At 66.0% G+C, this 113,299-nt stretch carries 110 protein-coding genes (2 of these 110 running past the window's edge); 48 read left to right on the forward strand and 62 right to left on the reverse strand.

Going from position 1 to position 113,299, the window contains the following annotated elements:
• The 4 genes from EOD43_RS21610 to EOD43_RS21625 all read left to right on the forward strand — a co-directional run.
• A protein-coding gene (locus EOD43_RS21610) for an ATP-binding protein (RefSeq protein ID WP_127746363.1) crosses the window boundary here: on the forward strand, positions 1 to 954 show its 3' portion. Its footprint begins 675 nt before the window's first position; 954 of the gene's 1,629 nt are visible here — the last part of the coding sequence; its start codon lies off the left edge, out of view; its stop codon occupies positions 952 to 954.
• A 90-nt stretch (positions 955 to 1,044) separates the two neighbouring features.
• On the forward strand, positions 1,045 to 2,304 hold the full coding sequence (locus tag EOD43_RS21615) for an amidohydrolase family protein (protein WP_127746366.1): 1,260 nt from the start codon (positions 1,045 to 1,047) through the stop codon (positions 2,302 to 2,304).
• A 73-nt stretch (positions 2,305 to 2,377) separates the two neighbouring features.
• Positions 2,378 to 2,809 (forward strand): EF-hand domain-containing protein, encoded by a 432-nt coding sequence (locus EOD43_RS21620; RefSeq protein ID WP_240653455.1) that lies wholly within the window; start codon positions 2,378 to 2,380, stop codon positions 2,807 to 2,809.
• Complete coding sequence (locus EOD43_RS21625; protein WP_127746368.1) at positions 2,806 to 3,270, forward strand: low molecular weight protein-tyrosine-phosphatase; 465 nt, start codon at positions 2,806 to 2,808, stop codon at positions 3,268 to 3,270. The genes EOD43_RS21620 and EOD43_RS21625 overlap by 4 nt, the downstream gene beginning before the upstream one ends.
• On the opposite strand, the gene EOD43_RS21630 is transcribed toward EOD43_RS21625, so the two are convergent.
• On the reverse strand, positions 3,267 to 3,422 hold the full coding sequence (locus EOD43_RS21630) for a DUF3309 family protein (protein ID WP_127746370.1): 156 nt from the start codon (positions 3,420 to 3,422) through the stop codon (positions 3,267 to 3,269). The two genes, EOD43_RS21625 and EOD43_RS21630, sit on opposite strands and share 4 nt — an antisense overlap.
• Positions 3,423 to 3,628: 206 nt before the next feature.
• On the opposite strand from EOD43_RS21630, the gene EOD43_RS21635 reads away from it, so the two are divergent.
• The 5 genes from EOD43_RS21635 to EOD43_RS21655 all read left to right on the forward strand — a co-directional run bounded on the left by EOD43_RS21635 (position 3,629) and on the right by EOD43_RS21655 (position 11,869).
• Positions 3,629 to 4,783 (forward strand): efflux RND transporter periplasmic adaptor subunit, encoded by a 1,155-nt coding sequence (locus EOD43_RS21635; protein WP_127746372.1) that lies wholly within the window; start codon positions 3,629 to 3,631, stop codon positions 4,781 to 4,783.
• Between the two features lie 3 nt (positions 4,784 to 4,786).
• Positions 4,787 to 7,933 carry an efflux RND transporter permease subunit gene (locus tag EOD43_RS21640; RefSeq protein WP_127746375.1) on the forward strand — a complete coding sequence of 1,049 codons (3,147 nt, stop codon included), beginning with the start codon at positions 4,787 to 4,789 and terminating at the stop codon, positions 7,931 to 7,933.
• 2 nt (positions 7,934 to 7,935) lie between these two features.
• Positions 7,936 to 9,375, forward strand: coding sequence for an efflux transporter outer membrane subunit (locus EOD43_RS21645; RefSeq protein WP_127746378.1), 1,440 nt, complete (start codon positions 7,936 to 7,938; stop codon positions 9,373 to 9,375).
• Positions 9,376 to 9,484: 109 nt separating this feature from the next.
• Positions 9,485 to 11,449 (forward strand): oxidoreductase, encoded by a 1,965-nt coding sequence (locus EOD43_RS21650; RefSeq protein ID WP_127746381.1) that lies wholly within the window; start codon positions 9,485 to 9,487, stop codon positions 11,447 to 11,449.
• Positions 11,450 to 11,494: 45 nt separating this feature from the next.
• Positions 11,495 to 11,869: a lipocalin-like domain-containing protein gene (locus EOD43_RS21655; RefSeq protein ID WP_127746383.1), complete on the forward strand. Its 375-nt coding sequence runs from the start codon at positions 11,495 to 11,497 to the stop codon at positions 11,867 to 11,869.
• A gap of 31 nt (positions 11,870 to 11,900) precedes the next feature.
• On the opposite strand, the gene EOD43_RS21660 is transcribed toward EOD43_RS21655, so the two are convergent.
• Positions 11,901 to 13,970 carry a PQQ-dependent dehydrogenase, methanol/ethanol family gene (locus tag EOD43_RS21660; protein ID WP_240653457.1) on the reverse strand — a complete coding sequence of 690 codons (2,070 nt, stop codon included), beginning with the start codon at positions 13,968 to 13,970 and terminating at the stop codon, positions 11,901 to 11,903.
• A gap of 163 nt (positions 13,971 to 14,133) precedes the next feature.
• On the opposite strand from EOD43_RS21660, the gene EOD43_RS21665 reads away from it, so the two are divergent.
• From EOD43_RS21665 to EOD43_RS21685, 5 genes are all read left to right on the forward strand, one after another.
• Positions 14,134 to 15,717 carry a Na+/H+ antiporter gene (locus EOD43_RS21665; protein WP_127746388.1) on the forward strand — a complete coding sequence of 528 codons (1,584 nt, stop codon included), beginning with the start codon at positions 14,134 to 14,136 and terminating at the stop codon, positions 15,715 to 15,717.
• Positions 15,718 to 15,908: 191 nt separating this feature from the next.
• Positions 15,909 to 16,559 (forward strand): hypothetical protein, encoded by a 651-nt coding sequence (locus tag EOD43_RS21670; protein ID WP_127746390.1) that lies wholly within the window; start codon positions 15,909 to 15,911, stop codon positions 16,557 to 16,559.
• A gap of 2 nt (positions 16,560 to 16,561) precedes the next feature.
• Positions 16,562 to 17,647: an endonuclease/exonuclease/phosphatase family protein gene (locus EOD43_RS21675; RefSeq protein WP_240653462.1), complete on the forward strand. Its 1,086-nt coding sequence runs from the start codon at positions 16,562 to 16,564 to the stop codon at positions 17,645 to 17,647.
• Positions 17,644 to 18,834: a glycosyltransferase gene (locus EOD43_RS21680; protein ID WP_127746392.1), complete on the forward strand. Its 1,191-nt coding sequence runs from the start codon at positions 17,644 to 17,646 to the stop codon at positions 18,832 to 18,834. The genes EOD43_RS21675 and EOD43_RS21680 overlap by 4 nt, the downstream gene beginning before the upstream one ends.
• Before the next feature lie 4 nt (positions 18,835 to 18,838).
• Positions 18,839 to 19,909, forward strand: coding sequence for a glycosyltransferase (locus EOD43_RS21685; protein ID WP_127746394.1), 1,071 nt, complete (start codon positions 18,839 to 18,841; stop codon positions 19,907 to 19,909).
• A 58-nt stretch (positions 19,910 to 19,967) separates the two neighbouring features.
• Here EOD43_RS21685 and EOD43_RS21690 read toward each other — a convergent pair whose 3' ends face one another.
• Positions 19,968 to 20,876, reverse strand: a complete 909-nt coding sequence (locus EOD43_RS21690; RefSeq protein ID WP_127746395.1) for a glucosamine inositolphosphorylceramide transferase family protein — start codon at positions 20,874 to 20,876, stop codon at positions 19,968 to 19,970.
• A 3-nt stretch (positions 20,877 to 20,879) separates the two neighbouring features.
• On the reverse strand, positions 20,880 to 22,121 hold the full coding sequence (locus EOD43_RS21695) for a hypothetical protein (protein WP_240653463.1): 1,242 nt from the start codon (positions 22,119 to 22,121) through the stop codon (positions 20,880 to 20,882).
• A gap of 105 nt (positions 22,122 to 22,226) precedes the next feature.
• Here EOD43_RS21695 and EOD43_RS21700 point away from each other — a divergent pair, with 105 nt between their 5' ends.
• The 4 genes from EOD43_RS21700 to EOD43_RS21715 are packed head-to-tail and all read left to right on the forward strand — an operon-like array spanning position 22,227 to position 27,400.
• On the forward strand, positions 22,227 to 23,564 hold the full coding sequence (locus EOD43_RS21700) for a lipopolysaccharide biosynthesis protein (RefSeq protein ID WP_240653464.1): 1,338 nt from the start codon (positions 22,227 to 22,229) through the stop codon (positions 23,562 to 23,564).
• Positions 23,561 to 24,112 carry an RNA polymerase sigma factor gene (locus EOD43_RS21705; protein ID WP_240653465.1) on the forward strand — a complete coding sequence of 184 codons (552 nt, stop codon included), beginning with the start codon at positions 23,561 to 23,563 and terminating at the stop codon, positions 24,110 to 24,112. The genes EOD43_RS21700 and EOD43_RS21705 overlap by 4 nt, the downstream gene beginning before the upstream one ends.
• A gap of 2 nt (positions 24,113 to 24,114) precedes the next feature.
• Entirely contained in the window at positions 24,115 to 25,059 is a 945-nt protein-coding gene (locus tag EOD43_RS21710; protein WP_240653473.1) for a FecR family protein, read from the forward strand.
• Positions 25,046 to 27,400: a TonB-dependent receptor gene (locus EOD43_RS21715; RefSeq protein ID WP_240653474.1), complete on the forward strand. Its 2,355-nt coding sequence runs from the start codon at positions 25,046 to 25,048 to the stop codon at positions 27,398 to 27,400. The genes EOD43_RS21710 and EOD43_RS21715 overlap by 14 nt, the downstream gene beginning before the upstream one ends.
• Here the strand turns inward: EOD43_RS21715 and scpB are convergent.
• Genes scpB through EOD43_RS21755 form a run of 8 tightly spaced genes read right to left on the reverse strand, consistent with a single transcriptional unit; the run spans position 27,397 to position 35,792 of the window.
• Positions 27,397 to 28,005 carry an SMC-Scp complex subunit ScpB gene (gene scpB, locus EOD43_RS21720; RefSeq protein ID WP_127746401.1) on the reverse strand — a complete coding sequence of 203 codons (609 nt, stop codon included), beginning with the start codon at positions 28,003 to 28,005 and terminating at the stop codon, positions 27,397 to 27,399. The genes EOD43_RS21715 and scpB overlap by 4 nt on opposite strands.
• Positions 28,002 to 28,772, reverse strand: coding sequence for a segregation and condensation protein A (locus EOD43_RS21725; protein WP_127746403.1), 771 nt, complete (start codon positions 28,770 to 28,772; stop codon positions 28,002 to 28,004). The genes scpB and EOD43_RS21725 overlap by 4 nt, the downstream gene beginning before the upstream one ends.
• 48 nt (positions 28,773 to 28,820) lie before the next feature.
• The gene (gene nagZ / locus EOD43_RS21730) at positions 28,821 to 29,864 is read right to left on the reverse strand and encodes a beta-N-acetylhexosaminidase (protein WP_127746405.1); all 1,044 of its coding nucleotides are present in this window, start codon (positions 29,862 to 29,864) and stop codon (positions 28,821 to 28,823) included.
• Positions 29,861 to 30,661, reverse strand: coding sequence for an SPOR domain-containing protein (locus EOD43_RS21735; RefSeq protein ID WP_164857387.1), 801 nt, complete (start codon positions 30,659 to 30,661; stop codon positions 29,861 to 29,863). The genes nagZ and EOD43_RS21735 overlap by 4 nt, the downstream gene beginning before the upstream one ends.
• Before the next feature lies 1 nt (position 30,662).
• Positions 30,663 to 32,393: an arginine--tRNA ligase gene (argS, locus tag EOD43_RS21740; RefSeq protein ID WP_127746408.1), complete on the reverse strand. Its 1,731-nt coding sequence runs from the start codon at positions 32,391 to 32,393 to the stop codon at positions 30,663 to 30,665.
• Positions 32,394 to 32,426: 33 nt separating this feature from the next.
• Positions 32,427 to 34,334: a M20/M25/M40 family metallo-hydrolase gene (locus EOD43_RS21745; protein WP_127746409.1), complete on the reverse strand. Its 1,908-nt coding sequence runs from the start codon at positions 34,332 to 34,334 to the stop codon at positions 32,427 to 32,429.
• Positions 34,324 to 35,487, reverse strand: a complete 1,164-nt coding sequence (locus EOD43_RS21750) for a deoxyguanosinetriphosphate triphosphohydrolase (RefSeq protein WP_127746410.1) — start codon at positions 35,485 to 35,487, stop codon at positions 34,324 to 34,326. Before EOD43_RS21750 ends, EOD43_RS21745 begins: the two co-directional genes overlap by 11 nt.
• 41 nt (positions 35,488 to 35,528) lie before the next feature.
• Positions 35,529 to 35,792 carry a hypothetical protein gene (locus EOD43_RS21755; RefSeq protein ID WP_127746411.1) on the reverse strand — a complete coding sequence of 88 codons (264 nt, stop codon included), beginning with the start codon at positions 35,790 to 35,792 and terminating at the stop codon, positions 35,529 to 35,531.
• Between the two features lie 189 nt (positions 35,793 to 35,981).
• Here EOD43_RS21755 and EOD43_RS21760 point away from each other — a divergent pair, with 189 nt between their 5' ends.
• From EOD43_RS21760 to EOD43_RS21770, 3 genes are all read left to right on the forward strand, one after another.
• A complete protein-coding gene (locus tag EOD43_RS21760; RefSeq protein ID WP_127746412.1) occupies positions 35,982 to 36,515 on the forward strand; it encodes a hypothetical protein in 534 nt (177 codons plus the stop codon).
• Positions 36,516 to 36,648: 133 nt separating this feature from the next.
• Positions 36,649 to 37,866, forward strand: coding sequence for a sulfotransferase family protein (locus EOD43_RS21765; protein ID WP_164857388.1), 1,218 nt, complete (start codon positions 36,649 to 36,651; stop codon positions 37,864 to 37,866).
• A gap of 13 nt (positions 37,867 to 37,879) precedes the next feature.
• Positions 37,880 to 39,052 (forward strand): DUF1214 domain-containing protein, encoded by a 1,173-nt coding sequence (locus tag EOD43_RS21770; RefSeq protein WP_127746414.1) that lies wholly within the window; start codon positions 37,880 to 37,882, stop codon positions 39,050 to 39,052.
• Between the two features lie 24 nt (positions 39,053 to 39,076).
• Here EOD43_RS21770 and EOD43_RS21775 read toward each other — a convergent pair whose 3' ends face one another.
• Positions 39,077 to 39,523: a carboxymuconolactone decarboxylase family protein gene (locus EOD43_RS21775; RefSeq protein ID WP_127746415.1), complete on the reverse strand. Its 447-nt coding sequence runs from the start codon at positions 39,521 to 39,523 to the stop codon at positions 39,077 to 39,079.
• Positions 39,524 to 39,704: 181 nt separating this feature from the next.
• On the opposite strand from EOD43_RS21775, the gene EOD43_RS21780 reads away from it, so the two are divergent.
• Complete coding sequence (locus EOD43_RS21780; protein ID WP_127746417.1) at positions 39,705 to 40,763, forward strand: GGDEF domain-containing protein; 1,059 nt, start codon at positions 39,705 to 39,707, stop codon at positions 40,761 to 40,763.
• Here the strand turns inward: EOD43_RS21780 and EOD43_RS21785 are convergent.
• From EOD43_RS21785 to EOD43_RS21885, 21 genes are all read right to left on the reverse strand, one after another.
• On the reverse strand, positions 40,760 to 42,169 hold the full coding sequence (locus EOD43_RS21785) for an SPOR domain-containing protein (protein ID WP_127746419.1): 1,410 nt from the start codon (positions 42,167 to 42,169) through the stop codon (positions 40,760 to 40,762). The two genes, EOD43_RS21780 and EOD43_RS21785, sit on opposite strands and share 4 nt — an antisense overlap.
• A gap of 125 nt (positions 42,170 to 42,294) precedes the next feature.
• Positions 42,295 to 43,779: a cell division protein FtsZ gene (ftsZ, locus tag EOD43_RS21790; protein ID WP_127746421.1), complete on the reverse strand. Its 1,485-nt coding sequence runs from the start codon at positions 43,777 to 43,779 to the stop codon at positions 42,295 to 42,297.
• Positions 43,780 to 43,948: 169 nt separating this feature from the next.
• Entirely contained in the window at positions 43,949 to 45,208 is a 1,260-nt protein-coding gene (ftsA, locus tag EOD43_RS21795) for a cell division protein FtsA (RefSeq protein ID WP_127746423.1), read from the reverse strand.
• Positions 45,208 to 46,197, reverse strand: a complete 990-nt coding sequence (locus EOD43_RS21800) for a cell division protein FtsQ/DivIB (RefSeq protein ID WP_240653466.1) — start codon at positions 46,195 to 46,197, stop codon at positions 45,208 to 45,210. The genes ftsA and EOD43_RS21800 overlap by 1 nt, the downstream gene beginning before the upstream one ends.
• A complete protein-coding gene (locus tag EOD43_RS21805) occupies positions 46,194 to 47,132 on the reverse strand; it encodes a D-alanine--D-alanine ligase (protein WP_127746425.1) in 939 nt (312 codons plus the stop codon). Before EOD43_RS21805 ends, EOD43_RS21800 begins: the two co-directional genes overlap by 4 nt.
• The gene (gene murB, locus EOD43_RS21810) at positions 47,129 to 48,046 is read right to left on the reverse strand and encodes a UDP-N-acetylmuramate dehydrogenase (RefSeq protein ID WP_206363622.1); all 918 of its coding nucleotides are present in this window, start codon (positions 48,044 to 48,046) and stop codon (positions 47,129 to 47,131) included. Before murB ends, EOD43_RS21805 begins: the two co-directional genes overlap by 4 nt.
• Complete coding sequence (locus tag EOD43_RS21815; protein WP_127746427.1) at positions 48,043 to 48,237, reverse strand: hypothetical protein; 195 nt, start codon at positions 48,235 to 48,237, stop codon at positions 48,043 to 48,045. The genes murB and EOD43_RS21815 overlap by 4 nt, the downstream gene beginning before the upstream one ends.
• Positions 48,234 to 49,643: a UDP-N-acetylmuramate--L-alanine ligase gene (gene murC / locus EOD43_RS21820; RefSeq protein WP_127746429.1), complete on the reverse strand. Its 1,410-nt coding sequence runs from the start codon at positions 49,641 to 49,643 to the stop codon at positions 48,234 to 48,236. Before murC ends, EOD43_RS21815 begins: the two co-directional genes overlap by 4 nt.
• Entirely contained in the window at positions 49,640 to 50,800 is a 1,161-nt protein-coding gene (gene murG / locus EOD43_RS21825) for an undecaprenyldiphospho-muramoylpentapeptide beta-N-acetylglucosaminyltransferase (RefSeq protein WP_127746431.1), read from the reverse strand. Before murG ends, murC begins: the two co-directional genes overlap by 4 nt.
• A complete protein-coding gene (locus tag EOD43_RS21830) occupies positions 50,797 to 52,026 on the reverse strand; it encodes an FtsW/RodA/SpoVE family cell cycle protein (RefSeq protein WP_127746433.1) in 1,230 nt (409 codons plus the stop codon). Before EOD43_RS21830 ends, murG begins: the two co-directional genes overlap by 4 nt.
• On the reverse strand, positions 52,023 to 53,321 hold the full coding sequence (gene murD / locus EOD43_RS21835) for a UDP-N-acetylmuramoyl-L-alanine--D-glutamate ligase (protein WP_127746434.1): 1,299 nt from the start codon (positions 53,319 to 53,321) through the stop codon (positions 52,023 to 52,025). Before murD ends, EOD43_RS21830 begins: the two co-directional genes overlap by 4 nt.
• The gene (gene mraY, locus EOD43_RS21840; RefSeq protein WP_127746436.1) at positions 53,318 to 54,388 is read right to left on the reverse strand and encodes a phospho-N-acetylmuramoyl-pentapeptide-transferase; all 1,071 of its coding nucleotides are present in this window, start codon (positions 54,386 to 54,388) and stop codon (positions 53,318 to 53,320) included. The genes murD and mraY overlap by 4 nt, the downstream gene beginning before the upstream one ends.
• Positions 54,388 to 55,782, reverse strand: a complete 1,395-nt coding sequence (locus EOD43_RS21845; protein WP_420822470.1) for a UDP-N-acetylmuramoyl-tripeptide--D-alanyl-D-alanine ligase — start codon at positions 55,780 to 55,782, stop codon at positions 54,388 to 54,390. The genes mraY and EOD43_RS21845 overlap by 1 nt, the downstream gene beginning before the upstream one ends.
• Complete coding sequence (locus tag EOD43_RS21850) at positions 55,779 to 57,206, reverse strand: UDP-N-acetylmuramoyl-L-alanyl-D-glutamate--2,6-diaminopimelate ligase (RefSeq protein ID WP_127746440.1); 1,428 nt, start codon at positions 57,204 to 57,206, stop codon at positions 55,779 to 55,781. Before EOD43_RS21850 ends, EOD43_RS21845 begins: the two co-directional genes overlap by 4 nt.
• Positions 57,184 to 58,950 (reverse strand): peptidoglycan D,D-transpeptidase FtsI family protein, encoded by a 1,767-nt coding sequence (locus EOD43_RS21855; RefSeq protein ID WP_338069023.1) that lies wholly within the window; start codon positions 58,948 to 58,950, stop codon positions 57,184 to 57,186. Before EOD43_RS21855 ends, EOD43_RS21850 begins: the two co-directional genes overlap by 23 nt.
• Positions 58,947 to 59,624 carry a hypothetical protein gene (locus EOD43_RS21860; protein ID WP_127746442.1) on the reverse strand — a complete coding sequence of 226 codons (678 nt, stop codon included), beginning with the start codon at positions 59,622 to 59,624 and terminating at the stop codon, positions 58,947 to 58,949. Before EOD43_RS21860 ends, EOD43_RS21855 begins: the two co-directional genes overlap by 4 nt.
• On the reverse strand, positions 59,621 to 60,583 hold the full coding sequence (rsmH, locus tag EOD43_RS21865) for a 16S rRNA (cytosine(1402)-N(4))-methyltransferase RsmH (RefSeq protein WP_127746444.1): 963 nt from the start codon (positions 60,581 to 60,583) through the stop codon (positions 59,621 to 59,623). Before rsmH ends, EOD43_RS21860 begins: the two co-directional genes overlap by 4 nt.
• Positions 60,580 to 61,104, reverse strand: a complete 525-nt coding sequence (locus tag EOD43_RS21870; protein WP_127746446.1) for a division/cell wall cluster transcriptional repressor MraZ — start codon at positions 61,102 to 61,104, stop codon at positions 60,580 to 60,582. Before EOD43_RS21870 ends, rsmH begins: the two co-directional genes overlap by 4 nt.
• Before the next feature lie 381 nt (positions 61,105 to 61,485).
• A complete protein-coding gene (locus tag EOD43_RS21875) occupies positions 61,486 to 61,779 on the reverse strand; it encodes a hypothetical protein (protein ID WP_127746448.1) in 294 nt (97 codons plus the stop codon).
• Between the two features lie 112 nt (positions 61,780 to 61,891).
• Entirely contained in the window at positions 61,892 to 62,890 is a 999-nt protein-coding gene (locus EOD43_RS21880) for a cysteine synthase A (RefSeq protein WP_127746450.1), read from the reverse strand.
• Positions 62,891 to 63,031: 141 nt separating this feature from the next.
• A complete protein-coding gene (locus EOD43_RS21885) occupies positions 63,032 to 63,364 on the reverse strand; it encodes a hypothetical protein (RefSeq protein ID WP_164857389.1) in 333 nt (110 codons plus the stop codon).
• Here EOD43_RS21885 and EOD43_RS21890 point away from each other — a divergent pair.
• Entirely contained in the window at positions 63,354 to 63,857 is a 504-nt protein-coding gene (locus EOD43_RS21890) for a DNA-deoxyinosine glycosylase (RefSeq protein ID WP_127746453.1), read from the forward strand. The two genes, EOD43_RS21885 and EOD43_RS21890, sit on opposite strands and share 11 nt — an antisense overlap.
• Before the next feature lie 92 nt (positions 63,858 to 63,949).
• Positions 63,950 to 64,336 (forward strand): hypothetical protein, encoded by a 387-nt coding sequence (locus EOD43_RS21895; RefSeq protein WP_127746455.1) that lies wholly within the window; start codon positions 63,950 to 63,952, stop codon positions 64,334 to 64,336.
• Positions 64,337 to 64,533: 197 nt separating this feature from the next.
• On the opposite strand, the gene EOD43_RS21900 is transcribed toward EOD43_RS21895, so the two are convergent.
• The 8 genes from EOD43_RS21900 to EOD43_RS21935 form a co-directional block, all read right to left on the reverse strand.
• On the reverse strand, positions 64,534 to 65,001 hold the full coding sequence (locus EOD43_RS21900) for a VOC family protein (RefSeq protein WP_127746457.1): 468 nt from the start codon (positions 64,999 to 65,001) through the stop codon (positions 64,534 to 64,536).
• A gap of 37 nt (positions 65,002 to 65,038) precedes the next feature.
• Positions 65,039 to 65,818, reverse strand: a complete 780-nt coding sequence (gene budC, locus EOD43_RS21905; protein ID WP_127746459.1) for a meso-2,3-butanediol dehydrogenase — start codon at positions 65,816 to 65,818, stop codon at positions 65,039 to 65,041.
• 42 nt (positions 65,819 to 65,860) lie between these two features.
• Positions 65,861 to 66,268 (reverse strand): VOC family protein, encoded by a 408-nt coding sequence (locus EOD43_RS21910; RefSeq protein WP_127746461.1) that lies wholly within the window; start codon positions 66,266 to 66,268, stop codon positions 65,861 to 65,863.
• 44 nt (positions 66,269 to 66,312) lie between these two features.
• On the reverse strand, positions 66,313 to 68,517 hold the full coding sequence (locus EOD43_RS21915; RefSeq protein ID WP_127746463.1) for an acyl-CoA dehydrogenase family protein: 2,205 nt from the start codon (positions 68,515 to 68,517) through the stop codon (positions 66,313 to 66,315).
• On the reverse strand, positions 68,514 to 70,025 hold the full coding sequence (locus EOD43_RS21920) for an ANL family adenylate-forming protein (RefSeq protein WP_127746465.1): 1,512 nt from the start codon (positions 70,023 to 70,025) through the stop codon (positions 68,514 to 68,516). The genes EOD43_RS21915 and EOD43_RS21920 overlap by 4 nt, the downstream gene beginning before the upstream one ends.
• Before the next feature lie 2 nt (positions 70,026 to 70,027).
• The gene (locus tag EOD43_RS21925) at positions 70,028 to 70,441 is read right to left on the reverse strand and encodes a Zn-ribbon domain-containing OB-fold protein (protein ID WP_127746467.1); all 414 of its coding nucleotides are present in this window, start codon (positions 70,439 to 70,441) and stop codon (positions 70,028 to 70,030) included.
• Between the two features lie 14 nt (positions 70,442 to 70,455).
• On the reverse strand, positions 70,456 to 71,619 hold the full coding sequence (locus EOD43_RS21930) for a thiolase family protein (protein ID WP_127746469.1): 1,164 nt from the start codon (positions 71,617 to 71,619) through the stop codon (positions 70,456 to 70,458).
• Between the two features lie 109 nt (positions 71,620 to 71,728).
• On the reverse strand, positions 71,729 to 72,628 hold the full coding sequence (locus EOD43_RS21935; protein WP_164857390.1) for an acyl-CoA thioesterase: 900 nt from the start codon (positions 72,626 to 72,628) through the stop codon (positions 71,729 to 71,731).
• A 168-nt stretch (positions 72,629 to 72,796) separates the two neighbouring features.
• On the opposite strand from EOD43_RS21935, the gene EOD43_RS21940 reads away from it, so the two are divergent.
• The 4 genes from EOD43_RS21940 to EOD43_RS21955 are packed head-to-tail and all read left to right on the forward strand — an operon-like array spanning position 72,797 to position 75,687.
• On the forward strand, positions 72,797 to 73,642 hold the full coding sequence (locus EOD43_RS21940; protein ID WP_164857391.1) for an SDR family NAD(P)-dependent oxidoreductase: 846 nt from the start codon (positions 72,797 to 72,799) through the stop codon (positions 73,640 to 73,642).
• A gap of 10 nt (positions 73,643 to 73,652) precedes the next feature.
• Entirely contained in the window at positions 73,653 to 74,477 is an 825-nt protein-coding gene (locus EOD43_RS21945) for an SDR family NAD(P)-dependent oxidoreductase (RefSeq protein ID WP_127746475.1), read from the forward strand.
• Positions 74,465 to 74,986: a nuclear transport factor 2 family protein gene (locus tag EOD43_RS21950; RefSeq protein ID WP_164857392.1), complete on the forward strand. Its 522-nt coding sequence runs from the start codon at positions 74,465 to 74,467 to the stop codon at positions 74,984 to 74,986. The genes EOD43_RS21945 and EOD43_RS21950 overlap by 13 nt, the downstream gene beginning before the upstream one ends.
• Positions 74,987 to 74,988: 2 nt before the next feature.
• Entirely contained in the window at positions 74,989 to 75,687 is a 699-nt protein-coding gene (locus tag EOD43_RS21955) for a hypothetical protein (protein ID WP_127746479.1), read from the forward strand.
• 311 nt (positions 75,688 to 75,998) lie between these two features.
• Here the strand turns inward: EOD43_RS21955 and EOD43_RS21960 are convergent, their stop codons facing one another.
• From EOD43_RS21960 to EOD43_RS21970, 3 genes are all read right to left on the reverse strand, one after another.
• Entirely contained in the window at positions 75,999 to 77,582 is a 1,584-nt protein-coding gene (locus EOD43_RS21960; protein WP_164857393.1) for a hypothetical protein, read from the reverse strand.
• Positions 77,583 to 77,828: 246 nt separating this feature from the next.
• The gene (locus EOD43_RS21965) at positions 77,829 to 78,686 is read right to left on the reverse strand and encodes a hypothetical protein (protein WP_127746483.1); all 858 of its coding nucleotides are present in this window, start codon (positions 78,684 to 78,686) and stop codon (positions 77,829 to 77,831) included.
• Positions 78,687 to 78,724: 38 nt separating this feature from the next.
• Positions 78,725 to 79,195, reverse strand: coding sequence for a nuclear transport factor 2 family protein (locus EOD43_RS21970; protein WP_164857394.1), 471 nt, complete (start codon positions 79,193 to 79,195; stop codon positions 78,725 to 78,727).
• 122 nt (positions 79,196 to 79,317) lie between these two features.
• Between EOD43_RS21970 and EOD43_RS21975 the strand changes: the two genes are divergently transcribed.
• Positions 79,318 to 80,325: a LysR family transcriptional regulator gene (locus EOD43_RS21975; protein ID WP_164857395.1), complete on the forward strand. Its 1,008-nt coding sequence runs from the start codon at positions 79,318 to 79,320 to the stop codon at positions 80,323 to 80,325.
• Positions 80,326 to 80,358: 33 nt separating this feature from the next.
• Entirely contained in the window at positions 80,359 to 81,564 is a 1,206-nt protein-coding gene (locus EOD43_RS21980) for an NADH:flavin oxidoreductase (RefSeq protein WP_240653467.1), read from the forward strand.
• A gap of 149 nt (positions 81,565 to 81,713) precedes the next feature.
• On the opposite strand, the gene ppdK is transcribed toward EOD43_RS21980, so the two are convergent.
• From ppdK to EOD43_RS23845, 6 genes are all read right to left on the reverse strand, one after another.
• Complete coding sequence (ppdK, locus tag EOD43_RS21985) at positions 81,714 to 84,386, reverse strand: pyruvate, phosphate dikinase (protein ID WP_127746489.1); 2,673 nt, start codon at positions 84,384 to 84,386, stop codon at positions 81,714 to 81,716.
• Positions 84,387 to 84,445: 59 nt separating this feature from the next.
• Positions 84,446 to 86,749 carry a glycine--tRNA ligase subunit beta gene (glyS, locus tag EOD43_RS21990; RefSeq protein ID WP_127746491.1) on the reverse strand — a complete coding sequence of 768 codons (2,304 nt, stop codon included), beginning with the start codon at positions 86,747 to 86,749 and terminating at the stop codon, positions 84,446 to 84,448.
• Positions 86,746 to 87,138 carry an endonuclease domain-containing protein gene (locus EOD43_RS21995; protein WP_240653468.1) on the reverse strand — a complete coding sequence of 131 codons (393 nt, stop codon included), beginning with the start codon at positions 87,136 to 87,138 and terminating at the stop codon, positions 86,746 to 86,748. Before EOD43_RS21995 ends, glyS begins: the two co-directional genes overlap by 4 nt.
• 71 nt (positions 87,139 to 87,209) lie before the next feature.
• On the reverse strand, positions 87,210 to 88,085 hold the full coding sequence (locus tag EOD43_RS22000) for a glycine--tRNA ligase subunit alpha (RefSeq protein ID WP_206363623.1): 876 nt from the start codon (positions 88,083 to 88,085) through the stop codon (positions 87,210 to 87,212).
• A gap of 74 nt (positions 88,086 to 88,159) precedes the next feature.
• Positions 88,160 to 88,879, reverse strand: a complete 720-nt coding sequence (locus EOD43_RS22005; protein WP_164857396.1) for a TorF family putative porin — start codon at positions 88,877 to 88,879, stop codon at positions 88,160 to 88,162.
• A gap of 5 nt (positions 88,880 to 88,884) precedes the next feature.
• Positions 88,885 to 89,289 (reverse strand): hypothetical protein, encoded by a 405-nt coding sequence (locus EOD43_RS23845; RefSeq protein WP_164857397.1) that lies wholly within the window; start codon positions 89,287 to 89,289, stop codon positions 88,885 to 88,887.
• A gap of 157 nt (positions 89,290 to 89,446) precedes the next feature.
• Between EOD43_RS23845 and EOD43_RS22010 the strand changes: the two genes are divergently transcribed.
• The 4 genes from EOD43_RS22010 to EOD43_RS22025 all read left to right on the forward strand — a co-directional run bounded on the left by EOD43_RS22010 (position 89,447) and on the right by EOD43_RS22025 (position 92,153).
• Positions 89,447 to 90,322 (forward strand): TraB/GumN family protein, encoded by an 876-nt coding sequence (locus EOD43_RS22010; RefSeq protein WP_127746497.1) that lies wholly within the window; start codon positions 89,447 to 89,449, stop codon positions 90,320 to 90,322.
• Positions 90,319 to 90,879 (forward strand): hypothetical protein, encoded by a 561-nt coding sequence (locus EOD43_RS22015; protein WP_127746499.1) that lies wholly within the window; start codon positions 90,319 to 90,321, stop codon positions 90,877 to 90,879. Before EOD43_RS22010 ends, EOD43_RS22015 begins: the two co-directional genes overlap by 4 nt.
• 86 nt (positions 90,880 to 90,965) lie before the next feature.
• Positions 90,966 to 91,202, forward strand: coding sequence for a hypothetical protein (locus EOD43_RS22020; RefSeq protein ID WP_127746501.1), 237 nt, complete (start codon positions 90,966 to 90,968; stop codon positions 91,200 to 91,202).
• A gap of 267 nt (positions 91,203 to 91,469) precedes the next feature.
• Entirely contained in the window at positions 91,470 to 92,153 is a 684-nt protein-coding gene (locus EOD43_RS22025; protein WP_127746503.1) for a 50S ribosomal protein L25/general stress protein Ctc, read from the forward strand.
• An 80-nt stretch (positions 92,154 to 92,233) separates the two neighbouring features.
• On the opposite strand, the gene EOD43_RS22030 is transcribed toward EOD43_RS22025, so the two are convergent.
• Positions 92,234 to 93,136, reverse strand: coding sequence for a LysR family transcriptional regulator (locus EOD43_RS22030; RefSeq protein ID WP_127746505.1), 903 nt, complete (start codon positions 93,134 to 93,136; stop codon positions 92,234 to 92,236).
• A 117-nt stretch (positions 93,137 to 93,253) separates the two neighbouring features.
• Here EOD43_RS22030 and EOD43_RS22035 point away from each other — a divergent pair, with 117 nt between their 5' ends.
• From EOD43_RS22035 to EOD43_RS22080, 10 genes are all read left to right on the forward strand, one after another.
• Positions 93,254 to 94,006 (forward strand): SDR family NAD(P)-dependent oxidoreductase, encoded by a 753-nt coding sequence (locus tag EOD43_RS22035; RefSeq protein ID WP_127746507.1) that lies wholly within the window; start codon positions 93,254 to 93,256, stop codon positions 94,004 to 94,006.
• 46 nt (positions 94,007 to 94,052) lie between these two features.
• The gene (pth, locus tag EOD43_RS22040; RefSeq protein WP_127746509.1) at positions 94,053 to 94,622 is read left to right on the forward strand and encodes an aminoacyl-tRNA hydrolase; all 570 of its coding nucleotides are present in this window, start codon (positions 94,053 to 94,055) and stop codon (positions 94,620 to 94,622) included.
• Between the two features lie 106 nt (positions 94,623 to 94,728).
• Positions 94,729 to 95,373, forward strand: coding sequence for a glutathione S-transferase family protein (locus tag EOD43_RS22045; protein ID WP_127746511.1), 645 nt, complete (start codon positions 94,729 to 94,731; stop codon positions 95,371 to 95,373).
• A gap of 76 nt (positions 95,374 to 95,449) precedes the next feature.
• Complete coding sequence (locus EOD43_RS22050) at positions 95,450 to 96,070, forward strand: hypothetical protein (protein WP_127746513.1); 621 nt, start codon at positions 95,450 to 95,452, stop codon at positions 96,068 to 96,070.
• Between the two features lie 172 nt (positions 96,071 to 96,242).
• Entirely contained in the window at positions 96,243 to 97,343 is a 1,101-nt protein-coding gene (gene ychF / locus EOD43_RS22055) for a redox-regulated ATPase YchF (protein ID WP_127746515.1), read from the forward strand.
• A 113-nt stretch (positions 97,344 to 97,456) separates the two neighbouring features.
• Positions 97,457 to 97,903 carry a MaoC family dehydratase gene (locus EOD43_RS22060; protein ID WP_127746517.1) on the forward strand — a complete coding sequence of 149 codons (447 nt, stop codon included), beginning with the start codon at positions 97,457 to 97,459 and terminating at the stop codon, positions 97,901 to 97,903.
• The gene (locus EOD43_RS22065; RefSeq protein ID WP_206363624.1) at positions 97,900 to 98,847 is read left to right on the forward strand and encodes an MBL fold metallo-hydrolase; all 948 of its coding nucleotides are present in this window, start codon (positions 97,900 to 97,902) and stop codon (positions 98,845 to 98,847) included. Before EOD43_RS22060 ends, EOD43_RS22065 begins: the two co-directional genes overlap by 4 nt.
• Positions 98,848 to 98,971: 124 nt before the next feature.
• Positions 98,972 to 99,925 (forward strand): SDR family NAD(P)-dependent oxidoreductase, encoded by a 954-nt coding sequence (locus EOD43_RS22070; RefSeq protein ID WP_164857398.1) that lies wholly within the window; start codon positions 98,972 to 98,974, stop codon positions 99,923 to 99,925.
• A gap of 1 nt (position 99,926) precedes the next feature.
• Positions 99,927 to 101,081: an epoxide hydrolase family protein gene (locus tag EOD43_RS22075; RefSeq protein WP_127746522.1), complete on the forward strand. Its 1,155-nt coding sequence runs from the start codon at positions 99,927 to 99,929 to the stop codon at positions 101,079 to 101,081.
• Complete coding sequence (locus EOD43_RS22080; protein ID WP_127746524.1) at positions 101,078 to 102,136, forward strand: phosphotransferase family protein; 1,059 nt, start codon at positions 101,078 to 101,080, stop codon at positions 102,134 to 102,136. Before EOD43_RS22075 ends, EOD43_RS22080 begins: the two co-directional genes overlap by 4 nt.
• Before the next feature lie 29 nt (positions 102,137 to 102,165).
• On the opposite strand, the gene EOD43_RS22085 is transcribed toward EOD43_RS22080, so the two are convergent.
• The 4 genes from EOD43_RS22085 to EOD43_RS22100 form a co-directional block, all read right to left on the reverse strand.
• The gene (locus EOD43_RS22085) at positions 102,166 to 102,765 is read right to left on the reverse strand and encodes a hypothetical protein (RefSeq protein WP_127746526.1); all 600 of its coding nucleotides are present in this window, start codon (positions 102,763 to 102,765) and stop codon (positions 102,166 to 102,168) included.
• Positions 102,766 to 102,923: 158 nt separating this feature from the next.
• On the reverse strand, positions 102,924 to 103,799 hold the full coding sequence (locus tag EOD43_RS22090; RefSeq protein ID WP_127746528.1) for an SMP-30/gluconolactonase/LRE family protein: 876 nt from the start codon (positions 103,797 to 103,799) through the stop codon (positions 102,924 to 102,926).
• Positions 103,800 to 103,821: 22 nt separating this feature from the next.
• Positions 103,822 to 104,577, reverse strand: coding sequence for an SDR family NAD(P)-dependent oxidoreductase (locus EOD43_RS22095; protein WP_149521882.1), 756 nt, complete (start codon positions 104,575 to 104,577; stop codon positions 103,822 to 103,824).
• A 22-nt stretch (positions 104,578 to 104,599) separates the two neighbouring features.
• Positions 104,600 to 106,381, reverse strand: a complete 1,782-nt coding sequence (locus EOD43_RS22100) for a flavin-containing monooxygenase (protein ID WP_127746532.1) — start codon at positions 106,379 to 106,381, stop codon at positions 104,600 to 104,602.
• A 107-nt stretch (positions 106,382 to 106,488) separates the two neighbouring features.
• Here EOD43_RS22100 and EOD43_RS22105 point away from each other — a divergent pair, with 107 nt between their 5' ends.
• On the forward strand, positions 106,489 to 107,058 hold the full coding sequence (locus EOD43_RS22105) for a TetR/AcrR family transcriptional regulator (RefSeq protein WP_276318217.1): 570 nt from the start codon (positions 106,489 to 106,491) through the stop codon (positions 107,056 to 107,058).
• Here EOD43_RS22105 and EOD43_RS22110 read toward each other — a convergent pair.
• The 5 genes from EOD43_RS22110 to metZ all read right to left on the reverse strand — a co-directional run bounded on the left by EOD43_RS22110 (position 107,033) and on the right by metZ (position 110,761).
• Positions 107,033 to 107,956 carry an AEC family transporter gene (locus EOD43_RS22110; RefSeq protein WP_127746536.1) on the reverse strand — a complete coding sequence of 308 codons (924 nt, stop codon included), beginning with the start codon at positions 107,954 to 107,956 and terminating at the stop codon, positions 107,033 to 107,035. The genes EOD43_RS22105 and EOD43_RS22110 overlap by 26 nt on opposite strands.
• Before the next feature lie 157 nt (positions 107,957 to 108,113).
• A complete protein-coding gene (locus tag EOD43_RS22115) occupies positions 108,114 to 108,350 on the reverse strand; it encodes a hypothetical protein (RefSeq protein ID WP_127746538.1) in 237 nt (78 codons plus the stop codon).
• Between the two features lie 11 nt (positions 108,351 to 108,361).
• Positions 108,362 to 109,147, reverse strand: coding sequence for a LysR family transcriptional regulator (locus tag EOD43_RS22120; protein WP_127746540.1), 786 nt, complete (start codon positions 109,145 to 109,147; stop codon positions 108,362 to 108,364).
• Positions 109,144 to 109,542: a Co2+/Mg2+ efflux protein ApaG gene (gene apaG / locus EOD43_RS22125; RefSeq protein WP_127746542.1), complete on the reverse strand. Its 399-nt coding sequence runs from the start codon at positions 109,540 to 109,542 to the stop codon at positions 109,144 to 109,146. Before apaG ends, EOD43_RS22120 begins: the two co-directional genes overlap by 4 nt.
• 13 nt (positions 109,543 to 109,555) lie before the next feature.
• Positions 109,556 to 110,761, reverse strand: coding sequence for an O-succinylhomoserine sulfhydrylase (gene metZ / locus EOD43_RS22130; protein ID WP_127746544.1), 1,206 nt, complete (start codon positions 110,759 to 110,761; stop codon positions 109,556 to 109,558).
• A gap of 153 nt (positions 110,762 to 110,914) precedes the next feature.
• Here metZ and EOD43_RS22135 point away from each other — a divergent pair, with 153 nt between their 5' ends.
• Genes EOD43_RS22135 through EOD43_RS22145 form a run of 3 tightly spaced genes read left to right on the forward strand, consistent with a single transcriptional unit; the run spans position 110,915 to position 112,338 of the window.
• Positions 110,915 to 111,463, forward strand: coding sequence for a glutathione peroxidase (locus tag EOD43_RS22135; RefSeq protein ID WP_127746546.1), 549 nt, complete (start codon positions 110,915 to 110,917; stop codon positions 111,461 to 111,463).
• A gap of 12 nt (positions 111,464 to 111,475) precedes the next feature.
• Positions 111,476 to 111,961 carry a PaaI family thioesterase gene (locus tag EOD43_RS22140; protein ID WP_127746548.1) on the forward strand — a complete coding sequence of 162 codons (486 nt, stop codon included), beginning with the start codon at positions 111,476 to 111,478 and terminating at the stop codon, positions 111,959 to 111,961.
• Positions 111,958 to 112,338, forward strand: coding sequence for a PaaI family thioesterase (locus tag EOD43_RS22145; RefSeq protein ID WP_127746550.1), 381 nt, complete (start codon positions 111,958 to 111,960; stop codon positions 112,336 to 112,338). The genes EOD43_RS22140 and EOD43_RS22145 overlap by 4 nt, the downstream gene beginning before the upstream one ends.
• Here EOD43_RS22145 and EOD43_RS22150 read toward each other — a convergent pair.
• Positions 112,335 to 113,299 carry the 3' portion of a methyl-accepting chemotaxis protein gene (locus tag EOD43_RS22150; RefSeq protein WP_127746552.1) on the reverse strand. It continues 595 nt past the right edge of the window, so 965 of the gene's 1,560 nt are visible here — the last part of the coding sequence; its start codon lies off the right edge, out of view; it ends in the stop codon at positions 112,335 to 112,337. The two genes, EOD43_RS22145 and EOD43_RS22150, sit on opposite strands and share 4 nt — an antisense overlap.

Here is a 113,299-nt window from a genome sequence, read left to right on the forward strand (position 1 = left end):
AACTTCGAAGAACATTGCGAGGTGCTGCTGACCACCAGCGGTGCAGAGCGGCAGATGGATGCCGACATCCTCGCCAAATGCCTGCTCGCCGCGCGGCAGAAAAGCCGTATGGCCGAGGGGCTGACCCGGCTGACCGTCGACAGCCCGATCCCCTATGTCCTGTCCGATCTGACCGCGATCATCGCGGCCGAGATGGGCAAGCTCGACAAGGCGAACAACAGCGCGCCCTATCTGCGGCTCAAGACCAAGATCGACGAGATCCGCAACGATCCGCGCTACACCTTCATGTTCTCCGGCATGCTTGTCGGCGATGCGATGAAGGCGTTCATCACCCGCATCTTCCGCCTGCCGGGCGACGGGCGGCCGATTTCGGTGATCGACGTATCTGGCGTGCCATCCGAAATCACGTCGGTCGTCGTCTCGGTGCTGGCGCGGATGGTGTTCGATTATGCGTTATGGGCGCGCGGCATCGCCGAGCATCCGGTGCTGCTCGTCTGCGAAGAGGCGCATCGCTACATCCCCGCCGCCGATACCGGGCGCGGACAGGCGGTGCGCAAGGTGCTCGAACGGATCGCGAAGGAAGGCCGCAAGTACGGCGTATCGCTGGGGCTGATTACGCAGCGCCCGTCCGATCTGGCCGAAGGCGTGCTCAGCCAGTGCGGCACGATCATCGCGATGCGCCTCAACAATGATCGCGACCAGGCGTTCGTGAAGGCCGCGATGCCCGAAGGATCGCGCGGCTTCCTCGAATCCATCCCGGCGCTGCGCAATCGCGAGGCGATCGTGTGCGGCGAAGGCGTGGCGATCCCGATCCGCCTGCGCTTCGACGATCTGGAAGAGGCATGCCGACCGGCTTCGAACGATCCGGTCTTCTCCGACCTGTGGCGCCAAACCGGCGGCGAGGAGGAAGCGATCGAAACCGTCGTGAACCGCTGGCGCAATCAGAAGCGGTAATTCCGCGCTCCCGGAGAACCGGCTGGGGCGACTCGGTTGCGCGCCCGCTCCATCCATGATTATACTGCGTTATAATCTTGGAGAGCTGCCGTGAGCGACGACCCTTATATCCTGATCACCGCCGATACCCATGCGGGTGCCAATCACGCGACCTATCGCGAATATCTGGACCCGCAATATCGCGAGCGGTTCGACGAATGGCGCGGCGCGTATAAGAACCCCCAGACCGGGCATTACGGCACGAAGAAGCTCAAGAACTGGGATTTCGAGGTTCGTTCGAACGACCAGAACAGCCAGGGCGTCGTCGGCGAGGTCATCTATCCGAACACGGTGCCGCCGTTCTGGAAGAAGCCGTTGGTGATGCCGCCGGCCGCGGTGAAGCCCGAGGATTACGAACTCTACAATGCCGGCATCCGCGCGCATAACCGCTGGCTCGCGGACTTTTGCGCCGAAGATCCTGTGCGCCGCGCGGGCATCGGCGTGTTCCTGCCCAACGACCTCGACGAAGCGGTCAAGGATATCGAATATATCGCCAAGGCCGGCCTGCGCGGCGGTGTGCTGCTGCCGCTGATCTCGCCCGACGCGACGTGGCTCAAGCGACTCTACGATCCGGCATGGGAGCGTGTCTTCGCCGCGATCCAGGATCACGATCTGGTGATGAACCAGCACACCGGCGCGGGCATCCCCGATCACGGCACCTCGCTGGTCGGCCAGGCGGTGTGGATGTCGGAGGTCGGCTATTATGCGCAGGCCGGCTATCGCTACCTGCTGCTGTCGGGCGTGTTCGAACGCTATCCGAAGCTGAAGTATATCCTGACCGAATCCGGCTGCGCCTGGGCCGGGCCGATGCTCCAGCAGCTCGACGGCATCCACAAGAGCATCATGCGCGGCGTCTCGGGCGAGATCGTCTATGATCCCAAGGACTGGGTGCTCAAGCGCCTGCCGAGCGAATATGCCAAGGAGCATTGCTTCTACGGCGCGTCCTTCCCCAGCAAGGCCGAGCTCGACGGGATCGAGGCGGTCGGCGAGGACAATGTGCTGTGGGGTAACGATTACCCGCATTATGAGGGCACCTATCCCTACACGCTGGAATCGCTGCGGCTGACCTTCGACGACATGAGCGAGACGCGCCGCCGCAAGGTGCTGGGCCTCAATGCGGCCAAGCTCTACAAGTTCGATCTGGAGGCGCTGAAGCCGCTGGCGGCGAAATATGGCCCGACCAAGGAACAGGTTGATCAGCCGCTGCCGCACGACCAGATCCCCGAGGACACCTATTGCTACCTCTTCTCCAACATCCGCAATGCACGGGCGGAAGCGGCGGAGAAGGCCAAGGCTGCCGAAGTCGCCTGATCAGTCAAATCGTTCATGCAGGGAAAAGGCGTCGCTGTATAAGCGGCGCCAATTCCTATTCAGGAGAGCGATCATGATTAAGCGGATGACGGCGCTTGCCGCGATGACGATGCTGAGCCTCGGCGCGCCTGCGCTCGCGCAGATGGGCGGCGGCGATCCGATGGCGATGCTGAAAGCCGCCGACACCAATGGCGACGGCGCGATCAGCAGGGCCGAATATCTCGCCTATCGCGGATCGCACTTCACCGAGATGGACGCCAACAAGGATGGCTTCCTGTCGAGCGCGGACGCCGCGAGCGACGAACGCGGCGGCCGCCGTATGGAGCGGATGATCGCGCAGGCCGATTTCGACAAGGACGGCAAGGTCAGCCGCCCCGAGTTCGACAAGGCGCCCGCGCCGATGTTCGACCGGCTCGACGCCAATGGTGACGGCACGGTCGACAAGGCCGAACTCGCCAATGCGCGCCAGGCGTTCGAAGCCCGCCGTGACGAGCGCGGCAACTGAGCAGGTCAGCAGTCCTTTTCGTCTGTCTCGGCAACATATGCCGATCCCCCCTGGCCGAGGCCGCGTTTCGCGCGCGGGCCGAGGCGGCGGGGCTGGACGTGACGATCGACAGCGCCGGGACCGGCGACTGGCATGTCGGACGCCCGCCGGACAGGCGCGCGCAGGCGATCGCGCGGGCGAACGGGATCGATATTTCGGGCTATCGCGGACGGCAGGTCGCGCCGGACGATTTCCGGCGCTTCAGCCACATCTTCGCGCTCGATGCCCAGAACCTCACCGATCTGGCGCGCGTCGCCCCGGCCGATGGCACCGCCCAGGTTTCACTGCTGCTCGATCTGGTGCCGGGGATGGAAGGCGAATCCGTCGCCGATCCCTATTTCGGGGATGACGACGGCTTCGAAGTGACGTGGGACGAAGTCGATCGGGCCGCGAAGGCGCTGCTCGATCGGCTGGCCGACTAGATTCGACCGAGCAGAAGCAGAACGAGCAGGATCACGACGACGACGCCGAGGATCCCCGACGGGCCATAGCCCCAGCCGCTGCTATAGCCCCAGGTCGGCAGCGCGCCGACGAGGATCAGAATCAGAATTACGAGCAGCACGGTTCCGAGCATGACGGCCTCTCCGAATTTTCTTGTCGATACGAGGTGGAAACAGTCGGGAAACCCATCCTGTTCCGCTGGCGTGGTTCGATGCTACGGCTGCGTAACGTGTGAAATTCGCTGTTTATGCAGCTAATCGCTTCCGATTGCCCGCGAACGCTGCTTATAACGCAGCGCAGCAAAGCGAGGACAGTGATGACGACGGTGCAACTCCGGCAATGAAGGCGGGGTCGGAGTGGAAATATGCGGCACTGCTCGCCGCAACCGTCGTGCTGTCGTCATGTGGGAAGAAGGACGATCAGAAGCGTCCGACACCCGAAGCCGGCTATATCGTGGTCAAGGCGGAATCGGTCGCGCTGCCGGTCGAGCTGCCGGGCCGCACCTCCGCCTTCGAGACATCCGAAGTCCGCCCGCAGATCACCGGCCTGATCAAGTCGCGCCTGTTCACCGAAGGCAGCATCGTGCGCGCCGGTGAAACGCTCTATCAGATCGATCCGCGCCTCTATCGCGCCGCGCTCAATCAGGCGAATGCGAACCTCGCCAATGCCGAGGCCAATCGCGAGGCGACCGCGACCCGCGCCCAGCGGCTCGAACCGCTCGCCAAGATCGAGGCGGTGTCGCAGCAGGATTATACCGACGCCCGCGCCGCCGCGCGTCAGGCATCCGCAACCGTCGAGCAGAACCGCGCCAACCTTGAGACCGCGCGGATCAACCTGGACTTTACGAAGGTGCCCGCGCCGATCACCGGCCGGGTCGGCCGTTCGCTGTTCACCACCGGCGCGCTCGTCACCGCCAATCAGGCCGAACCGCTGACGACGATCCAGCGGCTCGATCCGATCTTCGTCGATATCCAGCAGTCGGCGAGCGAATATCTGGCGCTGCGCCGCGCGCTCACCGGCGGCGGGGTGATCCCCTCGGCGGCTACCGTGAAGCTGAAGCTTGAGGATGGCAGCGACTATCCGGCGACCGGACGGCTCGAATTCACCGAAGCGATGGTCGATCCCACGACGGGCACCGTTACCCTTCGCGCGCGCTTCGCCAATCCGACGGGCCTGCTGCTGCCCGGCATGTATGTCCGCGCCGCGCTGAGCCAGGCGACCGCAAAGAGCGCGATCCTCGTGCCGCAGCAGGGCGTGGCCCGCGATGCCAAGGGCGACGCGACCGTCATGCTCGTCGGCCCCGACAACAAGGCCGTGCAGCAGAAGGTGACGGCCGAACGCACGATCGGCGATAAGTGGCTCGTCACCGACGGGCTCAAGCCCGGCGACAAGGTGATCGTCGAGGGGCTGGGCAAGATCCGGCAGAAGCAGGACATCAAGCCCGTTCCGGCCGGCTCCCCGCCTGCCGGCGGCAAGGAAGGCAAGCGCGGCTAAACGATGCTGTCGCGCGTCTTCATCGATCGGCCCATCTTCGCCTGGGTCCTCGCGATCATCGTGATGCTGCTGGGCGTCGGCGGCATCCTGACGCTGCCCGTCGAACAATATCCCGATATCGCGCCGCCCACGGTCAACATCCGCGCGAACTTTCCGGGCGCATCGGCCGAGACCATCGAGACGAGCGTTACCCAGATCATCGAACAGCAACTGACCGGCATCGATGGGCTGATCTATTTTCAGTCCAATTCGGACTCGTCGGGCCGCGTCGGCATCACCGTCACCTTCGAGAAGGGGACCGATCCCGACATCGCGCAGGTGCAGGTGCAGAACAAGGTGCAGCAGGCGTTGCCCCGTCTGCCGCAACAGGTGCAGCAGCAGGGACTGGTCGTCACCAAGTCCAATGCCGATCAGTTGATGGTCGTCGCCATCTATGACTCGACCGATCGCGTCACCAGTAACGACGTCAGCGACTATCTGGTATCCAATCTGCAGGAGCCGCTGGGCCGCATCGACGGCGTCGGCGACGTCAACGTGTTCGGCGCACAATATGCGATGCGCATCTGGCTCGATCCGAACCGGTTGGCGGCGGTTCAACTCACCCCGGCCGATGTCATATCGGCGGTGCAGGCGCAAAATACCCAGGTCGCGGCTGGCCAGATCGGCGGCCTTCCCTCCGCGCCCGGCCAGATGCTCAACGCGATCGTCACCGCCAAGTCGCGGCTGACCAATGTCGATCAGTTCAAGCGCATCGTCCTCAAGACGCAGGGCAATGGCTCGCGCGTGCTGTTGCAGGATGTCGCGCGGGTCGAGCTGGGCAATGAAAGCTATACCAATGTCAGCCGGCTCGACGGGCATCCGGGCGCGGGCATCTCGATCCAGCTCGCGCCGGGATCGGACGCGCTGAAGACCGCCGAACTCGTTCGGCAATATATGGACGAGCACGCATCGTCGCTGCCCGACGGCTTCGCCTACAAATTCCCCAATGACAGCACCCGCTTCATCAAGCTGTCGGTCGAGGACGTGATCATCACCCTGATCGAGGCGATCGTTCTGGTCGTGATCGTGATGTTCCTGTTCCTGCAAAGCTGGCGCGCGACCCTGATCCCCGCCATCGCGGTGCCGGTGGTTCTGCTGGGCACCTTCGGTGTGCTGGCGGCGGCAGGCTTTTCGATCAACACGCTGACTTTGTTCGGGATGGTCCTCGCCATCGGCCTGCTGGTCGACGACGCGATCGTCGTCGTCGAAAATGTCGAGCGCGTGATGGAGGAGGAACCGAACCTCACTCCGCGCGAAGCCACCATCAAATCGATGGGCGAGATCAACATCGCGCTGATTGCGATCGCGCTGGTTCTGTCCGCCGTATTCCTGCCGATGGCCTTCTTCGGCGGATCGACCGGCATGATCTACAAGCAATTCTCGATCACGATCGTCTCGTCGATGGTGCTGTCGGTATTCGTGGCGCTGATCCTGTCCCCCGCGCTCGCCGCCACCGTCCTCAAGCGTCGCGACAGGGAAGCGATCGCGCATGAGCATCGCTGGGTCACGAAGGCCCATCATTATGGCGACCGCTTCAACGATTGGTTCAAGCGGACGACCAATCGCTATGTCGCCGCCGTCCAGCGGATGTTCAGCCATGTTAAGGCGGCGATGGCGGTGTTTGTCGCGCTGATCGTGCTGCTGGTCGTCGTCTTCCTGAACCTGCCAACCAGCTTCCTGCCGGTCGAGGATCAGGGCATCGCCCAGCTCCAGTACACGCTGCCGCCCGGCGCGACGCAGCGCCGCACGCTGGAGGCCGCAGCCGCAATCGAACGCTATTTCCTGACCAAGGAGAAAGCGAATATCGAAACGATCTACACGGTGATCGGCACGTCGAACCAGGGCCAGGGCCAGAATACCGGCCGCGGTTTCATGTCGTTCGCGCATTGGGATGACCGCAAGGGCCCGGAAAATTCGGTTGAGGCGATCACGCGGCGTGCGACGGCCGCCGTCAGCCGCCAGCTGCGCGACGTGCAGTTCAACGCGCTGAGCCCGCCTGCGGTGCGCGGCCTCGGCCAGTCGAGCGGCTTTTCGATGCAGTTGCTCAACACCGGCGGACTGACCCATGAGGAGTTCAAGGCGCGGCGCGACGAGTTGATCCAGGCGGCGAACAATGATCCCGCGCTCACGCAGATCCGCCAGAACAATCTGGACGACACCGCCACGCTAGCGATCGATATCGATCAGGAAAAGGTCGGCGCGCTGGGCGTGTCGCAGGCCAGTGTCGACAACACACTGTCGACCGCATGGGGCGGCCAATATGTAAACGACTTCGTCGATCGCGGCCGTGTGAAGCGCGTCTATGTGCAGGGTGACGCGCCATTCCGTTCGCGTCCCGAGGACATGAACGACTGGTTCGTACGCTCGACCACCGGGCAGATGGTGCCCTTCTCCGCCTTCGCCACCTTCCATTGGGCGCGCGCGCCCAACACGCTCGCCCGCTTCAACGGGTCGTCGAGCTACGAGATTCAGGGGCAGGCCGGCGAAGGCAGCAGTTCTGGCGACGCGATGGAGCGGATCGCCGAGCTTGCGGCCAAACTGCCCGGCACCTCGATCGCCTGGTCGGGCCTGTCCTATCAGGAACGGCTGTCGGGCGGGCAGGCGCCGATGCTCTACGCGCTGTCGCTGCTGGTGGTGTTCCTGTGCCTTGCCGCGCTCTACGAAAGCTGGTCGATCCCGATCGCGGTGATGCTCGTCATCCCGCTCGGCCTGGTCGGCGCGACGCTGGCGGTGCTGGCGCGCGGCCTTGAAAACGACATCTATTTCCAGGTCGGCCTGCTGACCACGATGGGGCTTTCCGCCAAGAATGCGATCCTGATCGTCGAGTTCGCCGAACATGCCGAAAAGCATGGCAAGGCGCCGCTCGAAGCCGCGCTGGAGGCCGCGCGCATCCGCCTGCGTCCGATCATGATGACCAGCCTCGCCTTCATCTTCGGCGTGCTGCCGCTGGCGATCGCGACCGGCGCGGGCGCCAAGAGCCGCGTCGCGATCGGCACGGCCGTGATCGGCGGGATGACGACCGCGACCTTCCTCGCCATCTTCTTCGTGCCCCTGTTCTTCGTGCTGGTGCGCAAGATATTCCGTGGCCGCGCCGGTCCGAGGGAGGCGTGAACATGAAGCGCGCGCTTCCGCTGATCGCTATCGCCCTGCTTGCCGGCTGTTCGATGGGGCCGAACCCCAAAAGGCCCGAGCCGATCATCCCGCGCAGCTGGCCGCAGGGCGACGCCTATCTGCGCCAGAGCGAGGCGACGCTGCCGACCGTCGCCTATCGCGACATCCTGCGCGATCCCAAGCTGCAGGCGATCATCGAACGCGCGCTGGCGGGCAATCAGGATCTGCGCATCGCGATCGCGAATGTCGCCGCCGCCCGCGCCGAATATCGCGTCGCCCAGTCGGATATCTTCCCGCAGCTCAACGCCTCGGGCAACATGACCAAGCGGCGTAATCCCGATAACAGCAGCGGCGCCAATATCGGCCAGGGCGGCGGTGGTGGCGTGCGCACCACCTATCAGGCGCAGGCGGGCGTGACCGCGTGGGAGATCGACCTGTTCGGCCGGCTCCAGAGCCTGTCCAACGCCGCGTTCGATCAATATCTGGGCACCGAAGCGGCGGCGCGCGGCGTGCGGCTGACGCTCGTGTCCGAAGTCGCCAACGCCTATCTGCAGCTGGCCGCCGATCGCAGCCTGCTCGCCATCGCGAAAGATACCGAGGCGAGCGCCAGCCGTAGCGTCGACCTGACCACCGCGCGCCTCAAAGGCGGCATCGCGCCGCGCACCGATGTGCGACAGGCCGAGACGATCCTCGCGCAGGCGCGCTCCGATCAGGCGCGGCAGATCACCGCGGTCGCACAGGACAGGAACGCGCTCGAACTGCTCGTCGGCGGCCCGGTTGCCGATGCCGAACTGCCGGGCGGGATCGACGATGTCGACGGGCTGCTCGCCGAACTGCCGGCCGGGCTGGATTCGGGCATCCTGCTGCGCCGCCCCGATGTGGTGCAGGCCGAATATCAGCTCTACGCCGCGAACGCCCGGATCGGGGCGGCGCGCGCGGCCTTCTTCCCGCGCATCGCGTTGACCGCACTGACCGGCTTCACCAGCCAGGCGTTGTCGTCGCTGTTTCAGGGGGATGCCTTCACCTGGTCGGTCGCCCCCTCGGCGCAGCTGCCGATCTTCGACTGGGGCGGCAATGCCGCCAGCCTGCGTTCGGCCAAGGCGCAGCGCGACGCCGCGGTCGCCACCTATCAGAAGGCGATCCAGACGGCGTTCCGCGAGGTTTCCGACGCGCTGGCGCGCCGGGGCACGATCGAAAGCCAGCTGACGTCCGACAGCCAGCTCGAATCCTCCGCGCGCGACAGTGCCTTCCTGGCCGACGCCAGCTATCGCGGCGGGATCGGCACCTATCTGACCGCGCTCGATTCCCAGCGCAGCGCCTACAGCGCCCGCCGCACCCTGATCGCGACGCGGCTCGAAAAGGCGCAAAACCTCGTCCGCCTCTACCAGACCCTCGGCGGCGACCAGAGCATCGACACGATCCCCGCCGATCGGGCGCGCTGAGCACTTTTCCGTCAAATGGCGTAAAACCGGGCTAGGCACGGTCGCGTTCGCGACATAAATTAACCCATAGTGCAAGATTCGGAAATCGAACGCATATGGGAGAGATGCCATGAACACGCTGGTCCGCCAGACCCCGACCCTGTTGTCGTCACCCATGAAGATCGGCCGCGTGACGCTGCCCAACCGCCTGATCGCGCCGCCGCACGCCGCGCTGATGGGCAATCTGGTGGGGACCGAGAAGGAGGCCGAGCGCTACATTTCCTATTGGCGCAGTCTGGCGCAGGGCGGGACCGGGCTGCTGATCGCGCTCAACGGCGTGATTGACAATATCCTGCCGCCCGGCTTCGATCCCAGCGGCGTCGGCGCGCGCAACAAGGGCAGCTTCCGCCATCCATTGTTCGTCGAGCGCATGGGCATGCTCGCGGCCGATGCGCATGCGGCCGGCGCGAAGGTGGGCACCCAGATCATCATGCAGGGCGGCACGCCGCATGCGCCATCGGCCACATTATCCGGCCCGGTGATCAATTCGATGCCGCACCCGCTGACGCGACGCGAGATCGCCTTCCTCGTTCAGGAATATCGCGCCGCGGCCGAACAGGCGCTGGCCGCGGGCCTCGATGTCGTCGAACTCCACGCCAATCATGACGACATCATCGAATGGTTCCTGTCGCCGCTCACCAATTTGCGCAACGACGATTATGGCGGATCGTTCGAACGGCGCATGGCCTTTCTGGGCGAAATCCTGTCCGAAATCCGTGCCGGTGTAGGTGGCAAGCTGGCGATCGGGGTGCGGCTCAACATGGTCGAGGCCGAACCGGGCGGCTACGATTTCGACGGCGGGCTGGAAATTGCGGGCTGGATCCAGCAGACCGGCATGGTCGACTATCTCCACCTCGTCATGGGCACCGGCTGGGGCTATCCTAGCTATATCCAGACCTGGCATTTCGACGATGCGCAATGGGCCGAGCAGGCGGGCCGCTTTCGCCGCCAACTCGACCTGCCGATCGCTTATGGCGGGCGCGTCGGGCGTCCGGAGATTGCCGAGCGCATATTGGCGGATGGCCACGCCGATCTGGTCGCAGTCGGCCGCGCCCACCTCGCCGACGCCGCCTTCGCGCGCAAAGCGCAGGGGCTCGACAGGGAACGGCTGCGGCCGTGCATCGGCACCAACGACTGTATCAACCGTACCGTCGGTGAAGGGCTGCCCTTTGCCTGCACCGTCAATCCCGCGCTGGGCATGGGCGATCGCAGCGCGCCGACGCGCGCGACGCAACCGCGCGCCCTTCTGGTGGTGGGCGGCGGCCCGGCGGGGCTGCAACTCGCGCTGACCGCGGCCGAGCGCGGCCATCGGGTGCGATTGTGGGAACAGGGCGACGCACTGGGCGGGCAGGTCCGCCTTGCGGCGAAGCTGCCGGGTCAGGCGGCTTTCCTCGATCTCATTGCCTATCAGCAGGCACGCCTGGAGGAATTGGGCGTCGAGATCAGCCTTGGCAAAAGCGCGACGCCCCAAATGCTGGCCGAGAGCGAAGCAGAGATCGTCGCCATCGCCACCGGCGCGACCGCCCGCCGCCCCGGGATCACAGGAAGCGACGATCCGCGCGTCTGCGATATGTGGCAGGTGCTGCGCGAGGAAAAGGAACCCGGCGATCGGGTGGCGATCGTGGTGCAGGAGGATCATGCCGCTCCCCTCGCCTTCGCCGACATGTTGGGCCGTCAGGGCCGCGAGGTGACATTGTTCATCCAGACCAACGGCCCCGCTCCCCTGCTCAGTCGCTATTCGCTGGGCACCCTGCTCGGCCGCCTGTCCGAAGCCGGCGTGCGGATCGTCTATAACGAGGCGGTGACGTCGATCGCGCTGCCAGAGGTCGTCACCCACCACGTCTATTCGCGCAAGGAGAGCCGCTTCCCCGGCTTCGACAGTGTCGTGCTGGCCTGCGGCGCAATCCCCAATGCCAGCCTGTTCACCGATCTCCACGAACATCGAAAGGACATCCACGTCCTCGGCGACGCGTTCGCGCCCCGCCGCATGGCCTTCGCCACCCAGCAAGGCTATGCCTTGGCGATGATGCTCTAGCGCGCGGGGCGGAGACCCCGGCGCTCAACCGGGGATGGACCGCGCATGACCGATCTCGAACGCCTGACTGGCACCTGGCCGCTGGTCGCCTGTACGATCACCTTCCCCGACGGGACGGTCCATCGCCCCTATGGCACCGCGCCGATCGGCGTGATGATCTACAGCCCCGAAGGTTGGATGTCGTGCCACATGGCCTTTGGCGGCGATGGCACGGTCGGCTCATCCTATAGCAGCTATCACGGCCCCTTCACGATCGACGAGGCGGCGAAGGTCGTCACCCACCACGTTGCCGGCGCTTTCGATCCGGCGATGACGAACACCGATCAACGCCGTGCCTACGCCTTCGACGGCGACACGCTGATCCTGTCGGCCGCGATCGAGGATCGGGCGGTAGAAGTGCGATGGACCCGAAAGCGCTGAAAGTTTCCTATAGGAAACTTCCTGCAGACCGCTACTTCCGCTCCGCCGACCGCTGCATCAGGTAGAGGCGCACGGCCTCCACCTCTTCTTCAGACAACTTGCCCTTGAAGCTGATCATGCCGTTGGGGGCCAGGGCGCCGTCGATCAGGACGGCGTCGAACGACGCCTTCTCCGCGATCAGCGGCGAACGGCGCAGATCGGGCAGGATGCCGCCGTCGGCCGAAGGGCCGTGGCAGACCATGCAGTTGTTGGCATAAGCGACGCGCCCCTTTTCCAGTACCTCGGCCGCCGCCTGCGGCATCGGTGCGCGGAAATCGGGATATTCGATCGGCTGATAGGGTGGCAGCTTCGCCTTGCCGTCGAGCCGGAAGACGAGCAGCCGGCCGTTGCGTCGCCCCTGCTGCGGCGCGAGGATGCCCGACGAGATCGCCGAACCGCCGATACCCGCCATCACCGCGACATATTGGACGCCCTTGACCGTATAGGTGACGGGGCCGGCCATGATGCCGGTGCCAACATCGCCCGAATCCCACAGCTTCGCGCCGTCATCCGCGCCATAGGCAAGGAAGTGGCCGGTCGCCGTCCCCTGGAACAGCAGGTCGCTGGCCGTCACGAGCAGGCCGCCGTTGAAGTTGGTCGGATAATCGACGCGCCACTTCTGCTTGTTGGCGATTGGATCCCACGCGACGAGCGCGCCGGTGCGCGAAGCCGCGACCTTCTTGATGATCGCCGGATCGTCGGGCAGCTTACCCGTCGTCAGATTGGTCCCCATGTTCCACGATCCGGGGCGGAAGGTGAACTCCTTGGGCGGCGACAGCGGCGACAGGCTGTTCTCGGTCGTCGGGATATAGGCCAGCCGCTGCTTGGGGCTGTACGCCATCGGATACCAGTTGTGCGCGCCGTTCGGCCCCGGCAGCAGCGGGAAGGGCTTTTCGCTGTTGAACCAGCGCGCGCCCGGCGCCTCGATCGGCCGGCCGGTCGCCATGTCGACGCCCGTCGCCCAGGTCTGCTTCGAATAAGGCGTGGCCGAGATCGGCTTCCCCGTCTGCCGGTCGATCACATAGAAGAAGGCGTTCTTCGGCGCGTGAAGGATGACCTTGCGGTTCACGCCGTCGATCGGCAGGTCGGCCAGGATGATGGTCTGGGTCGACGTATAGTCCCAGGTGTCGCCCGGCGTTTCCTGATAATGCCAGATATACTTGCCGGTATCGGGATCGAGCGCGACGACCGAACCGATGAAGAGGTTGTCGCCCTTCCCTTCCGATCGAACCCCCTGATTGTGCGGGCCGCCATTGCCGACGCCGATATAGAGGCGGTTGAGATCGGCGTCATAGACGATCGAGTCCCACACGGTCCCGCCGCCGCCCATGTCATACCATTTGCCGAACCAGGTCTTGGCCGCCTCCGCCATTTGCGGATCGGAGGCGGCGCCGTCCGGCCCCTTCGCGGGATCGCCGGGGACGGTGTAGAAACGCCAGACCTGCTTGCCGGTCGCGGCGTCATAAGCGGTCACATAACCGCGCACGCCATATTCGGCGCCGCCATTGCCGATGATCACCTTGCCCCGCACGACACGCGGCGCGCCCGTGATCGTATAGGGCTTGGTCGGATCGGTGGTCTGGACCGACCAGAGCTGCTTGCCGGTGTGCCGGTTGAGCGCGATCAGGCGGCCGTCGATCGTGCCGACGAACAGCCGATCGCCATCCACAGCCGCGCCGCGATTGACGACGTCGCAGCAGGCATCGAAACCGCGCTGTCCGGGCACCTTGGGATCGAAGAACCAAAGCTGCTTGCCGGTCGCCGCATCGAACGCGCCGACCTTCGACCAGGCGGTGGTGACGTAGAGCCGGTCGCCGACGACGATCGGGGTCGCTTCCTGCCCGCGATCCGTATCGAACTCGTGATACCAGGCGAGGCCGAGCCGCGAGACATTCGCCTTGTCGATGCCGGTCAACGGCGAAAAGCGGTCCTCGCCGGTGTTGAAGCCGTGCATCGGCCAGCCGATGTCGCTGACGGCGCCCTTCTTCGTCGCCGCCACCGCGCCCATCGCCAGACCGGCCGCCACCACGCCTGCCAGCATCCCGCGTCCGATCTGCCGCATCGTCATCCTCTCCGTCCCCGCCGACGCTCGTTGATCCGGCGCCGATTGTCCTGTGCATAGCCTGCCGCGACACGCTGACAAGCACACGCCTTTGCTCCCGAACGCCAAATTGTCGCCGGCTACGACTTCGCTATGGTGGATTGCGACACGCCGAGGAGCATTGATGGAACCGCTGCAACTGTTCGAACTGATGATCGCGATGCTGCTGGCGATCATCGCGCTCCATTATGCGGCGCGCCGGCTGGGCCTGCCGCCTGCGGTCGCGCTGCTGACCGGGGGCGTCTTGCTCGCCTTCCTGCCCGGCCTGCCGGTGATCGAGCTGAACCCCGAACTGGTGCTCGTCATCTTCCTGCCGCCGCTGCTGATGGACGGCGCGTGGTTCATCGCGCTAGGCCATCTGAAGCGGCATATGATCGGCATATTGTCGCTCGCCGTTGGCGCCGTGGTCTTCACCACGGCCGTCGTCGCGGTCGTTACCCACGCGCTGTTCCCGGCGCTTCCGTGGGCCGCCTGTGCGGCGCTGGGCGCGATCGTATCACCGCCCGACGCGATCTCGGCGCGTGCCGTGCTGCAGCGGGTGAAGCTGCCGCGCCGCCTGTCGATCCTGCTGGAGGGCGAAAGCCTGCTCAACGACGCCGCCGGCCTCGTCCTCTTCCGCTTCGCGATCGCCGCCGGGCTGACCGGGGCGTTCAGCGCGAGCGAGGCGATCGGCGGTTTCCTGCTGCTCGCGATCGGCGGGCTGGCCGTGGGTGCTGCGGTCGGCGCAGCCTGGGTGCTGCTGGTCCGTCGGCTGGGCGACGATTATCTGATGATCGCATCGTCGATCCTCGTGCCGTGGGCCGCCTATCTGCTGGCGGAAACGCTGCATGTCTCGGGCGTGCTGGCGACGGTGGCGGCCGGGCTGATCTGCGGCTGGTATCAGCATGTGATCTGGACGGCGTCGGTGCGCATGCGCGGCGGGGCATTCTGGACGGTGATGATCTTCCTGATGGAAGCGTCGGTCTTCATGCTGATCGGATCGTCGCTGCGCGGCGTGATCGATCGCGTCGGCGGGGTCGATGTCGTGCTGGTGCAGATGGCGGTGCCCGTCCTGCTGATCCTGCTCGCGCTCACCGCCGCGCGCTTCGCGTGGATGTATGGTTCGGACGCGATCATCGCGCTGGTGCGGATGCTGGGCGTGCGGCGCTACACGCAGATCGGCGCGCGCGGATCGACCGTGGTCGCCTGGGCCGGGATGCGGGGCGTGGTGACGCTGGCGGTGGCGTTGAGCGTGCCGCAGGATTTTCCGGGCCGCGACCTGATGCTCGTCACCGCCTTCGCGGTCATCCTGGGCACCGTTCTGATCCAGGGGACGACCTTGGGCTGGCTGATCCGAAAGCTCGCGCCCCCGGCCAGTGCCGACGATCATTGCCGGCTGACGCTGAATCAGGCCGAAGCATCGATCGCCCGCGCGCAGGTCGCGCTCCTCGAAACCCGCGCTTATGACGGCGACGGCAATCTGATCCACCCCCGTCTGCTCGACAGCTATCAGCGCCGCGCGTCGATCACCGACCGTTATGTCGTGGAGGCGGCCGAGATGCGATCGGGCCTCATCGCGCATTTCGACATGGTGCTCGAACTGGTGGCGGTGGGCCGCGCCGAACTGATCCGCCTCCACCGCGCGGGCGAGATCGACGAGGAGACGCTCCACGAACTCGAACGCGATCTCGACCTCGAGGAACTCAGCGCCCACGCCCAGAAAAGTTAAAAAGGGAAAATCACGACACTTTCTTTGCGGCTCTGTTTCAGCGGTGACGTCTTCCCATCGAGGGGTTTCGTGGGGGAACGGCGTTGGGCTGGAAGGCGTGGAGCATTGCTGTCGTGCTGGGCTCTTTGGTGTCATCGGGTGCGTCGGCGGGCACGGATGCGGTTGATCCGATAGCGTTGCAGGGGCCGACTGTGGGGATCGATCCCCACTGGGCGATGGCCGGCCACAACCAGCTCTGGCACAGCTATCGCGCGACCACGCAGGGCGCGGGCCGCGTGCAGCGGCTGACCACGCTGACCGACATTTCGTCGCTGGGCATGGTCCTGTTCACGATCGAGCGGCAGGCGAATCTGGGCCGCAGGACGAAGGACCGGCTGGGCGCGCGGCGCGAACGGGAATCGCATTCCTCGATGCTGATCACCTACGCGACCCCGTTCGAGGATGCGGGGCGGCTGTGGGTTTCGGCGGGGCTGAGCGCGCAGCGCAAGCGGCTGATGACCGCGATCGTCGGCGGCCATGTGATGAAGACGGCCGAGGCCAGCGTCTCCGCCGGCTGGGTGCAGGACGATCACTGGCAGCTGAGCGCCCGATACCTGATCGATCAGCTGTCCAGCCGCCACGCCAACTGGCGCCGCGCGATCGAATTGTCGGCAGGCGCGCGGGCGAGCGGCAGCAGCATGATCGCCGGCATCTCCTACAGCCCCGATTTCCAGAACGCGCTCTCCCCGCGGGTCGGCATCGCCGCGCGGCGGGATCGGATCGCCAGCGCCGATGCGCAGGCAATGACGATGGACGGCCGCGACCGTTCGAGCATCGCGCTTTCCTTCAGCACGGGATTCTGACGGTGATCCGCCCCGCGCCCCCGCATTCGTCGCGCCGCCTTGCGCTGGCCTTCCTGCTGATGATCGCCGTCGCGATCACCTTTGCCGTGCGCCCCGCGCGTGGCGGCACGCCCAATTTGAACAGCGAGATGCCGATCGATCATCCGCTGTCGGTGATGACCTATAATGTCGAAGGACTGCCCTTCCCCGCGCGTATCGGCCGCGGCGGATCGCTCGCCGCGATCGGGGAGCGTTTGCGAGAGTTGCGTAGCGTGGGTCGCCAGCCGCACATCGTGCTGCTGCAGGAAGCCTTTTCGGAGGACGCCGCGAAGATCGGCGCACTGGGCGGCTATCGCTACATCGCCGAAGGGCCGTCGCGCGACCTGATCAGCACGATGCCCGAAACCGCCGCCGACATCGCCTTTGCCGACGGCGCGAGCCGGCTGAAGGGCGAGGCGATCGGCAAGTGGACCGGCAGCGGACTGCGCATCCTGTCCGACTATCCGATCGTCGGCGTGCAGCACATGGCCTTCCCCGCCTTTGCATGCGGCGGCTATGACTGCCTCGCCAACAAGGGCGCGGTGATGGCGCTGATCAAGGTGCCGGCGCTCGCTGCCCCGGTCGCGGTGGTCGATACCCACCTCAATTCGCGCCACGCCGCGCGGGTTTCGGCCGATCGATCGCTCTATGCCTATCATCGGCAGGTCGATGCGCTCAGCGCCTTCATCAAGGCGAATTACCTGCCCGGTGCGCCCCTGATCGTCGCGGGCGATTTCAACATCGGCAAGGACAAGGCGCGCGCGGCCTATGTCGAACAGGCATCCGCCCGCTGGTGGAAGGGCGCGGGGCAATCCACGCTGCCCGATGCGATGCACGCCTGCGCCGCCGATGACAGCTGCGCGGCCGGCCTGTCCGACGATGCGCGTTATTCGATGAAGCGCCGCCGCGATTGGCAGTTTCTGGGGCATGGCGGCGGGATCGCGCTCGACACCCGCCGGATCGCCACCCCCTTCGGCCATGAAGCCGACGGTACGATGCTGTCCGATCATGTCGGCTATGTCGCTTATTACGGCATCAACCGCCTGAACAGCGGATCGCACGCCTCATGATCCCGCGCGATCATCCCACCGCCGGCGAGCGCCGCCACTATCGCCGTCTCGCATCGGCGCGGATCGGGCGCAGCGCCGGTCGTCCGCTCGACATCGGCATCGTCCTGCACGATTTCGCGCTGGGTGGCACCGAACGGATCGCCGTCCGCCTTGCCAACGCCTGGGCCGATGCCGGCGCGCGCGTGACCATTTTCTGCGGGTCGACCGAAGGCCCGCTTGCCGCCCTGCTGGGATCCGAGGTCGAGGTGGTGGGCGCCATGCCTGCGATCCCGCGCGGGCGCAGTTCGCGGCGGCGGCTGGGACAAGCCGCCGCCGCGCACTGGGATCTGCACCCTGTCGACGGCCTCTATGTGCCCGGCAATTATCATTGGCCGGTCATCGGCGCGTCGGCCAAACTGCCGGAAGCCGTGAGGCCCGCCATCGTGGCGCAGGTCAGCGCGTCGCTGAACAAGCCGCAGCGCGGGCGCCTGCGCCAGTTCGGCTTCGATCTGCGCATGCGCCGTCTGTTGAAGGGCGCCGATGCCGTCGCCGCCTTGTTCGATCAGGCGCGCGACGATGCGGACCGGATCGCCGGCGGGCGACGTGCCGAGACGATCGCTTTGCCCGCACTCGCCGACGACGTCCCCGCTCCTGTCGCCCAGGCGACGGGCAAGACGATCGTCGCCGCCGGCCGGCTGGTGCGCGAAAAGGGCTTTGCCGACCTGATCGACGCCTTCGCCCTGCTCGACGATCGCGAGGCCAGCCTGGTCATCGTCGGTGCGGGCATCGAGCGCGCGGCGCTCATCGCCCGCGCGGCCGCGCGCGGGGTGGGCGATCGGGTGATCTTGCCCGGCTATGTCGCCGACATCCGCCCCTGGCTCGACGATGCGCGCCTGTTCGTGCTGTCATCGCATTTCGAAGGCTATCCGGCCGTCCTGGTCGAGGCGCTGGCCGCGGGACGCCCCGTCGTCTCGACCCGATGCACCTCCGCCGTCGATACGCTGATCGACGATGCGGAGACGGGATCGATCGTCCCCGTCGGCGATCCCAAGGCGATGGCGCGCGCGATCGGCGCGCAACTCGCCGCCCCCTCCCCCGATCCGCACCGGCTGGCCGCACGCGTTGCCCACCACCGGATCGGGCCTGTCGCCAACGCCTATCTGCGCCTGTTCGAACAGGCCGCCCTTGTCCGCCTCACCACAGATTGAACCCATGCGCATTGCTTATATCATCAACTCCGTCGAAGGCGGGGGCGCTGCCCTGCCGGTTCCCTCCGTCGCCAACGTCCTGCGTCGCGCCGGCGCCGATGTGCGCCTTTTCGCGCTCACCTGCCGGGACGGGCGCGCCTTGCCCGCTATGGCCGATGCCGGGCTGGATGCGATCGTGCGCGGCGGTGGCGAAAAGGATCATGGCGCCGCGCTCGGCTGGCTCGATCGGCAGATCGCCGATTGGCGGCCCACGCATCTGTGGACCTCGCTGACGCGTGCGACCCTGCTTGGCCAGATCGCCGGCCTGCGCCGTCGCGTGCCGGTCGTCAGCTGGCAGCACGCCGCCTATCTGAAGCCCGCCAACCGCCGCCTGCTGCGCACAACCCAGCGGCTGTCGCGGCTGTGGATCGGCGATTCCGATCGCGTGACGCAATTGAGTGCCGAACGGCTCGGCATCGGGCACGACCGGCTGATCACCTGGCCGATCTTCCGCGCAGATCCGGCGGCACCGCTGGGCCGCGTCTGGTATCCGGGCGAGCCGGTGCGGATCGGCACGCTGGGGCGGCTCCATCCGGTCAAGGGCTATGACGTACTGATCGAGGCGCTGGCCCGATTGAAGGATCATCCGGTGCCGCACGAACTGATCGTCGGCGGCGACGGTGCGGAACGGGAGGCGCTCGAAGCGGCGACGCGCGCGGCGGGCCTCTCCAACATTCGCTTTGCGGGCTATGTCGGCGATCCGCGCGGCTTCCTGGCCGATCTGCACCTCTATGTTCAGCCGTCGCGGTCCGAAGGCTTCTGCGTCGCCGCGCATGAGGCGATGCAGGCGGGCCTCCCCGTCGTCGCGAGCGCAGTCGGCGAAATGCCCAACAGCATCGTCGCCGGACAGACCGGCTGGGTCGCGCCACCCGGCGATGCCGGCGAGCTGGCCGAGGCGCTGGGCGCCGCCCTCACCTATCCCAATCGCCTCGCCCCGATGGGCATGGCGGCGCGTGCGCGCGTGATCGACCGCTTCGGCCCCGACCATTTCGAGGCGATCGGCCGATCGATCGTGAAGCGGATGGAGGGCTTCTAGAGCGATTTCGAGGCAGATGGACTCATCTGCCGGCTCGGAAATCGCGGCAATCAGAATGCTATGCAGCGAGCCGGCGCAGGAGCTTCTTCGTCTCGCGCGCAATCTCGATCGACAGGCCGTGCGGCGATAGTTCGGTGCGCTTGACGTCGATCAGCGTCACCGGCCCCGCCGCCGCCAGCGTGTGCAGCCCTTCGGTATAGGGCGCGAACCCGGCCGGGGCGCGGATCGGCAGGCACGCCTCCGCCTCGAACCGGTCGGGCGTCAACACCGGGATCGCAAGCGGGCGGATCGCGCCGCCATAGGTCGCCGAACAATCCTGCGCCGGCAACACCACCTGCTCATCGAGCAGCAACGGCGTGCCGCCGGGGCGCGAGCTGGTGATGTCGACGCGTACCGGATTCATCGGGTGCGGACGCCACGGCCCGGTGAGCTTTTCGGCATAAGCGACGTGGAGCGCGCTCATCTTGTCCGGCTCGCGGCTGGCCGATGTGTAGAACAGCCACCACAGGCCATCGTGGAACAACGGCGTCGCATCGACGGGCACATGATCCAGCTCGATCACATGCGCCGGCTCCCAGACGTATGGAAAGTCGATCGCGCGATAGAGCGTCAGCTTGTTCGAACGATGCGCCTCGGGCAGCATCCACGTCTCGCCATCGGCTTCGAACACGAACGGATAGGACAGGTGCCACGGCTCCTCGATCACCATCCGTCGCTCGATCAGCGCGAAGTCGCGGTCATAGACCAGCACCTCGATCGCGCCGACGCGGACGCGATAATCATAGGTCTCGACGAACAGATACAGCTTGTCGTCGCGCCACAGGCCGAAGGGATCGGCGATGAACCGGAACGATCCCATCGGCGGCAGCCAGCTTATGTCGAACCCGTCGACCCCGCCGCGCGCCACGATCTGATCGATCGTCGCCGACACGATCGCCGGCCGCCAGATGTCCTTGCGCAGTCCCATCGATCAGGCCGCGATACCGCCCTGACGCCGGCGCAGCGGCACGACATTGGGCGCGGTCGCAGGCTGCGGCTCGAACATAGGCATCGGTGCGGCCGGCGCCAGCACGCCGACGATCGCGCGCGCGGCGCGATCGGCCGAACGCTCGGCGGTCAGTTCGAAGCTGCGCTGGAACAGTTCGCGCTGGATCGGGCGATAGCGATCGTGGCTGCGCACTGCGCGATCGAGCGCCGCGCCGAGATGGGTGGGATCGGCGATCACCTCCCCCGCCTGCCAATGCGCATAGTTCGGATTGCCGCGCCAGTCGGCACCATGCGTGTCGAGGAACAGGCACGGCTTGGGCGTGTGCAGGAATTCGTAGATCTGGCTGCTGACGTCGCCCAGATAGATGTCGGCCGCCGCCGTATAGGTCATGTCGGTCGATGCGCTGCTGCCCAGATCGATGTGGATGTTGGGCGCGTCGTAGAAGCGACGATCGATCCGGCCGGGCCGATCGATGCGCAATTTGTCGATCGTCACCACGAAGCTGCGATGGAACAGCATGACGTGCGGCGCGAAGATCAGATTGTAGCGATCGTCCTTCAGGAAATGTTCGAGCACCTGACGGCCCTGTTCGAACCAGGACGACAGGTGCGGCGACGGGTGCGGATTGTAGAGCACCGTCGGCTTGCCATTGTCCTGAAACGGCAGCTTCTGCGGGCGTTCGGGCAGCAGATCGAACTTGGGATAGCCGACCTGGCTCATCCTGTCGGGCGAGACGCCCGCGTCGCGGATCAGCCGCTCGCGGATCTTGCTGCCCGACACCAGCACATGATCGAAACCCGCGCTCGCCTTGTTGAAACCGATCGCGCGGTCGCCCGCGCCATGACGCGTGTGGATGATCTTGAGATCATCGAGCCCGTAGCGCGTCTTGAGCAGCAGCGAGGTCTTTTCGGCGACGACGAGCGCGTCGAGGCTGCGGAAGAAATCGAGATTGTCGCGGTATATCGCGATCTTCGAGACGGGCAGCACCACTTCGAGATGCTTCGCCGCGAAACGCGTCATCGCGCTGCGCAGGCCAAGTTCGACCACATCGACACGATCGCCGATCCGCGCCGCGAGCCGCTTCACCTCGGCGGTCAACCGCGCATTGGTGGTCGCGATCACGACCTCGGTTCCGGGGTGGTTGCGGCGCATCGCCAGAGCGACGGGCAGCGAGTGGGCGACCTGGTGGACCTGGTCGTGATTGAACAGAAAGCCGATCCTCATGCCGGTAAGACGCCGCCGTCCCGAACCACCCGTAAGACTTTTTAGGACAGTCAGGACCGCGACGGGGGTGGTGCAACAGGCCGCACAACCCCTATGCAAACGGCTATGCCGCCGGCCGACGACACCACCCCCGATATTATGAGCGCCCCGCCGCAATCGGGCGTGCGGCGCGTGATCGCGAACCTGCTTCACCTGCTGGGGGGCAAGGCGGTCGCCGGGATCGTCAGCGTCATCTACCTGATCATCGTCACGCACAGTCTGGGCGCGCGCGATTATGGCGTGCTGATCCTGGTCAATGCCTATGCGGTGTTCATGGGCAGCGTGGTGGCCTTTTCCGGCTATCACGGGGTCGTGCGCTACGGATCGCAGGCGCTGGAGGCGGGCGATATCGACGGCATGGCGCGGATCGTGCGCTTCATGGCGGTGGTGGAGGTGGCGTTCGGCGTGGTCGCGCTGGTGCTCGCGGCGCTGATCGTGCCGTTCGTCGGGCCGCGCATGGGCTGGTCCGACGATGCGATGATGCTCGCCATCCCCTATAGTCTCGCCGTCCTCGCCACCGTCCGCGCGACGCCGCAAGGCATCCTGCAGATCGCCGGCCGCTTCGATCTGATCGGGCTGCATCAGGCGATATCGCCGATGGTGCGGCTGATCGGCGCGGCGATCGTCTGGGCGCTGGGCGGCGGGCTGGCGGGGTTCATCACCGTGTGGCTGATCGCATCGCTGGTCGAAGGCGTGGCGATGTGGTGGCTGGGGATGATCGCGTGGGAAAAGCTGGCCGAAGGGCGCCGCCTGACCGGCCCGTGGCGCGGGGTGTTGCGCGAGCGGGGCGGCTTCGGGCGCTTCATCATGCTCACCAATTTCGACATCACCTTGCGCGAACTGGCGCCCAACCTCGCGCCTCTCACGGTCGGCTGGGTGCTGGGGCCGACGGCGGCGGGCCTCCTCGGCCTCGCCCAGCGCGCCTCGGCCTTGCTCCAGCAACCCGCAACCCTGCTGTCGCAGGCGAGCTATGCGGTGCTGGCCGATCAGGTCGCCAAGCGTCAGTTCGGCCTGCTACGCCATACCGTCTGGCGCAGCGCCGCCATTGCGGGCGCGGTGGCGGTGCCGATCGTGGCAGTGCTGGGGCTGCTGGGCGATCGGCTGCTCATCCTGCTCGGCGGGCAGAGCTTCACGGGCGGCACGACGTTGCTGATCCTCGTCGCGATCGGCCGCCTCGCCGCGCTGGCCGCGACGCCGATCGCGGCGGGGCTGACCGCGCTCGGCCATCCGCAACGATCTATGGCGGTCGCGCTGATCACCAACCTCGCGCTCTATCCGGCGCTGCCCGCTTTGCTGTGGTGGATCGGGGTCGATGGTGCGGGCTGGCACGGGCTGATCCAGAATGCAGTCGCGCTCGTCATTGTCGCGCTCTTTTTCGCGCATGATGTCAAAAGGGCGACATGAGCGATTCGGGCTTACGCGGTGTCTTCCTGACCGAACGGCCGATGCTGTTGCGGCTGCTGACCGCGCGGCTGGGCAATCGCGACGATGCCGAAGATGTGCTGCAGGATCTGTGGCTGAAGCTGGAGAGCCTGCCCTCCGGCCCCGTATCGCAACCCGCCGCCTATCTGTTCCGCATGGCCAACAATCTGGCGTTCGATCGCCGCCGATCCGCCAGCCGCCACGCTGCGCGCGACACAGAGTGGCTGTCGGTGCAGACCACGTCCGATGAGATGCCGACGATGGAGGACGATCTGATCGCCCGCCAGCGGCTGCGCCAGATCGAGGCGGCGATCGACGCGATGCCCGAAAGGACCGCGCGCGTCTTCCGCCAGTTCCGTTTCGAAGGGCGCCAGCAAAAGGCGATCGCCGCCGAACTTGGCCTCAGTCTCAGCTCGGTCGAAAAGCTGTTACAGCAGGGATACCGCGCCATTCACGACGCCTTAAGAAAAAATAGTACGGCTCCCGCACCGCGGCGACGTCTTGCTGATGAGGAGGACCGTCGGTCTTGACTGTGGCATCGGAAGATATCGTCGATCAGGCCATTGCCTGGCACCTGCGTCTGGCCGACGCGGACGCCGACGAATGGCACCGGTTCGTCGAATGGCTGGAGGCCGATGAGGCGCATCAGGCCGCCTATGATCAGGTGACGATGGACGACGCGCTGATCGCGCCGTCGCTCGATCTGACCGCAGCACCGGTCGCCGCGAACGACGCCGGGCCGCCGCGCCGCTTCGCGCGCTGGGCGGGCTTCGGCGGCGGGGCGGCCGCAGCCGCGCTGGCGGTCGCGATGCTGCTGCCCGAAACGCAGGCCGTCGCGTCCTACACCGTCGAGACCAAGCCCGGCGAAACCCGCACCATGAAACTCGACGACGGCACGACGATCGAGATGAACGGCGGCACGAAGATGAGCTTCCGCAAGGGCGACGCGCGCTATGCCGCGCTCGAGGCCGGGGAGGCGACCTTCCACGTCCGCCACGACGCCGATCATCCGTTCGAACTGCAATCGGGCCGCTATGCGATCCGCGATCTGGGCACGGTGTTCAACGTGACCCGCGACGGCAAGCGGCTGGGCGTCGAGGTGGCCGAAGGATCGGTCGCGTTCGAACCCAATCGGCAGAATGTGACGCTGACCCCCGGCATGGCGCTGACCGCGCATGAGGACCGGGCCGAACCGAAACTCGATCGAATCGCCGCGCACAATGTCGGCGGATGGCGGCGCGGCGTGGTCAGTTTCCGGGGTGCGCCGATCGAATCGGTGGCCAATGCGGTGGCGCGTTCGACCGGGGCTCATCTGAAAGTCGAACCGACGCTCGCCAAACAGACCTTCACCGGCACGATTCACTTGACCGGTGATCAAGGACGGCTGATCCCCCGCGTTGCGACGCTGATCGGTGCCGATTGGCGGCGTAAGGGGGACAATTGGATGTTGACGACCAAGGGTGATGAAAGCCGCTAAGGCTGCGGCTGCCGCACTGCTTTTGATCACTGCTATCCCATCGGCCGCTTGGGGAAGCGACCGCCGGGACATCGAGATCGCGGCCGGGCCGCTGGATATCGCGATAGCGCGCCTTGCGCAGCTGACCGGGGTCGACATCGGCACGACCGACCCGGCGATCCCGCTTGCCCGCAGCCCCGGCGCGCATGGCCGCTTCTCTGCCCGTTCCGCGCTCGATCGGCTGCTCGAAGGGACCGGCTATCGCGCCGTCCGGATCGACGCGACCAGCTTCCGGATCGAACGCGCGCCCGTCCGCGCCCGCCCCAAACCGCGCCCCGTCGAGACCCCGGCCGATCCCGTCGCCGAACCGATCCTGGTCCTCGCCAGCAAGCGCGACGCGCCGCTGCTGCGCTATCCGGGCAGCATTGCCGTAATCCAGCCCGAGGCCGGCGACATGCTGGGCGCGGGCGAGCGGCGCGATATCCATGCGATCTCCGATGGCCTGCCGATCCTGCAGAGCACCGAATTGGGCAGCGGCCGCAACAAGCTGTTCATTCGCGGTATCGCCGACAGCAGCTTCGTCGGCCCCACCCGATCGACCGCGTCCGTCTATCTGGGCGAGGCGCAGCTTGGCTATAACGGGGCCGACCCCAATCTGAACCTCTACGACATCCGGCGGATCGAGATTTTGGAGGGGCCGCAGGGCGCGCTCTACGGCGCGGGATCGATCGGCGGCATCGTCCGGATCGTCCCCAATGATCCCATGCTCGATCGCTACGCAGCAAGCGTGCTGGCGTCGGCCAGCGCCACGCAGAGCGGCGCCAACGGACACGAACTGGCGGCGATGGCGAACCTGCCGCTGGTCGACGATCGGATCGCGCTGCGCATCGTCGGCTATCAGACGATCGACGGCGGTTTCATTGACGATCGCGGCCGCCGCCTGCGCAACATCAATCGCCAGCGCACGCGCGGCGGGCGCGCGGCGCTGCGCATCGCGCCCGGCGATGGCTGGACGATCGATATTGGCGCCGTCGCGCAGGAAAACAGGGCGCGCGACAGCCAATATACGATGCGCTCGATGCCCGCCCTCACCCGCGCATCGACGATCGCGCAGCCCTTCGAAGGCGATTTCAGCCTGGGTCAGATCGTGGTCCGCAAGACATGGGACAGCGGGCTGCAACTGGTGAGCGCGACGGCCGCGGTGCGCCATCATTCGGACGACCGCTTCGATGCGACCAGCCGCCTGCGGCCCAATATCCCGCTCGCTTATGACAGCCATGATCGCAACGAGATGATCACCCACGAGACCCGGCTGTCGCGATCGGTGGCCAATGGGAATAGCTGGCTGATCGGCGTCGGCTATATCGACGATGACGACCGGATCGAACGCGAGTTCGGGCTTCCGGGGCAGCCGCTGGACATTACCGGCGTCACCAATCAGTCGCGCGACGCATCGATCTTCGGCGAAGCGACGATCGCGCTGACCCCGCGCCTCTCGATCACCGGCGGCGGCCGCCTGACCCGCACGCAGACTGAGAGCGATCCGACCTTCATTCGCCGTGGCACCGCCTTCATCCGAGGGCGCAAGACGCTGCGCTACAGCCCGATGGCGGCCGCGACCTATGCGCTCGCCCCGCGCATCGCCCTATTCGCGCGCTATGGCTCGGGCTTCCGTACCGGCGGGCTCGCGGTCGCCCCCGGCGTCGGCCGCGTCGCGAACTTCACCCCCGACAGCATCCGCGTGGCAGAAGCCGGGCTACGGCTCGCTCGCGGCGGCGAAACCGGCGTGTCGGCGACGGCCGCATTCTCCTATGCGCGCTGGCGCCAGATCCAGGCCGACCTCGTCGACCGGCGCGGCTTTCCTTACTCCACCAATATCGGCAACGGCCGCATCCGTGGGTTCGAGGCGATGGCCGATTGGGTGCCGATGCGCGGCCTCACCTTCGGCGGCGCGATCTTCCTCAATCACAGCAGCCTGCACGATCCGATCCTGGCGCTCACCCCGCAAAGGGGCGACGAACTGGCCGACACGCCGCGCATCAACGGCAATGCGCGCGCCTCCTATCAATGGGGCGATCCCGCCATCTCGCAATGGTATGTGCGGGGGACGGCCAGCTACGTCGGGCGCTCCTTCGTCGGCTTCGGATCAATGCTCAACATCGCACAGGGCGATTATGCGACCATCGGCGCGGGCGCGGGCTGGCAGCGCGGCAATCTCAGCCTGATGCTCGATCTCGACAATATCGCGAACAGCCACGCCAACCGCTTCTCGCTGGGCAATCCCTTCGGCGTCGCCGATCGCAACCAGCAGACGCCGCTGCGCCCCCGCACGGTGAAGCTGACGGTGGCGAAGGGCTTCTAACCCTCCTGCCCCGTATCCTCGTCGGGCTTTTCCATGATCAGCTGTTCCATCGCCAGATCAACCGGATCGAGCAGACCGGCCGCCTTGAGATCGGCGATCCCCGGCAGATCGCGGCGATCGGCAAGGCCGAAATGCGACAGGAAACCGGCGGTGGTCGCGTAGATCAGCGGCCGTCCGGGCGCCTCGCGTCGGCCAGCGGGCCGGATCCAGCCGGCTTCGAGCAGGACGTCGAGCGTGCCCTTGGAAATCTGCACACCGCGTATCGCCTCGATCTCGGCACGGCTGACGGGTTCGTGATAGGCGATGATCGCCAGCGTCTCGATCCCCGCGCGGCTAAGCTTGCGCGGCTCCTCGCGCGTGCGCCGCAGGATGTGGGCCAGGTCGGCCGCCGTCTGGAAATGCCAGCGCCCGCCGCGCTCGACCAGTTCGATCCCCCGCCCCGCATAGAGCGCCGCGAGCCGGGGCAGCGCCTGGGCGACGTCCTCCGCGCCGATCACGGTGGTCAGTTCGGCGACCGACATCGGCGCCTCCGCAGCGAACAAGGCGGCTTCGAGCGCGCGGAGCAGATCGTCAGGCTCGCCGCCCTCGCTTCTTTCGTCGCTCATGCCATCCCCCGGATCATCAGCGGCGCAAAGGGCTCTTCCTGCTGCAGCGCCAGCCGCCCCTGCCGCGCGAGTTCGAGCGCAGCGACAAAACTGGAGGCGAGCGCCGAACGGCGATATTCGCCATCGACGCCGGGCGGCAGGAAGCTTTCGAGATCGGCCCAGTCGAGCGCGATCCCCACCATCCGCGACACACGGTCGATCGCCTGATCGAGCGTCATCACCGGCCGCCGCTGGACAAGGTGGACCGGAACCTCGGCCCGCGCGCGGACTGCGCCATAGGCCGCGATCAGATCGAACAGGCTCGCCTCCCACGCCGCCTTGCGGACAAGCTTGAGTCCTTCCGGCGCGCCGCGCGCGAACACATCGCGCCCCATCCGGTCGCGCGCCATCAGCCGCGCCCCCGCCTCACGCATCGCGTTCAGGCGCTGGAGCCGCAGTTGCAGGCGTAGCGCCAGTTCCTCGGGGCTCGGCTCGACCTCAGGATCCTTGGGCAGCAGCAGGCAGGATTTGAGATAAGCGAGCCATGCCGCCATCACGAGATAATCGGCCGCGAGTTCGAGCTTCAGCGCGCGGGCATTATCGATGAAGGCCAGATATTGTTCGGTGAGCTGTAGGATCGAAATCTCCCGCAGATCGACCTTCTGCGCGCGGGCGAGCGTGAGCAGCAAATCGAGCGGCCCTTCCCACCCGTCGAGATCGAGCGTCAGCACCTCGGCCGACGCTGTGTCGGCATAAGGCAGCTCGAACGGTTCCGCTTCTTCCCCCATAGATGGAGTAGAGCAGGACTTTACGGGCGTTTCCAGCCCCTCACTGGATCAGTAGTTGGTCGGATCAGCGCCGACCGCCGTCTCCAGCACCGGCGCCATCATCGCGTCGCGTTCGGCCATCAGATCGGCGAGGCTGCGAGGCGATACTGCATCCTCGATCGTCGCCATCGCGCGGTCGAGCCGGGTCTGGGCGGTCTCCCCGATCGGGCCGACCGCGCCGGCGACGGCCTCCATCTCCTCCAGCTTGCCCGAGCAGTGGAGGATGATGTCGCAGCCGGCGGCGAGCGCCTGTTCCGCGCGCGTACCGAAATCGCCCGACAGCGCGTGCATGCCCAGATCGTCGGTCATCAGCAGCCCGTCGAAGCCGATGCGCCCGCGAATGACGTCGCCGATCACGGTCGGCGATAGCGTGGCGCAGCGATCGGCATCCCACGCGCGATAGACGACATGCGCGGTCATCCCCATCGGCGCGCCCTTCAACGCGATGAAGGACGACAGATCGGTTTCGAGCGCGTGGATATCGGCATCGACAACGGGCAGCTCGACATGGCTGTCGGCCATCGCGCGGCCATGACCCGGCATATGCTTGACGACGCCGACGACGCCGCCCGCCGCCAGCCCCTCGATCACCGCGCGGCCGAGCGCGGCGACGCGGACCGGATCGGCGCCCAGCGCGCGATCGCCGATGATGTCGTGTGCCCCCGGCTGCCGCACGTCGAGCAGCGGCAGAAGATCGATGTTGATCCCCGCGTCGCGCAGGATCGCCGCCAGCGCCATCGCGTTGAGCCGCGCCGCTTCGATCGCGGTTATCGGGGCGATGTCATAGAGGCGGTCGAACGCCTCGGCCTTCGGGAAAGCCGGCCAGTGCGGCGGCTGCATCCGCGCGACGCGCCCGCCCTCCTGATCGACCATGATCGGCACGCCAGTGCGGCCGGTCAGGTCACGCAGGCTGTCGGTCAGCGCGCGCAGTTGCGCCGGATCCTCGACATTGCGGCGGAACAGCACGAACCCCGCCGGATCGACCGAGCCGAAGAAGGCGCGTTCGGCATCGGTCAGAACCGGGCCGGAAAGCCCGAGAAAGAGTGGGGTCACCCGATCACCGAACAGCTTTCGCCCGCCGTCTTGAGCCGCGCGCAGATGTTGCGCGCGTCGCCACCGCTGGCGCGCAGGCGATAGAGGGTCTTGTCCCCCGACTGGACCGGCGCGACCGACTGGGTCAGGCCCGACAGGAAGGAGAAGCGGCCCGAAAGCGACTTCCACGCCGAATTGGCCTTGGCCGGGCTGGAGAAGGCGCCAAGCTGCACCATCGATCCACCGCTGGCGGGCGCCGGCGCCGCAGCGACCGGAGCGGCGGCAACGGGCTTCGACGCGGCAGGCTTGGCGGCCGGCGGCGTCACCTTGGTCGGCACCGCCGCGTCGGCGGTCTTGGCAGGCGCGGTCGCGGCAGGCGGCAGGCCGGCCTGCGCAGTGCGCGACGGCGGGATCGGAACAGCGACGGCCGAAGGCGCGCGATCGATATTGACGGGCGCTTCGGCCGCGCCGCGCGTGTCGACCTCGCTCGCCACCTCATTGCCCTGGCTGGCGCTATAGACGATCTCGTCGCCCGATCCGACGTCCATGCCGCCCGGATTTTCGGGGCGCTGCTTGTAATAATCGTCGGGCGCCTTGATGACCGAACCGTCACCCGAGGCCGCGACATCGCCGCGCCCGCGCAGCCAGAAGACCGAACCCGCGATCAGGCCGACGACGACGAGCAGGATGATCGCGGCCATCGCGATCTTGACGGGGCTGAGACCCCGCTCCTCCTCATAATCCTCCTCGACCGGTTCGAGCCAGGGCAGACGCTCTTCATCGTCTGGTCCCAGCCGGTCGCGGGAGTAATCGGTCATCTCACTGCATCTCCTCGGCCGCGGCGACACCCATGACGCCCAGGCCGTTGCGGATAATCTGCCCGATCGCATCGGACAGCGCCAGACGCGCACGGGTCGTTTCGGGATCGTCCGCCAGCAGGAAGCGACGAGCCGGGTCGTCATTGCCGCGATTCCACAATGCGTGGAACATCGCCGCCAGATCATAGAGGTAGAAAGCGATGCGATGCGGCTCATGCGCCGCCGCCGCACCCTCGACGATCCGGGGGAATTGCGCGGCGAACTTTACGAGCGCCAGTTCCTCGGCATCGAGCAAGGCCAGATCGGCGGCCGGAGCCACGTCGATTCCCGCCTCGCCCGCACGGCGATGGAGCGAGCGGCCGCGTGCGTGCGCATATTGGACGTAGAAGACCGGATTGTCCTTCGACGCTTCGACCACCTTGGCGAAATCGAAATCCATCTGCGCGTCGGACTTGCGGGTGAGCATCGTGAAGCGGACGACGTCCTTGCCCACTTCGCGCACCACATCGGCGAGCGTGACGAAATTGCCCGCGCGCTTCGACATCTTCACCGGCTCGCCACCGCGCAGCAGGCGCACCATCTGCACCAGCTTGACGTCGAGCGGCACCTTGCCGCCGGTCAGCGCCTGCACCGCGGCCTTGATCCGCTTGACCGTGCCCGCATGGTCGGCGCCCCAGATGTCGATCAGCAGATCGGCGCCCTCGGCCTTCTGCGCATGATAAGCGAGATCGGTGCCGAAATAGGTGAGGCCACCGTCCGACTTGCGCACCGGGCGATCGCTGTCGTCGCCGAACGCGGTCGCCTTGAACAGCGTCATCTCGGTCGGCTCCCAATCGTCGGGAAGCTCGCCCTTGGGCGGTTCGAGCGTGCCTTCATAGACGAGGCCCTCGCCACGCAGCCGCTCCAGCGCCGCATCGACCTTGCCCGCCTTTTGCACGGCGGCCTCGGACGCGAACAGATCATGATGGATGCCGAGCAGCGCCAGATCGGCGCGGATCATATCCATCATCTTTTCGACGGTGAACTCACGGAAGGTATCGAGCCACTCGCTTTCGGGTGCGCTCACATATTTGGAGCCGAATTTGGCCGCCAGCGCCTGCCCGATCGGCACCAGATAATCGCCGGGATAGAAGCCCTCGGGGATCTCGATCGTCTCGCCCAGCGCCTCGCGATAGCGAAGGTGGGCCGAGCGTGCGAGCGTCTGCACCTGCGCGCCCGCATCGTTGACATAATATTCGCGCGTGACGGCGTAGCCCGCATATTCGAGCAGGGCCGCGAGCGCATCGCCCACCACTGCGCCCCGGCAATGGCCCATATGCATCGGCCCGGTCGGGTTGGCCGACACATATTCGACATTGACGCGGGTGCCGCTGCCGACCGTCGAACGGCCATATTCGGCGCCGGACGACAGGATCGTTGCAAGCTCGTCGCGCCAGGTGCCGTCGGTCAGCCGGACGTTGATGAAGCCGGGGCCGGCAACCGAAGCCGCCTCGATCTCGGGCAGTTCCGCCAGCTTCGGCACGATCAGGTCGGCCAGCGCGCGCGGATTGAGGCCCGCAGGCTTGGCGAGAACCATCGCGACGTTGCTCGCCAGATCGCCATGCGAGGGATCGCGCGGCGGCTCGACCGCGACATTGCGGCGATCGATGCCGGCGGGCAGCGCCCCCGTCGCTTCGAGTTCGTTGAGGATAGCGCCGATCCGGTCGGCGAAACGCTTGTAGAGCGTGGTCAAAATCTCGGGTCCATATGCTGTGTGGCGGGCGCCTTACTTGGTTTTGGCGCCTTCAGAAAGGCTGTAGGTCGCGATAGACGGCGCCATCGCATCGAAGCGCACCCAGAGCGCGATGCCGATCGCGATGGCGAGCAACGGCGCGGCGGCCCGCCAGTCGCCGCGTTCGGGCAGCAGCGGCCAGAGCAAGGGCAGGCCCGCCAGCAGCGCCACGACCAGCACCGGCGGCAGTTCGGCGCCCAGCGCAAGCATCACGAAATGCGCCATGCTGCCGATATGGCCGAGGCCGATCGCCGCGACGAGCGCAGTCACGGCAAGGCCGGTGAACGACGGAAGCAGCCCGCGTGCGACGGCGCCGATCGCGACCAGCAGCAGCGGCCAGGCGAAGAAAGGCGCGGCGGTGGGCGCGAGGATTTGCGTAATCATCGCTATAAAAAACAGGAGCGCGGCCGAACCCGTCGGGCCATCCGCGTCTCGCGGCAGGATCGCGGCGAGGCCCATCGCGACGACCGCGAGCAGGACGAGCAGGATCAGCGGCCCGCCGCTCAGCAGGCCGATCCACATCATCGCCTGCGCGGGCACGATCGCGAGCAGCTTTATGTCCAGACGACGCATCAGCGGCAGCAGCGCGATCATCGCCGCGATCGCACACCACGCCTGCACCTCCAGACGCGGAATCGCGGCGAGCCGATCGTAGTAGTTCGAGTGGCCACTGCCCGAGAGTGCGTTCAGTGCGGTGATCAGGAGTGCAGTGTGGACGAGGAAGGTCAGGGTGACGATCACCCCTCCCGCCACGTCGCCCCAGCGGAGGCTGGGGCCTATTTCTGTCGAGGCAGACGGTACCGCACGAGAAAAGAGCGATAGGCTCCAGCCTCCGCTGGAGCGACGAGGGAGAAGGAATAAGGCGGCCGCCAATCCCAGCACCACCCAGCCCCAGCCGGCCGAATAGACGATCATCCACCGCCCCATCAGATCGGCGAAGGCGGCATCGGGTTCGCGGGCGGGAAGGTCGCGCGCGAAGGCCATCGCGCGGATCACGCCGAGCGTCTGATCGCCCATGTCCTGCAACGTGCCGGGATCGAGCGCGTCCGGAGTCGAGAGCGGCGAGTGATAGGTCCAGGCGCGATCGAGCGGGGCGATGTTGAAGCCGGGAATGCCGCGCGCCTTGGCCGGGGTGTAGTCGGTCGAATTGGGCATGCGATCATAGACAAGCACCGACACCGAATTGGCGGCCGGCCGCGCGATCTTGTCGGCATAGAGCGCCATCATCGCCCCGTTGCCGCGCCCCGTTTCGAACATGTTCGCCCGGCCGCCCGCGCCGCGCGCATCGAGATTGACCATCGCGCCGACGCGGCGGCGAAGCGGGTGATTATCGAAGAAGGCCTTTGCGCCGTTGAGGCCGATTTCCTCGCCATCGGTGAGGATGATCAGCACGTCACGCTCAGGCGGCTTCCCGACGGCGCGGATCGCGCGCAGCGCCTCGACAGCGGTGGCGACGCCGATCCCGTCGTCGGCCGCGCCCGGCGAACCCTCGACACTGTCGTGATGCGCCATGATCGCGACCGCCGGCAGCGCCGGATCACGGCCAGGCAGGCGCGCGATGATGTTGGTGCCGGTGATGCCGTCGGCGGGCCGGCCGATCCACTTCGCCAGCCGCTTCGCGGCCTTGGGATCGAGCGGCACCGGCTGTTCGGAGACTTCCGCGCCCAGCGTGCGCAGCCGCGCGATCAGCCAGGCGCGCACCCGCGCATCGGCATCACTGCCCAGCACATGCGGCTCGTGCCCGACGGCGCGGACCACCTCCATCGCGCGGACCGCGGAGAAGACGGTGGGCGGCGCATCGGCTCCGCGCGGGGTTGGCGGGATCGAAGCAAGCACGATCCAGACCAGCGCACCCGCCAGCGCCGCGATCAGCGCGACCCAGCGAGCGGTATTAGAAGGCATCGCCGATCTCGATCGGGCCGATCAGTTCGCGGTAGCGCGACAGCGCGTAGCGATCGGTCATCCCCGCGATGAAATCGCCGACATGGCGCGCGCGTGCCGGATTCTCGGCAGGCAGGCTCTCGCGCCAGCCGTCGGGCAGCAGCGAGGGATCATTGAGATAGGCATCAGCCAGTGCGGCGACGACGCGCCCCGAAAGCTCGGCGATCGCGAGTTGCTGCGGGTGGTGATAGAGATTGGCGTACATGAAGCGGGTCAGCGCCTTTTCGCGCGCCGCCATCTCGTCCGAAAAGCCGATCAAGGCGCGGCCGGCGGCGCGGACATCCTCGACCGATCCGGGCGCAGCCTCTGCAAGGCGGCGACGGCTTTCGGCGATCAGATCGTTGACCATCGCCCCGATCTGCTCGCGCACCAGTTCTCCCAGCAGGCGGTGTTCGGCGACATCCGGGTAACGCGCTCGGGCGCGATCCCAGTTGGATGCGACAAGCGGATCCTGACGCACCTGATCGATCGTCAACAGCCCGGCGCGCACGCCATCGTCGATATCGTGATTGTCATAGGCGATGTCGTCGGCAAGCGCCGCGACCTGCGCCTCCAGGCTGGGCCAGCTATCGAGATCGAGCGACCACGCCGCATCGATTTCCGCCATCGCCCAGCTGGGCTTTGCGAGCGGGCCGTTATGCTTGGCCAGCCCTTCGAGCGTTTCCCAACTGAGGTTCAGCCCCGGATGCGCAGGATAAGGCGCTTCGATATGGGTGAGCAGGCGCAGCGTATGCGCGTTATGATCGAACCCGCCTGTCGCCGTCAGTGCGCGATCCAGCGCGGTTTCTCCGGCATGGCCGAAGGGCGGATGGCCGAGATCGTGACCCAGGCAGAGCGCCTCGGTCAGATCCTCGTTCAGCCCCAGCGCGCGGGCGATCGTGCGGCCGATCTGCGCAACCTCGATCGAGTGGGTCAGGCGGACGCGATAATGATCGCCGTCGGGCGCGACAAAGACCTGCGTCTTGTGGCGGAGACGCCGGAAACTGATCGAATGGATGATGCGATCGCGGTCGCGTTGGAATTCGTCACGAGGCCCGCGGGTTTCGGCCGATGGCGTGGCGTGGAAGCGGCCCCGGCTGCGGTAGGGATCGGCGGCGTAGGGGGCGAGCGTCATGCTCCGCCTGATGGCGGAGCCGGGGCGTCAAGTCGAGGGGGTCAGCCGTTGGTGGTCGACGTATCGGCTTCGGCGCGCGCCGGCGCCGTGCGATCGTCGGCCTGCGCTTCGATGCGGGTGACGCGGGCGAGCGTGCGCCAGCTGTCGAGGCTCAACGTCGAGGTCGGATAGAGGCGTTCGGCACCGCGCGGTTCGCCATCGACGCTGTTGGCCGCCTGAACGCCCTGCGCCGCCGTGGTGGCGAAGGCCGGAACGGTGACACCCAGCAAAGCGACTGCAAGAATCGGACGGACGGCACGCAACATCGACTCTCTCCCCTGAACGAGTCGGACCTTGCCCCAGGCGCGGTTAAGAAAAGGTGTGCCCCGGTAACGAATGTTCGCAAATGGCGGATCACCGCGACTTTCGACCAAATGGCCGATGATGGCGACGGATGGCGCGGAACCATCGCCGATGCGCGGCTTTGGCCTATCAAAAGATAAGCGAGAGGCCCGATGAACCCATCCCTTCCTACTGCCCTGATGCTGGCGCTCACGCTCGGCGCGTGCAGCAGCCCCGCGCCAAATGGCGATCAATCGCGCGCCGACAATGTCGCCGAAGCCGAAAGCGGCAATACCGCGCTCAACGAGGCCGAACCCACGATCGGCGGCGACGGATCGGAGATCGTGCTGTCGTCGCTCTCCTCCGCTGACATCACCAAGGCGAAGCTGCGGGGCGAACTCGGCTGCAGCTTCGCCAGCGCGGACGGCGGCACGCTGTTGATCGCCAAGGGCCATGTCGGATCGGACGATCCGGCTTTCGGGATCGTCAAGGTTGGCGACTATGTCGAGCAGGTCGCGACGCCCGGCGGCTATGACCATATGATCGATGGCGCGACCTTCGGCGGCAAGGGCAAGACGATCCGCATCGCGCTGACCGGCCCTGCGATCGGCAGCGGCGAATCCCCGCCGCGCCCGGCCACGCTCACCTATGATCGCGCCGACGGCGCCCAACGCGGCATCGCCGGGCAGTGGACCTGCGGCCCATAAGCGCTTCCGGCTGACCGGAGCCGGGCGTTCCGGCAGATGCATCGCGCCGCAAAGGCCATAGCCTGCCCCGCGAAGGACAAGAGCGGGAGAGACGAGAGCGATGACGTGGGATCCGGGCGCAAGGCCGGCATGGGTGCAGCACGCCATCAATGGAGAAGGCGGCCCGATCTACGCGATCGCGCGCCAGCCCCTGATCGTCGACGAACTGCTGGCCGAGGCCGAGCTGACCACCGGGCTTTCCGATTGGGGTCCGGACGATTTCCGCGAGCCGCTCGATGTCTTCATCGCCGCGATCGAGGCGGAGGCGAACCTGCATCCGGCGGGACGGCTGCGGCTGCGTGGTGAGGTGATGCACGCGCTAGAAAACCGCCTGCGTCACTACCGTTACCTTGCCGACAATCCCACCGTGCTGAACGAAAGGATCGTCGCGCCGATCATCGTGACGGGCAGCCCGCGGGCAGGCACATCGATGATGCACGAACTGATCGCGCTGCTGCCCAACATGCGCGCGCCGGTGACGTGGGAATATTGGTGGCCGACGCCCTTTACCAATCATCGCGGCGGGCGCGATCCGCGGATCGAACTGGCCAATGCGGACGTGCGCCTGCTCGCCGAACTGTCCGTGGCGATGGACGGCATCCACACCTATGGTGGGCTGCAACTGCGTGAAGACCCGTCGGCGATGCTGCCCACCTTCCGCGCCGATCCGCTTTGGACCTATTCGCGTGTGCCATCCTACGATCGCTGGATTCAGGCGAACGGGCTGCGGCCGGGCTATGAATATCATCGGCAGGTGCTCCAGATCCTCCAGCATCAGGCGCAGGACAATCGAACCTGGGTGATCAAGGCGCCGTCGCACCTCGGCTATCTCGAACTGATGCTCGAACTCTATCCCGATGCGCGGATCGTGGTGTGCCATCGCGATCCGATGGCGATGATCAGCTCCGTCTCCAGCCTGATCGCCACCCTGCGCTGGAGCAGCGCCGAGGGCGTCGATTTCAAGGAGGTGGCGCGCGAAAGCATGGACCAGTTCGGGCGCAATCTCGACGCGGTGCTCGACATGCGCAAACGCGGCGTGCTGACCGACGATCGCTGCATCGACGTGACGTTCGATCGCTTCACCGGCGACCAGGCGGGCGCGGTGAAGGCGATCGCCGAACGCTTCGGCATCCCCTTCCCCGCCGCAACCGAACAGGCGCTGGCCGACCACCTCGCTGCCAAGCCGCGCGGGCGTCACGGCGGCCACGCCCACAGCGTCGACGCGCTGGGCATGGATATCGCCGCCGAACGCGCGCGCTTCGCCGATTACATGACCTATTTCCACGTCCGGCCCGAAGAAGCCGGCGACTGACGGGAGAGCAAGGATGAACGGCAGCGATCTGACCAGCGGCCAGGCATGGCGCGATTTCTGCGCGCGCATCTCCGATCTGGGCGACAAGATCTTCGAGCCCGGCAAGGACTATAGCGAGGCGGATCGCGCCGAAGGCTATCGCCACCTGCTCAATCAGGTCGCCTGCTGGAGCACCTATGCATTGGGCAGCAGCGATGCGGCCCAGCCCTTGCTGTTCCGCCACAACGACCTCGTCTATCGCTGGGGCGGGCCGAACGTCGATCAGAACGCACGGCGCACCACCATTTCGGGCAAGCACACCTATCGCCTCTCCGGATCGATGGGTGCGTGCGAGGAATTTGCGGTGCAGGCCAAGCGCGGGGAGATGCACAACAAGGGCGGCGGCGGGGTCGACGTGACTTTGTGGGCGTCCGATCTCGGCATCGGGCCGGGCGATGCGTTCGACATCCTGATCTCGTCCGATCCGGCCGACAATCCGACGCTGCTGATGAGCCCGGATTCGAGCCTGCTCCACGTCCGCGATTATTATTATGACTGGCAGTCGGCCGAACCCGCGACCTTCGTCATCGAGCGGATCGACCGGATCGACACGCCCGGCCGCGCTACACCCGATCGGGTTGCGGGAATGCTCGACACCGCTTTGGGGCAGATCGAGAATTCGATGCTCTACTGGCCGCCCTATCAAGAGGCGCGCCGCGCGGAGGCTCCCCTCAACGAATTCAGCACGCCGGGCCTTGTCGCCGAAGGTGTCGGCGATCTCTTCTATTCGCACTGTTTCGTGCGGATCGAGCCGGACGAGGCGCTGGTCGTCACGGTGCGGCCGGACGATGCCGCGCACTGGAACCTGCAGCTTTATATGCGCGAATGGTATGAGCCGCTCGACCACGTCAACCGCGTCACCCACCTCAACGAGGCGCTGGCCGAGCGCGACGCCGACGGATCGGTGCGGATCGCGATCAGCGCGCGCGACCCCGGCATCGCCAACTGGCTCGACACCGAAGGCCGCGTCGAAGTGATGGCGACAAGCCGCTGGACCAAACCCGACGGCATGCCCCTGATCACCACGCAGCGCGTCAAGCTCTCCGATCTCGACGCGCTGAACCTAGGACCCAAGGTCGATGCCGAGGCGCGTCACCAGCAGATCGAAGCGCGGCGCTCGCACCTGGCATGGCGGTGCCACTGCTGACGGTGCGATGCGCCGCGTCTCGGTTCACGGCTTGGCCGACACCGGCAGGCGGAACGGCGCGCCTAGGCGATTGAACGCGTTCATCGCGGCGATCGCGAGCGTCAGATCGACCAGATCCTTGTCACCGAACACCGCGGCTGCGGCCGCATAGGCTTCGTCCGACGCGTGGGTAACGCTGACATTGGTCACTTCCTCCGCCCAGGCGAGTGCGGCGCGATATTGATCGCTGAACAGGTGCGGCACTTCCTTCCACACCGGCACCAACGTCACCTTGTCGACCGACATCGTCTTGCGCAGATCGCGGCTGTGCATGTCGATGCAATAGGCGCAGCCGTTGATTTGCGACACGCGCAGGAAGATCAGGTGGATGAGTTCTTCGGGCAGGTTGGTGCCCTTGGTGACGTAATGATGCACGCCGAACAGCGCCTTCGCGCCTTCGGGGGCGACTTCGAACCATTTCAGGCGATCCATGATGATGTCCTTTCCGTCAGAGCTGAGCATTGGCGCTCGCTTCGTTGACGGGGCGGGACGGCGCGGTGTGACATCACCCACCAAAAACATTCTCACGAACCCAAATTAGGACAGATCCGCCGTATCAGCGGCGTCGATTTTTCGCTATTTTCCTTAATATTCTGAGGGGGTTCGGGGATTAATGGGGGACGGCTTCGCCTTCCTGTTTCCAATCATGTTCATCACACTGGCGGGCATGTTCCTGCTGGTGTGGCGCTGGGGTGCGCCGATTGCCAAGTGGTGGGGGCTCGGATTTCTGTGCTCGGGCCTGGCGGCGAGCGTGCCCGCGCTGCCCAATGTGATCCCGATGATCGTGCGCGGGACGATCGCCAACGCGCTGTTCGGCCTCGCCTTCTTCCACTTCGGCGGCGCGTTGCTGCGCAGGGCCAATGCACCGTTGATGACGGGGGTGCGCATCGCGATCCTCGTCGTTTCGGTCGGGGGCGCGGTGTTCGGGCTGGCGATCCGCAACCTCCACCTGCAGATCTTCGCATCGGACCTCGGTTGCGCCATCCTGATGGGGATCGGCCTTCCGGCGACGACCAGGCGCCTGCGCGACCTGATGGACTGCGCGCTGTTCGCGATCGTCGCGCTGGTGACGTTCGAAACCTTCCTGCAGGCCGTGACCGTCACGATCACGCTGCCCGAACAGGATGGCACGGGCGTCTATATGACGAGCACCTATGCCTTCCTGATGCAGAGCAGCGCGGTGGTGCTGGGGCTGATCCACGCGCTCGTCGCTTTGGCGTCGGCGGTGCTCGATCGGATCGATGCCGATCGGCAGGCGGACCTGCGCGATCCGCTGACCGGGCTGACCACGCGGCCGGGGCTGGATCGCGCGTTGCGGGCACGGCCGCGCGGCCCCGATTCCAGCTTCGTCATCTGCGAGGTCGACAATCTGCGGCAGGCCAACGAACTGTTCGGCCCGCAGGCGTCCGAACGGATCATCGTGCGGATCGCCGATCTGGTCCGTATGGAAATCCCAACCGGGGGCGTTGCCGCCCGCGTCGGCGACCAGCGCTTCGTGATCTACGTGCCGACGGGCGGGAAGGCCGTGGCCAATCCGATCGCCGATCGGCTGCGCAACGCCATCTATCGTTATGACTGGAGCGGCAGCGGCGTGACCCCGTCGGCGCTTGGCGGCCTCAGCCTGGCTGCCCTGCTATCGATCGAATGCCGGGTGCAGACCGAGCCGCTTTAATTGAGCCGCTCGACCTTCTGCCCTGCGCCGGTCGTGACCGGCACGGTGCCCCAGCCCGCCTTGCGCGCATCGTTGACGAAGTCCTGCGCGGCATCCTTCGACGCGAAGGGGCCGACGAGCAGGCGGTTCGTCGCCTTATAGGGCATCGTCCACGGTGATTTGCCGGCCAGTTGCTTGGGATGCGCCTTCTTCTGCTTGTCCCATTCCTTGTCGAGATCGGGCTTGTACGATCCGCTGGCGATCTGGACCCAGAAACGACCGGGTTCGGAGGCGCGGGCCTTAGCCTCCTCCTTCTCTTTCTTCTTTTTGTCCGCCGCAGCCTTTTCGGCGGCCGCCTTGCGAGCCTCGGCGCGCTTCACCTCCGCCTCGCGCTTGGCCTCACCGGCCATCGACTGAGCTTCGGTCGGCGTCTGGGGCTTTTCGATCGACAAGGTCTTGCCCGTCGTCGGATCGACGATCGGCGCGGTGACGACGCCCGTGCTGGACGCGGTGTTCGCTTCGGCCGTACGCGGGGGCGCAAGCGCGCGGCTCGGTGCGGGCGCCGCGACAACGGGCGAACCCTTGGTCGAGGTCGGCGAACTCATCGACGCCAACTTGGGCGCCTTGTCTTCCGGGAAGTGACCGAAATGGACCGCGGCCGCCTTTTCAGCCGACTTGAGCGTGGCCAGTCGCCCGAGGAAGGGGCGAAGCTGATCGGCCTGATAGCGCGGCAGCACGGCATAGGCCGCCTGTTCGGCGCCCGGCGTATCGCCGGTCATCGCCAGTACGAAGGCGCGCACGCGCCACGCCGGTATGTCCTGCCGCCGGAGCAGCGGATCGAGGATCGCCAGCGCACCGGCCTTGTCGCCCGCAATGCCCAGCGACAGCGCCATGCGCCGGGTCGCCTCCGCATTCTGGCCGGCGCGCAGGGCGATGCCATATTCGGTCTGGGCGCGCTTGGTATCGCCACGCAGGTCATAAGCCAGCCCGCGATCGAGCGCGATGCTGGCGGGTAGCACGCCAAGATCGAGCGCATCGTTGAACATGCGCAAAGCCGCCTGCGGCTGTTCCTTCTGGACCAGTGCAGAGCCGAGGCCGGCCTTCACCTTGCCGTTCTTCGGCGCGATCTTTTCGGCACGAACGTAGAAATTGATCGCGGCATCGGCATCGCCAACCGCGAGCGCGGCATCGCCCGCCCCCGTCAGCGCCTCCAGATCACCCGGATCGCGCGCGAGGACGCGCAGGTAGCGCGCCAGCGCCTCGGCCGGATCGTTGCGCGCCATCGCGTCGCGCGCCTGCGCCATCGGATCGACAATGATCGGCTCGCTGGCCTGATCGATGGCGGTGTCGGGGCCGACCTCCTGCGCCTGCGCGGTTGCGGTGAGTGCGAGGAGCAGCGACGGAGCGAGGAGGAGACTACGTATCATGGGGATGCGGCGCTTAAAGCCCTTCGCGACCTGATCCGCAAGGCGATAGTGCGGGCCTGACGTCGAAACGGGTGGGACCAGCGCCAATCAGAAAGCCCCTCCGCAAAGGGAGGGGCTTGATCCGATTACTGGTTGCTCTGGCGGTTCAGAAAGCGCGGAACGCTGCTTTCCGACGGCGCATCGGCATCATTGTCGACCTGCGCCTTGGCGGCGCCGCGGGCGATGTTCGACATACGCTCGAACAGGGTCGCGCTGCCGGCCGAACGCGGACGCGCTTCGGCCTGCGGCTCGGCGACCCAGCGGCGGGTGCCGGCATCGGCTTCCGGCTCCGGCGCGGGCTGCGCGGGGGCGGGAACGACCGCCTCAGCACCCAGCAGCAGTTCGTCGCTGAACAGCGAGGATGCGGGCTCGGGCGCCTGCGGCGCTGCGGCGGGTTCGGGCGCGACGAGCGTCAGCGGCTCTTCGTCCTCAACCTTCGCGATCGGCTCGGCCGGCGGCTCGATGATCGTGGTCGGCTGCGGCGGCGCGGGCGCGATCGAAACCGCCGGCTGCGGGATGGCAACGGCGGGCTTCTCCTCGCCACCACGCGGCGGGGTGCGCGGCGCGAAGCTCAGCGGCTTGGCAGGCTCGGCCATCGTGCCGGCATCGGCTTCGATGCCGGTCGCGACCACCGAGACGCGGATCATGCCGTCCAGATCGTTGTTGAACGCCGAACCCCAGATGATGTTCGCGTCCGGATCGACCAGTTCGCGGATATGGTTGGCGGCCTCGTCGACCTCCATCAGGCGCATGTCCTCGCCACCCGTGATCGAAACGATGACGCCCTTGGCGCCCTTCATCGACACGCCGTCGAGCAGCGGGTTGGCGATCGCCTTCTCCGCCGCCTCGATCGCGCGATTGTCGCCGGTCGCTTCGCCGGTACCCATCATCGCCTTGCCCATTTCGGACATGACCGAGCGGACGTCGGCAAAGTCGAGGTTGATCAGGCCGGGCATGACCATCAGATCGGTGATGCCGCGCACGCCCTGCTGCAGCACCTGATCCGCCATCTGGAACGCTTCCTTGAAGGTCGTGTTCGGGTTGGCGATCAGGAACAGGTTCTGGTTCGGGATGACGATCAGCGTGTCGACGTGCTTCTGAAGCTCCTCGATGCCGGCATCGGCCGACTTCATGCGGCGCGAACCTTCGAAGCTGAACGGCTTGGTGACGACGCCGACGGTGAGGATGCCCTTGTCACGGGCGAGCTTGGCGATGACCGGCGCCGCGCCCGTTCCCGTGCCGCCGCCCATGCCGGCGGCGATGAAGCACATGTGCGAACCTTCGAGCGCCTTTTCGACCATCTCCATCGTCTCTTCGGCGGCGGCGCGGCCGATTTCCGGGCGCGAACCGGCGCCGAGACCCTGGGTGATCTTGAGGCCAAGCTGGATGCGGCGCTCCGCCGGCGAGGCATTGAGCGCCTGCGCATCGGTGTTCGCGACGATGAAATCGACGCCCTGAACGTCCGAAACGATCATGTTGGCGATCGCGTTTCCACCGGCGCCGCCGACGCCGATCACGCTGATACGGGGCTTCAGCTCGTCAACCTGCGGCCGCATGAATTCGATGGTCATATTCATTCTCCCCTGCCGCCGCACTCGCCAGAACGCCGACGCAAATCACCTGCAATGAATCTTGCCCCAACCGATTCGCCGAATCACGCGAAAAGTTTGGGACAGGTCAATTTTCAAGGTTAACGGAACCCGATTCGCGCCTGCTCGTTCTGGCGCGCCCGAAACCCCATCAATAACCCTGCTTGAACGCCGCCATCATGCGCTGGACCAGCCCGCCCGCCGCCGTCCGGTGGACGGTCTGCGGTTCGAGCGAGATCTGGCGCAAATCGATCGGATTGCTGGCCGCCACCATCGCGAGGCCCGAAAGCGTCGCGAAGGCCGGGCCGCCATGCGCATCGGGCAGGCCGGCGAGGCCACGCGGCCGGCCGATCCGCACCGTGCGGCCCAGCACGCCCTGCGCATAATCGGCGATGCCCTTCAACTCCGCACCGCCGCCGGTCAGCACCACCTGCCGCCCGACGGGGCCGGTATAGCCGAGTTCGGCGAGCGCCTTCGACACCGCATCCATCCAGTGATCGAGGCGCAGGCGGATCACCTGGATCAGCTGCGCACGGCTGATGCGGGGCGGCTCGAACCCGTCACCTTCGTCGGCCGCACCGAGATCGATCATCTCATGCGTGTCGCGCGGCGAGTTCTGCGCCGAACCGTGAAAACATTTGAGCCGTTCGGCCTGCGCGCGGCGGATCGAGAAGGCCGAGGCGATATCGTCGGTGATATCGGCAGCACCCATCGCCAGCGAGGTGAGGCCGACCAGCAGCCCGCCCGCGAACAGCGAAACATTGGTCACGCCCGCGCCCATTTCGACGAGCGCGATCCCCATCTCCTTATCCTCTTCGGTAAGGCAGGCGGCGCCCGTCGCGATCGGGGATGCGACGATCGATTTCACGCCCAGATGCGCCGAACGGACGCACAGAGCGAGGTTGCGCACCGGCGAAGGCTCTGCCGCGACGACGTGGATTTCGACGCCCAGCCGATCGGCATGGAGACCAAGCGGGCTTTTCACGCCCGTCAGGCCATCGAGCGTGTAGAGCGTGGGCTGCGCATGAAGGACCATGCGGCCATCGGGGTTGAGCGAACGACGCCCCTGCTTGAGCAGATTATCAATATCGTCCTGTTCGACCTGCACGCCGCCCAGATCGACCTCGACCTGCGCGACATCGCTGACGAGGCCGCCCGCCGAGAAGCTGACCCATACATGGTCGATATTGGTGCGCGCGATCGTCTCCGCCTGCTCCACAGCCTCGCGGATCGCGGCCTCGGTGCCTTCCATATCGGCGATATAGCCGCGCTTCACGCCACGGCTCTCGCGCTGGCCGGTGCCCAGCACCTCCAGATCGCCGGTTTCGGTGCGGCGCGCGATCAGGGCCGACACTTTCGAGGTGCCGATATCGAGCGCGGTGATCAGGGCATCGTTGCGATTTTGCGCCATCAGGCTGTTACCGTGTTTGCAGGCGGGGAAACGGGGGCGGAGACCGGTGCGGTCTGGAGCGAGGGCGGCGCGGCCTGCGTGACCGGCGCCGGCGGAGGCGCGGGGGCCTCGATCTGGCCGCCGGGCTCGCGCGCCATGCGGACGACCGTGCGCGTCGGATCGCGCATGTCGATGCCAACGATGCCGCGGCCGAGCAGATGGCTCTGCTTATCCTTGCGCGCGAACCAGGCGAGCGCCTTGATCGCCTCGCCATCGCCTTCGGGCAGCTTCAGCGTCTCGCCCGACTGGAAGATGATGTCCCAGCGGCGCTGCCCCTGCCACACCGACGCGGTGATCAGGGGTTTGAGCGCCGGCTGCGTATCGAGCAGGGCCGTCAGCGCCTCGACCTGACGGCGTGCGCCGGGGCCGACCACGACGGGCAGATCGGGCATCGCGCGATCGTCGACCGGCGCGATCTCGGTCCCCATCCGATCGACCAGGACCAGACGGCCACGATATTGCCAGATAGCGGCGGGCACGCGTTCGACAATGTCGACAACAAGAGTGTCGGGCAGCCGGCGCGAGATGCGCGCATCGGCGATCCAGCCGAGCTTCATTAGTTCGGATCGCGTGCCGGTCAGGTCGACCAGTGGCATCGACCGCGATTGCTGGCTCATCGCGATGTCATAGACGACATCGGCATCGGCGCGCTTGCGGTTGAGGATTTCGACATGGCGGACGGTGAAGCCCGCATCGCCGATCGCGCCCGCGGTCGCGGCCCACGCCATTTGCGGAATGCCCATCGCGACCACGCCCATCACCAGCCCACCGCCGACGAGCAGGCCCAGCGTCCAATTGCCCATCGTGCGCAGCGCATCGCGCGGCACCGGGATCTGCGCTACCGCGCGATCGAGCGCCGAGCCGCGACGCTTCGCCGGCGGCCGCTTCGCGGTGGTGACGCGCGGACGGCGGTCTCCCCCCTTCACGTTGCGGGCCGGCCGCGCGCTCACGCAGCCTTTTCCTTCACGGCTTCGTCGACGATCGCCTGGACGAGTTCGGCATAGGTCATGCCGACATGCTTCGCCTGCTCAGGCACGAGGCTGAGCGGCGTCATGCCCGGCTGCGTGTTCACTTCGAGCAAATAGAGCCCCGCTTCCCCCTGTTCGTCATCCCAACGGAAGTCCGAACGCGAGGTTCCCTTGCACCCCAACAGGCGGTGCGCATCAAGCGCCATCTGCATCGCCGACGCTTCGACATCGGCCGGGATCTTCGCCGGGCAGACATGGGTGGTCAGGCCATCGGTATATTTGGCCTCGTAATCGTAAAAGCCGCTGGTCGGCACCAGTTCGGTGACGCAAAGCGCGCGATCGCCTAGCACTGCGACCGTCAGCTCACGCCCCTTGATGAAGGGTTCGGCGAGCAGTGTATCGAAACGCTGCCACGGGCCATGCGCGTCGCGGTGGATCGGCGTGCCGTGATTGTCGCGCTCCTTCACGATCGCGACGCCGACCGACGATCCTTCGTTGACCGGCTTTAGCACATAAGGCCGAGGGATCGGATCGGCTTCGTACAGGCTCTCGCTGTCGACGATCTTGCCCGTCGGCATGCGAATGCCGTGGGGGACGAGCTGCTGCTTGGTCAGTTCCTTGTCGATCGCGATGACCGATGTGGTCAGGCCGCTATGGGTATAGGTGATCCCCATCAGGTCCATCAGGCCCTGAACGGTGCCATCCTCCCCCGGTGTGCCGTGGAGCGCGTTGAACACGACGTCGGGCTTCGCCTCGTGCAGCTTGATCGCGACGTCATGGCCCATGTCGATCCGCGTGACCTTGTGGCCCAGCGTTTCGAGCGCATCGGCGACGCCGTTACCCGACGTCAGCGACACGTCACGCTCGGACGACCAGCCACCCATAAGGACCGCGATGTGGAGCGTCGGATGGCTCATGCGGAAACCCCTACGCGCTGGATTTCCCACTCCAACGTCAAGCCCGAATGTGCCTTCACCTTGTCCCTTACCTCTTCGCCCAAAGCCTCGATGTCGGCGCTGCTGGCCGAGCCGAGGTTGAGCAGGAAATTGCAGTGTTTTTCGGAAACCTGCGCGTCGCCGCGCGTCAGCCCGCGACAGCCCGCCGCGTCGACCAGCGCCCACGCCTTGTGGCCGTCCGGATTCTTGAAGGTCGAACCGCCGGTCTTCGAACGCAGCGGCTGCGAGGCTTCGCGTTCGGCGGCGATGCGGTCCATTTCAGTCTGGATCGCGCTCGGCTCGGCAGGCGCACCACGCAGCGTCGCCGAAATCACGATCGCGCCATCGGGCAGCGCGCTGTGGCGATAGGTGTAGCCCAGATCGGTAAGCGACAGTGTCTTACGTTCACCCGAGCGGAGGACGACCTCCGCCTCGACCAGCACGTCCTTGACCTCGCGGCCATAAGCCCCGCCGTTCATACGCACGAAGCCGCCGACCGTGCCGGGGATCGAGCGCAGGAACTCGACCCCGCCAATCCCGGCATCGCGCGCCGTCGAGGAGACGAGGATACCGCTCGCCCCGCCGCCGCAGCGCAGGGTCACGTCATCAAGCCGCTCGCACTTGGCGAACGCCTTGCCGAGCCGGACGACCACGCCCGGCACGCCGCCATCGCGCACGATCAGGTTGGAGCCTAGGCCAAGCCCCATCACCGGCACCGCCGGATCGAGCGCCATCAGAAAATCACACAGATCGTCGGCATCGGCCGGCTCGAACAGCCATTCGGCCGACCCGCCGCTCTTGAACCAGACGAGCGGCGCCAGCGGCGCGCCGGCCGTCAGTCGCCCGCGAACGGGCGGCATGACGGTATCGGTCGCGGCGCCGGCGGCTGCCATCATCCCCTGGGCGACCAAAGTGCGAGCCAGCCTTCCCAGGCCTTCACCTGCGCATCGCCGATCTGGCGCGCGGCTTCGACCGCGCCGTCGAACGGCGTGTTGCCCATCGTGCGGAAGGCCGCATCGAGATTCTGCTTGTGGAGGTGGAGTGCCTGTTCCTGCAGCTTCACCCAGGTGCCGAAATAGTCGGTCATTTCACCTTCTCCTTCGCAATCGCGTCGGCGAGGCCGGCGGCCCATTTGGTGATGTCGCCGGCGCCGAGGCAGATGACCATGTCGTCCTGCTGGGCGCTATTCGCAAGAGCGACGGCGAGCGCATCGGCCCCCTCGATCACCTGCGCGGCGCGATGCCCGCGCTGCTTGAGCCCGCTGACGAGGGCTGCGGCATCGACCCCTTCGATCGGCTGCTCGCCCGCCGGATAGACTGGGGCGACATAGACGATGTCGGCATCGTTGAACGCGGTCTGGAAGTCGACCATCAGGTCGCGCAGGCGGGTGTAGCGATGGGGCTGCACGACCGCGATCACGCGGTTCTTCGCGCCTTCGCGCGCGGCGGCGAGCACCGCGCGGATCTCAACCGGGTGGTGACCGTAATCGTCGATGATCGTGACACCATCGACCTCACCAACCTTGGTGAAGCGGCGCTTGACGCCCCCGAACTTGGCGAAACCGCCCGCGATGATGTCGTCCGAAATGCCCATCTCCAGCGCGACGCCGATCGCGGCGAGCGCGTTCTGGACATTGTGGCGGCCGGGCATCGGCAGGGTCACGCCCTCGATCCGGCGCAGATTGCCGTCACGATCGCGGATCACCACGTCGAACCGGTTGCCGCCGGGGACGGGCACGACATTGTCGCCGCGCACGTCGGCCTGAGCGGAAAAGCCGTAGGTCACGACCTTGCGATCGCGCACGCGCGGGATGATCGCCTGCACTTCGGGATGATCGATGCACAGCAAGGCGGCACCGTAGAAGGGGACGTTTTCGACGAACTCAACGAAGCAGTCCTTCACCTTCTCGAACGATCCATAGTGATCGAGATGTTCGGGATCGATGTTGGTCACGACCGCGATCGTGCCGTCGAGGCGCAGGAAACTGCCGTCGCTCTCGTCAGCCTCCACCACCATCCAGTCGGACGCGCCGAGGCGGGCGTTCGAACCATAGCTGTTGATGATGCCGCCGTTGATCACGGTCGGATCGACCCCGCCCGCATCGAGCAAGGCCGCGACCATCGACGTCGTCGTCGTCTTGCCGTGGGTGCCCGCGATCGCGACGGTCGACTTCAGCCGCATCAGTTCGGCGAGCATTTCGGCGCGGCGGACGACGGGGATGCGCTTTTCGAGCGCGAGTTCGACCTCGGGATTGCCGCGCTTGATCGCGGTCGAGGTGACGACGACGGCGGCATCGCCCAGATTTTCGGCCTTGTGGCCGATCATCACCTTGATGCCCTTCTTGCGCAGCCCTTCGACGACATAGCCTTCGGCGACGTCGCTGCCCTGAACCTTATAGCCCAGATTGGCCATGACCTCGGCAATGCCGGACATGCCGATCCCGCCGATGCCGATGAAGTGAATGGTGCCGATGTCGGTCGCGACGCCCTTCATGCGAACGCGCCCTTCAGGGGCCGAAGCTCAAGATTTTCCACAGGGATAGGGTCCATGATCGGTTGGCGACCGATGCTCTCCACCAGATCGGCGAGATCCTCGGCCGCGTTGGGCCTGCCGACGCCATAAGAGCGCTTGGCAGCGTTGAGAAGCGCCTTGGGATCGAGCGCCAGCTTGTGCATCTGCTTCGACAATTCCTGCGGCGTGAAGTTCGATTGCTTGATCGCGCGCGCGCCGCCCACCTCGGCCAGTTCGCGGGCATTGGCGGTCTGGTGATCGTCGGCAGCGCTGGGCAGCGGGATCAGGATGGCGGGGCGGCCCGCGACCGTCACGTCGGCGATCGTCGATGCGCCCGCGCGCGCGATCACCAGGTGCGACCAGGCGAGCCGTTCGGGCAGATCGGTGAAATAGGTGGCGAGATCGGCGGGGATGCCCAGCACCTTATATTTGCTGCGCACCGCCTCGATATCCTCGGGCCGGCACTGCTGCGTCACCTGCAACCGGCGGCGAAAGGTGAGCGGCAGGAGGCCCAGCGCATCGGGCACGACGTCGGACAGGATGCTCGCACCCTGGCTGCCGCCCGTCACCAGCAGGCGGAAGATGCCGTCGGGGCCGAGATCGGGAAACGGCGCGTTGCGGATTTCCCGGACGATCGCGCGGACCGGATTGCCGACCAGATGGGTTTTGGCGTCGAACTTCGGGTTCAGCCGCTCGACATTCGGATAGGCGGTCGCGATCCCGGTCACCTTGCCCGCGACGAGGCGGTTGACCCGGCCCAGCACGGCATTCTGTTCGTGGATCAGCGTCGGCACACGGTTCTTGAACGCCGCGCGCAAGGCCGGAAGCGCCGGATAGCCGCCGAAGCCGACCACGGCGGCGGGATCGAACGTCTCGTACAGCTGGCGCGACATGGCGGTGCCGGCGCGAATATCCTTCCACGCCTTCCACATCTCACGCAGGCCGCCGCCCAGGCGTCCCGCCGGAATGATGTGGGTCTGGACGCCGTCGAACAGTCCGGGGATGCGCGCGCCGCGTTCGTCGGTGACGAGCGCGACCCGATGGCCACGGCGCATCAGCTCGCCCGCCAGCGCATGCGCGGGAACCATGTGCCCGCCGGTGCCGCCGGCGGCGAGGACGAAGTGTCGCGTTACGCTCATCGCGGATTCCAGCGCACGGTGTAGCTCGATTCCTTGAGGTGGGGATTCTCGCGGGTGAAGGCGAGCAGCAGCCCGAAGCCGATCGACAGCGCGATCATCGACGAACCGCCATAGCTGATGAACGGCAGGGTCATGCCCTTCGACGGCGCGAGGCCGACATTGACGAGCATGTTGATCAGCGCCTGCAGCCCGAACTGCGCGACCAGACCGGCGCCCGCATAGAGCAGGAAATCATCCTCCTCACGCAGCAGGCGGGTGCAGACGCGCGCGACGATCGCGAGGTAGAGGCAGGCGATCGCGATGCACGCGATCAGGCCGAATTCCTCGCCGATCACGGAGAAGATATAGTCGGTATGCGGCTCGGGCAGCGAGAATTTCGCCGTGCCCGCGCCGGGGCCGGTGCCGAGTAGGCCGCCATGCGTGATCGTGTCGTGCGCGCGATCCATCTGGAACGTATCGCCCTGCTTGAACAGGAACTTGTCGATACGCGCGGTCGCGACCGGATAGAAGAAATAGGCCGCGAGGACGGCGACGAAGCCCCCTGCCCCCAGCATGCCCAGCGCCTTCATCGACGCGCCCGACAGCATCAGCAGGATGATCCACACCGACACGAAGATCACGGTCTGCCCGAAATCGGGCTGCATCATCAGCAGCACTGCGATCGAACCGACCACGCCTGCGGAAATGACGGCGAAGGGCAGGCCCGGATTCTTGGCGCGCAGCGAGAAGAGCCAGGCCATCGCAACGACGAACAAAGGCTTCAGAAATTCGGACGGTTGCAGGCGCGCCGGGCCGCCGAACGATATCCAGCGGGTCGCGCCGTTGGTGGTGCTGCCGACGACGGGCACGAGCGCGAGCAGGACGAAGAAGATCGCCGCGCCGATCAACGCGCCACGCCGCGCCACCTTCTGCGGCAGCATCGAGACGCCGACCATGATAGGCGCGGACACGACCATCCAGCCCAGCTGCATCCAGAAATAATAGCGCGCGGCGACGACGTGCCCCGCGCCCGAATAGCGCACAGCGGCGGCAGGCGCGGCGGCGGCGACCGCGATCAGCCCGACGCCGATCAGCATCGTCACAAGCAGCAGCAGGACGCGATCGATTTCCCAGAACCAGCGCGCAAGCGGCGTGTTCGATCCGCGCCCGACGCGCGACCGCCGGATCGCAGGCTTCTTGCGTCGCGTAGGAACCGTGGAATCGAGCAGCGCCACCACGCCGGTCATAAGCCAAGCCCCTCCACCGCGCTACGGAAAGCCGCCCCGCGCGCTTCATAATCGGCGAACTGATCGAAGGAGGCGCAGGCGGGCGACAGCAGCACCACTTCGCCGGGCTTCGCGGCCGCGGCGGCATCCTTCACGGCCTGTGCCAGCGTCTTGCTCTCGATCACGGGCTTGCCCGCTTCGCCCATGATCCGGGCGTAAAGCGGGCCGGCGTCGCCGATCGTATAGGCCGCGACGACATGATCGAAATGCGGCGCGCAGGCGTCGAGATCGTCGGTCTTGGGCAGGCCGCCCAATATCCAATGTATCTTCGGATATGCCGCGAGCGCGGGCGCGGTCGATGTCGCGTTGGTCGCCTTGCTGTCGTTGACGTAGAGGACGCCGCCAATCTCGGCGATCCGCTCCATTCGATGCGGCAGGCCCGGATAAGTGGCGAGGCCGGTCTGGATCGCGTCCTCGGCGATGCCCAGCGCGCGGGCCGTCGCAATCGCGATCACGGCATTTTGCGCGTTGTGGGGCCCCTGCAGCGACGGCCAGTCGGCCTGCCCTTCCACATCGGCGGCCTGGACGCGGACCACCGGCAGTTCGTCCCGAACGGCGAGAAGACGGGTCGCAATCGCCCGCGTCGGATCATCGTCGACCGCGATCACCGCGACATGGTTGGGCGACTGCATCGCGAACAGTTCGGCCTTCGCGCGCGAATAACCTTCGAAGCCGTCATAGCGATCGAGATGGTCGGGGGTGATGTTGGTCAGCACCGCGACGTCGCAATCGAGGCTGCGGGTCAGATCGATCTGGTAGCTCGACAGTTCGAGGACATAGACCCCACCGGCCCCCAGCGGATCGCGCGACAGGATCGGCAGGCCGATATTCCCGCCCATCAGCGTCGGCACGCCCGCCGTTTCGATGATGTGCTTGATCAGCGCAGTCGTGGTCGACTTGCCGTTGGTGCCGGTGATGCCAACAACCTTGTGCGCCGGCAGGCTGCTACGGGCCTGCGCGAACAGTTCGATATCGCCGATCACGGGCACGTTGTGCTTACGCGCATGCGCGACGATCGGATGCTTGTTGAGCGGCACGCCGGGCGAAACCACGACGGCGGCAAAGCCTGTCAGATCGCTTTCGAGCGGGTCGGCCAGCTTGACCCGCGGGTCGGCCTTCGCCCGCGCCTCGTCCTTCCCGTCCCATGCCGTCACCTCCGCCCCGCTCGCCAGCAGCGCGTCGACCGTCGCCAGCCCCGAGCGCGCGAGGCCGAGGACCGCGTATCGTTTACCGGCGAAGGCGGGGGACGTGATCACCGCAGCTTCAGCGTCGCAAGGCCCGCCAGCGCGAGCACGAAGCTGATGATCCAGAAGCGGATCACCACGGTCGGCTCGCTCCAGCCGAGCTGTTCGAAATGGTGGTGGATCGGCGCCATGCGGAAGATGCGCTTGCCGGTCCTTTTATAGAAGAAGACCTGCAGGATCACCGACACCGTCTCCATCACGAACAGGCCGCCGACGATCGCCAACACGATTTCGTGATGCGCGACCACCGCAATCGTCCCCAACGCACCACCGAGCGCGAGGCTGCCCGTATCGCCCATGAACACGGCCGCAGGCGGCGCGTTGAACCAGAGAAAGGCCAGGCCCCCGCCGATGATCGCGGCGGTCAGGATCGTCAGATCGCCCGCGCCCGGAACGTGCGGAATGCCCAGATAGCTGGCGAACACCTTGTTGCCGACCAGATAGGCGATCACGAAGAAGGCGAGGCTGGCGATCACGACTGGCATGATCGCAAGGCCGTCCAACCCGTCGGTCAGGTTCACCGCATTGCCGAAAGCGACGATCGTGAACGCCGCGAACACGACGTAGAGCGGCCCGAGATCGATCACCGCGCCATTATAGAAAGGCACGTACAGTTCGGTCCCGTTGCCCGATACGATCAGCCAGCTGGCGAGACCCGCGATCAGGAACTCGCCCGCCAGGCGCACCTTGCCCGAAACGCCCTTGTGGCTGCGCTTCTTCACCTTGTCGTAATCGTCGAGGAAGCCGATCAGGCCGAAGCCCACGGTCACGCCGATGCAGGCCCAGGCATAGCGGTTGGCCAGATCCATCCACAGCAGCATGGCGACCATCACCGACACCAGGATCATCAGCCCGCCCATCGTGGGGGTGCCGACCTTGGCGAGGTGCGTCTGCGGCCCGTCAGCGCGGATCGGCTGGCCCTTGCCCTGCTTGACGCGCAGCCACCCGATGAAGCGCGGGCCTATGATCAGGCCCAGCACAAGCGCCGTAACCGCCGCCGCGCCCGCGCGGAAGGTGAGGTATCGAATGAGATTCAGCAGCCCCGGAAATCCGAGCTGATCGGCCAGCAAGTAAAGCATCAGATCCTTCCGCCCGCCAGAGCCCCGCTCCGCAGCCTTTCGACCACGCGCGACAGCCCGATCGCGTTCGACCCCTTGATGAGAATGGCATCGCCCGGCGAAATCACCCCCGCAAGGGACTCGATCGCCGCCGAAGCGTCGGGCACATGCGCGAAGTCGATCCGGCCTTCAAGCGCATTTGCGAGGGCCCCCATTTCGGGTCCGACGAGCAGAGCATAACCCACGTCCGCCGCCTGCAGCAGATCGAGCAGACCGGCATGATAGGCCGGCGCGCCCTGCCCCAGTTCGCGCATCTCGCCGAGGACGACGACGCGGCGTTCGGCCTGCTCCTCGCCCAGCATGCGGATGGTCGCGGCCATCGACGCGGGGTTGGCGTTGTAGCTTTCGTCGATGATCAGCGCCTCGCCATCGCCGACCGGCACCTGGCTGCGCTCGCCGCGTCCCGGGAGGCCCGGCATCTCGGCAAAGGCGAGGCCGGCCGCGGCCAGATCGCCGCCCACCGCCCACACAGCCGCGATCACCGCCATCGCGTTCGACACCCAATGGTCGCCCGGCGGCGCCACCGTGAAGGTCAGTTCCGCGTCGGGCAGGATCAGCGAGCAGAGCGTGCCGCCGGGCTGGCGATGCTCGTCGCACAGGGTGACGTCCGCCGCCTCATCGCGCCCGAAGGTGATGATCCGCGCCGCATAGGGCCGCGCGGCGGCGATCAGCCGGTCGCGATGCGGGCTGTCATGCGGGATGATCGCGATGCCGCCGGGCTCGAGCCCTTCGAAAATCTCGCCCTTGGCGTCGGCGATCGCGGCTTCGCTGGCGAAATGGGCGCTGTGCGCGGGGGCGATCGCGGTGACGATCGCGACATGCGGGCGCACAAGGCGGGTCAGCTGCGACAGCTCGCCCGCATGGTTCATCCCCATTTCGAAGATGCCGTAGCGGGTCGATGCCGGCATCCGCGCAAGGCTGAGCGGCACGCCGGTATGGTTGTTATAGCTCTTGACCGAGCGGTGCGCCTGTCCGGGGTTCGGGCGATCGAGGCAGGCGAACAGCGCCTCCTTCGTGCCGGTCTTGCCGACCGAACCGGTGACGCCGATCACCTTGCCGTTCATCCGCGCGCGCGACGCAACGGCCAGCGCATCGAGCGCAGCGGTCGTATCGGCGACGCGGACATGCGGGCCGGCGCAGGCTTCGGACACGATCGCCCCCGCCGCGCCACCCGCAAAAGCCTTGTCGAGGAAGCGATGCCCGTCGGTCGCCTCCCCCTTCAGCGCGACGAACAGATCGCCGGGGCCGATTTCGCGGCTGTCGAAGGCGACGCCGTTCGCATCGAACGCGCCGAACACCTCGCCATCGGTCGCGGCGGCAATATCAAACGCGGTCCAGAGGGGAGGCTTGGTCACGCCGCGCACTCCCGCACCACGGTCACGTCATCGAAGGGCAGGACGCGGTCGCCAACGATCTGCCCCTGTTCGTGCCCCTTGCCCGCGACCAGGACGATGTCGCCCGCCCCCGCTTCGGCCACGGCCGCCGCAATCGCCGAGCGACGATCGCCGATCTCGGTCGCATCCGGCGCACCCGCCAGCACGTCGCGACGGATCGCGGCCGGGTCTTCGGAGCGCGGATTGTCGTCGGTCACGATCACATGGTCGGCAAGCCGCGCGGCGACTTCGGCCATCAGCGGGCGCTTGCCGGTGTCACGGTCGCCGCCCGCGCCGAAGACGACGATCAGGCGCTTGTCCGTGTGCGGGCGCAGTGCGTTGATCGCGGCTTCGAGGCCGTCGGGCGTGTGCGCATAGTCGACGTAAGCTGGAGCGCCGGCGCGGTTGATCGCCGCGCGCTCCAGCCGTCCGCGCACGGGGGCAACGCGCGCGAGAGAGGTGAAAACCTGATCGACCGATCCACCGGTCGCGATGACGAGGCCGGCCGCGACGAGCGAGTTCGCCGCCTGATAGGCGCCGATCAGCGGCAGCTTGAGTTCGCGGGGCTTGCCGTCGACTTCGATGATGAGCGTCTGGCCGAGCGCGGTCGGCGTGCGATTGAGCAGGCGCAGCGTCTCGCCCGTCTCGCCAACCGAGATCAGCCGCAGCCCGCGCGCCTTCACCGCGTCGATCACCTTGGTCGACCAGATATCGTCGGCCCAGACGACCGCCGCGCCATCGGGCTCGATCACGTCAGTGAAAAGCCGCAGCTTGGCCGCGAAATAATCCTCCATCGTGCCGTGATAATCGAGGTGATCGCGGCTCAGATTGGTGAAGGCGCCCGCGCGGACCGGCAACCCTTCGGTGCGATATTGCGACAGGCCGTGGCTCGATGCCTCAAAGGCGGCATGGCTCACGCCCTCCTTCTTCAGTCCCGCCATGTTCGACAGGAAGGTGACGATGTCCGGCGTGGTCAGCCCGGTCGAAACCTGATCGTCCGCCGTGGTGACGCCCAAAGTCCCGATCGACGCGGCGTGGAAGCCCGCCATCCGCCACAGTTGCCGGGTGAGTTCGACGGTCGATGTCTTGCCGTTCGTGCCGGTGACGGCGACGGTGGTGTCCGGGAACGGCGCGAAGAATTTGGCGGCGAGCCGGGCGAAGGCCTGGCGTGGCTCCTCATCGGCGACATGGATCGCGCCCGAAACCTTCGCGCCTGGCGCGGCGACCACCGCGACCGCGCCGGCGGCCACGGCTTCCGCGATGAAATCCTCGCCATTGAAGCGTGCGCCACGAAACGCGCCGAACACTGTGCCCGGCGCGACCTTGCGATGATCGATGGCGAAACCGGTCACGCTGACATCAGCGACCGGGCCATCCGCTGTTTCAATCAGGTGCTTCAGACGCATGCTTCTTGTCTTCGTAGATATAGGGCGTCAGGTCGGCGACATCGACGTCGCGGCTGGCATCGGGCATCACGCCCAGCAGCGGGCCGATCCGCGCGATGACCTTCTTGATCGCGGGCGCCACCGTCCAGGCAGCGGTGCGGAAACCATAAGTGTCAGCGGTGCCGTGCGGCTCGTCGAGCGTCCCGATCAGCACATAACGCGGCTGATCCATCGGGAACACGGCCGCAAAGGTGACGAGCAGCGAATTGTGGATATAGCGGCCGTGCAGGTTCTTTTCGGCCGTGCCCGTCTTGCCGCCGACGCGCAGCCCTTCGACGTTCGCAGCCTTGCCGGTGCCCTTCGTCACGACGAGGCGCATCATCTGCCGCATCCGCGCGCTCGTCGCCTCGCTGATCACGCGGCGACCCGGCACCTGCGCGCCCGGCTCGACCTTCATCATCGTCGCGTTGCGGAAGGTGCCGCCATTCACCAGCGCCGCATAAGCATTGGCGAGGTGGAGTGGCGTCACCGCGATGCCGTGACCATAAGCCGTGGTCATCACGGTCGTGCGCGCCCAGAAACCCGGCCAGATCGGCTTGGCGGCACCGCGCAGTTCGATGTCGACCGGCTTGTCGAAGCCCAGTTCGCGGAAGAAGTGCGACGTCCGCTCCTGCCCCAGTTCGTCGGCGATGCGGGCGGTGCCGATGTTCGACGAATGGATCAGGATATCGGGCACCGACATCCAGCGGTTCTGCGGGTGATCGTCGCGGATCTTGAAGCCGCCGACCACCAGAGGCGCCGTCGCGTCGTAACGGCGGCCCATATCGGTGATCACGCCCTTTTCGATCGCATTGGCGACCGTGATCATCTTGAAGGTCGACCCCAGTTCGAACACCGATTTGATCGCGCGGTTGAAACGCGCGTCGGGCTGGCGCTCGTCCTGGCTGACCGGCGTGCGCCCCGGCGCATTGGGATTGAAGGTGGGCAGCGACGCCATTGCCAGCACTTCGCCGGTGCGCACGTCCAGCACGATGCCGGCCGCGCCGACCGCGCTATGCTTCACCATCTGCGCATAGAGCGCGCTTTCCATCGCCGCCTGCACCCGGCTGTCGATCGAGAGCGCGACAGGCGCGCCGTTGCGCGTGGTCAATTCCTTCTGGAGCGACGCTTCCATCCCCGACACCGGCGTCTTGCCGTCGAGATCGAGATAGCCGAGCACCTGCGCGGCGAGCGTGCCCTGCGGATAGAAACGTTCGGATTCACGGCCCAGCTGGAAGGCGGGCTCGCCCAGCGTGTTGATCGCCGACACCATTTCGGGGACGGCGTTGCGCTTGAGATAGACGAACGGCCCGCGTGTCGGCTTGCCGTCCTTGCGGGGCTTCGTCTTGCGGGGGTTGAGCAGCGCGCGATACTGATCCTGCGTCTTGCCCGGAATGATCCGCGCCAGTTCGGCGGCCAGATGATCGCGATCGCCGATGATCTCGTTCGGGAAGATGCCGATCGACCAGTTCTTGATCGTCGACGCCAGCACGATGCCGTTGCGATCGGTGATCATCCCGCGCGGGCCGACCGCCGCAACCGAGGTGCCGCCGTCGCGGAAGTTCGAAACCGCCAGCCACAGCAGGCGCGCCGAAATGACCGCCGTCACCAGAGCGAAAGCGGTCATCAGGAAGATCAGGCGCTGCTGCGCGACGCGGATCGTCTCCGCGGTGCGAACGGGAGCGCGCGAGCGCGGGAGATCGGCCGTGAGGGCCGCTGTGTTCACGGCCGCGCCTTGCGGCCGGACTTGGCGTCTCCGGTGATATCGGCGAGCCAGGCGTCGTCGAGGCTGGTCTTCTTCTTGGCCGCAGGCTTGGCGGCGACCGGGGGCGTGGCCACGGCCGCGACCTTGCGCAGCGATGCTTCGTGGACCGCCGAAACGGTCGACGGCGCCATGCCCTGCGGCTTGGCCTGAACGAAGCTGGCCGAACGCAGCGACGGCTGCGGCTCAGGCGCGGACGCCAGCGTGACCTGCGGCGGCGGGGCCGCATGGACGACCGGCGGGGTCGATACCGGAACCGGGGCGGGCGCAGCGGCGGCCGCCGGCGCGCTCGGCACGTCCAGGCTCGCCTGGCGGATCGGGTTCACCGTCTGCGACATGGCGGGCGTGTTCGGCTCGAGGATCGCGGCGAACTGCACGGCATTCTTGAACTGCTGCACCTTGGGCGCTTCCAGCCCATAGACGCTGACGTTCCAATGTTCGATCTGGCCCATGCCCGAACGAGTGCCGATCTCGGTCTCCAGCTGCGCGATCTCGGCCCGCGTCCGCGAAATCTCGCGGTCGGTGCGGGCCAGCTCGGCGCGCTTGGCGGCGACGAACTGCGACATCAGATAGAAGGCGAGGATGGCGAGACACGCCGCCCCCGTCCACACGATCGACCGAAAACGCATGGCGATCATCGTTGTGATCCTTCCTGACGGGTACGCATATTCCACGGGGACGCGGCGGTGCGGCGGGCCACGCGCAACGTGGCCGACCGCGAACGGGGATTACGGGCAAGCTCCGCCTCGCCGGCGCGAACCGGCTTGGCGACAGCTTCGAAGCTGGGGTTCGGACCGGCGCCGCGCGCATCGGGCAGGTGGCGCGAGCCCGCCGGCGTCGCGCCGCTGCGTTCGCGCAGGAAACGCTTCACGATCCGATCCTCGATCGAATGGAACGACACGACCGCGAGCCGACCGCCGGGACGCAGCACCTTTTCGGCCGCCGCCAGCCCCTGTTCGAGCTCGTCCAGTTCGGCATTCAGATGGATGCGGATCGCCTGGAAGGTGCGGGTCGCAGGATCCTTCTTCTCATGCGGACGATGGCCAAGCGCGCGGCGCACGACCTCGGCCAGCTCCGCCGTGCGCGTGATCGGGCGCGCCGCGACGATCGCACGAGCCACGCGGCGGGCGCGCGGTTCCTCGCCCAGCGTGTAGAGAACGTCGGCAATCTCTTCCTCGTCCGCCTCGTTGACGAAGTCGGCGGCGCTCATGCCCGCCTGCTCCATCCGCATGTCGAGCGGACCGTCCGACTGGAACGAGAAACCGCGATCGGCGCGATCGAGCTGCATCGACGACACGCCGATATCGAGCGTGACGCCATCGACCTGATCGACGCCGCGCTCGGCCAGCGCCTCGACAAGCCGCGAGAAGCGCTCCGGAACCAGGATCAAACCATCTTCGGACGCCTCGAGCGCAGCGCCCTCGGCAATCGCATCGGGATCGCGGTCAAAGGCATATACCCGGGCGCCCGTCGCCAGGATCGCCCGGGTGTACCCACCCGCCCCGAACGTCCCGTCGACATGGATCTCGCCGGCTTGCGGGGTGAGGCCGGCGATCACCTCGTCGAGGAGGACGGGAATATGGGGAGCGGCGCTCATGCCTTGGCCGCCCCGCGACGCGACGCGCGCCCCTGCTCCATCTGGCGGATGAGCATCGGCACATCGCCATATTCGGCCGCGAACTTTTCGGGCGACCAGATCTGGAAGCTGTCGCCTCCGCCGAAGAACACGGCCTCGCCCTGGATACCGGCTTCGTCGCGCAGCAGCTGCGGCAGGACCATGCGGCCCGCCTCGTCATAAGTGACGTCGGTGAACAGACCCAGGCGGCGGAAGATCTTCTTCTGGAACAGCGCCTTCGCCTTGACCTTGTCGCCGCCCGCCTCGGCCTCGCATTCGGCCATGACGTCGGATTTCACCTCGGCGATCGTGGTCGCGTCGACCACTTCGATGCAGCCGAGTTCGGACGGGCTCATCTTGACGGTGCGCAGGGCTTCGCCGTGGAGATCATGCCCCGCAAAGCGGCGCTCGATCGTCGCGCGAAAAGCGGAGGGCATGGAGACGCGACCCTTCTGGTCGACCCCATTCACCTGCAGACCGCTGAAATCCGCGAACGCCGCCAAGCCAAAACCCCTTGTCAGCAAGGTTCCGCCGCTGGCCCGATCTTACGTCGGTCCTCGTGGCTCAAATCGCCACGGCAGAATCCTTGCCCACCACCTGCATGGACACAGGTGTATAGCGGGCTCGGAGGGGATTCAATGGGATTTTATGGTTTCATACGGAATCTTATGGATCCGTTTGGGGATAATTCGGGAAAGCACGGCGCGGCCAGAGGATCGGGAAAGGCCGATTCCGGGCGTATGGAGCGGGCATTTCGCGTTCCTCAAAGCTGTGGATAAGTTTGCGAACAAAGCTGCGGGCCGTTGTGGGACGGCCCATGCAGCAAGTGTGAATCATTTTGCCGACGATGCCAATCCGGCCCCGCGGACCGGGCGAATCGCCGATCAGTTCGTGGGAGGAGCCGGCTCCGGCGCGGGCGGCGCGGTCTCGGTCGTGGACGGCTGCCCGCCCGGCGCGACGCCGAGTTCGGCGAGCGGATCCTTGGGCGCTTCGACGGCGGCGGTCTCGTTGTTCAAGACGGCTTCATTGTCCGCCTGCGCCGCATCGCGCGTGCGGAAACCGACGACGGCAGCCGCGAACAGCACCAGGAGCAGCACGGCGGCCAGCCCGGTGATCCCAATTCGAATGCGCTGCGTTTGATCGTCCGCCACGCGCCTTATGTCGGTGAGCGGATGCATGACGTCAATCTCCCCAATCGTCATTGCGAGCGCAGCGAAGCAATCCATTCCGCAGTTCGGAGTGGATTGCCGCGTCGACTACGGCTCCTCGCAATGACGAGGGAAAGGCGGATCAGCGCCGCAGCATCTCCGGCACCGGAAGGCCCTTGGCCTCCAGCCAGGCGGGGTTGAACAGCGAGGAGAGGTAGCGCATCCCGCTGTCACACAGCATCGTCACGACCGTCTTGCCCGGCCCCAATTCCCTGGCGAGCTTGATCGCGCCGGCGACGTTGATGCCCGAGGACAGACCCACGCACATCCCCTCGCGCTCGAGCAAGGCGAAGACCTGTTCCAGCCCCTCCTCATCCGAGACGCGGAACTGGGTGTCGATCGGGGCACCGTCGAGATTGCCGGTGATCCGGCTCTGGCCGATCCCCTCGGCGACGCTGTTCCCCTCGGCCTTCAATTCGCCGTGGGCGTAGAAATTGTAGAGCGCGGCGCCGTGCGGATCGGTGAGGCCGATCACCACGTCTTCGCTGAATTCCTTGAGGCCCAGCCCCACGCCCGCAATCGTGCCGCCGGTACCCGCCGCGCAGGTGAAGCCGTCGACCTTGCCACCGGTCTGCGCCCAGATTTCGGGCGCGGTGGTGCGGATATGCGCCAGCCGGTTCGCGGTATTATCGAACTGGTTGGCCCAGAGCGCGCCCTCCGTCTCCTCCGCGATGCGACGCGAGGTGTGGACGTAATGCGCGGGGTTCGAATAGGCCGTCGGCGGCACCAGGACGAGTTCGGCGCCCAGCGCGCGCAACGTATCCTGCTTCTCGCGGCTCTGCGTGTCGGTCATCACGATCACGGTCTTGTAACCGCGCGCATTGCCGACCAGCGCGAGGCCGATGCCGGTATTGCCCGCCGTCCCTTCGACGATCGTGCCGCCGGGCTTGAGCAACCCGCGCGCCTCCGCATCGGCGATGATCGCGAGCGCGGCGCGATCCTTGACCGATCCGCCGGGGTTCATGAACTCGCACTTGGCGAGGATATCGCAACCGGTCGCCTCGCTCGGCCCTTTCAGGCGGACGAGCGGGGTGTTGCCGATCAGGGCCAGCGCGTCGCCGGCAAAACTGTCTAGAGCCATGCGTGGGAGATAGCGGAGGCGGAACGGACTTGCCAACATAGCTTCTCTTGGCAGGCGCAGAGCGATGTTACCGTGAAAGCCACTATGGTTGCGGCTTTCGCGGCCTTTGTGGCTTTCGACATTGCAAAGAGCGAACGCCTTTTAGGGGCGCAGAAAGCCGATCCCGAAAGCAGCAGGCGGCAGGAAGGCGGGATCGATGGCGGCAATCGGTGTCTCGGCCGAGGTATCGGGGCGGCGCCCGCCGCGCGGACCTCCGCTTCGGCGACAGGGCATTGCAAGCTTGTCCGGACGCGGCGCACCCGCATCCATTACACGCACCATCACGCCCCCGCCGCCCTGCGCAAAAGCGCGGCGACCAACAAAGACGGACAAGACCAGCAGGATCAGGGCGCGGAGCATTTTGTCCGTATAGAACATATAGAGAACATTGTCAAGCCCCCCGCACCCTGCCAGAAGGCAGACGATGACCCGCAAGGCCAGCTTCGCGCCGATCGTCGATGCGCAGACGCGCGTGCTGCTGCTCGGCAGCCTGCCGGGCGAGGCGTCGCTGAAGGCGGAGCGTTATTATGCGCATCCGCAGAACCAGTTCTGGAAGCTGGTGGGCGGCGCGATCGGGGTCGATCTGCACGGGATGGATTATGACGCGCGGCTCGCGGCGTTGCGCGCGGCGCATGTGGGATTGTGGGACGTGGTGGCCGATGCCGTGCGCGCAGGCAGCCTGGACGGCGCGATCAAGGATCATCGCGGCAACGACCTGACCGGGCTGATCGCGACCCTGCCCGGCCTGCGCGCGATCGGCTTCAACGGCGGGACAGCGGCGCGAATCGGTCGCAAACTGTTGGCCGGCGCCGTGCATCCCCCGCTGATCGACCTGCCGTCGTCCAGCCCGGCCTTCACCAGACCGCTTCAGGAGAAACAGGCGGCGTGGGACACGATACGTTTTTGGCTCAGTGCAGCGAAAATCTGAATGCTTATTGCGCAATTGGCCGATTCTTAGGGCAAATGCGACCTTCGGCCTCTTGACGCAGCGCACACAAGACCGCCAAACACAGCCTCGCCATGAAGATCAAGCACATCCTCTCCGCCGCCGCGCTGGGCGCCTCGCTGCTCCTCGCCGCCTGTGATTCCAAGCCCGAGACCGTCGTCGCTGGTGACATTCCGGATCCGGACGCCGCCAAGCTGAACGCGGCCGCCCCGGTCGAGCTGCCGCCGTCGATCGTGTCGAGCCACACCTATCGCTGCAAGGACAACAGCCTGGTCGACGTGTCGTTCTTCGACAACAACACCGCCACGCTGAAGACCGACAAGGCCGGCGCGACCACGACGCTGACCGCGCCGGAAGCGGGCAAGCCCTACGTCGCCGAAGGCGGCTACAGCATCACCGGTGGTGGCTCGAACATCGAGCTGACCGCGCCGGGCAAGGGCACGCTGAGCTGCAAGGCCTAAGCCTTCGCTCCATCCCATTTCGAAGGCCGGCGGGGCGACCCGCCGGCCTTTTTCTTTTGGCCGTCTTTGATCCTCCCCGGCACGGGGAGGGGGACCGCGAAGCGGTGGAGGGGGTTTGCCACAGGCGATCCGCCCAGCCTCCAGCCCCCTCCACCATCCTTCGGATGGTCCCCCTCCCCGTTCCGGGGAGGAATTAATTACGCAAATTGTTCAGCGAACGCCTTCATGCGGCGCTTCATCTCGTCGGGCGTGACATCCTCGACATGGGTGGCGAGCATCCATTTGTGGCCGAACGGATCGACCACGCCGCCCATCCGATCGCCCCAGAACTGGTCGGTCAGGGGCTTGTCCTCGCTGCAGCCCGCGTCGATCGCGCGTTTGAAGGCGGCGTCGACATTGTCGAGATAGACCATCAGGCTGCCCGATGCGCCGCCCAGCGTCTTGGGGCCGCAGATCTTCATCTCCGGAAACTCGTCCGCGAGCATGATGATCGCATTGCCGACGCGGATCTCGGCATGGCCGACGCGGTCGCCCATCTGCATGCGCATGATTTCGACCGCGCCGAATGCCTTGCCGTAAAACTCGATCGCGGCGGCCGCGCCGTCGATCGTGAGATAGGGGGTTACGCTGGTATAGCCTTCGGGGGGATTTTTGACCGCCGACATCCTCATCCTCCTGCGACTCGCATTGGATGAGGACAGCTTACCTTTTGTAGGCCTGCGTCAGGAAGCCGACGATGTCGGGCTGGCCCGTATGCGCCGTGAGGCCGCCGTCGACCGCGATATTCTGCCCGGTCAGATAGGATGCGTCGTCGCTGGCGACGAAGGCGATGACCTTAGCGATCTCCTCCGCCTTGCCCACGCGGCCCATCGGGGTGACGCGGCCGAATTCGGCGAGCAGTTCGGCGGGCATATGCGCCATCAGCGGGGTATCGATCGGGCCGGGGCTGACCGCATTCACCCGCACGCCCTGCGCCGCATAATCGATCGCGAGATTTTTGGTGAGACCGAGCACGCCCGCCTTCGCGCTGTTATAGGCGGCGAAGCCATAGTCGGCGCCCATGCCCGAAATCGACGCGGTGGTGACGATATTGCCCTTCGCCGCGATCAGGTGCGGCAGCGCCTTGCGGCTGGCGAGGAAGACGGCGTCGAGATCGATCGCGATCACCTTACGCCACATCGCGGGATCGAGATCGGCGGCCTTGCCCAGCGCGCCGATGCCGGCATTGTTGACGAGGATGTCGAGCTTGCCGAACTTGGCGATGCAGGCGTCGATCATCGCCTCCGCCTGATCGCCGTCGGAAAGGTCCGCGACGTGGGCGACGGCTTGGCCGCCCAGTTCGGTGACGAAGGCGTCGAGCTTGTCGGCGGCGATATCGACCGCGAAGATCGCGGCCCCCTCCGCCGCCATCAGCCGCGCGGTGGCCGCACCGATGCCGCTCGCCGCGCCCGTGATCAGCGCAACCTTGCCTTCGAACCGCATAACCTCTCCCATCTTTTCCGATTGCGCTTCGGATAACGGGTTTCAGAGATCGCGGAAGTTCATTTCGAGCATGATGCCGTTGGGATCGACCGCGAACAGCTGCAGCATGTTGATGGACGGAATCGCATTTTCGCTGACATCGAGACCGGCCGCCTCCAGCCGCCGGCGCATGTCGGGCGCGTCGGTGCACGCGATCGCGACGTGATGGACCGCACCGCTCCCGTTCGCGGGCGTGAACGGGTGGGTGCCGTCGCTGGGATAATTGAGTTCGGCGCTACCGACGTGGATGATCGGGCGCTTCGCGGTGTCGAGCACCCAGCCCGACCGGGTGATGTCGTTCGCGCCGGGCGCGGGCACCACCTCCATCCCCAGCACGTCGCGATAGAAAGCGAGCGTGCCGGCGATGTCGGTCGTCCGGACGTTGACATGATCGAGCGCGGCAACGGGCATGGTTTCACTCCTCTCCGTGGCGCGCCCTTTTTGAGCTTCGCCGTTTAGCGGCTGCGCGGCAGGCCCAGCTCCTTTTCCGCGACCTGGCTGCGCTGCACCTCGCTGGTGCCGCCATAGATGGTGGTGGCGGCGGCGTGGCGGTGGAGCAGTTCCAGCTCGCCAGTGCCGTGCTTGCCCAGCCACTGCGTGTCGGGTGCTGCGAGATCGAGCAGATCATGCCCGTCGCGCAGGAACAGTTCGGACGAAAACAGCTTCGACATCGGGCCGGTGCCGCGATCGTTCGGGTCCTTCTCCTGCTGCCACAGCGCGCGCATCACGGTGAGCCGCGACAGTTCGACATGGGTGGCCGACTGGGCGAGGCGTTCGACGATGCGATCATTTTCCAGCGCGGGGCGGCCGTGGCGGGTGGCGGACTTCGCCCAGGCGACCGCTTCGCTGTACAGCCGCTTGTGCGGGCCGAAGAAGCCGTAGCCGCCCTGTTCGAGCGAGAGCGCGAAGCCCAGCACCTCGGTGCCCCCACCGACCGCGCCGAGACGATGATCGTCGCTGATCCGCACGTCCGAATAGAAGGTGGCGTTGGTCCGTTCCTCCTGGAAGGTGAAGACCGGGTGGATCTCCACGCCCTTGTCGTCCAGCGGCACGAGGAACATCGTGATGCCCGCATGCTTGGGCGCATCGGGATCGGTGCGGGTGAGCAGCATCACCCAGCTAGCGAGGTTCGCGCCGCTGGTGAACATCTTCTGCCCGTTGATCACCCAATCATCGCCGTCGCGGACCGCCTTGGTCTTCGCCGCGAAGATGTCCGAGCCCGAGGAGGGTTCGGAATAGCCGAGGCTGACGATCTTCTCACCGCTGGCCAGCTTGGGCAGGATTTCCTTCTTCGCCCAATCCGACCCGTAGCGCATGATGCACGAGCCGATGAAGTTGGTGACGTTCTGCGCATGCGCGGTGACGCCCAGTTCGTCCCACACGTCGAGGCCCGCGAGCGAATCGAAGTGGCTGAGGCCCATCCCGCCATGTTCGACCGGCCAGTCCGGGAACAGCAGCCGTTCCTTGCCCATCGCCATGTTCAGGCCGACATCGTGGCCGTCGAACGAATAATGCGCCTTGGCATGCCATTCGGGCGTCAGATTCTTTTCGAAGAAGTCGCGCAGCTGGGTGCGCAGCGCCTTGCCCGCATCGCTCCATTCGAAATCGATCTGGATCGGTCCGGCTTCGGGCAGCGGCACCTGCGTGTCGCCGAACAGGCGCTTGCCCGCGACCAGCAGTTCGTCACGCGGATCGCCATATTGGAGCGCGATACCCTTGGCGCGGCGATGATAGAGCTGGATGTCATATTCGTTGGTGAGGCCGTAGCCGCCGAAGGTGTGGAGCGCGCGGGCAACCGCCTCGCCCGACGCCTTGGCCGCCCACCAGAAGGCCATCGAGACCGTGGCCGCCGCCTCCGGATCGCGATCGGCGATCTTGCGGACCGCGGACCAGACCAGCATCTTCGCGCCGACCATGTCGGCGTGCCGATCGGCGAGCGGATGCGCGACACCCTGAAACGATCCGATCAGGCGATCGAACTGCTTGCGCTCGCGCGCATATTCGGCCGCCATTTCGATCGAGCGGCCGCCGAGGCCCGAGAGGAAGGCGGCGGTGAGCAGCTTCCATTCCTCGACCACCGCCAGATAGGCGCGCTTGGCGGCATCGCCCTTGGCAATCACGGTAGCGGCGGGGCCGTCGCCATCGAGAACCATCGTCGCGATCGGCAGGCTGCCGTGGTTCGGCGCGACCTTGTTCGCGGGTTCGACCGAGGCGAGGCGGACCTCGTCACCGACGAGGTGGAGCACGCCGCTGGCCACCGCGCCGCCGGGGATCAGCTGCGCAACGCCCTTTTCGGTCGGCGCGGTCGCCAGCGTGACGACCGTGTCGCCCGCAACGACATCCGCCAGCAGCGCATCCTGCCCGCCCAGCTGCGCCAGCAGACGCGCGGCGACGATCACTTCGACGATCGGGGCCGAGGCGAGCGTGCGGCCGGCCTCTTCCAGGATCAGCGCGACATCGAACAGGCCGAAGTCCGCATCGCCGCCCTCACCCGGCAAACGCATGCCCAGCGCGCCGAGTTCGCCCAGCCCCTTGAGCAGCGCGGGATCGTGGCCCAGCGCCTCGTTGGCGCGGACGCGGGCGATGGTCGACTCATCCTCGAAGAAACGACGGAACGTCTCGACGAGCATCACTTGTTCGTCGGTGAGCGCGAGGTTCATGCGGCAGCCTCTTCCTTCTTATCTGCGAACATGGCGCGCACCTTGCCGAGATCGACCTTGAGCGACACCGTGCGCGGCATCGTATCGATGAAACGCATTATAGCGGGAACATTGGTAGAGGGGAGTTTGCTGCGGACAACCTGCTGCAGCTCCTCCTCCGTGGGGGCGGAGACGCCCTCCTTGAGCTCGATCAGCGCGGCCGGAACCTGCCCCAGACGCGGATCGGGCGCGCCGACGACGCAGGCGACCGCAACCGCCGGATGCTCCATCAACGCCGCCTCGATCGGCCCCGGCATCATCTTGAACCCACCCCGGCTGATCGCGCCATCGGCGCGGCCGCGGATGAACAGGAAATCATCCTCGTCGATCACGACGATGTCGGTGGTGCGGATCCAGTCGGGGCCGACATAGGGGACGAAGACTTCGAGCAGCCCTTCCTCGTTCGGGCCGAGCACCTTCGTCGGATCGTTCTGATCCACGACGCGCAGCTTGACGCGCGGGTCGGCGCGGCCCGCCGTGCCGAACTTCGCCTCGCCATACTTCTTGTGGAGATCGGCGGTCATATAAGCCGCCGCACCCGCAAATTCGGTCGCGCCATAGGAGTAGAGGATCGGCACGCCGAACCTCTTTTCGAAGGCGCGCCACAGGCCGTGATCCAGCCCGGTCATCCCCATGCTGATATAACCGACGCCCGCCAGCGCATCGTCGGGCAGGTCGCTGTCGAGCAGCGTGCGCACGCCCGCCGCCGGCAGGATCATCGCCGCCGGCTTGTAGGTCTGCGCGAATTCAAGCCATTCGGGCAGGTTGAAGCGCGACAGCAGCCGCACCCGCCGCCGTGCGACCGCATAAGGCAGCATCGAATAGATGCCGGAGATATTGGAGAAGGGGAACTGGACGATCCCCGGCGGCAGCGCCTGCCCATCGACCGCGCCCGCATCGAGCATGTTACCCTCGATGATCGCCGAATAGATCGTGCGATAGGGGGTCGGCTGGCGCTTGGGCGCGCCGGTGGTGCCGCTCGACAGCAGCTCGATTACCGGCTCGTCGGTGGCCCCGCGCAGATGCGATCGATCGGCGGTGAGCGAACCCTGCAGATGGCGCACCGGCTCGGGATCGAGCGCGCTGGCCAGGCCGATCGCGAGCGCGCCTTCCGGAAGCGCCGTAAGCATTTCGGGCGCCCAATCGTCGATGCAGGCGATGTAGGCGGGGACGTCGAGCTTCTTCATGTCCGCCGCGATCACGGTCGGCGCCTGAAAGCCGTAGATCATCGAAATGCTGCGCTTGCCCGCCAGCAGGGCGAGCAAAGCGGCTGCGAACACAGGCGAGCTTTGCGGGATGAAGGCGACCGGAACGCACGGCCCGATCCCGGCTTCGTCAAGCAACCCGTTGAGCGCATTCGCGACGCGGGAGATGTCCCCCCAGCGAATGAGCTGATCCTTGAACTCGATGGCGATCGCATCCGGATCGCCCTCGAACGCTTTCGCGACGACCGTGTCGAGGCTTGCCATCGTCAGGCCGCCTTGAAGCGCCAGATCGAGATATCCTCGTCCGCGATATCTTCGAACACGACCTGCATCCGCATGCCGACCTTCAGATCCTCATGCGGGGTATCGACGATGTTGCCGAGCATCACCATCGAACGCGGCCGCTCGTCCAGCTCGACCAGCGCAGTAACATAAGGCGACGGGAAGCCCGGAGGGCCGCGGCTGACGATCGACCAGGTCATCAACGTGCCGTAGCCGCTGGCCGGGGTCCAAACCTGATCCTCGGACAGGCAGGTGCGGCAGCCCGGATAGGGAATCCAGTTCCAGTCGCCGCAATTCTGGCACTTGGGGATCACCAGCCGATGCTCGGCCGCCGCCTCCCAGAAGGGTTCGGTGCCGGGCGACTTGGCGGGCAGCGGGCGGAGATAGGGTTCGCTCATCTCTAAAATCCTTCTCAGTCCGCAGCCATGATCGCGACGCCGGCGAGGCCGTGAACGGCCCAGCCCTGCGCCAGCGTCAGCCCGATCTTCGCATCGGGCACCTGCCGTTCGCCGCATTCGCCGCGCAGCTGCTTGACGACCTCGATCGTGTGCATGCCGCTGGGATTGCCGTTGTGGCTGTGGCTCAACAGGCCGCCATCGGTGTTCGACGGCATCTTGCCGCCCAGCCGCAGATGCCCCGCCTTGATATAGTCCGCGCCCTCGCCGAGCTTGCAGAAGCCCAGCTCCTCCAGATCGCGCGCGACCGTGACGGGGAAGCAATCGTAGAGGCCGGCGACGTCGATATCGTCGTGCGTCACGCCCGAATTGCCGAACGCCATCTCGCCGACGCGACGCACCGCCGCGCCTTCGTTCGAGATCCACGGCGACGTGATCGTGCGATAGCTGTCGGTATAGGTCGCTTCGGCACCGCCCAGCACCCAGATCGGCTTCTTCTTACAATCGCGGGCGATATCCTCGGCCGCCACCACGATCGCGTAACCGCCGTCATTGTCGAGCGGGCATTCGAGCAGGTGGAGCGGATCGGCGATCGGGCGCGAGTTCATCACGTCGTCGACGGTGATCTCACCGCGCTTGCCCATGATCGACGCCGGATTGAGCGTCGCGTGGTAGCGGGCGATCACCGAATATTCGGCCAGATCCTCTTGGCGGACGTTGAACTGGTGCATGTAGGCGCGGGTCCACATCGCGTACCACACCGACATATAGGCGCCGTGGACCATATAGTCCCAGTCGTCGACGCGCGGCGCCTTGTCGTGGCGCTTCTGCGCGCCGGGGCCGTTGCCGTTATTGGCGTTGCCGAAATAGATCACGCAGACCTTGCACAGCCCCGCATCGATCGCCGCCGCGGCCTTGGCGACCGCGCCCGCGCCCGAACCGACGTCGAGATAGGTGATCGGCTTGCCGCCCAGCTGCTCGGTCCACGCCATGTGGAGGTTGAGCGGGGTGACATAGGCCATCGGGATCAGGCCATCGACCTGATCGGGCCGCAGCCCGGCGTCATCGAGCGCGCCCTTGATCGCCTCCAGCTCCAGCGACCAGGCGGTGCGCGGAAGCCCCCTGCCCTGTTCGGTCAGATAGACCCCGACGACCGCGGCTTTTCGCGACGGAAATGCCATTCAACAAGCTCCCCACTGGCGCGGCCCCAGGCCCTGCGCAAATCTATCTAGAACCTTCCCATTGGAAGGGGCGGCCATTGCGTCAAACGCAAACGGCGCATCGCTTTGATTACGGAAAGGCATCGCCCGCCTTTCGAGACAGGCGCACCACGCCTTCCTGTGTGAAGGTCGCGACCAGCGCGCCGGCACGGTCGTGAAACGATCCGCGCACCAGCGCGCGGCCGCCCTGGGCGGAGACGAGTTCGGTCGAACAGAGCAGCCAGCCATTGGCGTCGAAATCGCGGTGGAACCACATCGCATGATCGAGGCTGACGACCGACAGATCGCGGTTCGACCAGCCAAGGCCGAAGGGCAGCAGCGCAACCTCCAGCGCGGGATAGTCGCTGATGTACGCGAGGGCGGCGCGATGGAGCATCGGATCGTCGCCCAATGCCTCCTGCGATCGCACCCACAACCGCTGCACGCCGGGGCGCGGCGGGCCGCCGGGATTGGGATCGATCCAGCGCGGCTCGAAACCCGTCGGGCGCAGCGCGGTGAGTATCAGGTGCGCGGGATCATTCGTGTCGGTCGGCCCGCCGGCGCGCAGTTCGGGGAGATCCTCCGGCGCGGGGACGACGGGCGCGTCGAACGCCTGATGCTCCAGCCCGTCCTCGGGCCGCTGGAACGAGGCCGACAGCGCGAAGATCTCACGCCCGTTCTGGAAGGCGCGGGCGCGGCGGATCGAGTAACTGGCGCCGTCCTTGACGCGATCGACCTCGAAATCGATCAGCGAGGCGACATCGCCGCGCACGCCGAAATAGGCGTGGAGCGAATGGGCGACCTGCCCCTCCACCGTATTCGCCGCCGCGAGCAGCGCCTGCGCCATCAGCTGCCCGCCATAGACGCGCGGCCGCGTCTGCGAGTTGCGGCCGATGAAACGGTCCTTGCCCGCCGGCTCCAGCGACAAGGCCGCCCGAAGCCCGCTCGGCACGTCCGCACGCTCGCCACTGCCCTGAGTCTCTCCCAACATAGAGTTCACTCTATTGAGGATGGCAGGCGCGCGCGCAATGGCGGAAAGCGAAACTCTGTCATGCAATGGCCGCATCGATCGGCCGCGATAATAGCATTTGCTACATCGATCGGCTGTGCGACACCTTTTTGGACAGACCGGTACGGCCGGCGGCGAGAGGAGGCGGAGATGGGCGCCAGAGCATTGGCTGGACAGGTCGCGCTGATCACCGGCGGCAGCGGATCGATCGGCAGCGCGACCGCGAAGGCGCTTGCGGCCGATGGCGCCGCGATCCTGCTGATGGCGCGCGATGCCGCCAAGCTTGAGGCGACGGTGGCCGAATTGCGCAACCAAGGCGCGACGGTCGGCAGCTTCATGGGCGATGCGGGCAGCGAGGCCGACGTGAAGGCGGCGGTGGCGGCGGCGATCGCGCTGGGCGGGCGGATCGACATCGTCGTGGCGACGGTGGGCGGCGGCGGCGGATGGCGGCCGTTCATGTCGTACGAGGCCGAGGAGTTTCGCGCGATCGTCGAGCGCAATGTGATGACCACCTTCCTCGCGATCCGCCACGGCGCGGCGCGGATGGAGCATGGCGGATCGATCATCTGCCTGTCCGCCACCTCCACACAACAGGTCGTCCCCTATCTGGCCGCGGCCGCCACCGCCAAATCGGGGGTCGAGGCGCTGATGCGCGCGGCGGCCGAGGAGCTTTCGCCCGCCAACATCCGCGTCAATGCGGTGCGCCCCGGCCTGATCCCCGGCGGCAATACCGGGCGGCTGATGGCCCCCGACATGCTGGCGCGCGGCAAGGCGCAGATCCCCCTGTCTGCCCCCACCGGCCGCGTCGGCAGGCCGGAGGATGTGGCGGCGGCGATCCGCTTTCTCGCGGGGCCGGAATCGTCGTGGATCACCGGGCAGAGCTTCGCGATCGACGGCGGGCAGGAACTGCGCAAGGCGGCCGATTACGAGCCGATCGTGCGCGAACAGCATGACGAAGAGGCGTTCCGCATCGTCGGACATAAAGGCGCCATTTAGGGAGAGCGAGATGGACCTGCATCTGACGGGCAAGACCGCCGTCATCACCGGCGGCAGCGGCGGGATCGGTTACGGGCTGGTGATGGAGTTTGCGCGCGAGGGCGCGAACGTCGTCAACGCCAGCCGCAACGCCACCTTCGGCGAGGAGATCGCCCGGCGCGCGGCGGCCGAAGGGCTGCCCGGCAAGGTGATCGCGGTCGCGACCGACGTGACCGACCGCGCCTCCGTCGACGCGATGGTCGCGCGCGCCAATGCCGAGTTCGGGCCGGTCGACATCCTGATCAACAATGCCGGCGGCATCGCGACGCGCGGCGGCTTCGAGGAAATCCTGCCCGAGGATCGCGCGCAGGAGATCCGGCTGAACATCGACGGCGTCACCAACTGCATCCAGGCGGTGAGCCACGACATGCTGTCGCGGGGCACCGGATCGATCGTCAACATCTCGTCGCTGGCGGCTCTGGACGGACAGGCGGGGTATAACAGCGTGCATTATGGATCGGTAAAGGGCTTCGTCCAGTCGCTCAGCCGCACGCTGGCCTATGAATGGGGGCCGAAGGGGGTGCGCGTGAACGACATCGCGCCGGGATGGACCGTCCCCTACGACCTGACCGACGTGGGCGAGGGATCGGCGTGGAAGCGGATTGCTCTCCGCACCCCCGCCGAGATGGAGCAGGACCTGAAGGACGGGAAGCTGCGCAATACCCCCGAAATCCCGGTCGGGCGGCTGGGGCGGCCCGAGGATATCGCCAAGATGGCCTGTTTCCTGGCATCCGACGTCGCGGGCTACATCACCGGGCAATGCGTCGCGGTGTGCGGCGGCGTGTGGCAGAACTGACCATGAGCGCCGAGGATCGCATCGCCGAAGACCGGATCAAACGCCTCGAGGCCGAGGTCCGCGAACTGCGCGACCAGCTGGAGATCCGCGAGATTCTGGCCAAATATGGCTTCACCGCCGACATGGGGCATGCGCGCGCCTATGCCGATCTGTTCACCGAGGACGGGGTCTATGACCTGGACGACGGATGGACGATCGAGGGGCGCGATGCGCTGGCCGCGATGATCGAGGATCCGAACGGCCTGCACAAGCGCGAGATCGAGAACCGATCGCAGCATGTGCCCGCCAATATCTTCGTCCGGATCGACGGCGATACGGCGTGGTCGGAAAGCTATTCCCAAGTCCTCGTCGGCACGCCGGACAGCGGATATCGCGTGATGACGGCGGGGTACAATCGCTTCGATTACCGGCGCGTCGACGGCCGCTGGCTGATCAAGCGCCGCCTGCGCCGCGCGATCGGCGGGCCCGAATGGGGCGGCGAGACGATCAGGCGTTTTCAGGAAGGATGAGCATGGCAGGCACGGGCAAAGGCTTTGGGGTCGTTACCTTCTATCATCCGCCCACCCAACCCGACCTTGCGGGTTTCGAGGCGTGGCTGGCGGGCGATCATCTGGCGGCGATGCGCGCGCTGCCCGGCTTCGTGCGCATCCTGCCCTTCCGGATTGCGGGGCATCAGATCCTGAAGGATCAGCCGCAGCCGCATCAGGGCGTCCTGATCCACGAATTTGCGGACGGGCCGACGGCGGAGCAGATCGCCGCGATCGGCGCGTCGTTCGACGCCGCGCCCGCGCTGGCGGGCCGGGCGGCGCATGTCTTCGAATGGCTGGCCGACTGGCGGCGCCAGCCGGGGACGTCGGACGCGGTGAGCCACCTCACCCTCGTCATGGCCAATGCCAATGCGGGGCAGGATGCGGCCTATAATGCGTGGTATGAGGATTATCATATCGCCGACACGCTGACCGTGCCCGGCAATGTCGCGATGCGCCGGGGTAAGCTTTCGCCGACCCAGATCGCCCCCGCCAACGCCCGCCCCGCCGGCTATGTCGTGATGGTGGCGATGCAGACCGACGACGTGATCGCGACCACCGGCGAAACGGGCCTGCGCAGCATCGGCAAGAGCGAGAGCGGCTACGTCTTCAACCCCCGCTCCCCCGCCGTATCCGACGACCGCACGATCCATGTGCTGGAGGCGACGGGGGCCCTCGCCTAAAATCCTCCCCCGGCGGGGGAGGTGGCAATCTGAAGGACTGACGGAGGGGTATTCTTCGGCAGCGATATTTATTGTGGAGAGCTACGCCTCCACCGGCTGCGCCGGTCCCCCTCCCCTTCTCGGGGAGGACCTAAAAACGTCGAGTCGCAGCGTCACGCTCGCGGCTCGAAAGTTGTCAAAGTTGTCACGACGTCCCCCTCAAAACGCATTCTATTGATTAGCATTCGCAATAATATCGAGGCAGCCAACAGTGAGAAAGAGCGACGCGCGAGCGCGATAGGGTTGATATGTACTCTATTTGTTCCTTTTTGTCAAGCTCTCGCTTGAAGGCCCAATCCTCCTAGCGCGTCTGCAGCAGGTCCTAGGGCCGCATTCGCTTCGGCGGGAACAGGTAATTGTGCCACTCGATTTAATTCGACTTCGACTTGCTTGGCGTGAGCACCGTTGAGCGACGGCCAACGGAAGAAGCGCACTGTATCTGTCGTCTCAAAGAACAAAGTTACATCGTAGCTAGATCCACTCAATAGCCCCTGCCCGACAACGGAGATTTGGCCACCGTAGCATATGCCCTGAAATGTCAGATCACCCTCAAGATCAGTACCGTTCAAGCGCGCACGGCACCGAGCGTTACCCGCAACTAAAGAAGCGGTGATCCATCCGTCGGCGCTGGAAAATTGTCCTTCAAACGCACCTCTCCGCTGGAAATGGCGAAGGGCTAACGAAATCGAACGCGCTAGCGGCCGCCTCTGCTCGGAAACCGAATTTTCCGTTTCTTCCTTGCTGTCAGCAACCGCACGGCGCGCAGCTAGAAGTTGGCGACGCGCTTCAGCGTGCAGCTCAGCTGCATCCCCTGCAGCCTCATCGGTGAGAAGCAGATGCTCTGCAGCCTTTAAATAGCCGTCCGAGATCATCAGCTGCGCTAAATTTGCTTTAGCGAAAGCATCGCCTGCTTCCGCGGCACGTTCATATTCAGAAATTTGAAGCGGCTTATCAAAGTGGCCATATAAAATGGCACGATTGTTGATAGAAACGCCCCCCTCATCGCCCCAAATGATATGCTTGTCATACATGGTTATAGCCGCCGCCCAGCGGCCACGCCTTTCGGCATACGCATATGCTAATCGGAAAATATTTGCGCGTTCGGACGGACAAATTTCACCAGCCCATTCGCGCGCTAGAAGATGCCCCTCCTCATGCCCAGCATCTTTCAACAGGCCAGCATAAGTTATCAGAAGTTCGCCTTTGGCAGCGGGTGCCACTTGGGAATCGCACCATTCGGCGGCGAATGCTGCAGCTGGAGCAACGCCCCCCTCTTCAAACCTTAAGCGCAACCCAGAAGAAAGAACTGCGCCGAACCGCTTGGCGGTCTCTCGCTTGAGCCCTTCAATTAAATGTTCGCCTGCAGCCTGAAAATCATGTGTGGCGACGCTTAATTCCACGAGGATCGCGCTTGGAAGGGCCCATTGAGGATGATCCCGGACGAGACGCTTAAGCCCCTCGCTTCCATCTGCTGACCCAAGCCGAAACCGACGCCGCTGGTAGTCGGTCTCCCAAAACTCTCTGTCATTTTCGATTTCACTGCTAAACGCGTTGAACTTCTGATCGAGTTCAGAAAGCGTCTTCGCTTCAATATATTCGATGAACGGAGAGTTGTGCTCCGCCTCAGCAGGCTGCCCGGCGCGGGCCTGCAACTCCGGAAGTAGTTCGCCATCGCCAATTGTCGCCGCATCCGGCAGTGTACTGACAGCTGCTTCGTCAGGCACTCCCGATTTTTGGGGACGCAATATCCGCAGGGTCCCCGACAGGATTGGAATATTAATCTCCACCCAGCCCACTGCCACCACAGCGACAACTATAAGGACGATGATCAGGATCAATAATACCGTTATAGGCAACCACAGCCCCGCAAGGGCATTTAGGAACGTGACCGCATAGTCAGCCGAAGGCGGACTGCCAGCGTTCGCGGGGATAGGTAAGGGCGTCTTCACAGCCCTCTAATAACTTGGATAGAATGCCGCGCAATGGCTTCGGCGGCAGATGCACCTCTGGCCAAGTAATGCAAACATTCACGAATCCCGAACACAGCTCCGAATTATAGCATCCCTGCGGGACTCAATAATAACGAGGTGCCCGCCCGTCCCTTAGAAGCCGACCGGTTTCTGGTTGGGGTCGGGTTCGTGGTCCATCGAGACGGAGTGGCCGCGGTCGAGGGGGTTGCTTTTGGCACCGACGAGGACGCGGCCGTCATAGGTGACGCCGCGCGCGGCGGCTTCGGCGCGCCATTCGAGGGCTTCCTTGTCGGTGCGGCGGGCGTCTTCGTAGGCGGGCCAGTCCGCGAACTTTGGGAGCGCCCAGATCATCAGGCCCTGATCGTCGTTGGTGAACAGGGTGCGATAGGAACCGACGAATTTGAGGCCCAGCCGCTCGGCGATCGGGACGTAGTGCTCAAGGTGGTTGAGGTGATCGTCGATCATGCCCGGCGGGGTGTTGATGTGGTAATGGAGATAGGCTTCGCCCTTCACGCCATTGGCGTAAAGCTCCTCCATCGTCGGGCTATAGGCGGTCGAGCACATCAGGCGGTCCATGCCCTGCGTGTCGGTGACACCCTCTGCAGCGCCGCCCCAGGCGAAGGCCCAGATGTCGCCCGCGCCGTCATCCGAATGGAAGTGCGACCAGGCGCCGGCGAGGCCATCGAACATCGCCGCCTTGTTCGGCCATTCCCACATGATCACGCCTTCGGCCCAGCGGTGGCTCATGCCGATCGTGCCCCACACGCCAAAGGCGCGGTTCGTGCCCGCGACCGATCCGGTCGCATCCGCCCAGTGCGAGAAATGATCGAGATAGGCGCGGCGATGCTTGACCGAAATGTCGAGCAGTTCGTGGCAGTAGATGCGTTCTTCGCGCGTATGCTGCGCGGGTTTCAGCAGCGCATCGCGATCGATCGCGCCGCCGACTTCGTAGCTGCCGGGCTTGCGGGTGGGCTCATAGGGATGCGACATCGGACGTCCTCTCGCTTGGCTTTATTGGCGCGGGGCTCTTAACGGCCGGTCGGTTCCATCTGCGCATAATTGGCGGGCCGTTCTTCATAGACCGGCTGGAACAGGAACATGGTGCGCTTGGCAAAATACCACTTGCCGTCGATGCGCACGCATTCGTCGAAATATTCGCAGACGAGCGCGCCGAAGCCGGGGGCCATCGGGGTCTGCATCAGGCACCAGCCCTTGGCCGTATCGCCATCGACCTTGATGATCTCATTGCTGATCAGCGGCAGGACCGCGCCGATCTTGCCGATCTGCGGCGCCAGGAAATCGCCCAGCGCCTTGTTGCCGTTGATGATGCCGCGGCCCTTGCCCGCGCCCATCGGGCCATCGAACACGCAATCCTCGGTAAACAGGCTGGCGACGCCGTATGCGTTTCCGCTGGAGGCGAAGCGGGCATAGGCCGATCGCAACTCGCTGATCTTCGCGCGCGATTCGACGGCGTCGATGCGTTCTTCCAAGGTGGCCAAGGCTGCACTCCCCGATATGATTATCCGCCGATATGTGTAGGCAGGGGCACCATGCACATGCATACCCTCTTTGCGGTATCCGACGACGGCGGGCAAAACCTATCACTCTTTGGGTGGAGAGAATGTCCCAGACTGTCGAGCGCGAATGGCATGATGCCGGCGATGCGCGCGTGAGCGAGCAGCGTGTCGTCGAGCATGGTGCCGCGCCCGAGGTTGCGGCGACGCCGCCGACCCCGCCGCTGCGCCATGTGATCCTGCGCCACCTGCCCTATTTCCTGGTCGTCGCGCAGGAGCAGCATTTCCATCGCGCGGCGACGATCCTGAACGTCACCCAATCGGCGCTGTCGCGGCGTATCCAGGCGCTGGAGGCCGAACTGGGCGTCGTGCTGTTCAACCGGGGGCAGCGCGGCGTGACGCTGACCGAGGCGGGGCGGATCTTCTACGAGGAATCGAAGCCGATCCTGAGCGAGTTCGAACGCGCGGTGGGCCGGGTGCGCGCGGTGGTGCGCGGCGAGGAAGGGCGGCTGCGCATCGCGATCAACGAGGGCGCGGTGCGTTCGCCCGCCGTCTCGACCGCGCTGCGCGACTATCGCCGCCTGCTGCCGCGCGTGAAGCTGGACATCATGCCGATGCTGACGTCCGAACAGCTGGACGGGCTGCGCAACCAGTCGATCGATCTGGGCATCCTCTATGATCTGGCGGGGATCGACCTGCCCGAGGCGCAGTTCGCGCACCATTTGATCGAGGAGGAGCCGATGGTGCTCGCCCTCCCCAACGATCATCCGCTGGCGACGCGCGACCTGAAGATCGAGGATCTGGCGAACGAGCCGCTGACGTGGCCGTCGCGCGATCGCGGCCGCTACCTGCACGACGCGATGATCGCCGCCTTCCAGGCATCGGGCCTCTCCCCCATCATGTCGATGGAGGTGCTGACCGCCGAGACGACGGTGAACCTGGCGGCGGCGGGGCTGGGCATGGGGTTCGTCGGCCAGCGCCAGCATGTGCCGCCGACGGTCGCGCTCAAGCCCGTGCTGGGCTTTGACGTCGCGCTGAAGCTGCAGCTGGTGTGGCAACGGAACAACCGGTTGCCGAGCCTGCGCCCGCTGCTGGAGCTGCTGGGCGCGGCCTGACCGACACAGATATAATCGGGACGGAGAGGGATGATGAGCGATCGAGACATGGCGGACCGCCTGGCGGAAGTGTCGCGCAGTCGGCACGGCGACCTGACGTCGGGCGAGGCCGAGGAGGCCGATTTCAGCCAGGATGGCGATTTCCGCCCCGATGCCCTGTTCGAACCGATCGACATCGGGCCGATGCACCTCGACAACCGCATCGTGATGGCGCCGATGACGCGCAGCCTCTCCCCCAACGGCGTGCCCCACCCCGAGGTCGCGGCTTATTATCGCCGGCGCGCGGAGGGGGGCACCGGGCTGATCATCACCGAAGGCACCTTCATCCCGCACGAGACGGCGGGTTTCTGCTCGGCGGTGCCCAACTTCCACGGCGCGGACGCGCTGGCGGGGTGGAAGCATGTGGTGGACGAGGTGCATGCCGGCGGCGCGAAGATCATACCGCAGCTGTGGCATACCGGGCTGATGCCGCTGCCGACCGACGACGTGACCGGCATCGCGGCCGCATCCCCCTCCGGCTACTACCTCAAGGGCGACAAGCGCGGCGAACCGGCGACCGACGCGCTGATCGCGGACATCATCGACGCGTTCGGGCAGGCGGCCGAAAGCTCGGTCGCTTTGGGTTTCGACGGGCTGCAGATCCACGCGGCGCACGGATATCTGATCGACCAGTTCTTCTGGGGCGACGTGAACCTGCGCGACGACCGCTATGGCGGCGACATGGTGGCGCGGACCAATTTCGGGGTCGAAATCGTCAAGGAATGCCGGCGGCGCACCTCGCCCGACTACCCGATCTCGCTGCGCTTCTCGCAGTGGAAGCAGCACGATTTCACCGCGCGCCTCGCGCATACGCCGCAGGAACTGGAGGCGTTCCTGGCGCCCTTCGTCGATGCGGGGGTGGACCTGTTCGACTGTTCGACGCGGCGCTTCTGGATTCCGGAGTTCGAGGGCAGCGACCTGAACATTGCGGGCTGGACCAAGAAGCTGACCGGCAAGGTGACGTCGACGGTGGGTTCGGTCTCGCTGAGCCAGGACTTCTTCGTCAGCCTGCAGACCGAGGTGGGCACGTCGAGCAACATGACGCGGCTGATCCACATGCTCGAACGCGGCGATTTCGATCTGGTGAGCGTGGGCCGCGCGCTGATCACCGACTATGAATGGCCGCAGAAGGTGAAGGCGGGGGATCTCACCAAGCTGATGAGCTACAACCCGGCCGATCTGAATACGCTGGATAATTGATCGGGAGAGGCGGGAAGCCTCTCCTCCTTACTCGTCATTGCGAGCGTAGCGAAGCAATCCAGTCCCCCGTGAGAGAGGCTCGTGGCCCACTCTAGTGCGGGCCTGGATTGCTTCGTCGCCTCGGCTCCTCGCAATGACGAGGAGGAGCGTTACTTCTTCGCCGCGAGCGCCGCCTGCGCCGCCGCCAGACGTGCGATCGGGACGCGGTAGGGCGAGGCGCTCACATAATCGAGGCCGGTCTTTTCGCAGAAGGCGATCGACGCCGGATCGCCGCCATGTTCGCCGCAAATGCCCAGCTTGATGCCCGAACGCGTCTTGCGACCGCGCTCCGCCGCCAGCTCGATCAGCTCGCCGACGCCCTCGACGTCGAGGCTGACGAACGGATCCTTGGGGTAGATGCCCTTATCGACATAGGTCGTCAGGAACCGGCCCGCATCGTCGCGCGAGACGCCCAGGGTGGTCTGCGTCAGATCGTTGGTGCCGAACGAGAAGAACTCGCCCACCTCCGCGATCTCGCCCGCCTTGAGCGCAGCGCGCGGCAGTTCGATCATCGTGCCGACGAGATATTCGAGCGTGGTGCCGCGTTCGGCGAAGACGGCCTTGGCCGCCTTGTCGATCACCGCCTTCATCAGTTCGAGTTCGCGGCGGGTGGCGACCAGCGGGACCATCACCTCGGGGATCGGCGCCTTGCCCGACTTCGCGGCGACGTCGCACGCCGCCTCGAAGATGGCGCGCGCCTGCATCTCGTAGATTTCGGGATAGGTGACGCCCAGACGGCAGCCGCGATGGCCGAGCATCGGATTGAACTCGTGCAGTTCGGCCGCGCGGCGCTTGAGCGCCTCGACACCAATGCCGGTCGCCGACGCGACCTCCGCAAAATCCTCCTCCGCATGCGGCAGGAATTCGTGCAGCGGCGGATCGAGCAGACGGATCGTGACGGGCAGGCCGGCCATGATCTCGAAAATCTCGGTAAAGTCGGCGCGCTGTTCGGGGAGCAGCTTGTCGAGCGCGACACGGCGGCCCTTCTCATCCTCCGCCAGGATCATCTGGCGGACCGCGGTGATGCGGGCGGCGTCGAAGAACATATGTTCGGTGCGGCAGAGACCGACACCCTCGGCGCCGAAGATCCGCGCGGTCTTGCAGTCGAGCGGGGTTTCGGCGTTGGCGCGCACCTTCAGGCGGCGGACCTTGTCGGCCCAGCCCATCAGCGTGCCGAAGTCGCCCGCCAGTTCGGGCTGCACGGTCGGCACCGCGCCGATCATCACTTCGCCGGTCGCGCCATCGATCGTGATGATGTCGCCTTCGCGGACTTCACGGCCCGAGACACGGAACACCTTCGCCTTCGCGTCGATCGCTAGCGAACCCACGCCCGAGACGCAGGGACGGCCCATGCCGCGCGCGACGACCGCGGCGTGGCTGGTCATGCCGCCACGCGCCGTCAGAATGCCCTTGGCGGCGTGCATGCCGTGAATGTCCTCGGGCGAGGTTTCGGTGCGGACGAGGATGACCGCATCGCCCATTTCGGCGCGCTTTTCGGCGGTGTCGGCATCGAACACGACGAGGCCCGAGGCCGCGCCCGGCGAGGCGGGCAGACCCTTGGCGATCACGTCGCGCGGCGCCTTCGGATCGAGCGTGGGGTGCAGAAGCTGATCGAGCGCGGCGGGATCGACGCGGGCGACGGCCTCTTCCTGCGTGATCAGGCCTTCGTTCGCCATGTCGACCGCGATCTTGAGCGCGGCCTTCGCGGTGCGCTTGCCCGAGCGCGTCTGGAGCATCCAGAGCTTGCCCTGCTGCACCGTGAATTCGATGTCCTGCATGTCGCGATAATGCGTTTCGAGCAGGTCGAACACCTTGGCGAGTTCGCCATAGACGGTGGGCAGCGCCTCTTCCATCGACGCGGGCTTGGCGCCGGCGGCCTCACGCGCGCTCTTGGTCAGATATTGCGGGGTGCGGATGCCGGCGACGACGTCCTCGCCCTGCGCGTTGATCAGGAACTCGCCATAATAGGCATTGTCGCCCTTCGACGGATCGCGCGTGAAGGCGACGCCGGTGGCCGAGGTGTCGCCCATATTGCCGAACACCATCGCCTGCACGTTGACGGCGGTGCCCCAGTCGGCGGGGATATCGTTCAGGCGGCGATAGACCTTGGCGCGTTCGCACTGCCACGACCCGAACACCGCGCCGATCGCGCCCCACAGCTGTTCATGCACGTCTTGCGGGAAGGGCTTTCCATCCCACAGTTCGACGACGATCGCCTTGTACTGCGTGACCAGCGCCTGCCAGTCGTCGGCGGTCAGCTCGGTATCGAGATTATAGCCCTTGTCTTCCTTGGCGATCTCGAGCGCTTCTTCGAACGCGCCGTGATCGAGTTCCAGGACGACGTCCGAATACATCTGGATGAAGCGGCGATAGCTGTCCCACGCGAAACGCGCGTCGCCCGAGGTCTTCGCCAGACCCTCGACCGTCTCGTCATTGAGGCCGAGGTTGAGGACGGTGTCCATCATGCCCGGCATCGAGATGCGCGCGCCCGAACGGACCGAGACGAGCAAAGGATCGGCCGGATCGCCGAACTTCTTGTTCGTGATCGCTTCGATATGCGCGATGCCGTTGGCGGCTTCGTCGCGCACGCTCTGGGGGAAGCTTTCGCCCTCCTCATAATAACGCGCGCACATTTCGGTCGAGATCGTGAAGCCCGGAGGGACCGGCAGGCCGATCGATGCCATCTCCGCCAGGTTCGCGCCCTTGCCGCCGAGCAGGTTCTTGTCGCCCTTGCCCCCGTCCGAAACGCCACCGCCGAAACGATAGACATATTGCGTCGTCATACGCCGTCACTTCCTCCAGAGATCGCCCGTCGCTGTCGTCGCGACTGGGCCAAGCCGACTCACCCCTCGATGCGCGAGAAGTCGGCAACATTGTGCATTGCAGCACGAATTTGTTCAAGGATGGCCAGACGAGCCTTTCTTTTGTGCGCCAAAGGATCGTTGACGGTAACATTCTCGAAGAAGCCGTCGATCGGCGCGCGCAGCGAGGCCAGCGCGGTCATCGCGGCGGCGAAATCCTCCGCCTCGACAGCGGCCTTGGCGCGCGGTTCGGCATCGGCGAGCGCGGCGACCAGCGCGGCCTCGGCCGGCTCCATGTCATAGGCTTCGTGCGCGCGGATGCCTTCTGCGACCAGCGGGTCTTCGAGTGCGGCGCCCGGATCCTCCTCGCCCGCCGCGCTGAGCGTGGGGGCTTCCTTCTTGAGGATATTCGCGGCGCGCTTGTACCCGGCGAGCAGGTTACGGCCATCCTCCGTCTCGACGAAGGCTTGGAGGGCCTTCACGCGGGCGAGCAGGCGAACGAGATCGTCCTCGCCGCCAAGCGCGAACACAGCGTCGATCAGATCGTGGCGAACGCCGGCTTCGCGCTGTTGGACCTTGAGGCGGTCGGCGAAGAAGTCGAGGAGATCATAGGCGAATGCCGGATGCCCTTCCCCAACTGGAGCCAACTGAGTACCGCGCATACCCATTGTCGCTAACCCGACACCAGTTTGAGGTTGCCAGAGGCTAGCAAGAAAATTTTCTGTGTTGTCATTGGCGACGTCTGCAAGGCGCATAATCCGCAGCCTCAGCCCACCGCCAACGACCAGGAGCAACACACCTAAGGCAGCGCGACGTAGGGCAAACGGATCTTTGGAACCCGTTGGTCGCAGCTGAGCTGCAAAGAAGCTGCTCAACGTATCCAGCTTGTCCGCCAGGCTCACCGCCACCGTGACCGGCGCGGTCGGAACCTCGTCGCCCTGTCCGACCGGCTTGTAGTGGTCGCGGATCGCGTCGGCGACGGCATTGGGCAGACCTTCGGCGCGCGCATAATAGCCGCCCATCACGCCCTGAAGCTCGGGGAACTCGCCGACCATGCCGGTGACGAGATCGGCCTTGGCCAGGCGCGCGGCCTGTTCGGCGAGGTCGGCAAGCTCCCCCTCCCTGCCAAGGGAGGGGGCCGGGGGGTGGGTTACGCCGGCAGCGGAGTGATCCGAGGCGGACTGACCCACCCCAACCCCTCCCTTGGCAGGGAGGGGCTTATCCGTGACGACGCCGCTCTCCACCAGCCACCGCGCCAGCTTGGCGACGCGCTCGACCTTGTCGGCGACGGTGCCGAGCTTTTCGTGGAAGACGATATCCTGAAGCTTGGGAAGCTGATCCTCCAGCTTCGTCTTGAGATCCTGTTCCCAGAAGAATTTGGCATCCGAAAGCCGCGCGGCGAGAACCTTGCCGTTGCCCGCCGTGATCGCGACGCCGCCATCCTTCGCCTCGATATTGGCGGTGCAGATGAAGGCGGGCGCCAGCGCGCCGGCCGCGTCGTTCAGGACGAAATATTTCTGGTTGGTGCGCAGCGTCAGCTGGATCACCTCACGCGGGACTTCGAGGAAGCTGGCGTCGAAGCGGCCGAGCAAAGGCACCGGCCATTCGGTGAGGCCCGCATTTTCGGCGACCAGCCCTTCGTCGGGCACCAGCGTCATGCCCGCTTCGGCGGCCAGCGCCTCGGCCCGCGCGCGGATGATGTCGCGGCGCTCGGCCGGATCGACGATCACATGGCAGGCGCGCAGCTTCGCGGCATAATCATCCGCATTGCCGATCGTGATCGGACCGCTGTGGTGGAAACGATGGCCGACCGTCGCGGCGCCGCTGACGACGCCGTCGATTTCGAACTCCACAACATCGTCGCCCAGCAGCGCGACGATCCCCTGCAGCGGGCGGACCCAGCGCAGCGACGCGGTCGACGCGGACGCCTTCCCCCAGCGCATCGACTTGGGCCACGGAAAGGCGCGGACGATCGCGGGGATCGCTTCGGCGATCACGCTGGCGGTCGCGCGACCGGGCTTGTCGACGACCGCGAAGTAAACGCCGTCACGCTCGACCAACTGGTCCTGCGTCAGCCCGGTCTTGCGGAGAAAACCTTCGAGCGCCTGCGGCGGGGCGCCGACCTTCGGCCCCTTGGTTTCCTCGCTGACCGCCGCCGTTTCCAGCGGCAGGCCGCGCGCGATCAGCGTCAGGCGGCGCGGCGTGGCGTAGGTGGTCAGGCCTTCGGCCTTGAGGCCCGCCTTCGCCAGCTCGTCACCGAACATGCGCGCCAGATCGGCCTGCGCCTTATCCTGCATCCGCGCGGGGATTTCTTCGGACAGCAGTTCGAGGAGGAAGTCGGTCACTGCAATTCCTCCCCGGCACGGGGAGGGGGACCATCCGAAGGATGGTGGAGGGGGCTCGCCACACGCGCAGCGATCCCCGTAACCACCGCGTCCAGATCGCGCAGCACTTCCGAAGCCATCAAGCGAAACACGTCATATCCATTCTCTCGGAGGAAGGCGTCGCGGACATTGTCCTTCGTCGGGCGAGTGCCACGATCATGCGCCTCGCCGTCAATTTCGACCACCAGCTGGGTATCGCTGCAAAAATCCACCACATAGGGGCCAACCGGATGCTGGCGGCGGAACTTCACGCCCAGGCGCTTTGCACGGAGCCGATCCCATAACAGCACTTCGGGCAGGCTCATGTCCTTGCGGAGTTTGCGGGCGGCATTCACCTCCGGGCGGCGCACTTGCCTCGCGCCCCCTCCACCACGCTGCGCGCGGTCCCCCTCCCCGTTCCGGGGAGGATTTTGCGGCGTCATCACGCCTCCCACCCGTTATGCGCCATCCAGGCGGCACAGGCGCCCTTTGCGAGTTCGCGGACGCGGCCGATATAGGCCTGACGTTCGGCGACCGAGATGACGCCGCGCGCCTGCAGCGTGTTGAAGATGTGGCTCGCCTCGATCGCCTGATCATAGGCGGGGAGCGGGAGCGGCTTTTCGCGATCGAGCAAGGCGCGGCATTCGTCGGCGGCCTGCGCGAACTGCTTGAACAACGTCTCGGTGTTCGCGGCCTCAAAATTATAGGCGCTGAACTGCTTTTCGTTCTCCAGGAACACGTCGCCATAGGTGACGCCCGCGTCGTTGAAGCGCAGGTCGTACACGTTGTCGACGCCCTGGATGTACATCGCCAGACGTTCCAGCCCGTAGGTCAGTTCGCCCGCGACGGGCTTGCAATCGAAGCCGCCGACCTGCTGGAAATAGGTGAATTGCGAGACTTCCATCCCGTCGCACCACACTTCCCAGCCAAGGCCCCACGCGCCCAAGGTCGGGCTTTCCCAATCATCCTCGACGAAGCGGATGTCGTGATTGCCGAAGTCGATCCCGATCCGCTCGAGGCTGCCCAGATACAGATCCTGCAGGTTGGGCGGGCTGGGCTTCAGGATCACCTGATATTGATAATAGTGGCCGAGCCGGTTCGGATTCTCGCCATAGCGGCCGTCGGTCGGGCGGCGCGACGGCTGGACATAGGCGGCGTTCCAGCTGTTCGGACCCAGCGCGCGCAGCGTCGTATAGGGATGGAAGGTGCCCGCCCCCATCCGCATGTCGTAGGGCTGCAGGATCACGCAGCCATGATCGCTCCAATAGTTATGGAGTTCGAGGATCAGGCGCTGGAACGAGAGCGGCGTGGTGGCCAAGAGTCATGCCTTTTGCGGGTTTATATATCCCGCGCCCTTTGCGGCAGGGGCCGCAAGGGGTCAAGGCGAGGCCGTCAGAAGCTGAGGCCGGCGCTCACGGTGACGCGGTGGCCCGTGTCGCGATCGACGAAGCGGCCGGGGGCGGTGCGGCCGATATCGGTGCCGGTATAGGCGATGCCGAGGCGCAGCGGGCCGGTCACATGATCGACGCCCAGCCGCCAGTCCCAGTAGCTGCCATCCGGGCGGAGGCGGCGTGCAAAGACGGCATCGCGCACCGATCCGCTCGACCGGCCGATCGATCCCGAGACGGTGAAGGGGGTCATCGGCACCGCGACGTCGGCTTGGCCCGCGATGCGCAGATTGTCCCCGCCGATCGCATCCTGCCGCGGCGCATAATCGGCAACGAGCCAGAGTTGCGCGGGGCCGATCAGGGTGCCGACCAAAGCCTGCCCCTCGACGAAGCCGAGGTTCGAATGATCGGGGAAGATATAGCCGGTGACGCCGCCGCCGAACTGCACCGCGCCCGCATTGCGGAAGTAGCGCAGCGACGGGCGGATCAGCGCATCGGCGCCGCCGTGACGCACGCTGCCACGCAGGCTGGCGGCGGTGACGCCGAAGTCGATCGCGTCGGTCAGCGACACGCCGACGTTCGCCGTGACGGCGGGGCGGCCGTCGCTCCAGCTCAGGCCGCGCACGCGATAGTCGCTCGCGACCTCCACACCGCCGCTTATGCCAGACGCGGCGGCGGGGGCCGCGAAGGCGGCGAGCGCGAAGAAGGGAAACGCCCGCCGCAAGAGGATCAGTTCATCGCCAGACCGCGCGCCGCCTCGATATCGGCGATCAGCGCCGGGCGATCGGCTTCGGCAACCTGACGAACATGGCCGTTGATCTCGTCGGAACGCGCGGCGACTTCGGTCGCGACATGCTTGCCGACCATCTTGCAGCTGCCCGGACGCTGGCCGGTGATGCGCTTGTCGCTGTCGACCGTCTTGACGAGCCCGCCCACGCGGCGTTCGACCGCGACATTGGCTTCCCAGCGGCAGGCTTCGTTGCCCATGCGCGTGCCGACCGACATGCCGACCGTCTTCATCCGCGTCTCGACGCGCGCGTCATAGACCGCCTGCACAGCCGAGCCCTTGTGATCGACCGACACCGGATGGCTGGCCGAAGCGAGGACGGAGAGAGCGAGAATGAAAACCGACATGATGCACCTCCTACGTTAATCTGCTTCTTTTTTAGGCTTCAAGCCCAATTTTTATGCAGACAGCATCTGGGACAGGCAGATTGCCAGAAGGTTTCTGTCGGGCGTGTTTTCATTGCGATACTCGCTATCGCCCTGACGACACCCTATTATCACGCGTATGAAATGGTTTCGCCGGCTGACCGCAGCCCTGCTTTCGCTGATCCTGGCCGCGCCCGTCGCGGCGGCCCCGTCGCCGGCGATGTGGAAGTTCGGGGACGCCGATACGACCATCTATCTCTACGGCACGATCCACGCGCTGCCCGCCAATTTCCGCTGGCGCGACGCGAAGCTGGAACGGGTAATGGCCAGCGCCGACACGCTGGTGATCGAGACGATGATCGACAAGGATCCCGCCGCGATCGCGAGACTAATGCCACCGCCCGATCCCAGCCTGCCCTCCATCCTCGATCGCGTGCCGGCCAAGTCGCGTGCCCCGCTGTCCGCGATGATCGCCAAGGCGGGGTTGAGCCCGGCGCAGCTCGATCCGATGCCGACATGGCAGGCGGCCTTCTACCTGATGGGTGCGATGATGCGCGACATCGGGGCCGAGCGCGGCGCGGGCGTCGAACAAAACCTCACCCCCGCCTTTGAAAGCGGCGTGAGCGGCCCCCGCAAGATCGAGGCGCTGGAGACGGCATCGAGCCAGCTCAAGCTGTTCGAGGATCTGAGCGAGGCCGACCAGCGCGAACTGCTCGCGGGCCTTGTCGACGGATCGGGCGATGCGAAGCGCGATTATGCCAAAATGCTCAAGGCGTGGGCGGCAGGCGACGAGAAGGCGATCGCGAAGACCTTCGCCGATGACGAGGATCTGACCCCGCACCTGCGCGACGTGCTGCTGAAGAAGCGCAACGAGGCGTGGACCGTGTGGCTCAAGGACCGGCTGAACACGCCGGGCACCGTTCTGGTCGCGGTCGGCGCGGGGCATCTGGCGGGGCCGCTGTCGGTCCAGTCGATGCTGGCAGCGCAGGGCGTGAAGGTGGAGCGGGTGCGTTGATCGGCGCGACGCTCCTCGCGCTGGCCGCCGCCACGGCATCGGGCGAAAAGCTGATCCAGCCGCCGCCGCCCGGCTTCGTATCGGTCCTGAAAACCGATCAGGGGGGCAAGTCGATCGAGCAACTCGTCCCCGAAAAGCAGACGGTCGCCAAGTGGACCGACATGATCACGATCCAGCGATTTGCGGGGCAAGGCACCGACAAGGGTGGGCGCGATCCGGCGACCTGGCTGGAAGGCTGGGGCCGCACCTTCGCCGCCGCCTGCCCCAAGGCGCAGCACGGACCGATCGGGCGCGGCGCGGTGAACAATTATCCGGCCGCGATCCTGGCGATCCAGTGCGCGGTCGGCGCGAACGATCCGAAACGCGAAAGCGTGTTCCTGCGCGCGATCCAGGGGAAGGACGCCTTCTACGTCGTCCAGTTTTCGATGCGCCGCATCCCCAGCCGGCCCGAAGTCGAGCTGGTCGATCGCTATCTGCAGGCCGTCAGCCTGTGCGACGATCGCGAGGCGCGACACCCCTGCCCGGTGATGGACGCCGCAGCGCCCCGAAACCAATAGTTTCACAAATATTTACCTTTGTGCCGCGCGTCACAGTGGCGCGATCCGAATCACGGCATCAGCCCTCCCACGACAGGGATGGAATGATGATCGCCGAAGCCGTGACACTCGACAGCATTGCCAGCCGGCTCGCCGCGAAGGCGGGTCTGGACTGGGGATCGCTTGCCGATCATCCCGGCTACCTGAAGGCGATCTGGCGCGAGCGGGCGCTGGGCACGGTACGGGCGGAAGCGCCCGATGCCACGATCCAGCGTATCGGGCTTGATCGGCGCACCGGCAGGATCGGGCCGATGATCATCAATCTCAAGCGGATGGTGGGCTGACTCCCAAGGTCGGTCCATCCGTCACCCGGCTTTGTTTGGCGACCCGGCCGGGTGGCAATGGGGGCTGGTTCAGCGGGTCTGAGCCAGCGGCGGCCCGGCGCGCTCCCCTGCCCGATCGCTTCACGGCGATGCGGGCGGGCGGCGCGCCGGGCCTGCCAACGAATCCTTGCGTTATGCCCCTCTCTCCCCTAAGCGCGCGCATCCCGTTCCGGTCATCCCTGGAGGCGGTTCGGGTCTGGAAACATCTAAGCGAACTGGAGACATATCATGAGCGAAGTGCTCGATCTGTCGGCCGAGGCGCGCGAGCGGGCAGGCAAGGGAGCCTCCCGTGCCATGCGTCGTGAAGGCCGCGTCCCCGCCGTGATCTACGGCAACAAGCAGGAGCCGGAAGCGGTTCACGTCGAAGAGAAGGTGCTGATGAAGCTCCTTCACACCGGCCATTTCTTCAACTCGGTCGTCATGCTCGACGTCGCCGGCAAGAAGATCCGCACGCTCCCCAAGGACGTCCAGTTCCACCCGGTCACCGATCGCCCGCTGCACGCAGACTTCCTGCGCATCGGCGAGCACAGCAAGGTCACCGTCGACGTGCCCGTCCACTTCAAGGACGAAGAGCTGTCGCCGGGCATCAAGAAGGGCGGCGTGCTGAACATCGTCGTTCATGACCTGGGCCTGACCGTCGACGCCGCCGAAATCCCCGAGGAGATCACGGTCTCGCTCAAGGGCCTGAACGTCGGCGAATCGATCCACCTGTCGCAGATCAAGCTGCCCAAGGGCGCGGTCGCGGCGGACACCGACGACGTCACGATCGCCACGATCGTCGCCCCGTCGGCGCTGAAGGCCGAGGAAGCGGAAGCGGCCGAGGCTGCTGAAGCCGCCGCCGAGGCTCCGGCCGAAGACGCTGTCGAGGGTGAAGCCCCGGCCGCCGAAGGCGAGGAGGGCGCCGAGGGCTGATCGCCTTCGCGTCGTTCACGACCAGACACACGAAACCCCGGTGGAGCGATCCGCCGGGGTTTTGTTTTGGCCGCCGTCGCTCAGCCGAATATCGCGGCGCTGCGGATGCTGGCGGCGAGATGATCGATCCACGCGCGCACCAGCGGCGGCAGCCCCACCTTCGTCGTGAAGACCAGGTGGACGATCCCGTCCTGCCCCCGCCAGTGCGGCATAACCCGCACCAGATCCCCCGACCGCAGCGCCGCGGCACAGGCATGATCGGGCAGGAAGGCGACACCCAGTCCGGCGATCGCCGCATCGCGAACCGCCGCGAAATTGTCGCACCCCAGCCGCGGGACATGCGTGATCGCGCGCACCGCGCCGTCGGGGCCTTCCAGCGTCCATGTCACGTCCGGCCCCTCATCCGACGTCGCGAGCGTCGGGACATCGGCCAAAGCGTCGACATCCCGGCCCGCCAGAATGTTCGCCAGCGCCGGCGCCGCGAGCAGGATGCGGCGGCTGCGGCCGATCGTGCGCATCGTCATCGCAGCATCGGTGTCCAGCTTCACCCGCACCCGCAGCGCGACGTCGATCCGCTCCGCGATCAGATCGACCGGGCGATCGACCGCAACAAGCTGAATCCGCGCGCGCGGATAGAGCGTCAGAAAATCGGGCAATAAGGGCGAGACGATTTCGACCAGCCCGGTCGGGCAGGCGAAACGGATCAGCCCGCGCGGCTCGCTGATGCTGGCCGCCACGATCGCCTCCGCGCGTTCGGCGGCCTTCATCGCCGCCTGCGCCTGTTCGAAGAAGGCATTGCCGATCTCGGTCACGCGGAAGCGGCGCGACGATCGTTCGATCAGGCGCACGCCGAGCCGATCCTCAAGCTGCGCGACCCGACGGCTGAGCTTGGACTTGGGCAACCGGATCGCGCGGCTGGCGGCGGCGAAACCGCCATGCGTCACCACCGCCGCGAAATAGTGCAGGTCGTTCAAATCGTGCATTCATCGTTCCACTGACAGGACGATATGTGTCGATATCGCTGACTACAGCGATCACCGTCCCAATTCTATCTCCAATCCATCGGCGAAATCGATCGCCGCGAAGACAGGAGACAGACAATGACCCGCAGACTCGAAAACAAGATCGCCGTCGTGACCGGCGCCACCACCGGCATCGGCCTGGGCATCGCACAGGAGCTGGCCGCCGAAGGCGCGCGCGTCTTCATCACCGGCCGCCGGCAGGAAGAACTGGACGCCGCCGTCAAGGCGATCGGCGGAAACACGATCGGCATCCGCAGCGACATCTCGCAGCTTGGCGACATCGATCACCTTTATGACGTGGTGCAGGAGCATGCGCCGCATATCGACATCCTGGTCGCCAATGCCGGCGGCGGCAGCTTCCAGCCGATTGGCGAGGTGACCGAGGACGAGTTCGACAAGACCTTCGCGATCAACGTGAAGGGCACATTGTTCACCGTGCAGAAGGCGCTTCCGCTGCTGCAGGACGGTGGATCGGTGATCCTGACGAGTTCGACCAGCACGACCCGCGCGCTGCCCGCCTTCGGCGTTTATGGCGCCACCAAGGCCGCGATCCGCAACTTCGCGCGGCACTGGATCCTGGACCTCAAGGATCGGCGCATCCGCGTGAACGCGATCAGCCCCGGCCCGACCCGTACCCCCGGCCTTCAGGGGCTGACGAGCAACGAAGCCGAATGGCAGGCGCTGGAAAGCCAGTTGGCCGCGCAGGTTCCGCTGGGCCGGGTCGCCGACCCGCGCGAAATCGGCCGGGCGGCCGTGTTCCTGGCGTCGGACGATGCGAGCTTCGTGAACGGCGTCGAGCTGTTCGTCGACGGCGGCATGGCGCAGATCTGATCCGCCAGGACTGGCGCATGCGGCGCGGCTTTCGTAAACGCGCCGCATGCAGATCTGGGTCGGGTTGGGGAATCCGGGCGCGCAATATGCGATGCACCGGCACAATGTGGGCTTCATGGCGGTCGATACGATCGCCGAGGTCCACAATTTCGATCCGTGGAAGAAGCAGTTTCAGGGATGGGCTGCGCAGGGGCGGATCGGGAGCGAGCGCATCCTGCTGCTGAAGCCCGCGACCTTCATGAACGAAAGCGGCCGCGCGGTGGGCGAGGCGATGCGCTTCTTCAAGGCGGAGGTGGGCGACGTCACCGTGTTCCACGACGAACTCGATCTGGCGCCTTTCAAGGTCAAGGTGAAGATCGGCGGCGGGACGGCGGGGCATAATGGCCTGCGATCGACCGAGGCGCATATCGGCAACGCCTATCGCCGCGTCCGGCTGGGCATCGGCCATCCGGGGCACAAGGACCGGGTGACGGGCCATGTGCTGGGCAATTATGCCAAGTCGGAGCTTGATCCGCTTGCCGACATGCTGGGCGCCATCGCATCGGAGGCCGAGTGGCTGGCCAAAGGCGACGATGCGCGGTTCATGAACGACGTGGCGCTAAGGTTGGCGGAGTGACAAAGTCCGTCATCCCGGCGGAGGCCGGGATCTCCGGAGAGTCGCGATACGCAGGAGCCTCCTGAGATCCCGGCCTCCGCCGGGATGACGATATGGGAGAAGATCGATGGCCCTCACCTTCTGGTATCACCCCTTCTCCTCCTTCTGCCGCAAAGCGCTGATCGCGCTTTATGAGGCGGGGATCGAGCCGGACAAAGTCGAGGTCGATCTGGGCGATGCGGCATCGCGCGACGCGTTTCTGGCGGTGTGGCCGGTGGGCAAGTTCCCGGTGATGCGCGACGGGGCGAGCGGCGAGTTGCTGCCCGAAAGCTCGATCATCATTGAATGGGTGGCGGATCAGCATTCCGCGCTCGGGTTGATCCCGGCGGAAGCGAAGGCGGCGCGGCACGTTCGCATGCTCGATCGCTTCTTCGACTTCGAAATCCATCAGCCGATGCAGCGGATCGTCGCCGACTATCTGCGGCCCGAGGACAAGCGCGATCCGTTCGGGCAGGCGCAGGATCGCGCGAAGCTGCGCAAGGGCTATGCGATTGCCGAAGGGCTGCTGGGCGACGGGCCGTGGGCGGCCGGCGATGCCTTCACTTTGGCCGATTGTTCGGCGCAGCCTGCGCTGCATTTCGCGAACCGGGTCGAGCCGCTCGACGGGCATCCCAAACTCGCGGCCTATCTGGAGCGGCTTTATGCCCGCCCGTCGGTCGCGCGGACGATGGACGAGGCGCGGCCGTTCGAAGCCTATTTCCCGGTCAAGTGAGGCGGCCGTTTATCGGGGGTTCAGCTTGGGCGGCATAGCCTTCCGCCCGATACATCGACCGAAGGGGAGCAAAGCCATGCGTTTCACCCGGAAAACCCTGATCGCGGGCGTCGCCGCACTCTCGCTGGCGGGCGCGGCCTATGCCGCCGAGCAGCATGCCAAGGTGATGAAGGTGCAGATGCCCGACGGCAGCGTCGAGGAAATCCACTATACGGGCGATGTCGCGCCGCGCGTGGTGTTCGCGCCGGTGGCGGCGGTCGATCCGGCGTCGATGTTCGAGGCCGCGTTCGGCGCCGACTCGGTCTTCGCGCAGATGGAGCGGATGCAGGCGCAGATGATGGCGCAGCATCAGGCGATGATGCGGCAGGCCGCCGCGATGGCTGCACAGACGCCGGCGGCGGGCGCGGACAGCCTGCACATGACCAGCATCGGCGATCCGGCGAACGGCGGCGCGAGCTACACCTATATCTCGACCACCACGACGCAGAATGGTTGTACCCAGACGATCGAGATCAGTTCGAAGGCGGGCGACAAGGCCTCGCAGGTCCACAAGACGAGTGCTGGCGACTGCACCGCCGCCAAAGCGGGCGCGACGCCCGCGATCGAGACGGCCCCTGCCGCGCGTCCGGCGCCTGCGGTGAAGCCGGTGAGCGCGCCGGCGCCGCAGCCCAAGACGGTTCCGGCGAACACGATCTGACGCTCCCCTCGTCATTGCGAGTGTCGCGAAGCGATCCATTCCGAACTGCGGAGTGGATTGCCGCGTCGCCTGCGGCTCCTCGCAATGACGAGGGGAATGTGGGTAGCGCCGCTCTGGCAAATCGCGTCCGCACCCGCTATCGGCGGCCCCAACAAATTGAGGTCGATATCAGATGGGTTTTCGTTGCGGCATCGTCGGGCTTCCCAATGTGGGCAAGTCCACCCTTTTCAACGCGCTGACCGAGACGGCGGCGGCGCAGGCGGCCAATTATCCCTTCTGCACGATCGAGCCGAATGTCGGCCAGGTCGCGGTGCCCGATAATCGGCTGGATGAGATCGCGAAGATCGGCGGTTCGGCCAAGATCATCGAGACGCAGCTGGGCTTCGTCGACATTGCGGGCCTCGTGCGCGGGGCATCGAAGGGCGAAGGGCTGGGCAACCAGTTCCTGGCCAACATTCGTGAGGTCGACGCGATCGTCCACGTCCTGCGCTGCTTCGAGGATGGCGACGTGACCCACGTCGAGGGCAAGGTCGATCCGATCGCGGATGCAGAAACGGTCGAGACCGAGCTGATGCTCGCCGATCTCGAATCGCTCGAAAAGCGCGTGCCCGCCTTCGCGAAGAAGGCCGCGCAGGGCGACAAGGAGGCGAAGGCCGCCGCGTCCGTGCTCGGCCAGGCGCTCGATCTGCTGCGCGAGGGCAAGCCCGCGCGGCTGACCCAGCCCAAGGACGATGACGAGGCCCGCCTGTTTTCGCAGGCGCAGCTGCTGACGTCGAAGCCCGTCCTCTACGTCTGCAACGTCGATGAGGGTGCGGCGGCCGAGGGCAACGAGCTGTCGGCGCGCGTGTTCGAAAAGGCGAAGGCCGAGGGCGCGCAGGCCGTGGTCGTCTCCGCCGCGATCGAGGCCGAGATCGTGACGCTCGACCCCGCCGACCGCGCCGATTTCCTGTCCGATCTGGGGCTGCGCGAAACCGGCCTCGCCCGCGTGATCCGCGCGGGATACGAGCTGCTGGGCCTGCTGACCTTCTTCACGGTCGGCCCCAAGGAAGCCCGCGCGTGGACGATCGACAAGGGATCGAAGGCCCCGCAGGCGGCCGGCGCGATCCACAGCGATTTCGAACGCGGCTTCATCCGCGCCGAGACGATGGCCTATAAGGATTATGTGGCCCTTGGCGGCGAAGCAGCGGCGCGCGAGGCGGGCAAGCTGCGCTCCGAAGGCAAGGACTATGTCGTGCAGGACGGCGATATCATGCTGTTCCGCTTCAACGTCTAAACCCTTATCGTCATCCCGGCGGAGGCCGGGATCTCGGGAGGCTCTTGCGCATCGCGTCTCTCCTGAGATCCCGGCCTCCGCCGGGATGACGGATAGACTGGAAGGCTGAGCGCATGCGGTGGTTCGAGGATTATGAGATCGGCCATGTCGAGCGTTTCGGCGCTTATGTGGTCAGCCGCGACGAGGTGATCGACTTCGCGAAGAAGTTCGATCCGCAGCCTTTCCACCTCGACGACAAGGCGGCCGCCGCCAACCCGATCTTCGGGCGGCTGGCGGCGAGCGGCTGGCACAGCTGCGCGATGCTGATGCGGATGCTGACCGACCATTGGACCGAGGACGGCCATTTCTCGCTCGCCGGAACGGGCGTCGACGAACTGCGCTGGCTGAAGCCCGTCTATCCGGGCGACGTGCTGAGCGCGGAGGCCGAGGTTCTGGCGAAGAAGGCGTCGGGATCGAAGCCGATCGGCTTCATCGATTACCGGCTCGCCATGTTCAACCAGCTGGGCGAGACGGTGATGACGCTGAAGGTCACCAACATCCAGCCGCGGCGCCCGGAATGATGAAAAGGCTGGTCGCCGCGCTGGCACTGGCCGCCGCTCCTCTCAATGCGCAGAGCTTCGACGTCACCGCGATCGGCGTGCGCGGCGGGGTCGACGATGGCAATCTGACCGCGTGGATGATCGCGCCACACGGCGACAAGCGCGCGGTGATGTGCGACGTGGGCAGCCTGGTGAACGGGATCGAGGCGGCGCGGAAGCGCGGGACGCTCAAGGGCAGCCGCGAGACGATCCTGCACGATGACATTCGTGGCTATATGATCAGCCACGCGCATCTCGATCATCTGGCCGGCATGCTGATCGCCGCGCCCGACGACAGCAAGAAGCCGATCTACGTCCTGCCGTCAGTGGGGCAGAAGATCCTCGACAGCTATTTCAACTGGGATGCCTGGGCGAACTTCACCGATCGGGGCAAGGCGCCGGCGCTGGGCAATTACAGGCTCACCGATCTGACACCGGGCGAGACGCGGCCGATCGACGGGACGGCGATGACGCTGACCGCCTATCCGCTGGCGCATGGCGGGGTGGAATCGACGGCGTTTCTGGTGGCGACCGACAAGGCGAGCCTGCTGTGTCTGGGCGATACCGGGCCCGACAGCCTGGAGAAGCAGCCGCGCCTCGCTCAATTGTGGCAGGCGGTCGCGTCGCGCGTGCGCGATCGCAACCTCAAGGCGATCATCATCGAGGTGTCCTATGCCAGCGACCGGCCCGACAAGCTGCTGTTCGGGCATCTGACGCCGGCCTATCTGCTCCGCTCACTCCACGCGCTTGAGGCGGCGGCGGGCGGCAAGGGCGCGCTCAAGGGGCTGCCAATCGTCGTCAGCCACATCAAGCCTGTGCTCAGCGGCCCCGATCCGCGCGTCACGATCCTGCGCGAACTGAACGCCGGCAACGATCTGGGCGTCCGCTTCATCCTGCCCGATCAGGGGATGCGCTGGGCGTTCTGACCCCGGTGCCTCCGCCGTGACGGAGGCGTGTAAAATGGCGGGCGATGTGAAGCCGTAGCCGCTTGTCGCCCTCCCCCACCCACCGCACACTGCCGCCAGCTCGATAGAAGCGATGGAGAGGCATATGGCGGGACGTCTGGACGGCAGGGTCGCGATCGTGACCGGGGGTGGCGGCGGGATCGGGAGGCAGTTCGCGCTGCTGCTCGCATCCGAAGGCGCATCGGTGCTGGTGAACGATCTGGGCACGCGCACCGGCGCGGATGCCGCATCGGTGGTGGCCGAGATCGAAGCGGCGGGCGGCCGCGCGGTGGCCGACACCAACAGCGCGACGTGGAGCGGCGCGGACGCGATCGTGCAGCACGCCATCGACGCCTTCGGCCGCGTCGACATGCTGTTCAACAACGCGACCGCTGGCGGCCATCCCGCACATCTGTGGGAGGTGACCGAAGAGGCGTGGGACACGTCGTTCGAGGTCAACGTGAAGGGCTATTTCGCGATGACCCGCGCGGTGGCGCTGCACTTCATCCGCCAGCGTTCGGGCGTGATCCTGAACATGAGTTCGGGCGCGGGCTTCGGCCATCCGGCGATGCAGGCTTATGCGTCGACCAAGGAGGCGGTGATCGGGCTGACCCGCACCGTGGCGCGCGAATTGGGCCGCTTCGGGATCCGTTGCAACGCGATCCGGCCGCTGGCGCTCGCGCAGTCATCCGACGAATATATGGTGGTGATGGCGCCGTGGCTGAAGCTGCTCGCGCTCACCACCGGCGGCGGCGGCATCCGCCCCGAGGAGAGCGGCGCGAACCCGACGACGCACCCGCCCGCCAAGATCGCGCCGATGGGCGTGTGGCTGGCGACCGATGCGGCCAGGGAGGTCAACGGCCGCACCTTCCATGTCCGCGGCGACAATATCGCTTTGTTCAACGAGCCGACCTACGAAAGCGCGATCCATCATGCCGGCGGCTGGACGCTCGACGCGCTCGATGCCGAGGCGCCCGAGGGGCTGTTCAAGGGGGTGAAGAACGACTTCCTGCTGAACGACCATCCCGATCTGCAGCATTTCGAAGAGGCGGCCGAATAGGATGGCGATCACCCCGTTCGAATGCCACGTCCCCGACAGCGTGATAGACGATCTCTATCAACGGCTCGATAATACGCGCTGGCCCGATCAACTGCCCGGTGTCGGCTGGGATTATGGCACCGAACGGGGTTTCCTGCAGGAGCTGTGCGATCACTGGCGCCACCGCTTCGACTGGCGGGCCGCGGAAGCGCGGTTCAATGCCTTTCCGCAGTTCATGACCGAGATCGGCGGCGAGCAGGTCCATTTCTACCACATAAGATCGCCCGAACCCGATGCGATGCCGCTGATCATCACGCATGGCTATCCGGGATCGGTGGCAGAGTTTCTCGACATCTTCGGGCCGCTGACCGATCCGGCGAAACATGGCGGCGACCGCCGCGACGCCTTCCACGTCATCGCGCCGTCCATCCCCGGCTATGGCTTTTCGGGGCCGACGCGGACGACGGGTTTCGACATCGGGCGCGCGGCCGACGTCAACATCGCGCTGATGGAGATGCTGGGTTATGACCGCTACGTCGCGCAGGGTGGCGACTGGGGATCGGCGATCTCGACCGCGATGGCGGTGAAACAGCCCGAACGGGTGATCGCGCTGCACCTGAACTTCATCACCGGCCACCCCGCCGATCCCGCCAACCCGCATGCGGGGCTGAGCGAGGCGGAGGTGAAGGCGCTGGAGTGGAAGGCCAATTATGATCGCTGGGAAAGCGGTTATCAGGCCATTCAGGGGACCAAGCCGCAATCGGTGGCCTATGGCCTGACCGACAGCCCGGCGGGGCTGGCGGGTTGGATCGTCGAGAAGTTCAAGACGTGGAGCGATTGCGGCGACGCGGTCGAGACCTTCAGCAAGGACAAGTTGCTGGAGAACATCATGCTCTATTGGGTGACGGGCACGATCAATTCGGCGATGCGGCTTTATTATGAGGTGATGGCGCCGAACCGGTGGAAGGGCGTGCCTTCGGAGAAGGTGAGCGTGCCGACCGGCCATGCCCGCTTCCCCGCCGAAATCCGCCCGACCCCGCGCGCCTGGGCCGAGCAGGTCTATACCAACCTGATCCACTGGCGGGAGATGCCGGCGGGCGGGCATTTCGCGGCGGACGAGCAGCCCGAGGATTTCGTCGACGAATTGCGCGGCTTCTTCCGGCAGTTTCGCGGATGAGCATCCCTGTTCCGACGACGGTCGCGGGCGCGCTCGATCCCGTCTGGTGGACCGCGATCCTGCAGGATGCGGTGCCGGGATGCCGGATCGACCGGGTCGAACTGGTCCAGACGATCCGCGTGGTCGCGAGCAAGCTGCGCGTGCGGCTGGTCTATGATCCGGCGGGGCCGACGGGGCCGGAGGCGTTGTGTCTCAAGGCGTTTCTCGATTGCGATCCCTATATGGACCGGCTGTCGTTCATGTCGGCGATCGAGGCGCGTTTCTATGCGCAGGTGGCGAACCATGTGCCGATGCGGGTCGCGCGATCGCCTTATGCCGCGGTCGATCCGGAAAGCGGCCTCGGCCTGATCGTGATGGACGACCTGACCGCGATGGGCGCGCGCTTCATGTCGTCGCTGGAACCTTATGGGGTCGATCGGGCGCGGGCGAGCGTGGGGCAATTGGCGGCGCTGCATGCGACCTATGCGGGCAAGGTCGACGGTCCGGATTTTGCGTGGGCGGGATCGATCCTGCAGCGGATGGTCGCGCAGCCGCCGATCGCCGACGCGCCGTTGCAGGAATTGCTGGACGGCGAGCGGGGCGAGGCGCTGTCGCGCGACGTGCTCGATGCCGCGCGGATCGGGCGGGCGCTGCGGCGCATGGCCGAGATCGACGCGAGCCGGCCGCAGACGCTGCGTCACGGCGATTGCCATGCGGGCAATGTGTTCGACACGGCACAGGGGCCGGGCTTCACCGACTGGCAGCTCGTCCAGCGGGGGCATTGGGCGGCGGACGTCGCCTATCATCTGCCCGCGGTGCTGACGGTCGAGGAGGCTGAGGCGAACGAGAAGGCGCTGATCGCGCATTATCTCGAATGCTATCAGGCGGCGGTCGGGGTCGCGCCGTCGTTCGATGAGGCGTGGGACGATTATCGCCGATCGATCCTGTACGGCTATTATCTGTGGATCACGACGATCCGCGTCGATCCCCCGATCATCGCCGAATTCTGCAAGCGGATCGGCCGCGCGATGATGCGGCACGATACGCTGGGGCGGATCGAGGCGCTGCCGATGTGATTATGTCGCTGCGCTACCGGGATGTCCGCTCACGCACATTTCGCGTAAGTATTGAGAACATCCGACCAAGCCTTATTTTTGTCAAACGCTCCTACCAGTTCTTCACCACCGCGCTGCATGAAGGCGGCCATGCCGTGTTGCACCATGTATCGAGGGTAATAAGTGGGATGACCCAAACGACGTAATTCGCGGCAAAGATCGGCCCTTTTCTCTGCATTGTCGCTATTTTTTGCCACGACCGCCGAGAGTTCGCTTTTCACGGCGTCAGGAGTATCTCTGAAAACCTCCATCCTAGCCATCGTTACTGCTTGATGCGCGGTTCTATCGGCGACCCGAAGCATATCGAACCGACCATAAGCGTTGGCTAGGCCTATCAAGGCGAACGCTTCTTGATACCGACCGGAGTTGAGGCAGAGCTTTGCCCCTCGATATAGATCAACCGGATTATATTTCGGCGAAGCTGCACTGAGCGGAATACACCCAATATCGTGAGGAGATTCAAGATTGCCGGGCGTCGTGTAGTTGCGAACTTCTAGCTGCCCCGGCTCCGCCGCTGGTGCGACACCCGTCAGCATAAAGGCAGACAATAACAGCAGAATAGTCCCGCTGATCCCGGCTTTCTCAGTCATTTCGTCTCCGCCATCAATGTTGCGTGCATCCCACAACGGTAAAGCGCGCGCAATTGCAGCCGGGACGCCTTCCCAGATCGGCCGCGCGATGATGCGGCACGATGTGCTGGGGTGGATCGAGGCTTATTGATCCTCCCCCTGGCGGGGGAGGATTGAGGTTACGCCGTGTAGTTCAGCTGGAGCGGCGGCCAGGGCCAGGCGATCGCGTAGAGCTTGCCGCGGCCCGACGAGCAGATGAAGGCCGTCCCGTCATCGGCGAAGCAGATGTTGGTGACGAAGCTGTCATATTCCTCGGTCTTGATCAGGCCGATCAGTTCGCCGGTGGGCGAGATCACGCTGATGCCCGATTTGACGAGGTTCGATCCGCAGACATTGCCCGCGCCGTCGACCGCGAGGCCATCCCAGCCGTGGCCGTCCGCCTGATAATGGAGCGCGCGGTTGGCGAGTTCGCCCGCACCCGTCACATCCCACACCCACAGCCGGCCCGAATAGGTTTCGGAGCCATAAGCGCGCTTGCCATCGGGCGAGAGGCCGAAGCCGTTGGGCGCCTCCAGCCCTGTTTCGGCGACGCGGATCGTACGGGCGATCGGGTCCATATAATAGAGGCAGCCCTTGGCCGTATCGACGACATAGGCGCCGCCGCTGGTATCGAACACGGCGTCGTTGAGCGACAGGATCGGCTGCCCATCGACCTGCGTGAAGATCGTCTCGATCGCGCCGCTGGCGAGATCGAGGCGCTGGATGTTGCCGCCGGTCCAGCCGTCGCGAAGGGCGTGGGGAAAACGGATGCCGTCCTGCGTCATGAAGGCGAGGCCGCCATCGGTGCAGACATAGACCGCGCCGTCCGGGCCGACCGCCTGCCCGTTCGGGCCGGGATCGCACGGATAGCGCCGGATCGATCCGTCGGGGGAAACGCGCGCGAGCGAATTGCCCTCGATCTCCGTCACCAGCACCGTTCCGTCGTCCAGCGCGATCGGCCCCTCGGGGAACATCAGCCCCGTCGTGACGACCTTCGTCGCGGTCAATTCGATCATCGTCTTCCCCTGTCCCTGCCGATCAGCCCGCGGTCGTGCCCATGTCGAGCACGAAGCACGAACCATGCGCCACCTTGCCGCGTGGCGAGGCGAGGAAGAGGATCATGTCGCTGAAATCCTCCGGCTGGTTCATGCCGCGCAGCCCGGTGAAGCGCGCGATCAGGCTGACGTCGATATCCTGCGGGAAGCTCATCGTGCCCGCCATCGGCGTCGCGATGCCGCCCGGCGCGATCGAATTGATGTGCACCTTCGAATGGATCGTCTCGATCGCCATCGACTTGGTCAACTGCACCAAAGCCGCCTTCGACGACGAATAGGGCGCCAGATAGGAGTGGCCCAGGATCGCCGAGTTGGACGCGATGTTGACGATGCCGCCCTCGGTCTTGTGCAGATGCGGCAGCGCCGCCTGCATCAGGAAGAAAGGTGCGCGGACGTTGACCGCATAGACGCGATCCCAGTCGGCGAGCGTCACCTTGTCGATCGGGTTCATCACGATCGTGCCGGCGACATTGACCAAAGCGTCGAGCCGGCCGTGCGCGGCAGCCGCATCCTCGACGAACTTCGCGCAGGCCGCCGTGTCGATCAGGTCGAGCTTGTTCGCCGTCACCTTCACGCCCTTGGCGCGCGCCAGTTCGGCGACCTCCTGCAGCTTTTCCTCCTGCACGTCGCCGATCGCGAGCGTCGCGCCCTGATCGGCGAAGGCGAGCGCAGTCGCCCGCCCCAGCCCCGAAGCCGCACCCGTGACGATCACGACCTTGCCGTCGAATTCCTTCGCCATGTCATCCTCCTCCATTGTTCGATTATTTGGTGATTTCGAGACCTTCGAGCGATCCTTCGGCCCGCCAGGCGCGCAGGATATCGATATAATCCATCGTCTTGCCCATGTACGGGGCGCTGCGCGCCGTCGCCATGTCGCCCATGCTGCCTTCGTTGTTGGTGTAGCTGGGCGTGCATTCGAGATTGAACTTGGCGGTCGCCATCAGGAAGCTGAAGATCACGCCCATCCACGCCTGTTCGGCGGCCTCGGTCGGCTCGACCGTGCGGGCACCATCCTTGAGCAGGCCCGAGACGATCTCGCCGACATGGATCGACAGCTCGTTGATGCCGTGCAGGAAGTTGATCCCCTGCCCGCCCTGAATGATGCTGAACATCACGAGATTCGGGAAGCCGCGCGTGAAGATGCCGTGGAGGGTGTGCGCGCCCTCCTTCCAGCTGTCGGTGATCGCCTCGCCACCCTTGCCGTGCATTTCGAAGCCGAGGCGGCGGGTATAGCCGGTCGTCACCTCAAAGCCCGAAGCGTAGATCAGGCAATCGACCTCATATTCCTTGTCGCCAACGACCACGCCCGTCTCGGTGATCCGCTGCACGCCGTGGCCGTCGGTATCGACCAGCGTGACGTTCGGGCGGTTGAACGCGGGCAGATATTCGTCGTGGAAGCAGGGGCGCTTGCACATCGCGTTGTACCAGGGCTTCAGCGCCTCGGCGGTCGCGCGATCCTTGACCGTGCTGTCGATGCGCGCGCGGATCGCTTCCATCTTGGCGAAGTCGGCGATCTGGCGCCGTTCCTCGTCGGTGTTGGTGGCGGCCAGCGGCACGTCGCCCCCGAGGATTTCAGTCCAGCCGTCCTTGATCAGATCTTCTTTCACCGGCGTGCCGGTGACGATCGAGGTAAAATTCTCGATCCGCTGCTGCTGCCAGCCGGGCTGGAGCGACTTCGCCCATTCGGGATCGGTCGGCCGGTTGCCGCGCACGCCGACATTCGAAGGGGTGCGCTGGAAAACGTAGAGATGCCCCGCCGCCTCGGCAAGTTTGGGGATCGCCTGCACCGCCGTCGCGCCGGTGCCGATGATGCCGACGCGCTTGTCGGCGAGCTTGACCATCGGCTCGGTCGGGCTGCCGCCGGTATAGTCATAATCCCAGCGGCTGGTGTGGAAGCTGTGGCCCTTGAAGCTTTCGATGCCCGGAATGCCCGGCAGCTTCGCCTTGTGGAGCAGGCCGCCCGCGACGATCAGGAAACGCGCGCTCAGCTTGTCGCCGCGATTGGTGCTGACCTGCCAGCGCGCCGTCGCCTCGTCCCAGTCGGCGCCGGTGACAAGCGTCTGGAACAGGGCGCCGTCATAGAGATCGAATTTGCGGGCGAGCGACTGGCAGTAGGCGAAGATTTCGGGCGCCTTCGCGTACTTTTCGGTGGGGACGTATCCCATCTCCTCCAGCATCGGCAGGTAGATGTAGGATTCGACGTCGCACGCCGCGCCCGGATAGCGATTCCAGTACCAGGTGCCGCCGAAGTCGCCGCCCTTTTCGATCACACGGACATTGCTGACGCCCTGCTGCGCGAGCCGCACGCCCGCGAGCAGGCCACCGAAACCTCCACCGATGATCACGACGTCGAGTTCCTCGGCCACCGCATCGCGGGTGAAGCCCGGCTCGACATAGGGATCGGCGTCGAAATCGCGATAGACGCCGGAAATCTCGAGATATTGGGCATTGCCGTCCGACCGGAGGCGCTTTTCGCGCTCGATCCGATATTTTTCCTTGAGCGCATCGGGAGAAAATGCGTTCGCAGCAGCCTGTTCAGTCATACCCGCTCCATTCTTGTAAACAGTCGTTTACTCGGGCATGACGGTCGGTGCAATCGGACATTGTGGGAGGGAAACGAATTTTGGCGAGCGCGACGGGCAAAACGGTTGTGCGCGATGCGGAAGGCACAAGGTCGCGGATTTTGGCGGCTGCCTGCATGCAGTTCGGCGCGCGCGGCTTCGCCAATACGGGCGTGCGCGACATCGCGGCCGAAGCGAGCGTGAACCCCGCGCTGGTGCTGCGCTATTATGGATCGAAGGAGGGGCTGTTCCGCGCGGCGCTCGACCATTCGATCTTCATGGACCCGGTCTTCGCGCTGGAGCCGGGGACGATGGGGCAACGGATCGTCGAGATCTTCCTGGCGGCGAACGAGATGCCGAGTCCCTTGTCGATGATGATCCTGTCGGCGGGCGATCCGACCGCGCACGCCATTTCGGTCCGCGCGCTCGACGAGAAGGTGATCCGCCCGCTGGCCGATTATCTGGACGGTCCCGATGCCGAGGCGCGCGCGGCGTGCCTGAACCTGCTGTGGAGCGGATTCCTGACCGCGTGGAAGCTGCTTCCGATCGCGCCATTGTCCGACGATCGGCTGCCGATGATCGCTGGCTGGCTTGCGGACGCAACGCAGGCGATCGTCGACGGAAAGTTCGGGCCTAAAGGATCGCCATCAGCACCGTGATCGTCACGATCGAGAGCGTCGTGGTGATCAGGATCGTGCGCGCGGTGAGATTGGCCTCACGCCCGTAAAGCTCGGCCAGCATGAAGGGACCGGTGCCCGTCGGCAGCGCGGCGAGCAGGACCGCCGCCTTCGCCCAGACCGGCGGCAGCGGCCACAGCACATAGGCGATCAGCCAGGTGATGGCCGGCTGCACGAGCAGCTTGAAACCCGCCAGCAGGCCCACCGCCTGCCCCGGCACCTTCGGGCGCGGTTCGCCGACGAACAGGCCGAGCGCGACCAAAGCGCAGGGGCTGGCCGCCGCGCCGAGCAGTTCGGCGAAGCGCGCGACGGGCACCGGCAGTTCAACGCCGCCGATCGAAAACAGAGCACCCGCCGCCGGCGCATAGACCAATGGGTTGCGCGCGGCCGCGAGCAGGGCGCGGCCCACCAGGGTCGGCAGGCTCGCCTCCGGCTGCAACGCGGCTTCGATCAGCAGGATCGAGAAGGCGAACAGCAGGCACACTGTCAGGATCGACGCGATCGACGCGGCCAGCACGCCGGTTGCGCCCAGCAGGCTGAGGCACAAAGGAATGCCGATGAAGGCGGTGTTCGAGTAACCGGCCGCAAGCCCGTCGACGATCGCATCGGCGGTGGGGACGGTGCGCCGCCGGATCAGGATCGCGGCGGCGAAGATCACGAGCGAACCGGCGCCCGACGCGACGATGAAGCCCGGCTGCCAGATTTCGGCGGGATGCGCCTCCGCCATGATGCGGAACAGCAGGACGGGCAGCGCGAGCTTGGTGACGAAGCGGGTGAGTTCGGCATGCGAGGCCGGACCGAACGGCCCCCAGCGCCGCCCGGCATAGCCCAGCCCGATCGCCGCGAAGATCGGCGCGATCGCCGAAAGGACGGTTAGCATGAACGCAAATCCTCCCCCGGAGGGGGAGGGGGACCGGCGCAGCCGGTGGAGGGGTAGCTGGAGAAAGAGTACATCGCTGCCGGCAAATACCTCTCCACCACCCTACGGGTGGTCCCCCTCTCCCTCCGGGAGAGGATTTTGGAGTGGTTCGATAGCCTCAATCCCCCCGCTCCGCGCGACGGCGTTCCTTCTCCGCCTTCTTGGCGGCCTTGCGATCGCGTTCTTCCTGCTTGCGCATCTCGCGCCCGCGGTTGCGATCGGCCTCGTCCTGGCTGGTGGTCGTCCAGTCGACCGCCTTGCCGGCGACCTTGAAGGGGGCGGTCACGACCGTCTTGGCGGTCGAGACGCAGCCGGCGAGGGCCACGAAGCTGGCGAGGATCAGGACTTTGCGCACGAAACGGACCTTTACGAAGCGGTGAGCATGGCGACGAGCGCCTTCACCTTCTTCTGACGCCATTGTGGCGTGGGTGCGACCAGCCAATAGCCCTTCGGCGACGGCTTGGGTTCGCCGTGGACGCGCACGCGCCCCTCGGCCACGTCGCGTTCTACGAGCAGTGCCGGGACATGCGCCGTGCCGAAGCCCGCCGCCGCCGCGTCGATCGCGAGGCCCGCATCAGCGACCGTCAGCGCACCTTCCTTGTCGCCCGCAGGACAACCCGGCCAGCCGATCGATGCGCCGTCCGCCAGGCCCACCGTGACGATCGCGCCTTCGGCCAGTCGCACGCCTTCATGCTCGCCCGGGCCATCGGCATAGCAGATGGCGAGATCGAGATTGGCCTGCGTGAAATCGAGCCCCTCGTCCGACGAGAGCAGGACGAAGCGCGTCTCGGGATCGGAGCGGCCGAAATCGGCGAGGCGCGGCGCGAGCCACTTGGCGGTGAAATCGCGCGGGGCGGCGATCGTCAGCGTCTTGGACGACTGGCCCGCCTGCATCGCGCGCACGGCCTCCTCGAACTGCAGGAAGCCGGCACGCAGCGCCTCCAGCCCCGCTTCGCCCTCGGGCGTCAGTTCCAGACCCTTGGCGGTGCGGCGGAACAGGACGACGCCCAGCGTATCTTCGAGCGCGCGGATCTGCTGCCCGACGGCCGCCGGCGTCACCGCCAGTTCGTCCGCTGCGCGAGTGAAGGACAGATGACGCGCGGCGGCATCGAGCACGCGCAGACCGTTCAGGGGAAGATGCGTGCGCTTCATTGGATAACCGCCGGACCGATCAGGGTGAAGCGCGGGATCGCCGCTTCGAAGGTGGAGCCGTCTTCGGCGACCATATGATAGCTGCCCTCCATCGCCCCCGTCGGCGTACCGAGCGGGCAGCCCGAGACATAGTCATAGCTTGTGCCCGGCTCGATCACCGGCTGATCGCCGACGACGCCTTCGCCGCGCACTTCCTGTTTCACGCCGCGCCCGTCGGTGATGATCCAGTGGCGGGTGAGCAGCTGCACGGCCTGCTTCGAGCCGTTTTCGATGCGGATATGATAGGCCCAGAACCAGCGGCCACGGCCCGGCTCCGACTGTTCGGGCATGAAGGACACCGACACCCGCACCGTGACGCCGCGCGTCTCGGCCGCAAAGGGGAACAGGCTCTTCATCCCCGCATCTCCCTTACAGCCCGACCGCCTTGAGCGCGCGATCGAGATCGTCGATCAGGTCGAGCGGATCTTCGAGGCCCACGTTCAGGCGCAGCATCCCTTCCTCGACACCCATCTCCGCGCGCGTCTCGGCACTGAGGCCGGCATGCGTGGTCGAACAGGGATGCGTCATCAGCGAGCGCGAGTCGCCGATATTGTTCGAAATGTCGATCAGCTGAAGGGCATCGAGCAGGCCGTGCGCCTGCGCGCGATCCTCAACGAAGATCGACAGGATCGTGCCGCCTGCCGTCATCTGCTTGGTCGCCAGATCATATTGCGGGTGGCTGGGCAGGAACGGATAGAGCGTGCGATCGACGCGCGACTTCAGGAACTGCGCGACCTGCAGCGCATTCTCGCTCTGCCGGCGGATGCGCAGATCGAGCGTCTCAAGCCCCTTGAGCACCACCCACGCATTGAACGCGCTGAGCGTCGGCCCGGTGTTGCGGGTGAAGCTCAACAAGGTTTCGTTGATGAACTTGTCGGTGCCGCAGACCGCGCCCGCCAGCACACGCCCCTGCCCGTCCATCATCTTGGTGGCCGAATAAGCGACGATGTCCGCGCCATAATCCATCGGCCGCTGCAGCATCGGGGTGGCGAAGGCATTGTCGACCACGGTCAACACGCCCGCTTCCTTCGCGATCCGGCACACGGCCTCCAGATCGACGATCTCCAGCGTCGGATTGGCCGGCGTTTCGAAGAAGAACAGCTTGGTTTCGGGCTTGATCGCGGCCTTCCAGGCATCGGTGTCGGTGCCGTCGACGATCGTCGCCGTGATTCCGAAACGCGGCAGCAGCGTATCGGTCAGCCAGCGGCACGAACCGAAGGCGGCGCGGCCGGCGACGATATGATCGCCCATCTGAAGCTGGCACAGCAAAGCCGCGGTCATCGCCGCCATGCCCGTCGCCATCGCGCGGCATGCCTCGGCGCCTTCCATCAGCGCGATCCGTTCCTCCAGCATCTCCACGGTGGGGTTCTGGAGACGCGAATAGGTCATCCCCTTCTGCTCGCCCGCGAAGCGCGCGGCGGCATCGCCCGCGCAGTCATAGGCATAGCCAGAGGTGAGGAAGAGCGCCTCGCTGGTCTCACCGAAATGCGAACGCACGGTGCCGCCGCGGATCGCCTGGGTCGCGGGGCGCCAGTTGCGGGTGATCGAACGATCCTGGCCGGTCAGCTTCTTCATGCGCGCCGCTTTGCCGCCGATAGGGCGCGAAGGCAATGGTAGAGGGCATTGCGCCTCCAATCCCTCCATTAGGGGAGGATTTGGGGATGGGGGTCTTGTCCCCGTCACGATCGGCCCGATATGCCCGGACGGTTCTCAGGAAAGGATGATTCGATGGCGACCGAGATTCAGCAGGTTCCCCTCAAGACGATCGACGGCAAGGACGCGACCCTCGGCGACTATGCCGGCAAGGTTCTCCTGCTCGTCAACGTCGCGTCGAAGTGCGGCCTGACCCCGCAGTACGAGGGGCTGGAGAAGCTCTACACCGATTACAAGGCGAAAGGCGTCGAGGTTCTCGGCTTCCCGGCCAACAATTTCCGCGAGCAGGAGCCGGGCAGCGACGAGGAGATCGCGACCTTCTGCACCACCAATTACGGTGTCGATTTCCCGATGTTCGCCAAGATTTCGGTCAAGGGCGACGATCAGCACCCGCTCTATCAGAAGCTGACCAGCGAATATCCGTCGGCCTTCTTCAAGGACAATGTGTTCAAGGATCGGCTGGAGGGCTTCGGCCTGAAGCAGGACAAGCCTTCGGACGTGTTCTGGAACTTCGAAAAGTTCCTGGTCGCCAAGGACGGCACCGTCGCGGGCCGCTTCGCGCCGGATATCGCGCCAACCGATCCGATCATCACCGACGCGATCGACAAGGAACTCGCCAAGTAAGACTGGCGTGACATGGGGGCGATCGGCGGCGTTGCGCCGATCCCCCAACCGCTTATGCAGGATCGCATGGAGCCGAACGACCCACCCCCGATCGAAATCGATACCAAGCTGGTCGCATCGCACGGCCATTCGCAGGCGATCGGCCTGCGTTTCGTGGGCAGCGGCGACGACTGGGCCGAAATGGCGTTCGATTACGATCCCAAGCTGGCGATGAATGCGGAGACCGGCGTGCTCGCCTCCGGCCCGCTCATCTCGCTGATCGATTCGGCAAGCGCGGTCGCGATCCTGGCGAAGACGGGGCGTGGCCGGCCGATGGCGACGCTGGACATGCGGATCGATTATGTCCGCGCCGCCGTGCCCGGCAAACCGATCATCGCGCGCGGCCAATGCTACCGCGTCGCGCGCAACGTCGCCTTCGTCCGCTGCGACGCGCATGACGGCGATCCGAACGATCTGGTCGCCCACGCGATCTGCAGCTTCTACATGAGCGACGAATGACCGACTGGCTGCCCCCTTATGCCGATTTCCTGGGCATCCACCGCGTCGCCGGTGCCGATGAGCCGCGGATCACGATGGCCTATGCCGACAATGTTCAGGGGCGCCCCGGCTTCGTTCACGGCGGCGTGATCGGCGGGCTGCTGGAAATGGCCTGTTACGAGGCGCTGATCGTGCAGCTGGGCGAGGATCGCCCCAAGATCAAACCGATCAACGTCGCGATCGATTTCCTGCGCGGCGGGTTGATGCAGGACACGTTTGCCGTGGCGACGATCCAGCGGATCGGCAAACGGATCGCCAATGCGCAGGCGATCGCATGGCAGGACGATCGCGACCGTCCGATCGCCACCGCCCGGATGCATTTTCTGCTGGATCGTTAGGCCGCGCGGCGGCGCGATACAGTCGGAGCTTCGGCTCCACCAAGCCGATAGTGACGCACATTCTGGCCGAGCCGTGCGGTAAGCGCGCGCAGGCGCCGGACCGACGAATCGCATTCGTGCGCCATGCTGGCCGAGACATGCGTGCCGCGCGACAAAGCCTCGACCGAGCGGGCCATCTCGCCAAGGCTGTCCGACTGATTGTCGGTCGCCGCGACGATCTGCTGCATCAGCGCCGTGACCCCGCCGATCGAAGCCGCGAGTTCGTCGAGCACCCCGGCCGAACCCGACACATGCTGCATGCCGATATCGAGCCGCTGCTTGGCGTTGCCGATCGACTGACGCACTTCGCGCGCCGCGCCGGCGGTGCGTTCGGACAATGCGCGCACTTCATGCGCCACCACCGCGAAGCCATGCCCCGCCTCGCCCGCACGCGCCGCTTCGACGCCGGCGTTGAGCGCGAGCAAATTGGTCTGGAACGCGACCTGATCGATCAGGTCGACCATCGTGACGATCCGCGAAGTCGACGCGACGACTTCGTCCATCGCGCTGCGCATCGCGGCCGCCAGTTCGCCGCCGCGCGCCGCATCGCGCTCCATCGCGTCCATCCGGCCGGCGGTGTCGCGGGCGCGCGCGGCAATCGTCGAAACCTCGTCGGACAAGCGGCCCAGCGTCATCGTCGCCTGGCCGATCGTGTCGGCCTGATGCCCGCTATGATCGGCGAGTTCGGTCGATGCCTCGGCGATCAGCCCGCTCTCGCTTTCCACCTCGTGCGAGGCGGAAACGATCAGGCCGATCATCTCGGCCAGGCTGGCTATGCTGGCGTTGAAGTCCTGTTCGATCTGGCGATATTCGGTCGGCAGCGTGCCGATGCGGCGGCCCAGATCGCCCTGCGCGATCGCGCCCAGCGCACCCTGCAGCTCGCGCATCATTGTGCCCTGCGCCTGTGCGGCGGCGGCATGTT

The sequence above is a fragment of the Sphingomonas crocodyli genome (genome assembly GCF_004005865.1).
Classification (GTDB): Bacteria; Pseudomonadota; Alphaproteobacteria; order Sphingomonadales; family Sphingomonadaceae; genus Rhizorhabdus; species Rhizorhabdus crocodyli.

Bases quoted from the DNA above. Each gene is read 5' to 3' on its own strand.
- EOD43_RS22010 (WP_127746497.1), top strand. From the start codon at position 89,447: ATGAAATGGTTTCGCCGGCTGACCGCAGCCCTGCTTTCGCTGATCCTG.
- EOD43_RS21890 (WP_127746453.1), top strand. From the start codon at position 63,354: ATGACCCGCAAGGCCAGCTTCGCGCCGATCGTCGATGCGCAGACGCGC.
- EOD43_RS21745 (WP_127746409.1), bottom strand. From the start codon at position 34,334: ATGCCTTCTAATACCGCTCGCTGGGTCGCGCTGATCGCGGCGCTGGCG.
- EOD43_RS22135 (WP_127746546.1), top strand. From the start codon at position 110,915: ATGGCGACCGAGATTCAGCAGGTTCCCCTCAAGACGATCGACGGCAAG.
- EOD43_RS22020 (WP_127746501.1), top strand. From the start codon at position 90,966: ATGATCGCCGAAGCCGTGACACTCGACAGCATTGCCAGCCGGCTCGCC.
- EOD43_RS21700 (WP_240653464.1), top strand. From the start codon at position 22,227: ATGCCGCCGGCCGACGACACCACCCCCGATATTATGAGCGCCCCGCCG.
- EOD43_RS21880 (WP_127746450.1), bottom strand. From the start codon at position 62,890: ATGGCTCTAGACAGTTTTGCCGGCGACGCGCTGGCCCTGATCGGCAAC.
- EOD43_RS21875 (WP_127746448.1), bottom strand. From the start codon at position 61,779: ATGCATCCGCTCACCGACATAAGGCGCGTGGCGGACGATCAAACGCAG.
- EOD43_RS21955 (WP_127746479.1), top strand. From the start codon at position 74,989: ATGGCAGGCACGGGCAAAGGCTTTGGGGTCGTTACCTTCTATCATCCG.
- ychF (WP_127746515.1), top strand. From the start codon at position 96,243: ATGGGTTTTCGTTGCGGCATCGTCGGGCTTCCCAATGTGGGCAAGTCC.
- murB (WP_206363622.1), bottom strand. From the start codon at position 48,046: ATGATGGCAGCCGCCGGCGCCGCGACCGATACCGTCATGCCGCCCGTT.
- budC (WP_127746459.1), bottom strand. From the start codon at position 65,818: ATGCGGTTCGAAGGCAAGGTTGCGCTGATCACGGGCGCGGCGAGCGGC.
- ftsZ (WP_127746421.1), bottom strand. From the start codon at position 43,779: ATGACCATCGAATTCATGCGGCCGCAGGTTGACGAGCTGAAGCCCCGT.
- EOD43_RS21770 (WP_127746414.1), top strand. From the start codon at position 37,880: ATGAACGGCAGCGATCTGACCAGCGGCCAGGCATGGCGCGATTTCTGC.
- EOD43_RS21965 (WP_127746483.1), bottom strand. From the start codon at position 78,686: ATGTCGCATCCCTATGAGCCCACCCGCAAGCCCGGCAGCTACGAAGTC.
- metZ (WP_127746544.1), bottom strand. From the start codon at position 110,761: ATGAAGAAGCTGACCGGCCAGGATCGTTCGATCACCCGCAACTGGCGC.
- EOD43_RS21655 (WP_127746383.1), top strand. From the start codon at position 11,495: ATGACCGATCTCGAACGCCTGACTGGCACCTGGCCGCTGGTCGCCTGT.
- EOD43_RS22025 (WP_127746503.1), top strand. From the start codon at position 91,470: ATGAGCGAAGTGCTCGATCTGTCGGCCGAGGCGCGCGAGCGGGCAGGC.
- murG (WP_127746431.1), bottom strand. From the start codon at position 50,800: ATGAGCGTAACGCGACACTTCGTCCTCGCCGCCGGCGGCACCGGCGGG.
- ppdK (WP_127746489.1), bottom strand. From the start codon at position 84,386: ATGACGACGCAATATGTCTATCGTTTCGGCGGTGGCGTTTCGGACGGG.
- EOD43_RS22090 (WP_127746528.1), bottom strand. From the start codon at position 103,799: ATGATCGAATTGACCGCGACGAAGGTCGTCACGACGGGGCTGATGTTC.
- EOD43_RS21690 (WP_127746395.1), bottom strand. From the start codon at position 20,876: ATGGGACTGCGCAAGGACATCTGGCGGCCGGCGATCGTGTCGGCGACG.
- EOD43_RS21660 (WP_240653457.1), bottom strand. From the start codon at position 13,970: ATGCGGCAGATCGGACGCGGGATGCTGGCAGGCGTGGTGGCGGCCGGT.
- EOD43_RS21645 (WP_127746378.1), top strand. From the start codon at position 7,936: ATGAAGCGCGCGCTTCCGCTGATCGCTATCGCCCTGCTTGCCGGCTGT.
- EOD43_RS21975 (WP_164857395.1), top strand. From the start codon at position 79,318: ATGTCCCAGACTGTCGAGCGCGAATGGCATGATGCCGGCGATGCGCGC.
- rsmH (WP_127746444.1), bottom strand. From the start codon at position 60,583: ATGAGCGCCGCTCCCCATATTCCCGTCCTCCTCGACGAGGTGATCGCC.
- EOD43_RS21830 (WP_127746433.1), bottom strand. From the start codon at position 52,026: ATGACCGGCGTGGTGGCGCTGCTCGATTCCACGGTTCCTACGCGACGC.
- EOD43_RS22050 (WP_127746513.1), top strand. From the start codon at position 95,450: ATGCGTTTCACCCGGAAAACCCTGATCGCGGGCGTCGCCGCACTCTCG.
- EOD43_RS21895 (WP_127746455.1), top strand. From the start codon at position 63,950: ATGAAGATCAAGCACATCCTCTCCGCCGCCGCGCTGGGCGCCTCGCTG.
- EOD43_RS21685 (WP_127746394.1), top strand. From the start codon at position 18,839: ATGCGCATTGCTTATATCATCAACTCCGTCGAAGGCGGGGGCGCTGCC.
- EOD43_RS21695 (WP_240653463.1), bottom strand. From the start codon at position 22,121: ATGAGGATCGGCTTTCTGTTCAATCACGACCAGGTCCACCAGGTCGCC.
- EOD43_RS21775 (WP_127746415.1), bottom strand. From the start codon at position 39,523: ATGGATCGCCTGAAATGGTTCGAAGTCGCCCCCGAAGGCGCGAAGGCG.
- EOD43_RS21860 (WP_127746442.1), bottom strand. From the start codon at position 59,624: ATGATCGCCATGCGTTTTCGGTCGATCGTGTGGACGGGGGCGGCGTGT.
- EOD43_RS23845 (WP_164857397.1), bottom strand. From the start codon at position 89,289: ATGTCGGTTTTCATTCTCGCTCTCTCCGTCCTCGCTTCGGCCAGCCAT.
- EOD43_RS21935 (WP_164857390.1), bottom strand. From the start codon at position 72,628: ATGTTGGGAGAGACTCAGGGCAGTGGCGAGCGTGCGGACGTGCCGAGC.
- murC (WP_127746429.1), bottom strand. From the start codon at position 49,643: ATGAAGGGCGTCGCGACCGACATCGGCACCATTCACTTCATCGGCATC.
- mraY (WP_127746436.1), bottom strand. From the start codon at position 54,388: ATGCTTTACTTGCTGGCCGATCAGCTCGGATTTCCGGGGCTGCTGAAT.
- EOD43_RS21630 (WP_127746370.1), bottom strand. From the start codon at position 3,422: ATGCTCGGAACCGTGCTGCTCGTAATTCTGATTCTGATCCTCGTCGGC.
- EOD43_RS21705 (WP_240653465.1), top strand. From the start codon at position 23,561: ATGAGCGATTCGGGCTTACGCGGTGTCTTCCTGACCGAACGGCCGATG.
- EOD43_RS22030 (WP_127746505.1), bottom strand. From the start codon at position 93,136: ATGCACGATTTGAACGACCTGCACTATTTCGCGGCGGTGGTGACGCAT.
- EOD43_RS22070 (WP_164857398.1), top strand. From the start codon at position 98,972: ATGGCGGGACGTCTGGACGGCAGGGTCGCGATCGTGACCGGGGGTGGC.
- EOD43_RS22085 (WP_127746526.1), bottom strand. From the start codon at position 102,765: ATGACTGAGAAAGCCGGGATCAGCGGGACTATTCTGCTGTTATTGTCT.
- EOD43_RS21945 (WP_127746475.1), top strand. From the start codon at position 73,653: ATGGACCTGCATCTGACGGGCAAGACCGCCGTCATCACCGGCGGCAGC.
- EOD43_RS21650 (WP_127746381.1), top strand. From the start codon at position 9,485: ATGAACACGCTGGTCCGCCAGACCCCGACCCTGTTGTCGTCACCCATG.
- EOD43_RS21925 (WP_127746467.1), bottom strand. From the start codon at position 70,441: ATGAGCGAACCCTATCTCCGCCCGCTGCCCGCCAAGTCGCCCGGCACC.
- EOD43_RS21725 (WP_127746403.1), bottom strand. From the start codon at position 28,772: ATGGGGGAAGAAGCGGAACCGTTCGAGCTGCCTTATGCCGACACAGCG.
- EOD43_RS22140 (WP_127746548.1), top strand. From the start codon at position 111,476: ATGGGGGCGATCGGCGGCGTTGCGCCGATCCCCCAACCGCTTATGCAG.
- EOD43_RS21915 (WP_127746463.1), bottom strand. From the start codon at position 68,517: ATGAACCTCGCGCTCACCGACGAACAAGTGATGCTCGTCGAGACGTTC.
- EOD43_RS21750 (WP_127746410.1), bottom strand. From the start codon at position 35,487: ATGACGCTCGCCCCCTACGCCGCCGATCCCTACCGCAGCCGGGGCCGC.
- EOD43_RS22120 (WP_127746540.1), bottom strand. From the start codon at position 109,147: ATGAAGCGCACGCATCTTCCCCTGAACGGTCTGCGCGTGCTCGATGCC.
- EOD43_RS21735 (WP_164857387.1), bottom strand. From the start codon at position 30,661: ATGACCGATTACTCCCGCGACCGGCTGGGACCAGACGATGAAGAGCGT.
- EOD43_RS21900 (WP_127746457.1), bottom strand. From the start codon at position 65,001: ATGTCGGCGGTCAAAAATCCCCCCGAAGGCTATACCAGCGTAACCCCC.
- EOD43_RS21785 (WP_127746419.1), bottom strand. From the start codon at position 42,169: ATGATACGTAGTCTCCTCCTCGCTCCGTCGCTGCTCCTCGCACTCACC.
- EOD43_RS22065 (WP_206363624.1), top strand. From the start codon at position 97,900: ATGATGAAAAGGCTGGTCGCCGCGCTGGCACTGGCCGCCGCTCCTCTC.
- EOD43_RS21910 (WP_127746461.1), bottom strand. From the start codon at position 66,268: ATGCCCGTTGCCGCGCTCGATCATGTCAACGTCCGGACGACCGACATC.
- EOD43_RS22045 (WP_127746511.1), top strand. From the start codon at position 94,729: ATGGCCCTCACCTTCTGGTATCACCCCTTCTCCTCCTTCTGCCGCAAA.
- EOD43_RS21635 (WP_127746372.1), top strand. From the start codon at position 3,629: ATGAAGGCGGGGTCGGAGTGGAAATATGCGGCACTGCTCGCCGCAACC.
- EOD43_RS22075 (WP_127746522.1), top strand. From the start codon at position 99,927: ATGGCGATCACCCCGTTCGAATGCCACGTCCCCGACAGCGTGATAGAC.
- EOD43_RS22100 (WP_127746532.1), bottom strand. From the start codon at position 106,381: ATGACTGAACAGGCTGCTGCGAACGCATTTTCTCCCGATGCGCTCAAG.
- apaG (WP_127746542.1), bottom strand. From the start codon at position 109,542: ATGAAGAGCCTGTTCCCCTTTGCGGCCGAGACGCGCGGCGTCACGGTG.
- EOD43_RS22095 (WP_149521882.1), bottom strand. From the start codon at position 104,577: ATGGCGAAGGAATTCGACGGCAAGGTCGTGATCGTCACGGGTGCGGCT.
- EOD43_RS21620 (WP_240653455.1), top strand. From the start codon at position 2,378: ATGATTAAGCGGATGACGGCGCTTGCCGCGATGACGATGCTGAGCCTC.
- EOD43_RS22080 (WP_127746524.1), top strand. From the start codon at position 101,078: ATGAGCATCCCTGTTCCGACGACGGTCGCGGGCGCGCTCGATCCCGTC.
- EOD43_RS21815 (WP_127746427.1), bottom strand. From the start codon at position 48,237: ATGACCGACTATTTCGGCACCTGGGTGAAGCTGCAGGAACAGGCACTC.
- EOD43_RS21780 (WP_127746417.1), top strand. From the start codon at position 39,705: ATGGGGGACGGCTTCGCCTTCCTGTTTCCAATCATGTTCATCACACTG.
- EOD43_RS21680 (WP_127746392.1), top strand. From the start codon at position 17,644: ATGATCCCGCGCGATCATCCCACCGCCGGCGAGCGCCGCCACTATCGC.
- EOD43_RS21920 (WP_127746465.1), bottom strand. From the start codon at position 70,025: ATGGCAAGCCTCGACACGGTCGTCGCGAAAGCGTTCGAGGGCGATCCG.
- scpB (WP_127746401.1), bottom strand. From the start codon at position 28,005: ATGAGCGACGAAAGAAGCGAGGGCGGCGAGCCTGACGATCTGCTCCGC.
- EOD43_RS21930 (WP_127746469.1), bottom strand. From the start codon at position 71,619: ATGGCATTTCCGTCGCGAAAAGCCGCGGTCGTCGGGGTCTATCTGACC.
- EOD43_RS21755 (WP_127746411.1), bottom strand. From the start codon at position 35,792: ATGTTGCGTGCCGTCCGTCCGATTCTTGCAGTCGCTTTGCTGGGTGTC.
- EOD43_RS22145 (WP_127746550.1), top strand. From the start codon at position 111,958: ATGACCGACTGGCTGCCCCCTTATGCCGATTTCCTGGGCATCCACCGC.
- EOD43_RS21805 (WP_127746425.1), bottom strand. From the start codon at position 47,132: ATGAGCCATCCGACGCTCCACATCGCGGTCCTTATGGGTGGCTGGTCG.
- EOD43_RS22110 (WP_127746536.1), bottom strand. From the start codon at position 107,956: ATGCTAACCGTCCTTTCGGCGATCGCGCCGATCTTCGCGGCGATCGGG.
- EOD43_RS21665 (WP_127746388.1), top strand. From the start codon at position 14,134: ATGGAACCGCTGCAACTGTTCGAACTGATGATCGCGATGCTGCTGGCG.
- EOD43_RS21760 (WP_127746412.1), top strand. From the start codon at position 35,982: ATGAACCCATCCCTTCCTACTGCCCTGATGCTGGCGCTCACGCTCGGC.
- EOD43_RS21715 (WP_240653474.1), top strand. From the start codon at position 25,046: ATGAAAGCCGCTAAGGCTGCGGCTGCCGCACTGCTTTTGATCACTGCT.
- EOD43_RS21980 (WP_240653467.1), top strand. From the start codon at position 80,359: ATGAGCGATCGAGACATGGCGGACCGCCTGGCGGAAGTGTCGCGCAGT.
- EOD43_RS21640 (WP_127746375.1), top strand. From the start codon at position 4,787: ATGCTGTCGCGCGTCTTCATCGATCGGCCCATCTTCGCCTGGGTCCTC.
- ftsA (WP_127746423.1), bottom strand. From the start codon at position 45,208: ATGGCGCAAAATCGCAACGATGCCCTGATCACCGCGCTCGATATCGGC.
- EOD43_RS21850 (WP_127746440.1), bottom strand. From the start codon at position 57,206: ATGCGTCTGAAGCACCTGATTGAAACAGCGGATGGCCCGGTCGCTGAT.
- EOD43_RS22060 (WP_127746517.1), top strand. From the start codon at position 97,457: ATGCGGTGGTTCGAGGATTATGAGATCGGCCATGTCGAGCGTTTCGGC.
- EOD43_RS21940 (WP_164857391.1), top strand. From the start codon at position 72,797: ATGGGCGCCAGAGCATTGGCTGGACAGGTCGCGCTGATCACCGGCGGC.
- EOD43_RS22035 (WP_127746507.1), top strand. From the start codon at position 93,254: ATGACCCGCAGACTCGAAAACAAGATCGCCGTCGTGACCGGCGCCACC.
- pth (WP_127746509.1), top strand. From the start codon at position 94,053: ATGCAGATCTGGGTCGGGTTGGGGAATCCGGGCGCGCAATATGCGATG.